Source organism: Pantoea folii (genome assembly GCF_056678875.1).
The window spans coordinates 57,672-173,014 of the sequence record NZ_JBWXON010000006.1 but is presented as its reverse complement, the minus strand read 5'-3'; the positions used below and the strand labels follow the sequence as shown (position 1 = coordinate 173,014).

At 55.4% G+C, this 115,343-nt stretch carries 105 protein-coding genes (2 of these 105 cut by a window edge); 66 read left to right on the top strand and 39 right to left on the bottom strand.

Annotation, left to right across the window (positions count from 1 at the left end):
• Positions 1–559, top strand: the 3' portion of a protein-coding gene (locus AC1MDE_RS09755) for a DUF3772 domain-containing protein (protein ID WP_479414685.1). Its footprint begins 1,886 nt before the window's first position; the window shows 559 of its 2,445 coding nt (coding positions 1,887–2,445); its start codon lies beyond the left edge, outside the window; it ends in the stop codon at positions 557–559.
• A gap of 35 nt (positions 560–594) precedes the next feature.
• Here the strand turns inward: AC1MDE_RS09755 and dld are convergent, their stop codons facing one another.
• Entirely contained in the window at positions 595–2,304 is a 1,710-nt protein-coding gene (gene dld / locus AC1MDE_RS09750; RefSeq protein ID WP_058961591.1) for a D-lactate dehydrogenase, read from the bottom strand.
• A 155-nt stretch (positions 2,305–2,459) separates the two neighbouring features.
• Here dld and bglX point away from each other — a divergent pair, with 155 nt between their 5' ends.
• Together bglX and AC1MDE_RS09740 are read left to right on the top strand one after the other, a co-directional pair.
• Positions 2,460–4,757, top strand: a complete 2,298-nt coding sequence (gene bglX / locus AC1MDE_RS09745) for a beta-glucosidase BglX (protein ID WP_097117354.1) — start codon at positions 2,460–2,462, stop codon at positions 4,755–4,757.
• Positions 4,758–4,879: 122 nt separating this feature from the next.
• A complete protein-coding gene (locus AC1MDE_RS09740; protein WP_211728127.1) occupies positions 4,880–5,743 on the top strand; it encodes an oxygenase MpaB family protein in 864 nt (287 codons plus the stop codon).
• A 2-nt stretch (positions 5,744–5,745) separates the two neighbouring features.
• Here AC1MDE_RS09740 and AC1MDE_RS09735 read toward each other — a convergent pair whose 3' ends face one another.
• Positions 5,746–6,150 carry a hypothetical protein gene (locus AC1MDE_RS09735; RefSeq protein ID WP_249221618.1) on the bottom strand — a complete coding sequence of 135 codons (405 nt, stop codon included), beginning with the start codon at positions 6,148–6,150 and terminating at the stop codon, positions 5,746–5,748.
• A gap of 114 nt (positions 6,151–6,264) precedes the next feature.
• Here AC1MDE_RS09735 and AC1MDE_RS09730 point away from each other — a divergent pair, with 114 nt between their 5' ends.
• Both AC1MDE_RS09730 and AC1MDE_RS09725 read left to right on the top strand, forming a co-directional pair.
• Entirely contained in the window at positions 6,265–7,374 is a 1,110-nt protein-coding gene (locus tag AC1MDE_RS09730) for a suppressor of fused domain protein (RefSeq protein WP_479398141.1), read from the top strand.
• A 175-nt stretch (positions 7,375–7,549) separates the two neighbouring features.
• Positions 7,550–9,445 (top strand): methyl-accepting chemotaxis protein, encoded by a 1,896-nt coding sequence (locus tag AC1MDE_RS09725; protein ID WP_479398142.1) that lies wholly within the window; start codon positions 7,550–7,552, stop codon positions 9,443–9,445.
• Positions 9,446–9,843: 398 nt separating this feature from the next.
• On the opposite strand, the gene AC1MDE_RS09720 is transcribed toward AC1MDE_RS09725, so the two are convergent.
• Positions 9,844–10,911 (bottom strand): LacI family DNA-binding transcriptional regulator, encoded by a 1,068-nt coding sequence (locus tag AC1MDE_RS09720; protein ID WP_479401049.1) that lies wholly within the window; start codon positions 10,909–10,911, stop codon positions 9,844–9,846.
• Positions 10,912–11,107: 196 nt separating this feature from the next.
• Here AC1MDE_RS09720 and AC1MDE_RS09715 point away from each other — a divergent pair, with 196 nt between their 5' ends.
• The 4 genes from AC1MDE_RS09715 (at position 11,108) to idi (ending at position 15,897) form a co-directional block, all read left to right on the top strand.
• The gene (locus AC1MDE_RS09715) at positions 11,108–12,277 is read left to right on the top strand and encodes a Gfo/Idh/MocA family protein (protein ID WP_480344516.1); all 1,170 of its coding nucleotides are present in this window, start codon (positions 11,108–11,110) and stop codon (positions 12,275–12,277) included.
• Positions 12,278–12,287: 10 nt separating this feature from the next.
• On the top strand, positions 12,288–13,352 hold the full coding sequence (locus AC1MDE_RS09710; RefSeq protein ID WP_480344515.1) for a Gfo/Idh/MocA family protein: 1,065 nt from the start codon (positions 12,288–12,290) through the stop codon (positions 13,350–13,352).
• A 104-nt stretch (positions 13,353–13,456) separates the two neighbouring features.
• Positions 13,457–15,019, top strand: coding sequence for an MFS transporter (locus AC1MDE_RS09705; RefSeq protein ID WP_480344514.1), 1,563 nt, complete (start codon positions 13,457–13,459; stop codon positions 15,017–15,019).
• A 344-nt stretch (positions 15,020–15,363) separates the two neighbouring features.
• Positions 15,364–15,897, top strand: a complete 534-nt coding sequence (gene idi, locus AC1MDE_RS09700) for an isopentenyl-diphosphate Delta-isomerase (protein WP_058961584.1) — start codon at positions 15,364–15,366, stop codon at positions 15,895–15,897.
• 29 nt (positions 15,898–15,926) lie between these two features.
• On the opposite strand, the gene AC1MDE_RS09695 is transcribed toward idi, so the two are convergent.
• The gene (locus tag AC1MDE_RS09695) at positions 15,927–17,393 is read right to left on the bottom strand and encodes an MFS transporter (RefSeq protein ID WP_480344513.1); all 1,467 of its coding nucleotides are present in this window, start codon (positions 17,391–17,393) and stop codon (positions 15,927–15,929) included.
• A gap of 218 nt (positions 17,394–17,611) precedes the next feature.
• Between AC1MDE_RS09695 and osmF the strand changes: the two genes are divergently transcribed.
• Genes osmF through AC1MDE_RS09675 form a run of 4 tightly spaced genes read left to right on the top strand, consistent with a single transcriptional unit; the run spans position 17,612 to position 21,349 of the window.
• On the top strand, positions 17,612–18,520 hold the full coding sequence (gene osmF, locus AC1MDE_RS09690) for a glycine betaine ABC transporter substrate-binding protein OsmF (RefSeq protein ID WP_058961582.1): 909 nt from the start codon (positions 17,612–17,614) through the stop codon (positions 18,518–18,520).
• A 3-nt stretch (positions 18,521–18,523) separates the two neighbouring features.
• Positions 18,524–19,690 carry an ABC transporter permease gene (locus AC1MDE_RS09685; protein WP_480344512.1) on the top strand — a complete coding sequence of 389 codons (1,167 nt, stop codon included), beginning with the start codon at positions 18,524–18,526 and terminating at the stop codon, positions 19,688–19,690.
• Complete coding sequence (locus AC1MDE_RS09680) at positions 19,683–20,618, top strand: ABC transporter ATP-binding protein (protein ID WP_058961580.1); 936 nt, start codon at positions 19,683–19,685, stop codon at positions 20,616–20,618. The genes AC1MDE_RS09685 and AC1MDE_RS09680 overlap by 8 nt, the downstream gene beginning before the upstream one ends.
• Positions 20,618–21,349: an ABC transporter permease gene (locus tag AC1MDE_RS09675; protein ID WP_058961579.1), complete on the top strand. Its 732-nt coding sequence runs from the start codon at positions 20,618–20,620 to the stop codon at positions 21,347–21,349. Before AC1MDE_RS09680 ends, AC1MDE_RS09675 begins: the two co-directional genes overlap by 1 nt.
• A gap of 171 nt (positions 21,350–21,520) precedes the next feature.
• Here the strand turns inward: AC1MDE_RS09675 and AC1MDE_RS09670 are convergent, their stop codons facing one another.
• Positions 21,521–22,255: a MerR family transcriptional regulator gene (locus tag AC1MDE_RS09670; RefSeq protein ID WP_058961622.1), complete on the bottom strand. Its 735-nt coding sequence runs from the start codon at positions 22,253–22,255 to the stop codon at positions 21,521–21,523.
• 151 nt (positions 22,256–22,406) lie between these two features.
• On the opposite strand from AC1MDE_RS09670, the gene AC1MDE_RS09665 reads away from it, so the two are divergent.
• Positions 22,407–22,970 (top strand): helix-turn-helix domain-containing protein, encoded by a 564-nt coding sequence (locus AC1MDE_RS09665; RefSeq protein ID WP_058961578.1) that lies wholly within the window; start codon positions 22,407–22,409, stop codon positions 22,968–22,970.
• Positions 22,967–23,485 carry an N-acetyltransferase family protein gene (locus AC1MDE_RS09660; RefSeq protein ID WP_479398147.1) on the top strand — a complete coding sequence of 173 codons (519 nt, stop codon included), beginning with the start codon at positions 22,967–22,969 and terminating at the stop codon, positions 23,483–23,485. The genes AC1MDE_RS09665 and AC1MDE_RS09660 overlap by 4 nt, the downstream gene beginning before the upstream one ends.
• A 10-nt stretch (positions 23,486–23,495) precedes the next feature.
• Here the strand turns inward: AC1MDE_RS09660 and AC1MDE_RS09655 are convergent, their stop codons facing one another.
• The gene (locus tag AC1MDE_RS09655) at positions 23,496–24,467 is read right to left on the bottom strand and encodes a LysR family transcriptional regulator (protein WP_058962194.1); all 972 of its coding nucleotides are present in this window, start codon (positions 24,465–24,467) and stop codon (positions 23,496–23,498) included.
• A gap of 157 nt (positions 24,468–24,624) precedes the next feature.
• On the opposite strand from AC1MDE_RS09655, the gene argH reads away from it, so the two are divergent.
• Genes argH through AC1MDE_RS09620 form a run of 7 tightly spaced genes read left to right on the top strand, consistent with a single transcriptional unit; the run spans position 24,625 to position 31,643 of the window.
• The gene (gene argH / locus AC1MDE_RS09650; protein ID WP_480344511.1) at positions 24,625–26,052 is read left to right on the top strand and encodes an argininosuccinate lyase; all 1,428 of its coding nucleotides are present in this window, start codon (positions 24,625–24,627) and stop codon (positions 26,050–26,052) included.
• 10 nt (positions 26,053–26,062) lie between these two features.
• The gene (locus AC1MDE_RS09645) at positions 26,063–26,941 is read left to right on the top strand and encodes an amino acid ABC transporter permease (RefSeq protein ID WP_058962196.1); all 879 of its coding nucleotides are present in this window, start codon (positions 26,063–26,065) and stop codon (positions 26,939–26,941) included.
• Between the two features lie 13 nt (positions 26,942–26,954).
• Complete coding sequence (locus AC1MDE_RS09640) at positions 26,955–27,719, top strand: amino acid ABC transporter ATP-binding protein (RefSeq protein WP_038648005.1); 765 nt, start codon at positions 26,955–26,957, stop codon at positions 27,717–27,719.
• 19 nt (positions 27,720–27,738) lie between these two features.
• Positions 27,739–28,560, top strand: coding sequence for an ABC transporter substrate-binding protein (locus tag AC1MDE_RS09635; RefSeq protein WP_058962213.1), 822 nt, complete (start codon positions 27,739–27,741; stop codon positions 28,558–28,560).
• A 12-nt stretch (positions 28,561–28,572) separates the two neighbouring features.
• Positions 28,573–29,418 carry a polysaccharide deacetylase family protein gene (locus AC1MDE_RS09630; protein ID WP_034820981.1) on the top strand — a complete coding sequence of 282 codons (846 nt, stop codon included), beginning with the start codon at positions 28,573–28,575 and terminating at the stop codon, positions 29,416–29,418.
• Positions 29,411–30,298, top strand: a complete 888-nt coding sequence (locus AC1MDE_RS09625) for a polysaccharide deacetylase family protein (RefSeq protein WP_058962197.1) — start codon at positions 29,411–29,413, stop codon at positions 30,296–30,298. Before AC1MDE_RS09630 ends, AC1MDE_RS09625 begins: the two co-directional genes overlap by 8 nt.
• A complete protein-coding gene (locus AC1MDE_RS09620) occupies positions 30,282–31,643 on the top strand; it encodes an MmgE/PrpD family protein (protein ID WP_479398149.1) in 1,362 nt (453 codons plus the stop codon). Before AC1MDE_RS09625 ends, AC1MDE_RS09620 begins: the two co-directional genes overlap by 17 nt.
• 947 nt (positions 31,644–32,590) lie before the next feature.
• On the opposite strand, the gene AC1MDE_RS09615 is transcribed toward AC1MDE_RS09620, so the two are convergent.
• Both AC1MDE_RS09615 and speB read right to left on the bottom strand, forming a co-directional pair.
• Positions 32,591–33,676, bottom strand: a complete 1,086-nt coding sequence (locus AC1MDE_RS09615; RefSeq protein WP_058962199.1) for an iron-containing alcohol dehydrogenase family protein — start codon at positions 33,674–33,676, stop codon at positions 32,591–32,593.
• A complete protein-coding gene (gene speB / locus AC1MDE_RS09610) occupies positions 33,673–34,632 on the bottom strand; it encodes an agmatinase (RefSeq protein WP_058962200.1) in 960 nt (319 codons plus the stop codon). The genes AC1MDE_RS09615 and speB overlap by 4 nt, the downstream gene beginning before the upstream one ends.
• Positions 34,633–34,756: 124 nt before the next feature.
• Here speB and AC1MDE_RS09605 point away from each other — a divergent pair, with 124 nt between their 5' ends.
• The 3 genes from AC1MDE_RS09605 to ybiB all read left to right on the top strand — a co-directional run bounded on the left by AC1MDE_RS09605 (position 34,757) and on the right by ybiB (position 38,926).
• Entirely contained in the window at positions 34,757–35,653 is an 897-nt protein-coding gene (locus tag AC1MDE_RS09605) for a LysR family transcriptional regulator (protein ID WP_058962201.1), read from the top strand.
• Positions 35,654–35,707: 54 nt separating this feature from the next.
• Positions 35,708–37,885 carry an ATP-dependent DNA helicase DinG gene (gene dinG / locus AC1MDE_RS09600; protein WP_058962202.1) on the top strand — a complete coding sequence of 726 codons (2,178 nt, stop codon included), beginning with the start codon at positions 35,708–35,710 and terminating at the stop codon, positions 37,883–37,885.
• A gap of 72 nt (positions 37,886–37,957) precedes the next feature.
• The gene (gene ybiB, locus AC1MDE_RS09595; RefSeq protein WP_058962203.1) at positions 37,958–38,926 is read left to right on the top strand and encodes a DNA-binding protein YbiB; all 969 of its coding nucleotides are present in this window, start codon (positions 37,958–37,960) and stop codon (positions 38,924–38,926) included.
• Between the two features lie 297 nt (positions 38,927–39,223).
• Here ybiB and AC1MDE_RS09590 read toward each other — a convergent pair whose 3' ends face one another.
• From AC1MDE_RS09590 to hutH, 3 genes are all read right to left on the bottom strand, one after another.
• Entirely contained in the window at positions 39,224–40,381 is a 1,158-nt protein-coding gene (locus tag AC1MDE_RS09590; protein WP_058962204.1) for a M20 aminoacylase family protein, read from the bottom strand.
• Positions 40,382–40,605: 224 nt separating this feature from the next.
• Positions 40,606–42,291, bottom strand: a complete 1,686-nt coding sequence (gene hutU, locus AC1MDE_RS09585; protein WP_058962205.1) for a urocanate hydratase — start codon at positions 42,289–42,291, stop codon at positions 40,606–40,608.
• Positions 42,292–42,301: 10 nt separating this feature from the next.
• The gene (gene hutH / locus AC1MDE_RS09580) at positions 42,302–43,855 is read right to left on the bottom strand and encodes a histidine ammonia-lyase (protein WP_480344510.1); all 1,554 of its coding nucleotides are present in this window, start codon (positions 43,853–43,855) and stop codon (positions 42,302–42,304) included.
• Positions 43,856–44,174: 319 nt separating this feature from the next.
• Here hutH and hutC point away from each other — a divergent pair, with 319 nt between their 5' ends.
• Positions 44,175–44,930, top strand: a complete 756-nt coding sequence (hutC, locus tag AC1MDE_RS09575; RefSeq protein WP_034820947.1) for a histidine utilization repressor — start codon at positions 44,175–44,177, stop codon at positions 44,928–44,930.
• Here the strand turns inward: hutC and AC1MDE_RS09570 are convergent.
• Complete coding sequence (locus AC1MDE_RS09570) at positions 44,914–45,453, bottom strand: HutD/Ves family protein (protein WP_480344509.1); 540 nt, start codon at positions 45,451–45,453, stop codon at positions 44,914–44,916. The two genes, hutC and AC1MDE_RS09570, sit on opposite strands and share 17 nt — an antisense overlap.
• The gene (locus AC1MDE_RS09565) at positions 45,450–46,805 is read right to left on the bottom strand and encodes a formimidoylglutamate deiminase (RefSeq protein WP_480344508.1); all 1,356 of its coding nucleotides are present in this window, start codon (positions 46,803–46,805) and stop codon (positions 45,450–45,452) included. Before AC1MDE_RS09565 ends, AC1MDE_RS09570 begins: the two co-directional genes overlap by 4 nt.
• 85 nt (positions 46,806–46,890) lie before the next feature.
• Between AC1MDE_RS09565 and hutI the strand changes: the two genes are divergently transcribed.
• The 7 genes from hutI (at position 46,891) to AC1MDE_RS09530 (ending at position 53,934) form a co-directional block, all read left to right on the top strand.
• Entirely contained in the window at positions 46,891–48,108 is a 1,218-nt protein-coding gene (gene hutI / locus AC1MDE_RS09560; RefSeq protein WP_480344507.1) for an imidazolonepropionase, read from the top strand.
• Positions 48,105–48,896: an N-formylglutamate deformylase gene (gene hutG, locus AC1MDE_RS09555; protein WP_479402771.1), complete on the top strand. Its 792-nt coding sequence runs from the start codon at positions 48,105–48,107 to the stop codon at positions 48,894–48,896. Before hutI ends, hutG begins: the two co-directional genes overlap by 4 nt.
• A 431-nt stretch (positions 48,897–49,327) precedes the next feature.
• Complete coding sequence (locus AC1MDE_RS09550) at positions 49,328–50,179, top strand: transporter substrate-binding domain-containing protein (RefSeq protein WP_058962211.1); 852 nt, start codon at positions 49,328–49,330, stop codon at positions 50,177–50,179.
• Positions 50,180–50,191: 12 nt separating this feature from the next.
• Complete coding sequence (locus AC1MDE_RS09545; protein WP_034820926.1) at positions 50,192–50,911, top strand: ABC transporter permease; 720 nt, start codon at positions 50,192–50,194, stop codon at positions 50,909–50,911.
• Between the two features lie 11 nt (positions 50,912–50,922).
• Positions 50,923–51,651, top strand: coding sequence for an ABC transporter permease (locus AC1MDE_RS09540; RefSeq protein ID WP_160834666.1), 729 nt, complete (start codon positions 50,923–50,925; stop codon positions 51,649–51,651).
• Position 51,652: 1 nt separating this feature from the next.
• The gene (locus AC1MDE_RS09535) at positions 51,653–52,453 is read left to right on the top strand and encodes an ABC transporter ATP-binding protein (RefSeq protein ID WP_034820922.1); all 801 of its coding nucleotides are present in this window, start codon (positions 51,653–51,655) and stop codon (positions 52,451–52,453) included.
• Positions 52,450–53,934 carry an HAL/PAL/TAL family ammonia-lyase gene (locus AC1MDE_RS09530; RefSeq protein ID WP_479398156.1) on the top strand — a complete coding sequence of 495 codons (1,485 nt, stop codon included), beginning with the start codon at positions 52,450–52,452 and terminating at the stop codon, positions 53,932–53,934. The genes AC1MDE_RS09535 and AC1MDE_RS09530 overlap by 4 nt, the downstream gene beginning before the upstream one ends.
• Positions 53,935–54,594: 660 nt before the next feature.
• Here the strand turns inward: AC1MDE_RS09530 and AC1MDE_RS09525 are convergent.
• The gene (locus AC1MDE_RS09525; RefSeq protein WP_038647961.1) at positions 54,595–55,224 is read right to left on the bottom strand and encodes a flavin reductase family protein; all 630 of its coding nucleotides are present in this window, start codon (positions 55,222–55,224) and stop codon (positions 54,595–54,597) included.
• A gap of 234 nt (positions 55,225–55,458) precedes the next feature.
• Between AC1MDE_RS09525 and rlmF the strand changes: the two genes are divergently transcribed.
• Entirely contained in the window at positions 55,459–56,385 is a 927-nt protein-coding gene (rlmF, locus tag AC1MDE_RS09520; RefSeq protein ID WP_479398158.1) for a 23S rRNA (adenine(1618)-N(6))-methyltransferase RlmF, read from the top strand.
• A 276-nt stretch (positions 56,386–56,661) separates the two neighbouring features.
• Here rlmF and ybiO read toward each other — a convergent pair whose 3' ends face one another.
• The 6 genes from ybiO to rhtA form a co-directional block, all read right to left on the bottom strand.
• Positions 56,662–58,896 carry a mechanosensitive channel protein gene (gene ybiO / locus AC1MDE_RS09515; RefSeq protein WP_479414938.1) on the bottom strand — a complete coding sequence of 745 codons (2,235 nt, stop codon included), beginning with the start codon at positions 58,894–58,896 and terminating at the stop codon, positions 56,662–56,664.
• A 162-nt stretch (positions 58,897–59,058) separates the two neighbouring features.
• Positions 59,059–59,781, bottom strand: coding sequence for a glutamine ABC transporter ATP-binding protein GlnQ (gene glnQ, locus AC1MDE_RS09510; protein ID WP_480344506.1), 723 nt, complete (start codon positions 59,779–59,781; stop codon positions 59,059–59,061).
• Complete coding sequence (gene glnP, locus AC1MDE_RS09505; RefSeq protein ID WP_038647949.1) at positions 59,778–60,437, bottom strand: glutamine ABC transporter permease GlnP; 660 nt, start codon at positions 60,435–60,437, stop codon at positions 59,778–59,780. The genes glnQ and glnP overlap by 4 nt, the downstream gene beginning before the upstream one ends.
• An 85-nt stretch (positions 60,438–60,522) precedes the next feature.
• Positions 60,523–61,269, bottom strand: coding sequence for a glutamine ABC transporter substrate-binding protein GlnH (glnH, locus tag AC1MDE_RS09500; protein ID WP_058961948.1), 747 nt, complete (start codon positions 61,267–61,269; stop codon positions 60,523–60,525).
• Between the two features lie 320 nt (positions 61,270–61,589).
• Positions 61,590–62,093 carry a DNA starvation/stationary phase protection protein Dps gene (gene dps / locus AC1MDE_RS09495; RefSeq protein ID WP_038647945.1) on the bottom strand — a complete coding sequence of 168 codons (504 nt, stop codon included), beginning with the start codon at positions 62,091–62,093 and terminating at the stop codon, positions 61,590–61,592.
• Between the two features lie 296 nt (positions 62,094–62,389).
• The gene (rhtA, locus tag AC1MDE_RS09490; protein WP_058961949.1) at positions 62,390–63,298 is read right to left on the bottom strand and encodes a threonine/homoserine exporter RhtA; all 909 of its coding nucleotides are present in this window, start codon (positions 63,296–63,298) and stop codon (positions 62,390–62,392) included.
• Positions 63,299–63,677: 379 nt separating this feature from the next.
• On the opposite strand from rhtA, the gene ompX reads away from it, so the two are divergent.
• Positions 63,678–64,190, top strand: coding sequence for an outer membrane protein OmpX (gene ompX, locus AC1MDE_RS09485; protein WP_034820897.1), 513 nt, complete (start codon positions 63,678–63,680; stop codon positions 64,188–64,190).
• Between the two features lie 59 nt (positions 64,191–64,249).
• On the opposite strand, the gene AC1MDE_RS09480 is transcribed toward ompX, so the two are convergent.
• From AC1MDE_RS09480 to AC1MDE_RS09465, 4 genes are all read right to left on the bottom strand, one after another.
• Positions 64,250–65,518: a c-type cytochrome gene (locus AC1MDE_RS09480; protein WP_479401625.1), complete on the bottom strand. Its 1,269-nt coding sequence runs from the start codon at positions 65,516–65,518 to the stop codon at positions 64,250–64,252.
• An 11-nt stretch (positions 65,519–65,529) separates the two neighbouring features.
• Positions 65,530–67,308 carry a GMC family oxidoreductase gene (locus AC1MDE_RS09475; protein WP_480344505.1) on the bottom strand — a complete coding sequence of 593 codons (1,779 nt, stop codon included), beginning with the start codon at positions 67,306–67,308 and terminating at the stop codon, positions 65,530–65,532.
• Positions 67,308–68,036 (bottom strand): gluconate 2-dehydrogenase subunit 3 family protein, encoded by a 729-nt coding sequence (locus tag AC1MDE_RS09470; protein WP_058961952.1) that lies wholly within the window; start codon positions 68,034–68,036, stop codon positions 67,308–67,310. The genes AC1MDE_RS09475 and AC1MDE_RS09470 overlap by 1 nt, the downstream gene beginning before the upstream one ends.
• 305 nt (positions 68,037–68,341) lie before the next feature.
• Positions 68,342–68,536: a hypothetical protein gene (locus tag AC1MDE_RS09465; protein WP_045814029.1), complete on the bottom strand. Its 195-nt coding sequence runs from the start codon at positions 68,534–68,536 to the stop codon at positions 68,342–68,344.
• Positions 68,537–68,801: 265 nt separating this feature from the next.
• Between AC1MDE_RS09465 and mntR the strand changes: the two genes are divergently transcribed.
• The 8 genes from mntR to AC1MDE_RS09425 all read left to right on the top strand — a co-directional run bounded on the left by mntR (position 68,802) and on the right by AC1MDE_RS09425 (position 79,155).
• Positions 68,802–69,260, top strand: coding sequence for a manganese-binding transcriptional regulator MntR (gene mntR, locus AC1MDE_RS09460; protein WP_034820884.1), 459 nt, complete (start codon positions 68,802–68,804; stop codon positions 69,258–69,260).
• 21 nt (positions 69,261–69,281) lie between these two features.
• Complete coding sequence (locus AC1MDE_RS09455) at positions 69,282–70,391, top strand: SLC13 family permease (RefSeq protein WP_479414679.1); 1,110 nt, start codon at positions 69,282–69,284, stop codon at positions 70,389–70,391.
• 187 nt (positions 70,392–70,578) lie between these two features.
• Positions 70,579–71,709 (top strand): HlyD family secretion protein, encoded by a 1,131-nt coding sequence (locus tag AC1MDE_RS09450; protein ID WP_058961954.1) that lies wholly within the window; start codon positions 70,579–70,581, stop codon positions 71,707–71,709.
• Positions 71,706–73,274 (top strand): DHA2 family efflux MFS transporter permease subunit, encoded by a 1,569-nt coding sequence (locus AC1MDE_RS09445; RefSeq protein ID WP_034820876.1) that lies wholly within the window; start codon positions 71,706–71,708, stop codon positions 73,272–73,274. Before AC1MDE_RS09450 ends, AC1MDE_RS09445 begins: the two co-directional genes overlap by 4 nt.
• A 1-nt stretch (position 73,275) precedes the next feature.
• Positions 73,276–74,793 carry an efflux transporter outer membrane subunit gene (locus AC1MDE_RS09440; protein ID WP_058961955.1) on the top strand — a complete coding sequence of 506 codons (1,518 nt, stop codon included), beginning with the start codon at positions 73,276–73,278 and terminating at the stop codon, positions 74,791–74,793.
• Between the two features lie 266 nt (positions 74,794–75,059).
• A complete protein-coding gene (locus AC1MDE_RS09435) occupies positions 75,060–76,541 on the top strand; it encodes a sugar porter family MFS transporter (protein WP_058961956.1) in 1,482 nt (493 codons plus the stop codon).
• A gap of 434 nt (positions 76,542–76,975) precedes the next feature.
• Positions 76,976–77,377 carry an H-NS family histone-like protein gene (locus AC1MDE_RS09430; protein ID WP_034820857.1) on the top strand — a complete coding sequence of 134 codons (402 nt, stop codon included), beginning with the start codon at positions 76,976–76,978 and terminating at the stop codon, positions 77,375–77,377.
• 185 nt (positions 77,378–77,562) lie between these two features.
• Complete coding sequence (locus AC1MDE_RS09425; RefSeq protein ID WP_034820853.1) at positions 77,563–79,155, top strand: ABC-F family ATPase; 1,593 nt, start codon at positions 77,563–77,565, stop codon at positions 79,153–79,155.
• 531 nt (positions 79,156–79,686) lie between these two features.
• On the opposite strand, the gene moeB is transcribed toward AC1MDE_RS09425, so the two are convergent.
• Positions 79,687–80,442 (bottom strand): molybdopterin-synthase adenylyltransferase MoeB, encoded by a 756-nt coding sequence (moeB, locus tag AC1MDE_RS09420; protein ID WP_479398161.1) that lies wholly within the window; start codon positions 80,440–80,442, stop codon positions 79,687–79,689.
• Entirely contained in the window at positions 80,442–81,677 is a 1,236-nt protein-coding gene (gene moeA, locus AC1MDE_RS09415; RefSeq protein WP_479398162.1) for a molybdopterin molybdotransferase MoeA, read from the bottom strand. Before moeA ends, moeB begins: the two co-directional genes overlap by 1 nt.
• 228 nt (positions 81,678–81,905) lie before the next feature.
• Between moeA and AC1MDE_RS09410 the strand changes: the two genes are divergently transcribed.
• The 5 genes from AC1MDE_RS09410 (at position 81,906) to gsiD (ending at position 88,217) form a co-directional block, all read left to right on the top strand.
• Positions 81,906–82,871 (top strand): isoaspartyl peptidase/L-asparaginase family protein, encoded by a 966-nt coding sequence (locus AC1MDE_RS09410; RefSeq protein ID WP_058961959.1) that lies wholly within the window; start codon positions 81,906–81,908, stop codon positions 82,869–82,871.
• Between the two features lie 9 nt (positions 82,872–82,880).
• A complete protein-coding gene (gene gsiA / locus AC1MDE_RS09405) occupies positions 82,881–84,731 on the top strand; it encodes a glutathione ABC transporter ATP-binding protein GsiA (RefSeq protein WP_479398164.1) in 1,851 nt (616 codons plus the stop codon).
• A 64-nt stretch (positions 84,732–84,795) separates the two neighbouring features.
• The gene (gsiB, locus tag AC1MDE_RS09400) at positions 84,796–86,331 is read left to right on the top strand and encodes a glutathione ABC transporter substrate-binding protein GsiB (RefSeq protein WP_479401036.1); all 1,536 of its coding nucleotides are present in this window, start codon (positions 84,796–84,798) and stop codon (positions 86,329–86,331) included.
• Between the two features lie 49 nt (positions 86,332–86,380).
• Positions 86,381–87,301, top strand: coding sequence for a glutathione ABC transporter permease GsiC (gene gsiC, locus AC1MDE_RS09395; protein WP_034820789.1), 921 nt, complete (start codon positions 86,381–86,383; stop codon positions 87,299–87,301).
• A gap of 10 nt (positions 87,302–87,311) precedes the next feature.
• Positions 87,312–88,217 (top strand): glutathione ABC transporter permease GsiD, encoded by a 906-nt coding sequence (gene gsiD, locus AC1MDE_RS09390; RefSeq protein WP_038647910.1) that lies wholly within the window; start codon positions 87,312–87,314, stop codon positions 88,215–88,217.
• Positions 88,218–88,401: 184 nt separating this feature from the next.
• Here gsiD and AC1MDE_RS09385 read toward each other — a convergent pair whose 3' ends face one another.
• Positions 88,402–90,069 (bottom strand): methyl-accepting chemotaxis protein, encoded by a 1,668-nt coding sequence (locus AC1MDE_RS09385; RefSeq protein ID WP_479401035.1) that lies wholly within the window; start codon positions 90,067–90,069, stop codon positions 88,402–88,404.
• A gap of 115 nt (positions 90,070–90,184) precedes the next feature.
• On the opposite strand from AC1MDE_RS09385, the gene AC1MDE_RS09380 reads away from it, so the two are divergent.
• Entirely contained in the window at positions 90,185–90,634 is a 450-nt protein-coding gene (locus tag AC1MDE_RS09380) for a DUF4385 domain-containing protein (protein WP_479401034.1), read from the top strand.
• On the opposite strand, the gene rimO is transcribed toward AC1MDE_RS09380, so the two are convergent.
• Positions 90,631–91,956, bottom strand: a complete 1,326-nt coding sequence (gene rimO / locus AC1MDE_RS09375; RefSeq protein ID WP_479401033.1) for a 30S ribosomal protein S12 methylthiotransferase RimO — start codon at positions 91,954–91,956, stop codon at positions 90,631–90,633. The two genes, AC1MDE_RS09380 and rimO, sit on opposite strands and share 4 nt — an antisense overlap.
• Before the next feature lie 330 nt (positions 91,957–92,286).
• Between rimO and AC1MDE_RS09370 the strand changes: the two genes are divergently transcribed.
• The 3 genes from AC1MDE_RS09370 to AC1MDE_RS09360 all read left to right on the top strand — a co-directional run bounded on the left by AC1MDE_RS09370 (position 92,287) and on the right by AC1MDE_RS09360 (position 94,941).
• A complete protein-coding gene (locus AC1MDE_RS09370) occupies positions 92,287–92,922 on the top strand; it encodes a carbonic anhydrase (protein ID WP_058961964.1) in 636 nt (211 codons plus the stop codon).
• 117 nt (positions 92,923–93,039) lie between these two features.
• On the top strand, positions 93,040–93,696 hold the full coding sequence (locus AC1MDE_RS09365; RefSeq protein ID WP_058961965.1) for a DUF3313 domain-containing protein: 657 nt from the start codon (positions 93,040–93,042) through the stop codon (positions 93,694–93,696).
• Between the two features lie 105 nt (positions 93,697–93,801).
• Positions 93,802–94,941, top strand: a complete 1,140-nt coding sequence (locus tag AC1MDE_RS09360; RefSeq protein WP_479401032.1) for a PQQ-dependent sugar dehydrogenase — start codon at positions 93,802–93,804, stop codon at positions 94,939–94,941.
• Position 94,942: 1 nt separating this feature from the next.
• On the opposite strand, the gene AC1MDE_RS09355 is transcribed toward AC1MDE_RS09360, so the two are convergent.
• Complete coding sequence (locus AC1MDE_RS09355) at positions 94,943–95,599, bottom strand: HAD family hydrolase (protein ID WP_058961967.1); 657 nt, start codon at positions 95,597–95,599, stop codon at positions 94,943–94,945.
• A 276-nt stretch (positions 95,600–95,875) separates the two neighbouring features.
• Here AC1MDE_RS09355 and AC1MDE_RS09350 point away from each other — a divergent pair, with 276 nt between their 5' ends.
• Positions 95,876–97,081 (top strand): serine hydrolase, encoded by a 1,206-nt coding sequence (locus AC1MDE_RS09350; RefSeq protein ID WP_082678150.1) that lies wholly within the window; start codon positions 95,876–95,878, stop codon positions 97,079–97,081.
• Positions 97,082–97,118: 37 nt separating this feature from the next.
• On the opposite strand, the gene ybjG is transcribed toward AC1MDE_RS09350, so the two are convergent.
• From ybjG to AC1MDE_RS09335, 3 genes are all read right to left on the bottom strand, one after another.
• Complete coding sequence (ybjG, locus tag AC1MDE_RS09345; protein WP_160868976.1) at positions 97,119–97,724, bottom strand: undecaprenyl-diphosphate phosphatase; 606 nt, start codon at positions 97,722–97,724, stop codon at positions 97,119–97,121.
• Positions 97,705–98,466: a phosphatase PAP2 family protein gene (locus AC1MDE_RS09340; RefSeq protein ID WP_072016962.1), complete on the bottom strand. Its 762-nt coding sequence runs from the start codon at positions 98,464–98,466 to the stop codon at positions 97,705–97,707. The genes ybjG and AC1MDE_RS09340 overlap by 20 nt, the downstream gene beginning before the upstream one ends.
• Positions 98,467–98,668: 202 nt before the next feature.
• Entirely contained in the window at positions 98,669–100,357 is a 1,689-nt protein-coding gene (locus AC1MDE_RS09335; protein ID WP_097119352.1) for an aspartate:alanine antiporter, read from the bottom strand.
• Between the two features lie 255 nt (positions 100,358–100,612).
• On the opposite strand from AC1MDE_RS09335, the gene ybjM reads away from it, so the two are divergent.
• A complete protein-coding gene (ybjM, locus tag AC1MDE_RS09330) occupies positions 100,613–100,984 on the top strand; it encodes an inner membrane protein YbjM (RefSeq protein ID WP_034820751.1) in 372 nt (123 codons plus the stop codon).
• Between the two features lie 33 nt (positions 100,985–101,017).
• On the opposite strand, the gene AC1MDE_RS09325 is transcribed toward ybjM, so the two are convergent.
• Complete coding sequence (locus AC1MDE_RS09325; RefSeq protein WP_034820748.1) at positions 101,018–101,281, bottom strand: GrxA family glutaredoxin; 264 nt, start codon at positions 101,279–101,281, stop codon at positions 101,018–101,020.
• Between the two features lie 261 nt (positions 101,282–101,542).
• Between AC1MDE_RS09325 and AC1MDE_RS09320 the strand changes: the two genes are divergently transcribed.
• The 10 genes from AC1MDE_RS09320 to rlmC all read left to right on the top strand — a co-directional run bounded on the left by AC1MDE_RS09320 (position 101,543) and on the right by rlmC (position 110,282).
• Positions 101,543–101,794 carry a DUF1418 family protein gene (locus AC1MDE_RS09320; RefSeq protein WP_058961970.1) on the top strand — a complete coding sequence of 84 codons (252 nt, stop codon included), beginning with the start codon at positions 101,543–101,545 and terminating at the stop codon, positions 101,792–101,794.
• 12 nt (positions 101,795–101,806) lie between these two features.
• A complete protein-coding gene (nfsA, locus tag AC1MDE_RS09315) occupies positions 101,807–102,529 on the top strand; it encodes an oxygen-insensitive NADPH nitroreductase (RefSeq protein ID WP_058961971.1) in 723 nt (240 codons plus the stop codon).
• Positions 102,530–102,546: 17 nt separating this feature from the next.
• Positions 102,547–103,449, top strand: coding sequence for a 30S ribosomal protein S6--L-glutamate ligase (gene rimK, locus AC1MDE_RS09310; RefSeq protein WP_479401030.1), 903 nt, complete (start codon positions 102,547–102,549; stop codon positions 103,447–103,449).
• Between the two features lie 86 nt (positions 103,450–103,535).
• Positions 103,536–104,018, top strand: a complete 483-nt coding sequence (locus tag AC1MDE_RS09305; protein WP_034820718.1) for a YbjN domain-containing protein — start codon at positions 103,536–103,538, stop codon at positions 104,016–104,018.
• A gap of 370 nt (positions 104,019–104,388) precedes the next feature.
• Entirely contained in the window at positions 104,389–105,498 is a 1,110-nt protein-coding gene (gene potF / locus AC1MDE_RS09300) for a spermidine/putrescine ABC transporter substrate-binding protein PotF (RefSeq protein WP_058961972.1), read from the top strand.
• A 119-nt stretch (positions 105,499–105,617) separates the two neighbouring features.
• Positions 105,618–106,751: a putrescine ABC transporter ATP-binding subunit PotG gene (potG, locus tag AC1MDE_RS09295; RefSeq protein ID WP_156102820.1), complete on the top strand. Its 1,134-nt coding sequence runs from the start codon at positions 105,618–105,620 to the stop codon at positions 106,749–106,751.
• A 9-nt stretch (positions 106,752–106,760) separates the two neighbouring features.
• Positions 106,761–107,717: a putrescine ABC transporter permease PotH gene (gene potH / locus AC1MDE_RS09290; protein WP_034820712.1), complete on the top strand. Its 957-nt coding sequence runs from the start codon at positions 106,761–106,763 to the stop codon at positions 107,715–107,717.
• Complete coding sequence (potI, locus tag AC1MDE_RS09285; protein ID WP_097119348.1) at positions 107,714–108,559, top strand: putrescine ABC transporter permease PotI; 846 nt, start codon at positions 107,714–107,716, stop codon at positions 108,557–108,559. The genes potH and potI overlap by 4 nt, the downstream gene beginning before the upstream one ends.
• Positions 108,560–108,632: 73 nt before the next feature.
• Positions 108,633–109,097 carry a YbjO family protein gene (locus AC1MDE_RS09280; RefSeq protein WP_479414631.1) on the top strand — a complete coding sequence of 155 codons (465 nt, stop codon included), beginning with the start codon at positions 108,633–108,635 and terminating at the stop codon, positions 109,095–109,097.
• A gap of 48 nt (positions 109,098–109,145) precedes the next feature.
• A complete protein-coding gene (gene rlmC / locus AC1MDE_RS09275; protein WP_480344504.1) occupies positions 109,146–110,282 on the top strand; it encodes a 23S rRNA (uracil(747)-C(5))-methyltransferase RlmC in 1,137 nt (378 codons plus the stop codon).
• A 63-nt stretch (positions 110,283–110,345) separates the two neighbouring features.
• On the opposite strand, the gene artJ (AC1MDE_RS09270) is transcribed toward rlmC, so the two are convergent.
• From artJ (AC1MDE_RS09270) to AC1MDE_RS09245, 6 genes are all read right to left on the bottom strand, one after another.
• Positions 110,346–111,077: an arginine ABC transporter substrate-binding protein gene (gene artJ, locus AC1MDE_RS09270; RefSeq protein WP_058961799.1), complete on the bottom strand. Its 732-nt coding sequence runs from the start codon at positions 111,075–111,077 to the stop codon at positions 110,346–110,348.
• 187 nt (positions 111,078–111,264) lie between these two features.
• A complete protein-coding gene (artM, locus tag AC1MDE_RS09265; protein ID WP_479414629.1) occupies positions 111,265–111,933 on the bottom strand; it encodes an arginine ABC transporter permease ArtM in 669 nt (222 codons plus the stop codon).
• Positions 111,934–111,936: 3 nt separating this feature from the next.
• Positions 111,937–112,650 (bottom strand): arginine ABC transporter permease ArtQ, encoded by a 714-nt coding sequence (gene artQ / locus AC1MDE_RS09260; protein ID WP_479401027.1) that lies wholly within the window; start codon positions 112,648–112,650, stop codon positions 111,937–111,939.
• Positions 112,651–112,656: 6 nt separating this feature from the next.
• Entirely contained in the window at positions 112,657–113,388 is a 732-nt protein-coding gene (artJ, locus tag AC1MDE_RS09255; protein WP_034820697.1) for an arginine ABC transporter substrate-binding protein, read from the bottom strand.
• Between the two features lie 15 nt (positions 113,389–113,403).
• Positions 113,404–114,132 carry an arginine ABC transporter ATP-binding protein ArtP gene (artP, locus tag AC1MDE_RS09250; RefSeq protein WP_058961797.1) on the bottom strand — a complete coding sequence of 243 codons (729 nt, stop codon included), beginning with the start codon at positions 114,130–114,132 and terminating at the stop codon, positions 113,404–113,406.
• A 239-nt stretch (positions 114,133–114,371) separates the two neighbouring features.
• Positions 114,372–114,911 carry a lipoprotein gene (locus tag AC1MDE_RS09245; protein WP_480344503.1) on the bottom strand — a complete coding sequence of 180 codons (540 nt, stop codon included), beginning with the start codon at positions 114,909–114,911 and terminating at the stop codon, positions 114,372–114,374.
• A 97-nt stretch (positions 114,912–115,008) separates the two neighbouring features.
• On the opposite strand from AC1MDE_RS09245, the gene AC1MDE_RS09240 reads away from it, so the two are divergent.
• Together AC1MDE_RS09240 and AC1MDE_RS09235 are read left to right on the top strand one after the other, a co-directional pair.
• The gene (locus AC1MDE_RS09240) at positions 115,009–115,329 is read left to right on the top strand and encodes a heavy metal-binding domain-containing protein (RefSeq protein ID WP_038647859.1); all 321 of its coding nucleotides are present in this window, start codon (positions 115,009–115,011) and stop codon (positions 115,327–115,329) included.
• Positions 115,329–115,343: the 5' end (the start) of an N-acetylmuramoyl-L-alanine amidase gene (locus tag AC1MDE_RS09235; protein ID WP_480344502.1), read on the top strand. 810 nt of this gene lie beyond the right edge of the window; the window shows 15 of its 825 coding nt (coding positions 1–15); its start codon is at positions 115,329–115,331; its stop codon lies beyond the right edge, outside the window. The genes AC1MDE_RS09240 and AC1MDE_RS09235 overlap by 1 nt, the downstream gene beginning before the upstream one ends.

The window sequence follows — 115,343 nt, the reverse complement described above, 5'->3', positions numbered from 1 at the left end:
CTTACAGGAGATCGTGAAGAACTTTATCTCCGGTTTGATTCTGTTAACCGAGCGCCCGGTAAAAGTGGGCGATCTGGTGAGTATCAGCGGCATTGAAGGGGATATTCGCCGTATCAATGTGCGCGCCACCGAGATTCAGCTGAGTGATAAATCCACGGTGATTGTGCCGAACTCACAGTTCATCTCACAGAACGTGCGTAACGCCACCATGGGCAATGCACAGGGTGTTGTGACCATTATGTTGACCTTCCCGCTGGATATTGATCCGGTGCGCGTGCGTGAGATTCTGCTGGAGGTTTACCAGGAGAACGAGCGCATTCTGGACACGCCTGAGCCATCCGTCTCATTCAAGGATTTGACCTCTGCGGGCATCGTGTTGAGCGTCACCGGTAACGTAGCGGGCCAGCGTCAGATCTCCAGCGCTAAGAGTGACCTGCTGTTCGATATTCTGACGCGCCTGCGCAAAGAGGGCATTGTGCTGTCCACACCGCAGACGATGATCATTGAACGTCGAGCCGTGCCAGCGGCCACGCAGGAAGAGGGCGAGCAACTGCCATAATCCATTGGGCGGCTCTCGGGCCGCCCATTAATTTATCAAGCCTTAACCGCCCAACCTTTCTGTTTGCTGGTTTTACCGATCCCCGGATTAAAGGTATTGGTCGGATCGAGCTGACGATAAAACGCCTGCAACTGCGGTTTTGCCTGATACAGATGCCCGACGTTATGCTCAGCCGGATACTCGGCCCCACGTTCGCTGAGGATCGCGAGCATCTTCTCCTTCAACGCATGCGCATCCACGCCTTTCTTCACGATGTAATCCTGGTGGAAGACATGACAGAAGAAGTGGCCGTAATAAAGGCGATGGCTCAGGTCGTTGTCGAACTCGGCGGGTAAGCGCTCAAACCAATCCTGATCGTTACGACGCAGCGCGATATCCAGCGCCAGAATATCTTCCACTTCATCCGCATGCACCGCGTGGTAGCGCACCGCGGCACCGGCAGCGGCGAAGCGATGCAGGAAAGCATGTGCGCCTTCCTTGCCGTCACAGGCAAAGAACTCGCCACCGCCTTCGCGGAAGTATTCGTGCAAATACTCCTGCGCTTCCGCTACGCCTTCACCGGACATTTTCAGCATCAGGTGATGCTCAAACTTATCGCGATACTGCTTCATGCGTTTCGGCAGATGGGCAGGTAGCCAACCGCTGACGCGCTGCAATACGCGATCGGTGAAGTGCGGTTTAACAAAACTCAGCTTACCCAGCCAGGCATCCACCCGACCTTTCATCGTGAAGAACAGTGGCATTTTGTCGGTGCCGAGCTTGTCGATCATCACAAAGGTGTCTTTGCCGTACACTTCGGCGATATCGAAAATGTCGCGGTGCATGTATTCGCCCGCTACCGGTAAGTTTTTAAACTCGGCCAGAATATGGCGGCGCAGATCGCCCAATACCGCCGGATCGTTAGTACCGATATAAAACACCTGCTGCTTCGGTTCGCTGGGGAAGGTATCAAGACGCACGGCGAATACCGCCAGTTTGCCCGCGCAACCCGAAGCCTCGAACAGGCGGCGCTCATCGGCGTTGAAGCGAGCGGGTGTATCCGCATGGATATCACGCACGCGTTCTGCATATTCATGATCTGAAGCATGACGTTCATCCCAGCGCACATCGCTCTGCTGCCAGCGATCGTCATCCAGTCGACCGAGCATCTCTTCCGGCGAGTGGCCGAGATCCATGCCGAGATGATTGACCAGCTTCAGTTTGCCGTCGGCATCAATCTGCGCATAAAGCGCCATTTCGCTGTAGGCCGGGCCGCGTTTGATCAGTGAACCGCCGGAGTTATTACAAATCCCGCCCATGACCGACGCGCCGATACAAGAGGAACCGATCACCGAGTGTGGTTCACGTCCCAGCGGCTTAAGGGCTTTTTCCAGCTGATAAAGGGTGCTGCCAGGGAAGGCCAGAATCTGATTGCCGCCATCAATCAGCTGCAATTTATCGAGGCGCAAAGTACTGATGATCACCACCGGGCGATCGTAATCATTGCCGTTAGGCGTGGAGCCTTCGGTCAGGCCGGTGTTGGCGGCCTGCATCAAAATCACCGCATCGGCCTGCACCAGCGCCTGCAATATCCGCCACAGTTCCAGCAAGGAACCGGGGAACACCACCGCCAGCGCATCGCCTTCACCGGAGCGGAAACCCTTACGATAGCGTGCGGTTTGTTCCGCCTCAGTTAACAGGTGTGAAGGGCCGACGAGGCGGCGCAGTTCAGCCAGCAGTGTAGGGTGTGAGGTGTTGTTATTCATGAACCTGTCCTTGTCGTTAACGTTGCGCATCTACTTTAGCACGCGTCAACGGCATGGTCGCGGTGTGACATCGGTGGCTACCTGCTATCCTGAACTTGTGGCACACTGCCCCGGTTATTTCGATATTGCGCAGTCACTTAAGAGAACCCGACCTGATGAAATGGATTTGCTCTGTTAGCCTCGCTGTTTCCCTTGCCATGCAGCCTGCCTTCGCAGATGACCTGTTTGGCCCCCATCCGATGACTGAACAGGCGCGTGACGCCTTTGTTAACCAGCTGCTCGGCAAAATGACCCTTGATGAAAAAATCGGGCAGATGCGCTTGATCAGCGTGGGGCCAGACACGCCGAAGGAGGCAGTGCGCGACATGATCCAGCACGGTCAGGTTGGCGCAATCTTCAATACCGTCACGCGTCCGGATATTCGCGCGATGCAGGATCAGGTGATGCAACTCAGCCGCCTGAAAATTCCATTGTTCTTCGCTTACGACGTAGTGCACGGTCAGCGTACTATTTTCCCGATACCACTCGGCCTCGCGGCCAGCTGGGATCTGGATGCGATCGGTGAAGTCGGCCGCATCTCCGCTTATGAAGCCGCCGACGATGGTCTCAATATGACCTGGGCGCCGATGGTGGATGTCACGCGCGAACCGCGCTGGGGACGCGTGTCTGAAGGCTTCGGAGAAGACACTTTCCTGTCCTCGCAAATGGGCAGCGCGATGGTGAAATCCATGCAGGGCAAAAGCGCCGCCGACCGTTATTCGATCATGACCAGCGTGAAGCACTTCGCTGCCTATGGCGCAGTGGAGGGCGGACGTGATTACAACACTGTGGATATGAGCCCACAGCGCCTGTTCCAGGATTATCTGCCACCGTACAAAGCTTCGCTGGATGCGGGGAGTGGCGGCGTGATGGTAGCGCTCAACTCCCTCAACGGCACGCCAGCGACGGCGGATGGCTGGTTGCTGAAAGACTTGCTGCGCGGTGAGTGGAAATTCAAAGGCATCACTATCAGCGATCATGGCGCGATCAAAGAGTTGCTGAAGCACGGCGTGGCTAGCGATCCGCAGGATGCGGTGCGTATTGCGCTGAAGTCCGGCATCGATATGAGTATGAGCGATGAGTACTACAGCAAATACTTGCCTGGGTTGGTAAAGAGTGGCGCCGTTACCATGGCTGAGATCGACGATGCCGCGCGTCACGTGCTGAACGTCAAATATGATATGGGCTTGTTTAACGATCCCTACAGCCATTTAGGGCCGAAAGGCAGCGATCCGCAGGACACCAATGCCGAGAGCCGTCTGCATCGTGCCGAAGCGCGTGACGTGGCGCGTAAGAGCATCGTGCTGCTGAAAAACTGGCATGAAACCTTACCGCTGAAAAAAGACGCCACCGTGGCGCTGGTGGGGCCATTGGCCGATAGCCAGCGTGACATTATGGGCAGCTGGTCAGCCGCGGGCGTGGCGAAACAGTCGATTCCGCTGCTGCAGGGTGTACGCAATGCGATGGCGGGCAAAGGCACCGTGCTGTATGCCAAAGGGGCCAACATCACCGATAACAAAGGTATTCAGGACTTTCTCAACCTTTACGAACAGGCGGTTAGCGTGGATAAACGCTCGCCGCAGGAATTGATTGATGAAGCCGTTGCCCAAGCGAAGAAAGCGGATGTCGTGGTCGCCGCTGTGGGTGAAGCGCAGGGGATGGCGCATGAGGCCTCCAGTCGCAGTGACCTGGTGATTCCGCCAAGCCAGCAAAAACTGCTGGCGGCGCTGAAAGCGACCGGTAAGCCGTTGGTGATTGTGTTGATGAACGGTCGTCCGCTGACAGTGGTCAACGAAGATCATATGGCTGATGCGATGCTCGAAACCTGGTTCAGCGGCACCGAAGGGGGGAATGCGATTGCGGACGTGTTGTTTGGCGACTACAACCCATCGGGCAAGCTGCCGATGTCCTTCCCGCGTTCCGTAGGACAGCTTCCGATTTACTACAATCACTTGCCAACCGGGCGTCCGTATAACTTCGCCAAGCCGAACAAGTACACCTCGCACTACTACGATGCGGTGAACGGTCCACTCTATCCGTTTGGTTACGGCCTGAGCTACACCACCTTTACGGTGTCACCAGTGAAGATGTCTGCGAAAACCATGCCGCGCACCGGCACAGTTGACGCGAGCGTTACCGTCACCAACACCGGCAAACGTGATGGTGCCACGGTGGTACAGATGTATCTCAACGATCCGGTGGCCAGCATCAGCCGCCCAGTGCAGGAGCTGCGTGGCTTCAAACGCATCATGCTGAAAGCGGGCGAGTCACAGACCGTAAGCTTTAAGATTGATGTGGATGCACTGAAATTCTGGAATCAAAAAATGCAGCATGTCGCCGAGCCGGGCAAATTCAACGTGATGATTGGCCTCGATTCGGTACGCACCCAAGACGGGCAGTTTGATTATCTGTAAGCGTTAGTTGTCGCCACTTTGTGGAACGGTGCGGTTTGTCGCAGGATGAATCGCACCGTTACCCCTGGCAGTATATGATAGGCCCGAGCTTATTCTGCCAACGGGCATAACCGACAAACGTCATGAACCTCCGCAATCGTATCCAGCAGCAAGTCTTTCGTCTTAACGGCCTCGCACTCAACGAATTCGATATTTCGCAGCCGCTGGGCGATCCGGGTTTGTTTGGTCCTGACCATGTGATCTGGCGCGTGCACGGCGACTTTCCTTCGATGTTATGTGGTGGCATCAGCGCCTTGATGTTGCAAATGCTGCATCCGGCCGCGCTGGCGGGGGTGTGGGATCACTCTAACTTTCGTCAGGACATGCTGGGCCGTCTGCGGCGCACCAGCCAGTTTATCGCCGTCACCACTTTTGGTAACACGGTGGACGCCAATATCCTGATCGAGCGCGTTAAACGCATCCATCTGCGCGTCACCGGTATTGATAACGCCGGGCAACCCTATGCTGCCAGCGATCCGCATCTGCTCACCTGGGTACACGTCGCCGAAACCAGCCGCTTCCTCGCCGCGCATCTGCGCTACAAAAATCCGCAGCTCTCACTGGCCGAGCAGGATCGCTATTACGATGAAGCGGCGCTCATCGCCGAAGCCTTAGGGGCGGAAAAGGTGCCGAAAACGGTGCAGGCGGTGGACGCTTATCTGCAGGCGATGCGCCCGGAACTGATTTGCGATGAACGCACGCTGGAAGTGATGCAGCTATTAATTAATGCACCGGCCCCAAGCTGGCAGGCGAAACCGGCGATGCGGGTGATGCTAAAAGCCGGGATGGGGTTGTTACCGGACTGGGCGCAACAGCAAATTCAGCAGCCGATTAGCCCGCTGACACAGTGGCGCGTGGATAAAGAGATCGCGGTGATTGCCGGTTTGCTGCGCTGGTCGATTCAGCGCGGGGCTTATTCCCGCGCCATGCAACGTATGGGACGCTAACGCTACAAATGCAGCTCGTCCTGCTTTTTGGTGTAGGTGCGCGGTGTGCGGGCTTCACGTTTAAGGGTGAGCTGGCGCTGCTGATAATGATGAAGCAGCATCCCTAATCCCACTCCCAGCAGCGCTAATGGCAGCAAGCTGTAGTAAATGTCGATGGGTAACAACACCAATAGCACCGCACCACCGAGCATAAACGTGAGCGCTGACATCACCCATGTATAGCGAAGAAACAGCCACACTAAAATCGCGAAAATCACGACATCGCGCAGGTTCAAATCGAGGTTTTGCAGCACCATGCTGAGCAGCTCCGCAAGGAGGAATGTGCAGACAATAGCATGCGAGGCGGCAAATGAATCGCGAATTAATTTGAAGTTTGTCAGGGCGTTGTGCTGGCATTCATCAGTCATTCTCACGCTTCCTGACTGCACTTTGAGAGTTTTACCCTTGTGTCACATGGTGCGAGTGCCGATCCTGCTCTATTCTCAGGGAAAATGGATCCCTCAAGGCTTTGTCGAGGCGTTATGACACACCAACCTCTGATTGCTGAGGTGCCAAATCAGCAAAACACACTGACCGCCATCGTCGAACAAGATGCGCGCACGGCCTACTTTTACATCTGGCCCAACGATCTGTTTCGCAGTCAGTATGCGGTGCGCGGCTGCTGGCTGCGCAATCTGTTGCCTGCACCGGCGCGTGAAGATCGTGAAGCGATGGAGCAGGGCATTGCGCCTCTGCTCAGCGCAGAGTATTGCCGCACCTTAGAAGCCGAGCCGATGCTCGACCCTGCCGGTCTACAAATTTTGTGGGAACCGAGTGATGACGGTGCAGCCCTGTGGTATTACGGCCAACTGCTGGCGGTGATCCCCGGCTGGAGTCTGTATCAGGATAAGCAGGTGAGTTTCTCTGCTGGCTGCATCAAAGAGAATCGCCTGACCGCACCGCTCGGATCCGCTTCCACCAATGATTACTATGCACGCGCCGAGCAGCAGCGCCACTTCTGGCGTGACTGGCATGACGGCCATTTATGGGATGTTGTGCAGCATGAGCTGATGCAGTGCTACCAGGCGCAGTTTGGTGAGTCGGTAAAGTATTACGCTATCGATCAAGGGAGCTGGCCGCCAATGGCCATTTCTCAGCACTGGCACAATGGCGTGTGGGTTTTTCTCACGCTGGGTATGGGGATTCGGCCCATGCCGCAGGTGGATTACCTGTTTGATGAGCTGGCCCCGCAGTACCGACGTGTTGAGCTGGCGATGGCAGTAAACGGTGAAGTGATGACCGAAGCCAATGCGGTGCAGATGGCCAGCGCGCTGGCGGAATTCGCGCACTTGCCGTGGGCGCGGCTGACGTGGATTGGCGAAGGGCACACGCTGGCATCGGAAGTGGCGCCGGTGGGCTTCGAGAGTTTCTTGCTGGCCAATGGCTTAGCACCGGAAGTTGCCCAGTTCCGACTGCCCAAGCGCGATGGTGATCGTCCGAATCTGCTGTGGGCGACACCGATCACCGAAGCGGAACGTCAGTTTGCTCAGGCCGATGACCGCGGTGGACAACAGCTGCTGCAGCGCTTGCAGGCGGAAGGCAACGACCATGTATTTCGGCCGCGTCAGGAAGTGGTGGAGCCACCGCAATAGCCCGCTCTGCGGGCGGTTGCCCGCACTCTGATGAGTAAGCGCAACGTTAGTCACCCTCCTAATGATCACCTAAATCAACTATTTGCATTTTTGTGATCTTGCTCACCTCAAGTTCCTCTGTAACACGCCGTTAACCTCGATCAGGCAACTCGCCAACCAGGGTAAGGGCACACTGATGTTAAAAACTACACAATCTCGTTTTACCGCGACGCTGGTCGCATTTTTCGTAGTCCTGATGCTGGTTACCGTGGTGGTGATCAATCAGTTTATCGCTCCGCAGTTGACGCAAAACGAAAGCCGTCTGGTGCGTTATGAAGTGGACGGCCTGGCAGGACGCATCGTTGAACAGATGAACCGCGTGCAGGCGCAGCAGCGTGCCATCACCGAAGCCGCAGGCGTAATGGACAGCGCGGCAATTGATACCTTGCTGCCTGCGCTGGTGAACCAGTATCAGGACAGCAACGTGTTTGGCGGCGGTATCTGGCCACTGCCTAATCGCCGCGATCCGGCGAAGGAAAAAGACAGTTCGTTCTTCGCCCGTAACGCCAGCAACCAGTTACAGGTCAACACTTACTGGAACTCGGATGCGGCCGACAAATACTGGGAGCAGCCGTGGTACAAAGACGGTATGGCCGCGGCCAAAGGGCAATGTGCCTGGGCTAAAGCCTATCAGGATGCGGCCAGCCCGCAGCCGCGTACCAACTGTGCGATGGCGATTTATCGTGATGGCACGGTGTGGGGGGTATCAACCATCGACGTAACGCTCGGTTTCTTCAACCAACTGGCGAAACAGATGGGCGACGCCATTCACGGACGTGTGTTGATCGTTGAAGCGGATGGCAAAGTGGTGGGCAACGCCGCACTGCTGGAAGGTGCACCGAAGCTGGAAAATCTCGCGGATACGCAGCTGCCGATGGCGGGTGCGCTGAAAAGTCTGCTGAGCCAGGCAGGTAATCAGCCTACGCAAACCACCTTTGAAGGCGAAGATGGCGAGCACACGCTGTTCCTGCAGGCGATCGCCGGTAGTCCGTGGTATCTCGCCAGCGATGTGCCGTCCAGTTTGCTGGATGCGCAAACCCACAGCATGCTGACTCGCCTGGGCCTGGTGCAGATCCCGCTGGCGGTGATCCTGCTGCTGGTGCTGCTCGGCTTTGTGCGCGCCATGATGAAACGTCTTAGCCTGCTGAACCGCAATATCGAAGCCCTGTCGACCGGCGGCGCGGATTTAACCCAGCGTCTGCCTGCCAGCAACAGCCCGGAATTTAACGCGGTGGCGCAGAGCTTTAACCAGTTTATTGAGTATCTGCAGGGGCTGATGCGTCAGGTCGGCGACAGCGCACTGGCGATTACCTCTGCCTCGCGTGAAATTGCCAGCGGCAATGCCGATCTGTCTGCGCGTACTGAATCGCAGGCGAGTTCGATTGTCGAAACCGCCGCGTCAATGGAAGAGCTGACCGGCACGGTACGTCAGAACGCCGACAATGCTACCCACGCCAATCAGCTGGCGGACGGTGCCTCGCAGGTGGCGGCGCGCGGAACGGACGTGGTGCGTCAGGTGGTCACCACCATGGGTGCGATTAATCACTCATCCCGTAAAGTGGTGGATATCATCAGCGTGATTGACAGCATCGCCTTCCAGACCAATATCCTCGCACTTAACGCGGCGGTGGAAGCGGCCCGAGCGGGTGAGCAGGGGCGTGGATTTGCCGTGGTGGCGTCAGAAGTGCGAAATCTGGCGCAGCGCTCAGCTAACTCAGCGCGTGAGATCAAGAAGTTGATTGAGGAGTCGGTGGCCAATATCGATACCGGCAGCCAACTGGTGGAACAAGCCGGTCAAACCATGGATGAGCTGATGCAGGGCGTGAGCAGCGTGACTACTTTGATGAGCGAAATCATGTCTGCTAGTCGTGAGCAGAGTATGGGGATTGAGCAGGTTAACCTGGCAATCACGCAGCTGGATGGCAGCACCCAGCAGAATGCCGCGCTGGTTGAGCAGGTGTCGGCTGCCGCGCGCGCCATGGAAGAGCAGAGCGTGCAGCTGGAGCTGGTGGTGCAGAGCTTTAAGTTGTAAGGCTGGCTTAGAGCAGGCCGCTAAACGACAGGTGATAACGCAATCTGGTGCCGCTCAGGGGCCGGCGGTCCTCGCGCCGCTGACGCGGTACCCTCACGTCATTCGTCCGCCTTACGGACCGGCTGGGATGGAACATCCCTGTTCCAGCCCAGCCTTTCGACCGCATCCATGCGGTCTCTCCTGGCAGACTCACTCTGTTCGGCGCTGCGGATTGCCTGCCCCTGAGCGGCACCAGCCTGCTTCTGAGCTTAGGTGTGGTTTGTTAGAAAAGGCTATGTGCTTGAGGCTTGAACGGATCGGTAATTCAAAAGGTTTAGCATCAGCGCTGAGGTTTTGATGTTGGGCTTGGGTGCACAGGCACGATGCGCTGATGACGTGCGTTTCTGCTTTGGGGCATCTCACGGAAACGCGTTGCGGATCTCTTCACGCGCGGCATGGCGAGTGGCATTCGCCACCGTGCCGCGATCCACCAGTTTCCCCTGCAACAACAGATTGTAAATCGACGACTGCGGACGATTGAGGCGATTCTGGATCAGCTGGATTGCCTCATAACCCAGTTCACGGCACGGCACCGCAAAGCCGGTGATGGGCATCTCTGGCGATCCTTCCAGCCGGCTGGCTAGATCCGTGGTCATCAGCGAAATATCTTCGGGAATGCGCAAGCCGCGTGACAGCAGTGCATTCTGCACGCCGGTAATAATGCCTTTGCCGCCGGGCAAAATCACATCAGGCCACTGATCGCGTGGGTGCGTATCCAGCCAGTGATTCAGTGCGATCTCGGTGTCCTGCGAGGAGTAGGCTTCGATGACGATCAAATCCTGCTGGGCATTAAACGGCATATGAAAATGGCGGTAGGCGTCTTTGATCCCTTCCAGACGCAAAAACAGCGTCTCACGTCGCAGGCAGGTCACGGTCAACACCCGGCGGTGGCCTTGCTCAAACAGATGCTGCATAGCGCTGAAACCAATCGCCCGATGATCGGGTGACACCGCATCCAGCCGCATATCTTTATCACGAGAGTTAATCAGCACACAGGGTTTACCGAGTGACGCCGCCAGACTGAAGATCGCTTGATCGTCGGTGCCGATAATGATGATGGCGCTGATGTTTTTTGCTGCGGCTTTTTCCAGAAACAGCTTCACATCGGCGCGCTGTTCCTCCAGTGGGCAATAGCTGATATGCACATCATGCGATGCGCAGGCCTCGGCGATTCCACGCGTCACCTCATGGTAAAAATGATCGCCACGCGGCGTGAAAGTGCGCCCTGGGGCAAACACCACAATCTCATTGATCAGCAGGCGACCACTCACCATTTCCTGCAATACACCTAGCCTGCGCGCGCAGTCGACTATCGCCTCACGCGCTTTTTCGCTGGTGTAGGATTTGCCGCTCAACACGCGTGAAACCGTACTCACCGAGTAGCCGGTGATTGCTGAAATTTCATCCATTCTGAGCTTGCCAGCCATAGTGTGATCCCCATCCCAATCAATTTTTGCAAATTTTTGCAGACGCAGTGGACTGATATTAAGGCGCTTTTACATTTGGTTCACAAACTCATGCCTTGCTCTGCGAGCATTCTCACAAAAACAGATTGTCCGACCCGCAGCACTTTTTTATGTTCCTCGCAGACACCTCAACAGCGGTTATCGGCGGAGAATCTCGATGTTAAAAATTGCGATAGTGGGCATGGGCAATATTGCCAATTCACATATCCAGGCGTTTCTGCAGTTTCCTGAGCGCGGCAGAATTGTCGCGGTAGCGGACGTGTATCCTGAAAAAGCGCGGGAGAAATTGCAGCGCTACGGCCTGCACGATGTGCGGGTTTACCAGGATCACCGCGAGATGCTGGCCGAGGGCGCAGATATCGACGTGGTCGACGTCTGTACGCCGCCTTATGTGCATGCGGAAAACACCATTGCGGCCCTGCAGGCGGGCAAGCATGTGCTGTGCGAAAAGCCTATGGCGGCCTCGCTGGAAGAGTGCGATGCGATGATTGCTGCGCAAAAAGCCAGTGGCAAAATTCTGTCAGTGGTGGCGCAGAACCGCTTCACCGACGCGTTCTGGCAGTTGAAAGCGGCAGTAGATTCGGGCCTGGCGGGCAAAATTTGCCACGCGCAAATCGATTCATTCTGGTGGCGTGGCCATTCGTACTACGACCTGTGGTGGCGCGGCACCTGGGAGAAAGAGGGCGGCGGCTGCACGCTTAACCATGCGGTACACCACATCGATGCGATGCAATGGATGCTCGGTGCGCCCAGTGAAGTGGTGGCGATGATCGGCAACGTGGCGCATGACAATGCCGAAGTGGAAGACCTCAGCGCCGCGATTTTCCGCTACCCCAACGGCACGCTGGCGCAGTTGACCGCTTCCGTTGTGCATCACGGTGAAGATCAGAAAATCGTGCTGCAGGGAGAAAAAGCGCGTCTCTCGGCACCGTGGAAAGCGGTCGCCATGCAGGCGGCAGATAATGGCTTCCCGGAAAAAGAGAACAATCTGGTGCTGGAGCAGGAGCTGGATCGCTTTCATGCCAGCACGGCACCGCTCACCTGGACACTGCACGCCGGACAGGTCGATGACTTCTTCTCGGCGATTGAGAAACAGCGTGTGCCGTTGATTGACGGCGAGCAGGGCAAACGCTCGCTGGAGTTGATTACCGCCATCTACAAATCGGCCATCACCAAAAGCATTGTGTCGTTACCGATCCCCAAAGAGGATGCTTTTTATCGCACTGGCGGGCTGATCGCTCATGCGCCGCACTTCTATGAAAAACAGGCTTCGGTAGACAACTTCGCCGATGTTGATGACATCCCATTGGGTAAAAACTTTGCGTGAGGAAACAACCATGAATAAGCAGGATGGCATGAACTACGCGCCGAAAGGCAAACCACAGCCGGTGGTGCAGCCGGGGGAATTTATCATTGCGGCGGCAGGACTGGATCACGGCCACATTTACGGCATGTGCAATGGCCTGACCGAGGCCGGAGCCACGCTGAAGTGGGTATACGATCCCGATCCCGCCAAAGTCGATAAGTTTGTGCAGCAGTTCCCGCAGGTGCAGATCGCCGATTCGCTGGAGACCATTCTGGCCGATGCGCAGGTACAACTGGTGGCAGGCGCGGCGATTCCCTCGGAACGCTGTGCGCTGGGGCTGAAAGTGATGGCAGCGGGCAAGGATTACTTCACGGATAAAGCCCCGCTCACCAGCCTGGAACAGCTGGAAGACGCCAAAGCGATGTGCGCTAAAACCGGGCGCAAATATGCGGTGTATTACAGCGAACGTCTGCACGTGGAGAGCGCGGTGTTTGCCGGGCAATTGGTGGAAAAAGGGGCTATCGGGCAGGTGGTACAAACCCTTGGCACGGGTCCACATCGTGAAGGCACCGGACGGCCCGACTGGTTCTATCAGCGTCGCTATTTCGGCGGCATCCTGTGTGACATCGGCAGCCATCAAATTGAGCAATTCCTCTACTACACCGGCAACAGCGACGCCACGGTGGTGGCGAGCCAGGTGCGGAATTTCCGCCATCCACAGCACCCGCAATTTGAGGACTTTGGCGATGCGATGCTGGCGGGCGAGAACGGCGCCACTGGCTACTTCCGCTGCGACTGGTTTACGCCGGATGGCTTATCCACCTGGGGGGATGGGCGCATGACGCTGCTCGGTACCGACGGTTATATCGAGATCCGCAAATACACCGATCTCACACGTGGCGAGCAGGATGTGGTGTATCTGGTGAACAAAGAAGGAGAGTTCCGCTATGCCGTTTCCGGCGAAGTCGGCTTCCCGTTCTTTGGACAGCTCATCAATGACTGTCTCCATCGTACAGAGCACGCCATGACGCAAGCCCATGCCTTTAAGGCGGCGGAACTCTGTGTCAAAGCGCAGATGCTAGCCAATGCGGGATAGCATCCCGGCCCTATAAGTTGATTTCCAATTCTGTTGATAACAACGGCGGTAGGGCATAGCACCTTGCCGCTATTACATACCCTACCAGAACAGGAATCGGATCGATGGTTAAACCTACAGAACGTCGCGTCGGTTATGGCGTCGCGATCGGCTACGGCCTGACGGATCTCTTTGGCGGCGGTGCCTTTGCGGTGATTGGCACCTGGTTGCTGTTTTTCTATACCACCTACTGCGGATTATCGGTGTTTGAAGCGGGCTCGATATTTGCCATCGCCCGCGTCATCGATGCGATATTAAGTCCGATCATGGGCTACATTACTGACAACTTCGGCAATACCTGGCTGGGGCGAAAATTTGGCCGCCGCCGTTTCTTCCTGCTGATCTCCTCTCCCTTAATGCTGCTGTATGGCGCGCTGTGGGTGACGGATATGGGCTACTGGTACTATCTCGGCACTTATCTCACCATCGAACTGCTGTCGGCAATGGTGCTGGTGCCGTGGGAAACCTTGTCCTCGGAGATGACCAATCGCTTTAGCGAGCGCACGCGTCTTTCGGGCGTGCGCCTGATGTTCTCAGCGCTTGGCAGTTTCCTTGCCGTCTCAGTGCCGGGCATCATCATGACCTATACCGGCAAAGACAACGCCATTACCTATACGCTGACCGGCGTCATCTTCTCGGTGATTTACTGCGTGGCGGTGTTTATTACCTGGTTGACCACCTGGGAGGCCAAAGATATTCAGCCGGAAGAGGATGTGGCGCAACATTCGGCGCGCCAGGGGAGCCTGAAGGCCCACCTAAAGTATCTGTTTGTCGATTTGGCATCGTCATTCAAAATCAAAGCCTTTCGTCAGCATCTGCTGATTTATATCTGCTCCTTCACCGCGATGGATGCCTTTCTGGCGGTGTTCACCTATTTCGTGATCTACGGCCTGAAGCAGGATGCCTCACTGGCTTCACTGCTGCTAAGTAACATGATGTTTATGTCGATTCCCGGCACTTTCATTTTCATGATGCTGCTTGGCCGCTTTAATATGACGCCCTCCAACGCGCTGCGTATGTCCTACCTGAGTATCGTCGCTATCTTCCTGTTCCTGTTTGCGGTTTATCTGTGGCAATGGCAGGTGCCCACGCTGCTGTTCAGCGCAGTCTTTCTGTTTTTGGGCATCGTGCGCGCCGGGCTGTTTTACATTCCGTGGAACATCTACAGCTTTATTCCCGATATTGATGAGATGGTGACCTGTAAGCGGCGTGAAGGGATATTTGCTGGTGTCATGGTGTTGACGCGTAAAAGTTCGGTGGCCATCGCCATTTTCATGATTGGCATCGTGCTGCAGGAGAGTGGTTTTGTGAAAGGCAACGGTGCGCAACCGGAGAGCGCCATCCATGCGATTGTCGGGTTGATGGTGTTTGTCACCACGGCACTGCTGGCGGCGAGCTTCTGGCTGACCTTTAAATTCAAACTGACGCAGCGTAGCCATAAGTTGCTAATCAAAGAGGTGGCGCGCCGCAAACTGGGTGGCACGGCAAGAAGTTGCGATGCTGAAACGCGTGTGGTGATTAAAGATCTCACTGGCTATGAATATGATGAAGTGTGGGGCGCAAGCCGGCATACAACTGCCCGCGATACGACAATCGAATCCGAGCTAAAACTGAAGGGGCGGCTTTAAGCGCGAATGCCTGTCAGGTAATCACTCAGTCAAATCAGGCTGCCCTTTAAGAGGGGGCCGCCTTATCTGTGCGCATAGGCGGAATTGAGCGGTCAGAGCGTGGCGACGACAGACTCAAGGCGGCCCGGGACTGTGCACGCCTCCGCATACTGGCTGATAACGATGACGACTTTATAGCGCCCATGGTTGGCCGATTTGAATTCTACATCCTGAGTCGTTACCGCTTTGTCTGATGACTGCTAAGCTTAAATTTCTCTACTTAAGCGCACGGAATGTGCGCGATTTCCTCAGTTTCAGTCTTTGAGGTTGTGTACAATAGCTGAGAATTATCTGAAGGAGTTGTCATGCCCGCCATTGAAGTTATTCTCGTCGACCACCTCGATCGTCCCACCGGCAAGATGGAAAAGCTGGAAGTACATGAGAAAGGATTGCTGCATCGTGCGGTGACGGTCTACGTGTTCAATTCGCGCCATGAACTGTTGCTGCAACGTCGTGCTAACGGTAAATATCACTGTGGCGGCTTGTGGAGCAACACCTGCTGCGGCCACCCTTATCCGCAGGAATCGACCCGGGATGCCGCTGAACGTCGCTTGCGTGAAGAGATGGGGATGCAAGTAGCGCTGACGCCAGTGTTCGAACTGAGCTACAACCTGCCATTAAGCAACGGTCTGACCGAGCACGAGTATGGCCATGTGTTCTTCGCCACCAGTGATATTGAACCCAACCTGAATCCGGAAGAAGCGGATGCCTGGTGTTATCGCTCGATTGAGCAGATTCAGCAGGAGATGCAGGATCAGCCCGAACAATTTACGCCCTGGTTCCTGCACACCTTCCCGCGCATTCCCCATACGTTCGGCGATTTCCGCCTGACCGCATAAAAAACGCCCCTTAACGGGGCGTTGTTGTCTTAAGTGAAGTCTTCCGCATCCACATCGTAGCCTGAGGGCTCCCAGCGGATCGCCAGCAGCGCCAGCAAGCCAATCAGCGGGGCGAGGAAAATCACCCAGAATACGCCGGTGCCGAATGCCGCCACCAGTAGTGGGAACAGGAACAGCGACACGGTTGAACTGCCGCGCATCAGCGTCTGGTTAAAACCAACCCCCACGCCGCGCAGTGAAGCAGGGTAGCTCAGCGAGGCAAAGGTCATGGTGTGTGAGCCCGGGCCAAACCCCTGACCAAACAGGAACAGCGCCAGCATCGCAATCGCCAGTGCCGCTTGTTCACCGCCTTCCGGGCGACCAATCAGCGCTAACCCCAGAAGGGCAATGCACTGACAGCTGTAACCCGCCACCGACATCTTCCACGCGCCGAGACGCGGCACCAGACGCACGGCCAGCAAGCCACCCACGAAAGCGAACAGCAGATTCAACGCCAGCGACACCAAAATAGTGGTCAGCATCGATTGCGCAAAGAAGCTGGAGATGATCACCGGCAGGCCAAAGGCCACCGCGTTGTAGGCGAACGAAGAGGCGATGGAGGTGACGGTCGCCAGAATAGTACGACGACGATAAACCCCCTGTAGCAGCGCGCCATAGTTACGCCAGCTGGCTTTGCGCACCGGCTTGGCCTGCGTCAGTTCGGCATCTTCCGCGACATGGGCATTGATGTTGTAGGAGCGCTGCAGGATCTGCGCGGCGCCGTGCAGGTTGCCCTGATTGGCCGCCCACACTGGAGACTCACTCATATAACGGCTGCGAATGGCAATAATCAGCAGCGCAGGTACCGCGCCGAAGCCGAGGATCAGTCGCCACAACCAGTCGGTGTGACTTTCCGGCAGTACCGCATACAGCAGCAGCACCAGCAGATAGGAAATACTGATTGCCGCATACCAGGTGGGACACCACATTGCCACGCTGGCGGCCTTATTCCCTTGCCCGCGCAGTTTAGAAAACTCGGCAAGAAACGCCATGGCGACAGGAAGATCGATGCCCACGCCCAATCCCATCACAAAGCGTGCACCGCCCAACACGTATTCGTTCGGGGCAAAGGCGCAGGCCAGCGCTGCAACCACAAAGAAGAACATATCCGCCATAAACACGCGGTAGCGGCCAATTTTATCGGTGAGATAACCGCCAATCAGCGCACCCACAATCGCGCCGAAGGTAATCGCGGAGGCCACCATCCCGGTGCCGGTCGGCGTCAGGTTAAATTCGCGCGTGACATCTTTGATACCAAAGGCCAGTGCACCGAGGTCATAGGCATCGAGGAACACACCGCCAAGGGCGATGGCCACCACGATGCGCGCATTGCTGCGAGACTCGTTGCTGTTATTCACGAGATTCGATACGTCAGCCGCGCTGCGAATCCATTTGGTTTCGCCAGTCGGCGTATTCCCTTCCAGCGCCACGTGCGCCGGAGAAGCTAAGTCGGACATGATGTTATGTATTTTATTGTAAAGAGTGGGACTATGAGAATAAGCCTGTACTTACGCATTAAAAATTCCATTTGGTTATAAGTCCTGCGAATGGGTTATAAGAAATGCGCATTAAATAGCAGAAAAAGCTCGAACTGAGGCGCTTGACCGCCCCCATCCTGTTTCGCCAGGCTACGCTTGATAGTCACAGACTGAAAACATAAGCAGAGGACAGCGGCATGATTAAGCAGGGTTTATTGGGGATGATCGCATTAGCGATGAGTGTGGGCGCTGCGAATGCGGCCGATCCGGTCAAGGTCGGTTCAAAGATTGATACCGAAGGTTCGCTGCTGGGCAATATCATCCTGCAGGTGCTGGACAAACACGGGGTAAAAACCGTCAACAAAATCCAGCTCGGCACCACCCAGGTGGTACGCGGGGCCATCACTGCGGGCGAGTTGGATATTTATCCGGAATACACCGGTAATGGCGCGTTCTTCTTTAACGATGAGAAAGACACGGCCTGGAAAAATGCGCAGCAGGGCTATGAGAAGGTGAAAAAGCTCGATGCGGATAAAAATCATCTGGTGTGGTTAACCCCTGCGCCCGCCAACAATACCTGGACCATCGCGGTGCGCGGCGATGTGGCACAGAAAAATAACCTTAACTCCCTCGACGATCTCAGCGCCTACCTGAAAAAGGGCGGCACCTTCAAGCTGGCGGCCTCAGCCGAATTTATCGAACGCAGCGATGCGCTACCGGCATTTGAAAAAGCCTACAACTTCAAGCTGGATCAGTCTCAGCTGCTGTCGCTGGCGGGCGGTGATACGGCGGTAACCATCAAGGCGGCGGCGCAGCAAACCTCCGGCGTCAACGCAGCCATGGCCTATGGCACCGATGGCCCGGTGGCCGCGCTCGGTTTGCAAACCCTGACCGATCCCAAAGGCGTCCAGCCAATTTATGCCCCTGCGCCAGTGATTCGGGAAAGCGTGCTGAAACAGTATCCGGAGATCGGCAACTGGTTGCAGCCGGTGTTCAGCAAGCTGGATGAGAAAACCCTGCAACAACTCAATGCGCAGATTGCGGTTGATGGTCAGGATGCCAGCCAGGTGGCGAAACAGTGGCTACAGCAGAATAAGTTGCTGTAAGCGGTGCCGTTACTGTTATCGAGACCGCGCCAGCAGCCGGTGCTGCTGGTGCTAACGCTGCTGATCACTTGCGCGCTATTGGCTTTGCCGTTACTCAGTTTCGCCGCCAATCGCCTGGTGTCCGGACAGCCGCTGATGCTGTGGCAGGTGACGCAGTCCTGGCTGCTGTTGTTGCCGTTACTGTGGCTATGGCAAGGATTGTGGTGGAAGCCCCGGCGTCGCAATCTGGTGATGGCCTTGCTGGATGCCGAGATACTGTTTGCGCTGCTGGTGTTTATTGGCGGGCAGACGGCGGCGCAGCTGGCTAACAGCGGCAGCCCGCTGGCACGCACGGCCTTTGGCAGCGGTTTATGGTGTGCCGCGGCGTTGGCGCTGTTACTGGCAGCCGAGGCCATCCGCCAGCTGACAACCAGCACCCCGTGGCGAATTCTGCTGAATCTGCAAATCTGGATTGTTCCGCTGCTGTTATTGCTCAGCGGTCACCTCGACCACCTCTCCCTGATGAAAGAGTATGCCAACCGCACGGCAGTATTTGATGCCGCCTTCAGCCAGCATCTGCTGTTGCTGGTTGGCACGCTGTTGCCGACGGTATTCATTGGTTTGCCGCTCGGCCTGGTGATTGCCCGACGACCGCGCTGGCAAAGTGCCGCTTTCAGCGTACTCAACCTGATCCAGACTGTGCCTTCCGTGGCGCTGTTTGGTCTGCTGATTGCGCCGCTGGCAGGGCTGGTGGCTCACTTCCCGGTGCTGGCAAGTTGGGGCATCAGCGGTATTGGTCTGGCTCCGGCGCTGATTGCGCTGGTGCTGTATGCGCTGCTGCCGCTGGTGCGCAGCGTGGTGGCGGGGTTGCAGCAGGTGCCGCAGGAGGTACGGGAAACCGCGCGCGGTATGGGCATGAGCGCGATGCAACAGTTCTGGCACGCCGAACTCCCGCTGGCGCTGCCAGTATGGCTCTCGGGCTTGCGTGTGGTGGTGGTGCAAACCATTGGACTGGCGGTGGTCGCGGCGCTGATTGGTGCCGGTGGCTTTGGCGCCATTGTATTTCAGGGATTACTCAGCAGCGCACTGGATTTGGTGTTGCTGGGCGTGATTCCGGTGGTGGCGCTGGCGGTGGTGTTTGATGCCGCATTGCGTTTACTGTCGGCACTACTGGAGAGAACCGATGATTGAGTTTCACCAGGTAAGCAAAATGTTTGCGGGCAAAGCAGCGGTGCGCGATCTCACTTTGCATATTGAGAAGGGCAGTTTCACCGTGCTGATCGGCACCTCCGGCTCGGGCAAATCCACCACGCTGAAAATGATCAACCGGCTGGTGGAGCATGACAGCGGCGAAATCCGCTTTGCCGGTGAACCGATTGAACGCATGGATGCACGTGCGCTGCGGCGGCGTATTGGCTATGCCATCCAGTCGATTGGCCTGTTCCCGCACTGGAACGTGGCAAAGAACATTGCCACGGTACCGTCACTGCTCGGCTGGCCGCAGGCAAAAATTCAACAGCGCGTAGAGGAGCTGCTGGCGCTGCTCAATCTGGATACGCATCTGGCGACGCGTTTTCCCCATCAACTTTCCGGCGGACAACAGCAGCGGGTTGGCGTGGCGCGCGCGCTGGCTGCCGATCCCGAATTGTTGCTGATGGATGAGCCCTTTGGCGCGCTCGATCCGGTGAACCGTCAGGCGCTGCAACAGGAGATGCTGCGTATTCAGAAGCTGTCAGGACGCACGGTGGTGCTGGTGACGCACGACATCGACGAAGCGCTGACGCTGGCGGATCAACTGGTGCTGATGGACGGCGGTGAAATCGTGCAGCAAGGCAAGCCGATTGAGTTGCTGACGCAGCCTGCCACGGATTTCGCCCGCGAATTCTTTGGCCGCAGCGAGCTTGGCGTGCGACTGCTGGCATTGGGACGTGCTGGCAGCGCCGCGCGGCGCGGCGAGTGGCTGGACGGTGAGCCAATAGCCGCGCACCTGACGCTGCGCGAGGCGCTGTCTCAGTTTATCGCTCGGCGCACCGACAAACTGCCGGTGATCGATCAACATCAACAGCCGTTGGGTGTCCTGCACTTTAGCGATCTGCTGCGCCAGCGGGAGGCAATCTGATGCGTGTCTGGCGCGATCCACTGTACTGGCTGCTGGCGGTGTTTCTGCTGCTGCTGTGGGGGTTGCCGCACAGCGGACCGCTGTTTGCCCACTGGTTCCCGCAGCTGGAACGTCCGCTGTATCAGCAAGAGAGCTTCTGGCGGCTGGCCCTCGCACATCTGTCATTGGTGATCAGCGGCAGCGCACTGGCGATTATTTTTGGCGTAGGCAGTGGTGTTTTTGCGACGCGACGCGCCGGGCGGGCGTTCAGGCCGTTACTGGAGACGCTGGCGGCAGCGGGGCAGACCTTCCCACCGGTAGCGGTGCTGGCGATAGCCGTGCCGGTGATGGGCTTTGGCGCGACACCGGCCATCATAGCGCTGTTTCTTTACGGGCTGTTGCCGATTTTGCAGGGAACGCTGGCAGGTTTAGACAGCGTGCCGGACAGCAACCGGGAAATTGCCGTGGGGCTGGGCATGGGGCCATGGCGGCGCTTATGGCAGATTGAGCTGGCGCTGGCCGCACCGGTGATCATGGCAGGGGTGCGTACCTCGGTGATGATCAGCATCGGCACCGCGACCATCGCGTCGACAGTGGGCGCAGAAAGCCTGGGATCGCCGGTGATTATCGGACTGAGCGGCTTTAACACCGCCTATGTGATTCAGGGGGCGCTGCTGGTCGCCCTGTTGGCACTGATTTGCGACCGCGTGTTAGAACGCGTGCAACGTCAACTCAGTGGCTGGGAAGGATAAGACTGTAGCCCACCAGCATCATGCCGCCCATGCCACCAATGGCCATCACGGCAAACAGGGAGCCAATGAGAATTTTATTCCAGTTCATAAGGGAAACCTGAGAAAAGTCATGGAGTGCGGCATGATAACGCGCACACCCGGCAAGGCAAAGGCCGTGTGTGCGATTTTTTGTCAGGCGGGATCATGAATATGGGTGGCAAACCCTTGTGCCTGCCAGTGTTCAAACTGCTCCAGCTGCCGACGCGTCGGTTTTTTACCGGTCCAGATAAACAGATTCTGACCGGGGAACAGCTCAGGACGCGGCATATCCAGCGGCTCGGCTAAGACATCCATACGCCAGCCCTGCTGCGACAAGCGCCAGGCTTCCAGCCACAGGCGAGTGCGATCTTCCACGCCCCAGCCAATCATCAATGCATCTTTGCCGGCTTTTTTACGGCCGCCCGCCAGGCAAAACGCCACGTAATCAATCAGCGCGCCATCCAGCAGGCTGCACATGGTACGGGCGGTATGTTGATCCAGTCCCAGGCGCTGGCGCACCGGGACAAACACGTGATCGATCAGCGCATCCACTGGATGTTCGCGGCCAATGGTGGCAATTTTGGTGCGCAATTTAGCCGGACGAACGTGACGCAGCACGCTCATCAGTTCTTCCTGCAGCGCGGTCCAGCCATCGTGCACATTAACGGTTTGGCCTTCCAGCAGGGCTTTCACCTTGCCAACAGGCACACCGCTTTCTATCCAACGCTTGATCTCCTCAATGCGCTGAACATCTTCATCATCAAACTGGCGATGACCGCCTTCTGTACGCTGGGGTTTTAATAAACCGTAACGGCGCTGCCAGGCGCGTAGTGTTACTGGGTTGATTCCACAGCGTTCGGCAACATCGCCGATACTGTATAAGGCCATGGCGTCCTCGAAAATTCTGACCTGCATTACAACACCTTAACCGCCACGCCTATGTTGTACAACTCTTTTGTTTCTGTACAACTTGACGTTTTGCGCAATATCAGGTGATATCTCACTTGTGAGATTTATTTCCCATAAATGAGAGGTGGACATGTCTGTACCGGATACCGAAGATCGATTGGCCGCGCGTTTAGCCGAATTGCGGGTGCAACGTGGCTGGTCACTGGACGAACTGGCGATGGCTACCGGCATCAGTCGGGCTTCATTGTCGCGCATTGAACGGGCGGAGACCAGCCCCACAGCCGCTTTGCTTAACCGACTGTGTGTCGCCTATGGCTTGACCATGTCGCGCCTGTTGAGTGAAGTGGAAGAGGAAGCCGCGCTGCTGCTGAAAGCGAGCGACCAGAGCGTTTGGCGCGACGATGCCAGCGGTTATTTGCGTCGCAGTGTCTCGCCGCCCGCCAGCCATTTCAAGGCCGAGCTGGTTGAGAGCGTGTTGCAACCCGGCGCGCGCATCGATTATGACGCGCCGCCGGTACAGGGGCTGGAACAGCATATCTGGCTGCAATCCGGCGAGCTGACGTTCACCATGGACGATCAACGCTGGACATTGCAGGCGGGGGATTGCCTGCGTTTTCATCTCACCGGCAAATCATCATTCCAGGCGCATCCTGAAGGCGGCGCACGTTACATTCTGGTGGTGTGCAAACCATGATTGAAATTGAACAGTTAAGTGCCACTCAGGCACAGCCCCTGCTAGCCGCGTTGACCGAGGTGCTGCAGGGTTGCGTGGCTGACGGGGCCAGCGTCGGTTTTATTGATGCCGACGATCGCGCAGCGATGGAACGCTTCTGGCAGGATAAAATCTACAGCCTGGCAAGCGGCGATAATCAGCTGCTGGTGGCGCGGCAGCAGGGTGTGATTGTTGCGACGGTAATGGTCGGGTTTAGCGCCATGCCGAATGGGCGTCATCGCGCGGAGATCAGTAAATTGCTGGTGCATCCCGCTGCTCGTCGCCAGGGAATTGCGCGTCGACTGATGCAGCAGGCTGAGCAACTCGCGTTTGAGCAGGGCAAAACGCTGCTGGTGCTGGATACGCGCAGCGGCGATGTGGCCACGGATCTCTATCTATCGCTGGACTGGCAAATCGCGGGCTCCATTCCGTTGTACGCTGAATCGACGGAAGGGGCGCTAGATGCCACCACGGTGATGTATAAAGTGGTGGGATGATTGCACCAACTCAGTGCGCCTCATCTGCCTCTGTCAGGCCCAGTGATTGCATAAATAGCCGGATAATCGGATTAATTTTCCGGCCTTTTTTCATCATCAGGCAGAACGGATTTTCGCGGCGCACCGATTCATCGCCCAATTCACACAGCTGCCCACGCGCAATAAAGGGCGCGGCATAATGTTCGGGTAAATAACCAATAAAGTGCCCGGTTAAAATCAGCATGGCGACGGATTCAACTTGTACGGCTTGCGCACCGCTGTCCTGTAATGGAATGAGGCGACGGTCATCGCGCGGCGTAACATATAAATGATTAATGATTTTCTGCTCACGTAATATTTCCACCGATATATTCTTATCACAAGATCCAGAATATAAAGGATGTGACATGGAGCAATATAATTTCGAATATTCTTTATAAAGTGGGAAGTAATCAAAATCACTTTTCATTTCATAAACCGGCGCAATACCACAATGAAATCGGCCTTCACTCATCCCGCGTTCAATATCATCTAATTGCGCAGTCTGTAAGCGAATCTGCACCTTTGGTGCTTTCTGGTGCAACTGTTGCACCGCCGCGGTGACCGGGGAGTGCGGATCAGAAATGGTGTTATCCACCACGCAAATCGCGATGTCGCCCAGCAGTTCATTACGGCTGTTGTGCAGACGTTCGCGGAACAGATTCAGCGAAACGAACAGCTCCAGCGTGGCCTGATAGACATTAATGCCGTACTGCGTCAGCTCAAATCCTTCGCGCCCCCGGCTGCATAACGTCATGCCGAGGCGAATCTCCAGATCGGAAACCTGCTTACTGATGGCGGCTAAACCAATATTCAGTTCGTTGCTGGCAGCGGTTAATCCTCCGGCTTCCACTACGCATTTAAATACCCGTAGCAATTTTAAGTCGATATTACTCAGTGCCAGAACCGCATTATCGCCGCGATTATTTGCATTGTTTCCAGACTGGGAAACTTTACTTTCCATCTTTGCTATTCAACTCCGGAATAATTGCGGTGAAAGTACAGTGAACCTGAAACATGACGTATTTACCAGTGCGAGCGTGAAATAAGTTTTTATTATCACCTCTGGTTCATTCATATCTTTTTCATATCGCTGACGAGTATCTGCAAGGGGAAATAGCATGTCTGATAATGCCGAACTGTTATGGGGTGCGCGCTTTAAAGCGGCACCGGCGGCCAGTTTAACCGCGCTGTCGCGCAGCCCGGATTATTACTTTGCCCTGGCACCTTACGATTTAGCGGGATGCCGGGCACATGCCCGTGAGCTGGCTCGCGGCGATCTGCTGAGCAGCGAAGAACTCAATACTATGCTGGCGGCGATTGATGCGCTGGATGCTGATTATCGTGCAGGCAATCTGCACCCGATTGCGGCTGATGAAGATGTCCATACCTTCATTGAACGCGCGCTGACTGAACGCTTAGGGCCACTGGGCGGCAAACTGCGTGCAGGTCGTTCGCGTAACGATCAGACCGTCAACGATTTGCGCCTCTACCTGCGTGATAACGGCCGCAAAGTGGTCAGTGCGTTACTGGCACTGCAGCAATCTTTGGTTGAGCAGGCCGCACAGCACACCGAAAGCGTGGCGCCAGGCTTTACCCATTTACAGCAGGCACAGCCGATTGTGTTTGGTCATCAACTGCTGGCCCATGCGCAATCTTTTGCCCGCGATATCGAGCGCATGCAGGACTGGGATCGCCGCAGTGCCCGCTGCCCGCTTGGTGCGGCAGCGATGGCCGGATCGGCGATTGCGCGCCAGCCGGAAAAAGCGGCTGAAGATCTGGCTTACCTCGCACCCTGCGAAAACTCGATTGATGCGGTGGCCAGCCGCGATTACGCCGCAGAATTCCTGTTCGTCACCAGCATGATAGGTATCAACCTGTCGCGCCTGTGCGAAGAAGTGTGCATGTGGGCTTCGCGCCAGTTCCGCTGGGTGGAGTTGCATGACAGCTATGCTACCGGCAGCTCAATCATGCCGCAGAAGAAAAACCCGGACATCGCCGAACTGACGCGCGGTCGTTCAGGCCGTTTAGTCGGCAACCTGATGGCGTTGCTCACCACCATGAAAGCCATGCCGCTCTCCTACAACCGCGATCTCAGCGATGACAAACGTAACGTGATTGATGCCGTGGACACGCTGCTGCTGGTGCTGCCTGCCATGGCCGGCATGATGTCGACACTGAAATTCAACACCGACGTCATGCGCGAACAGGCACCGGACGGTTTCACTCTGGCCACCGAAGTGGCCGACTGGCTGGCGATGCGCGGCGTGCCGTTCCGTGAAGCCCATGAAATCACCGGTCAGCTGGTGCAACTGTGTGAACGCGAAGAGTGCGGCCTGTCCGACCTGAGCGATGCGCAGTTGCAGGCCGTCGATGCACGTTTAACGCCAGAAGTGCGCAGGGCCCTGACGCTGGAAGCGGCACTGGCGGCACGCAGTGGCTATGGCGGCACCGCCCCGGCACGCGTACGCGAACAGCTCGCGCGCTTGCAAATCCTGATGCAGGACCAGCAGCGCTGGACTGAAGATTACGCTGGCCCGCGCGCCTGAGGAGACGTCTATGTCCCAATCCACCCCGGTTGAACCCAGCTTGAAAAATAGCCGCGAGCAGATGCATTACGATCTGGATCGCTATCAGGTGGTGCCACGCCGCTATTACGGCCGCATCACGGCTTCAGCGGTGATCCTGGTGCTGATGGCATTGCTGGTCAACGCCTTCGCCCACGGCAACATTGAATGGTCGTTTGTCGGCCAGTTCTTTACTGCCCAGGCAATCCTTAATGGCGTGGTGAACACGCTGATTATGTCGGTGCTGGCGATGGGGCTCGGCATCCTGTTCGGTGTGATCACCGCGATTATGTATATGTCGCCCAATCCGGTGCTGCACTACATCGCCGTGGGTTACGCCTGGATCTTCCGTGGCACGCCGCTGATTCTGCAACTGCTGCTGTGGTTTAACCTCGCGCTGGTGTTTCCCACCATCAGTATTCCCGGCGTGTTCAGCGTACAAACCGTCACCATCATGACGCCATTCCTTGCGGCACTGCTGGGTCTGAGCATCAACCAGGGGGCTTATACCTCCGAAGTGGTGCGCGCCGGGTTGTTGTCCGTGGATACCGGACAGTACGAAGCGGCGAAAGCGATTGGTATGCCGCGTCTGCAAGCGCTGCAGCGCATTATTCTGCCGCAGGCGATGCGTGTGATTTTGCCGCCGGTGGGTAACGAATTCATCAGCATGATCAAAACCACCAGTCTGGCCAGCATGATTCAGTACTCCGAACTGCTCTACAACACGCAAACCATTTACTTCGCCAATGCGCGCGTGATGGAACTGCTGTTCGTAGCCGGCATCTGGTACCTGATCATTGTCACCGTGCTGTCGTTTGGTCAGAGTCGCCTTGAGCGCTTCTTCTCACGCGGCCACCGCCAGCGTCAGTAATTGGGAGAGAGAGATGAGAAACATCGTGCGCGCCGTCAAGGTGAACAAATATTTCGACCAGTTCCATGCGCTGAAGGATGTCAGCCTCGAAGTGAATTACGGCGAGGTGATGTGCATCCTCGGGCCATCCGGCTCCGGTAAAAGTACCTTCCTGCGCTGCATCAACCAGCTGGAAAAGGTCGATCAGGGTGGCATTTGGGTCGACAACGAATTAGCGGGCTATCGCATTGCGGGCAACAAACTGCATGCGCTGAGCGATAAGCAAATTGCCCGCCAGCGTCTGCAAACTGGCATGGTGTTCCAGCGCTTTAACCTGTTTCCGCACAAAACCGCGCTGGAGAACATTATCGAAGGGCCGTGCCGCGTGTTGCTGCGTCCGAAGCGTGAAGCGGCGGAAGAGGCGATGGCGCTATTGGATCGCGTCGGCCTGGCACATAAAGCGCACGACTATCCGCAGTCACTGTCCGGCGGGCAGCAGCAGCGTGTGGCGATTGCCCGTGCGCTGGCGATGAAACCGAAACTGATGCTGTTTGACGAACCCACTTCGGCACTGGATCCGGAGATGGTCGGCGAAGTGTTGGCGGTGATGCGCCAGTTAGCAAAAGAGGGCACCACCATGCTGGTGGTCACTCACGAGATGGGCTTTGCCCGTGAGGTGGCGAACCAGGTGGTGTTTATGGACGAGGGACGCATCATCGAGCAGGGCGCACCAGAAGACATTCTGTTGAACCCGCAAAACCCACGGATGAAAAACTTTATTAACGCGATTCTTCTTTAACGTGACCGGGGTGAAAAACATGAAAAAACTGTTATTGAGTGCCATCAGTGCCGCGCTGTTACTGCAATCTACTGCCTGGGCGGATATCGCCGTACCAGCGGCTATTAAAGAAAAAGGCCTGACCGTGGCAATCATGCCGAACTATCCGCCAATGGATTTCAAAGATCCGGCCACCAGCCAGCTTACCGGTGTGGATTACGATCTCGGTCAGGCGATTGCGGCCAAGCTGGGCGTGAAGATCAACTGGCAGGAGATCGCCTTTGAGCAGATGGTGAACGCGGTGGTGACCAAGCGTGTTGATTTGGTGATGTCCGGTATGACCGACACCAAAGAGCGCCAGAAAGTGGTGAACTTTATCGACTACTTCAAAACCGGCCCACAGTTCTACACCCAGGCCGCTCGCAGCGACATCAACAGCGCCATGGATCTGTGTGGTAAGAAGGTTGGCACCAGCCGTCGTACTACCTTCCCGGTAGAGATTGCCAACTGGTCTAAAGCGCACTGCGAAGCCGCTGGTAAGCCAGCCATCATCGTCGTTGGCGCCGAAGGGACGGCGGATGCACGTACCCAGCTGCGTCAGAACCGTCTGGATGGCGTAGTGCAGGGGAGTGAAACGCTGCCATACATCATGGATCTTGAGAAAGGTAAATATAAGCCGCTCGATAAAGCCTTCTCCTTCCAGTACACCGGCATGGCAATTGGTAAAGATGCAGGCGAATTGACCACAGCTATTCAGGCAGCGATTGACGCGATGATTGCCGATGGCAGCTACCAGAAGATCCTCGCGAAATGGGGTCTGGCTGACAATGGCGTGACTCAGGCGACCGTGAACCAGGGCTAAAGGAGCGTAGCGATGCAACAACCGGGCGCAGTGCGCTGGCCGCAGGGGAAACGCGGCTGTATGGCGCTGGCGTTTGACCTTGATGGTCCCACCGGCGATGCCATGTTGAATGGCAGCCTGTGGTCAACGCCAGAATATTTCACCTTTGGTGCGTATGGGCCGTACCGTGCGCTCGGGCGATTGCTCGACCTGCTGCGTGCTTTCCAGATTCCCGCCACGTTTTTTGTACCAGCGTGGGTGGTGGAACAGTGGCCGCAGCAGTGTCAGGCGATTATCGAACAAGGCCACGAAGTGGCCTATCACGGCTATCGTCACGAATCTTTCTGGGCGATTTCGCCGGATGAACAGCGTGCCGTGATGGCGAAATCCGCTGAAATCTTTAAACAGCATTTGGGCATCACCGCCTGCGGTTTCCGCACGCCGTCAGGTGACTGGCATGCCGAAACGCCACAAATTCTGCGTGATGCTGGGGTGATTTACTCCAGCAGCATGCGCGGGGACGATCGTCCTTACAGCATCCCGGTGGCGGGTCACACGCCGCTGGTCGAGATCCCCGGTAAGTGGGAGATGGATGATTACGCCTCGCTGGCCTATACGCGCCAGCCTGACTTCCCGAAAGGCGGCGATCGTATTGCCAGCTATGCGCATACACGTGATAACTGGCAGCGCGAATTCGACGGCGCAATGGATGAAGGCCTGTGCCTGACCACCTTGTTCCACCCGAAAATTTCCGGCCAGCCGGGACGTATCCTGCTGCTGGAGCAGTTGTTTGAACATATGACGGCGCGTGACGATGTGTGGTTTGCGCGCTGTGATGCGGTGGCGCAGTGGTATCTGCAGGAGCAACAGCATGACTGAATCTTCCCGCTGGCCGCTGGGCTTCCAGTCCGCCGCCATCCTGACCATCGATTTCAATGATATCCACGGTATTTTGACCCAGGCACCTGCCGTCGTCGGACGCGATAAAACCCTGTCGGTATGGCGTTATGGCACCCTACGCGGTGTGGATCGCTTGCTGGCGTTACTGGCAGAAAAACAGCTGCAAGCCAGCTGGTGCTTACCGGCAATTGTGGCGACAGAGCAGCCTGAACTGATTAAACGCATCGTGGCCAATGGCCATGAAATTGCCTGCAGCGGCGAGCGCCATGAAGACTTCTCGGCGTTGTCGCTGGAGCAGCAGCTCGCCAGCGTGACGCGCGGCTGTGACCAGCTGGCACAGCTTACTGGCAAACCGATTCAGGGTTTCCGCACACCAGCAGGACAGTGGAAACCGGGTCTGGCGGAGGCGCTGATGGATCAGGGGATTCGCTGGTCATCAAGCTGGCGCGGCGACGATCTGCCGTACTTCCATCCCGGCACGCGGCTGGTGGAATTGCCAATGCACTACACGCTGGAAGATGAACCCTATTTTGCCTTTAACCTGAGCCCGGCCATCCCGCCGGGGCAGTCGCGGATTGCACCTTATGCCGAAACGCTGGCGAACATGACACAAGACTTCCAGGGCTTCCACCGATTTGGCCTGTGTTATCTGCTGCGCCTGCATCCGGAAATTATCGGCACTGCCGGGCGCATCGGCTTGCTACGTGAACTGATCGAGACGCTGCAACAGCACAATGTGTGGATCGCCACAGCGGAGCAGGTGGCGGCGCATTGGCAAACGCAGCCGGACAATGATTTTTCCCATCCGGCAGAAGTGTTTACCCGCATCACGGGAGGTGCGCATGGCCTCGACGCTTGAACAACTGGCGGCATTTATCGCCGACACCCGTTTTGAACAGCTGCCTGACGCGCTGGTCGAACAGGCGAAGCGCCATCTGCTGGATACGCTCGGGGCGTCACTGGCGGGCAGCGACAGTCCTATCTGGCGCGAGTGTTTGTCATTGGCGCTCGCAGAAGGTGGGCATCAGCAGGCACAAGTGTGGGGAAGTGCAAAGCAGGTGAGTCCACGCCAGGCGGCATGGCTCAACGGCGTGGCCGCACATATGTATGAGTTGGATGATACCGGCGGCTGCGATCACTCTGGCGCGGTGGTTATTCCCGCCATTCTGGCGGCACTGCCTTTGGCGACGCAGCCGGTTGACGGCCAGGCGCTGCTGGTGGCAATGGTGATCGGTTATGACGTCGGACGCCGGGTGCTGGAAGCTTGCGGCGGCTACTCTGCGCATAACGGCGCAGGCTGGCACTCCACCGCCAGCTGTGGCGTGTTTGGTGCCGCAGCGGCGGTGTGTTCACTGCTGCTGCTGGATCGCGAGCAGTGCGCGTCGGCCATGGGCATTGCCGCCAGCTTTAGCGGTGGGCTGTGGGGCTTTATTCACGACGGCTCGCACACCAAAAAGCTGCATGCCGCACGTGCAGCTGAAGGTGGCGTGCAGGCGGCCTTGTTGGCGCAGCGCGGTATCAACGGACCCTCGGCGGTATTTGAAGCGAAGTGGGGCGGATTCCTGCAAACCCTGGCATCTGAAACACAGCAACCCGCTGCATTAACCGCCGACCTTGGCGTGGTGTGGAAGCTGGCGCGCTGCTCGATCAAGCCGTATGCCGCTTGTCGCGGGACGCATTCGGCGATTGATGCACTGGGGTTACTGCTGAAAGAACACCCGGTGCGTGTCGAGCAGATTGAACGTATCGTGGTAGGGCTGAATCCGTTCCTGCTGGAGATGTGCGGCGGACGTGAGCTGCAGAGCCTGGCGAGTGCACAGATGAGCCTGCCGTATGCACTGGCGGCGCGTGCGCTGTACGGCTCCGCTGAATTGTCCAGTTACGATGATGCCAAACGCCTGCATCCTCAGGTTGAAGCCTTTATGGCGCGGATTGAGCTGGTGATTGATGAGCAGCAGGGCCGCGACGACGAGCCGTGGGTGCGGATTGAAACGCAACAGGGCGAGCAGTGGCAGCAGCATGTGCCGGTGCCATCGGGTGCGCCCGCGAATCCGCTGAGCCTTGAAGCGCTGCTGGCTAAATACCGCAGCTTAGCGGGGCGCGTGTTGCCGGTTGAGCAGGTTGAACAGCTGGAAGCGATTTGCATGGAGTTGGATGACGTCGCAGATGTGCAGGAAGTGGTGACGCTGCTGGCTCGTGCATAGGGTGTAGGTGTAAAAATTTGCACCTAAACCTGTCGCAGTGCCTTGGGGATGCAGGTTAATTTTTATCTCCGCAATTTTATTTTCAGGCGCTGCTGTTACTAATAGGCGGTGACGCAGGCCGGGGGCGCTTTGGCGCTGGCGTCCTCGCGCCGCTGACGCGGTACCCTCACTTCGTTCGTCTGCCTGACGGAACGGCGGGGGATGGCACATCCCTGTGCCGCCCCGCCTTTCGCCCGCGTCCTGCGGGCTATCCTGGCAGACTCACTCAGTTCGGCGCTGCGGATTGTCTAGGCCAAATCGCCCCCAGCCTGCTCATTAACCATCGTGCTTGCTGTTAAATGCAGCCTGGTTTTAGTCCATAGCGGGCATGTTGATCCAGATCTTCCAGACTGCTGCTGAAGTGCGTGCTGGTGAAAAGGGCAGACTGTTTTCGATAATAGCGTCTGAGGTGATCCAGATATCCCAGCCAGCTGATTAGCTGAAGTGCTTGCTGTTGAAAAGGGCACATTGCGTAAGGCCGCAGCACCGCTGATGCTGCAAGGGCTATCCGCAGCGCTAAGGCTTCTACGTTGGGATGAGAGATCCACACAGGGATGACCCCAATTTTACGGTCTGCTGATCAACTGAAGTGAATGCTGTTGGAAGGGGCACAATATTTGAGGCCGTAGCACCTCTGATGCTGCAAGGGCTATCCGCAGCGCTGAGGCTTTTACGTTGGGCCAGGAGATCCACGCAGGGATGCGTGGATCAGTTCGGGGCCGACCAGGGATGGTCGATCCCCGAACGGTCCCTAGGCACGACGTGGAAGCCGAGGGCACCGCGTCAGCGGCGCGAGGACTGCCCGGCAGCAGCAGAGGTGCTACGGCCCGCACTCAGCACAGGACTCCCCCCGAACTAAACACCCCTGCACTATACGTTCTCACTCCGTACTAGTATTCGGCCCAGAATTAAACCCGCTCAGCCAACCCTTCAATCCGCTGCATTGCCTCCAGCAGACGGGCTTCAGTCACGGTGACTGACATATTCTCCATATCCGGCGCATGCACAGATTCACGCACAATCAGCGCCAGCTCGGCATCATCCAACTCGGCAATCTCACGCAGCGTCAATGGCACACCGCAGTCACGCGCCAGACGCATCTCATCCAGCACCTCTTCATCGCTGCGATCTTCCAGCGCCAGCAGGCACAAGTTGCCAAAGCCAACCAGCAGGCCATGACCAAACTCACGTGTCTTATCGCAGAAGGTAAAACCTTCATAAATCGCATGTGAAGCCGCTGCGTGGGCGCCGTTGCTCATCAGCGAGGTCAATCCGGCCCAGGTAAAGATCGCATCCAGCACCTGGTCCAATGAGGCGCTGCTTTCGCCGCGCAACACCGCCGCATAGGCCGCCGGGCCGTGTTCCGCGATCACGTCATAGCAAATCTGGCTATGTGCCAGCGATGACAATGCATTGCCTTCGCGCGCCGGATGGCGGACGCTAACCGCGCGGAACTCATACCATTTTGCCAGGGTGTCGCCCAGACCAGCAGCCAGCCAGCGAGCAGGGGCTTTGGCCAGCAACTCACTGTCGATGATTACTGCCGCAGGGGCCTGTGGCAGCGGGAAAATATCGAAGAAATTGCCGTTATCGTCGTAGCGAATGGTCAACGGCGTCACTGCTGAGCAGGTGGCGGCAATGGTCGGGATGGTGATAAACGGCAGCCCCAACTGCGCACCCACGGCTTTCACCGTATCCAGCGACTTACCACCGCCGACGCCAATGATCACCTCTGCCTGCAACTCGGTGGCGATGGCGGCCAGACGGTTAATCTGGTTAATCGAGGTCTCACCACCAAACCACTCCTGCGCCAGCAGCGTCACGTTGGCTGACAGCAGTTGAGCGCGCACCTGCGCTTCCACCGATTGTAATGCCTGATGGCCGCCGATCAGCAGGGCGCGTTTGCCCAGCCCCGCGCAAATCTCGCCCAGTTGATTGATCACACCCGCGCCGCGCAACACGCGCGCCGGAAACACCAAATTCTGTTGTGTCATGCTTTCTTCTCTGTGTAACGGACGCCGGGCAATACGCACAGCATCTCATAAAGGATATTGGCCGCCAGCTGGGAGGTCATGCCGCTGATATCGTACGGCGGTGACACCTCGACCAGATCGCCACCGACCAGATTGAGTCCGCGACAGCCGCGCACAATCTCCAGCCCCTGCATCGAGGTCAGGCCGCCCACTTCCGGTGTACCGGTGCCGGGCGCCCATGCAGGATCGAAACTGTCGATGTCATAGCTGAGATACACCGGACCGTCGCCGATGCGCGCTCGCACTTCAGCCATCAGCGGCGCCATGGAGCGATACCAGCATTGTTCGGCAGGCACCAGATGGAAGCCCTGATCGATACCCCACTGAAAATCATCGGCAGCGTAGCCTTGAGCGCGCTGACCAATTTGCACCACGCGCTGGCAGTCAAGCAGGCCTTCTTCCACCGCGCGGCGGAATGTGGTGCCGTGGGCGATCTTCTCGCCAAACATCTCATCGTTAGTATCGGTATGGGCGTCAATATGGATCAGGCCCATCGGCCCGTGCTTCTTTGCCAGCGCGCGCAAAATCGGCAGCGTCAGCGTGTGATCGCCACCGAGCGTTAACGGGATAATCGGCCAATTGTTCAGCTCGGTATAATAGTTTTCGATGATATCGACCGACTTCAGCAGGCTGTAAGTATTGATGGGCACATCGCCGAGATCGCCGACGCGCAACGATTCAAAAGGGGCTGCGCCGGTTGCCATGTTATACGGGCGAATCATCACTGAATCGGCGCGAATGGCGCGCGGCCCATAGCGCGTACCGCTGCGTTGCGATGTTCCGATATCCAGCGGAATGCCTACAAACGCCACATCAAGATCGGCAGGGGATTCGGCAGCGGGCAAACGCATCATGGTGCCACGGCCAGCGAAACGGGGCATCTCGTTGCCACCCTGCGGCTGAGGAAAATCGGTCATCACGAACTCCTTCGGCTAAGTGAGTCTTATCATGGCCTGAGGGAGGCGCGGGAAAAATCCTTGACAGTAAATAATCACTTCATAGATTGGTTAACTTTAGTCAGTAATCACTGAAGGAAATGCGGTGCAAACATTACCTAATCTCAAACTGCTGCAGGTGTTTGCCAGCGTGGTGGAAAATCAGGGCTACTCGCGTGCACAGCAGGCGCTGAATATGACCACCCCCGCCATCAGCGCTTACATGAGTGAGCTGGAAACGCAGCTGGGGTTTATTCTGTGCCAGCGCGGACGTGGCGGCTTTACCCTCACTACCAAAGGCGAGCAGTTTCATCGCTACAGCCAGGAAATGCTGGCCACGCTGGCGGGTTGGCAGGAGCAGGTCGAGACGCTGAAAAGCGCGCAAGGTGGCACCTTTTCACTGGGCGTAGTGGATGCGACAGTGACTGACAGTACGCTGGACCTGCCGGCAGCAATTGCGCGCTTTAATCAGCGTTTTCCGGCGGTATTTTTTAATCTCAGCGTGCGCGATCCCAATGAACTGCAGCAGCAGTTACTGGAAGACCGCCTTGATCTGGCAATCGGACACTTTCCACTGCGTGCCAGCAATCTGGTCACCATTCCGCTTTATGAGGAACAACACTGGTTGTATTGCAGTCCTCACCATCCACTGGCGCAGGGCGATCCGGATATGCGCACCGTGCAGCAAACCGGCATGGTGACGCGGCGTTACTGGAATCAGCAGGAGTTAAACAAGCGCGGCTTCCGCCAGACTAACGCCTCAGTGGAGAGTATAGAGGCGCAGTTGACGCTGATCCTCTCCGGGAGATATATCGGCTATTTGCCGGAACACTACGCGCAAAGCGGAGAACAGCAGGGCACGCTATGCCGCTTGTTACCTCAGCATTTTCACTTCCGCGCACCGTTTTCGTTTGCCTTCCGCCGTGGACGCGCGCGCGAAACGCTGATCCGCGCGATGCGTGAAATTCTGAATCCAGCGCGAAAAAATAGCAGTGAAAGCTGACGCTGCGCCGATACTGTGTAAAAATACAGGCCAATTCAGCAAACAGTAATCAACATGGCCCTGACAGCAGCGATAAAAAGCCAGATTGCGCAATGGTATAAGGCGCTGCAGCAGCAGGTTCCTGACTTTATCCCCCGTGCGCCACAGCGTCAGATGATCGCTGAAGTGGCGAAAAGCCTGGCCGGTGATGAAGGCCGCCATCTGGCGATTGAGGCCCCCACCGGCGTGGGCAAAACCTTGTCTTATTTGATCCCCGGCATCGCGGTAAGCCGCGCCGAGGAGAAACGGTTAGTGATCAGCACCGCCAACGTCGCGCTGCAGGATCAAATCTTCAGCAAAGACCTGCCGCTGCTGAAAAAAATCATCCCCGATCTCACCTTCACTGCCGCATTCGGCCGTGGCCGCTATGTCTGTCCGCGCAATCTCGCGGCGCTGGCTGCGACGGAAGATCAGCAAGGCGATTTGCTGCTGTATCTCGATGAAGAAGCGGTAACCGGGTCGAAAGAAGAGCAGAAGTTCTGTGCCAAACTGGAAAAGCAACTCAGCAGCTACAAATGGGACGGCCTGCGCGATCACTCCGATGTCTCAATTGATGACAGCCTGTGGCAGCGCCTTTCCACCGATAAAGCCAACTGCCTGGGGCATCACTGTCGCTGGTATCGTGAATGCCCGTTCTTTGTTGCACGTCGTGAAATAGAACAGGCGGATGTGGTGGTGGCGAACCATGCGCTGGTGATGGCGGCGATGGAGAATGAATCCGTCTTACCGCCTGCCAAACACCTGATGCTGGTGCTGGACGAGGGCCATCATCTGCCGGAAGTGGCGCGTGACGCGCTGGAGATGAGTGCGGAAATCACTCCCGGCTGGAGCAGTTTGCAGCTCGATCTGTTTGTGCGGTTGGTGGAAACCATCATGGCACAGTTCCGCCCGAAATCGCCGCCACCGCTGACCAACCCTGAGCGGTTAAAAGGCCATTGCGATGAGATGCGTGAACTGCTGCAAATCCTGTGCGACGCGCTCAATCCGCTGTTACCCGCGCACAATCAGCCGGGTGAGTTTCGTTTTGTGCTGGGTGAGTTGCCGGAAGAACTGATGACGATGTGCGCACGGCTTTTCAAACTGAGCGATGCACTGCGCGGTTTGAGCGAAGGGTTACTCAATGAGCTGGGTGAGCAAACCGGCAAAGCCGACATCATGCGTCTGCATCGGGCGATTATTCAGCTTAACCGCCAGTTCGGCTGGTTCGAATCAATCAGTAAACTATGGCGGCTGGCGGCGATGGAGAAAGCTTCCAACGCGCCGGTATCGAAATGGATTACCCGTGAAATTCGGGACGGCCAGGCGCATCTGCTATTCCACTGCGCCGGGATTCGTGTCAGCGATCAGCTGGAGAAACTGCTGTGGCGCAAGATTCCGCATGTGGTGGTGACCTCGGCGACCTTGCGTTCACTGAACAGCTTCAATCGGCTGCAAGAGATGTCAGGGCTAAACGAGAAAGCGGGCGATCGCTTTGTGGCGCTGGATTCGCCATTTAATCATGTCGATCAGGGCAAGCTGGTGATCCCGCAAATGCGCTATGAACCGCTGATGGCTAATGAAGCGGAGCACATTGCCGAGATGGCAGGCTTTTTCCTGCAACAAATGGCAGAAGAGAAGCACAAAGGCGTGCTGGTGCTGTTTGCCAGCGGGCGCGCGATGCAGCAGTTTGTCAGCCATGTCAGCGCATTACGCTTATCGATGTTGGTGCAGGGCGATCAACCTCGTTCGCGCTTAGTGGAGCTGCATCGCCAGCGAGTCGAAGCGGGGCAAACCAGTATTCTTGTTGGACTGCAGTCTTTTGCTGAAGGCCTGGATTTAAAGGGCGATCTGCTGACGCAGGTGCACATCCATAAAATCGCTTTTCCCCCGGTAGACAGTCCGGTAATTTTGACCGAAGGGGAGTGGTTGAAGAGCCTGAAACGCTACCCGTTCGAAGTGCAGAGTCTACCGAGCGCTTCGTTTACGTTGATTCAGCAGGTCGGCCGTCTGATTCGTAGCCATCACTGCTTTGGGGAGATCGTGATATACGATCGGCGACTGCTTAATAAAGCTTATGGCAGTCGGCTGCTGGCCGCCTTACCGGTGTTTCCGATTGAGCAACCTATGGTGCCCGAAGCCAGCATCAAACCAGCGGTCAAAGCAGTGGTTAAAGCCCCGGTAAAATCAGCGAAGCGTAAAAGTAAGAAATCTTAGGTGTGCCCAGACGCACATCAATGACCTTTTGGCAGCCGGTTATCGGCGCGCCCTGGAAGCGGGAATGCCCTGATGGAACTGAATAAAATTATCAAAGAGATTGGGCGCGGTAAGAACCACGCGCGCGATATCGATTTCGACACCGCCGTTGCACTTTACAGCGCGATGCTGGCGGATCAAGTACCCGAACTGGAACTTGGTGGTGTGCTGATCGCCCTGCGTATCAAGGGCGAAGGCGAAGAGGAGATGCGCGGTTTTTACCACGCCATGCAGCAGCAAATGATGCAGTTGCAGCCGCCCGCCAATCGCCCGATGCCAATTGTGATCCCCAGCTACAACGGCGCACGTCGTCAGGGCAATCTCACGCCGCTGTTAGCTTTACTATTAAGCAAACTCGGGTTTCCGGTGTTGCTGCACGGTGTGAGTGACGATCCAACCCGCATCACCACCGAAGCTGTACTGGCAGCGCTGGATATTGCGCCGGCCACCACTGCGCAGCAGGCACAAGCGAAACTGGAGAGCGGTGAGCTGGCGTTTATCACCATCGATCACCTGTGTGCACCGATGGCAAAACAGCTGTCGCTGCGCTGGCGTATGGGCGTGCGTAACAGCGCACATACGCTGGCGAAGCTGGCGACGCCGTTTACCGAACGTGCCGCGTTGCGTCTGGCGAGTGTTTCCCATCCGGAATATGTGCCGCGCGTCGGCAAGTTCTTCCAGGATATTGATGCACCCGCCATCCTGCTGAATGGCACCGAAGGTGAAGTGTATGCCAACCCACAACGCTGTCCGGCGATTAACTACATTGGCGGTGCGGGCGCAGAGGCGGAAGTGTGGGTAGAGCGCCAGCCAGAAATCAGCGTGGAACTGCCAGAAAGTAAAAATGCGCAAGACACTGCAGACTGGATCAAACAGGTGCTGGCCGGCGAACGTGCCGTGCCGCAGGCGCTGCGTTTACAGCTGGCGTGCTGCTTAGTGGCCACCGGGGAGTCAGCGACGCTGGATGAGGCGGAAACGCGATTGCAGCAAGCTGGGATCTGACGGGTAAATCAATACCCGCAGCCTTGGGTTGCGGGTCAAACGCACAGTCGAGAGAGGATATAAAATCAATCGTGCAATCGTGCAATCGCGCAATCGTGCAATCGTGCATCGAGGGGTTTTGCGGGGTGGGTGCATAGCGGGCACGTAACCGATTCCCTTCAGCTTGAGTCGCGCCGTCGAATCTATTGCTGCCTGATACAATGCCGATTGAGATTGCTGGTTTTAGAAATCCGCCAGTCAGGCTTTAACCAACATGCCACCTCGATTGATATTCCTGGGTTACGCGAATCCTGCCAGTCAGGCTTTGACCAGCACGCTCTCCACCAGTTGCTGCCAGAAGCGGATACCAATCGGTATCAGATCATCATTGAAATCATAATGCGCGTTGTGCAATGGGGCGGAGGGGGATGCGCCATCGGCACCGAGCCAGAAGTAAGCACCCGGGCAGGATTCCAGCATACAGGCGAAATCTTCCGAGGCCATGGAGGGATTCACCTGCCAGTGCATCTGCGATTCACCTAACACGCGCTGGGCAACCTCGCGCACCTGTTCCGCTGGACCGGCATGGTTGGCGGTGACGGGATAACCCGAATACCAGTGAATCTCGCCGCTGACGCCAAACGGGCGCGGCAGGGTAGTGACAAAATCTTCAATCAGACTGCGCACGCGGTCACGTACGTCAGTCTGCAAACATCGCACCGTACCACGCAGCACAATCTGCTCGGGAATCACATTGATCGCCTCACCGCCGTGGATCTGCGTCACGCTTACCACCGCTGACGCCAGCGGTGACAAACGGCGTGACGGAATGGTTTGCAGCGCCATGATCAGCTCTGCTGCCACCACCATCGGGTCGGCACCGCTCTCCGGCATCGCCGCATGACAGCTTTTGCCGTTCAGGGTGATTTCAAAGGAATCGAGCGAGGCCATCATCGCACCTGGATTCACCGCCAGCGAGCCCACCGGCAAACCTGGCCAGTTGTGCATGGCGTACACCGCATCCATTGGGAAACGGGTAAACAAACCTTCTTCCACCATTTTCCGCGCACCGCCAAGATTCTCTTCCGCGGGCTGAAAGAGGAAGTGCACCGTGCCTTTGAAGTTGCGCGTCGCGGCCAGTTGGCAGGCCGCCGCGAGCAGAATGGCCGTGTGTCCGTCGTGACCGCAGGCGTGCATCACGCCGGGACGGGCAGATTTCCACTCCGGCGCGCCTTTTTCGGTAATCGGCAACGCGTCCATATCAGCGCGTAAACCAATCACCGGGCCTGGGCCGTTTTCCAGTGTGCCAATCACGCCAGTGCCTGCCAGGCCACGGAACACCTGTAACCCTGCTTCAGCGAGCACGTTCGCAACCAGTTCACTGGTTTGTTGCTCCTGATAACCGAGTTCAGGATGTTGGTGTAACTGACGACGCCAGTTCAGGGCGTTTTCCAGCAGGACGGCAGGCAGGCTCATAAAGTAAGGCTCTCCATCAGCAGCAATGGCTGCGATTTCTCTGACACGTAACGTGATGTCTCCACTGTAGTGGTAAGCGCAGGGCGGCGTCTATCGTGGAAAGGAATAATTTGGCTATAGGGTATAGCGGAATGGAATATAGCAGCGGGGGCGCTCGGTCGGCATACCTGCATGCCGACCTTACACATGTGGAGAAAGGTGCGCAGTCATGCGCACCGGGAAATTTACTTCTGCATCGGCAGGTTCAAGCCATGTTCTTTCGCGCAGCTCTGCGCCAGTTCATAGCCTGCATCCGCGTGACGCATCACGCCGGTTGCCGGGTCATTCCACAGCACACGGCCAAGGCGCGCGTCGGCTTCGGCAGTGCCGTCGCAGACAATCACCACGCCGGAATGCTGCGAGAAGCCCATGCCGACGCCGCCGCCGTGATGCAGGCTAACCCAGGTCGCGCCGCCTGCGGTGTTTAGCAGGGCATTCAGCAGCGGCCAGTCGGAGACAGCATCCGAACCGTCTTTCATCGCTTCAGTTTCACGGTTTGGTGAGGCGACGGAACCACAGTCCAGGTGGTCACGGCCGATGACGATAGGCGCTTTCAGTTCACCGTTGCGCACCATTTCGTTGAATGCCAGTGCGGCTTTATGGCGCTCGCCCAGTCCCAGCCAGCAGATGCGCGCTGGCAGTCCCTGGAAGGCAATACGTTCCTGCGCCATGTCGAGCCAGCGGTGCAGGTTCTTGTGCTCCGGGAACAGCTCCTTCAGCTTGGCATCGGTTTTGTAGATATCCTCTGGATCGCCTGACAGCGCCACCCAGCGGAACGGACCTTTTCCTTCGCAGAACAGCGGGCGAATATAGGCGGGTACGAAGCCCGGGAAATCAAAGGCGTTTTTCACCCCTTCATCCAACGCTACCTGACGGATGTTGTTACCGTAATCCACGGTCGGCACGCCCATATGATGGAAGTCGAGCATGGCCTGCACATGCACCGCCATTGACGCGCGAGCGGCTTTTTCGACCGCTTTAGGATTGCTGACGCGCTCGGCCTGCCAGCGATCCAGATCCCAACCCACTGGCAGATAGCCATTGATTGGATCGTGTGCAGAAGTCTGATCGGTGACGATATCCGGCTTCATGCCACCCGCTTCGGCGCGCTTCACCAGCTCCGGCACGATTTCCGCAGCGTTGCCCAGCAGGCCAACGGAAATTGCCTGCTTCGCTTTGGTGGCTTTCTCAATCAGATCCAGCGCTTCGTCTAAGGTATAAGCTTTATGGTCAACGTAACGGGTGCGCAGACGGAAATCGATGCGGGATTCCTGGCATTCAATCGCCAGCACGCTGGCACCGGCCAGTACGCCCGCCAGCGGTTGTGCGCCGCCCATGCCGCCCAGGCCTGCTGTCAGGATCCAGCGACCGCTCAGATCGCTGTCATAATGCTGGCGACCGGCTTCGGCGAAGGTCTCAAAGGTGCCCTGCACAATGCCCTGTGCACCGATGTAGATCCAGGAACCGGCGGTCATCTGGCCGTACATCATCAGGCCGGCTTTATCCAGCTCGTGGAAATGATCCCAGTTAGCCCAGTGTGGCACCAGGTTAGAGTTAGCCAGCAGCACGCGAGGTGCATCGGCATGAGTACGGAACACGCCCACTGGTTTACCCGACTGGATCAGCAGGGTTTCTTCAGGCTGCAACGCACGCAGTGAACGCAGAATCTGCTCAAAGCACTCCCAGTTACGCGCGGCTTTACCGATACCGCCGTATACCACCAGATCTTCCGGGCGCTCGGCCACATCAGGATCGAGGTTGTTCTGGATCATGCGGTAAGCCGCTTCAATCAACCAGTTCGCACAATGCAGTTCGTTACCGCGCGGCGCACGGATTTCACGGGCAACAGCCTGAGATAAAGTTTCGCTCATCATCAATTCCTTAAAGGGAAGGTGAACGCTGGCTTGGCAGCAGCGCAGTCAAAGATTCAGGCCAGGCGTGACTGCTGGCCCACAGACGCATGGATTCGATATCCGGCGCCATTAAACGGTCTTGATCAAGGAAGGCAACGCTCTCGCGGATGCGACTCATCTCTTGTTCCAGCGCAGTCGAGCTTTGCAGTGGACGATGGAAGTCGATGCCTTGCGCCGCAGCCATGGCTTCAATGCCGACCACGGCAGCGGTGTTAAAGCACATATCACCGAGGCGACGCGCGGCGTAGGTGGCCATCGACACGTGATCTTCCTGGTTCGCAGAGGTCGGCAGGCTATCCACGCTACCCGGATGCGCCAGCGATTTGTTTTCAGAAGCCAGTGCGGCAGCGGTGACCTGGGCAATCATAAAGCCAGAGTTGACTCCGCCATCGCGCACCAGGAATGGCGGCAAGCCAGAGAGACCAGTATCCAGCAGCAGCGCCATACGGCGCTCGGAAATGGCGCCGATTTCGGCAATCGCCAATGCGATGATATCGGCGGCAAATGCCACAGGTTCGGCGTGGAAGTTACCGCCCGAAATCACATCACCGCTTTCACTGAACACCAGCGGGTTATCAGAGGCCGCGTTGGCTTCGATTTGCAATACACGCGCCGCATGGCTGAGGTTGTCTAAACACGCGCCCATCACCTGCGGAACGCAGCGAATCGAGTAGGGATCCTGCACGCGACCACAATTGGTATGTGAGCTGAGGATTTCACTGCCTTCCAGTAAGGAAGAAACGGCAGCGGCCACCGCGATTTGCCCGTGCTGACCGCGCGCCTGATGAATACGTGCATCGAAAGGTTTTACCGAGCCTTTGATCGCTTCCAGTGACAGCGCGCCGGCCATCAGACCTGCGGCGAACAGGTTCTCAGCTTCAAACAGGCCACGCAGTGCCAGGGCGTTGGAAACCTGGGTGCCATTCAGCAGTGCCAGACCCTCCTTCGGTCCCAGCACAATCGGCTGCAGGCCGACGCGTGCCAGCCCTTCGGTGGCAGGAATCAGTCCTCCGTCAACGCTTACCTGGCCCTCGCCCAGCAACATCAGTGACAGATGGGCCAGCGGTGCTAAATCGCCGGATGCGCCAACCGAACCTTTTTCCGGGATACACGGCATCACACCGGCATTAAACAGCGCCAGCAGGGCTTCGATTAACTGGATACGTACGCCGGAGTGACCGCGTGCCAGGCTGATGATTTTGGTGGCGACCACTAAGCGCGTGACGTTATCGGGCAGTAAGTTGCCCAAACCCACGCTGTGCGACAGCACCAGATTGCGCTGCAACTCTGCCAGACGCTCAGCAGGAATCTGTGTCTGAGCCAGTTTGCCGAAGCCGGTATTGATGCCGTACACCACTTTGCCTGATGCCACGATGGCATCGACGGTTTCATTCGCGCGATCGATGGCCGCACGAGCGTCATCCGCTAACGTGAGCGTCACCTTGCTTTGATAAATCGCCCGCAAGGTCGCGAGGTCCACTTCACCGGGAACGAGGCGAATTTCCTGAACCGAACCTGACATAGTCTACTCCTGTCTATACAAGTGATCGGGTACTACCTGCAAGCCCTGAGTTTGCGATGTGGCATGGGGTAGCACCATTGAATGAGCTGAGTGAAGCATAAGTGTCTAATCTTGTCTATACAAGTAGCAAGGGCTGTGCCAGATTGATTGGATTCTGTGAAATGCGCCGCAATGCGGGATGTGTCATCCAGCCGCAGCCGCATTGCACCGAAACAGGGAGAACGCTGCACTGTTAACGGGCTGTCTGCACAATTGGATGTATATACATTTACGTGCTGAGACAGTAAACTTTGGGCATTATTCGGAAAAGGAACAGGATATGGCGGAGCAAACGGCAATAGCGCAGCTGGCCGCAGCGATGGGCGATGAGCCAGCACCGATTTATCAGCGCGTGAAACAGGCGATCGTCAGCCAGATCCGTGAAGGTCACTGGAAAGCGAATCAGCGCGTACCGTCCGAAAGTGAGCTGGTTAACGAGCTGGGCGTGAGCCGCATGACCATTAACCGCGCACTGCGTGAACTCACCAGTGAAGGGTTCCTGGTGCGTATGCAGGGTGTGGGCACCTTTGTCGCGGAGATGAAGGGTTACACCGCGATGCTGGAAGTGCATAACATCGCCGATGAAATTGCCCAGCGTGGTCATCGCCATAGCTGCAAAATTTTGTCGATTGGGCAGATGAAGGCCGATCCGGAGCAGGCCGCTGTGTTGGGCTTATCCACCGGGCAGACGCTGTATCATTCGTTGATTGTGCACTACGAAAACGATATGCCGGTGCAACTGGAAGATCGTCTGGTCAACCCGCTGGTGGCGCCGGATTACCTCAGTCAGGATTATCATCAACTGACGCCCTACACCTATTTGATGCGTGTGGCGCCGTTGACCGCCGGTGAGCATATTGTGGAAGCGGTCCTGCCCGATTTGCGCCAGCGTAAACATCTGGCGCTGGATGAGCACGAACCCTGCTTGTTGATTCGTCGTCAGACCTGGAGCGACAACAAGATTGTGACTTACGCGCGCCTGCTCTATCCAGGCTCGCGCTATAAGTTACTGGGGCGTTTCAGAGGACACGGCTAAGCACCACAAACAGCAGGCTGGCATCCGAGGTTCGCGGTGCCAGCTGCGTCTCTTCATCCAGCCACCACATTCCCTGATTACCCGTGATGCGTTTGCCGTCCGTACTCTGCCATTCGCCGGATAATACCCACGCGACACCGTGTTGGCTGGTAGCGGCGTGTTGCACAACCTCCACCTGCGCCTGCCAGCTGTCGCGGCGCGTCATGATATTGAAATCCTGACAGCTGCCGCTGATCTGTGCCTCAATCGACCATTCCCCGGGAAATGCCCACGGCTGACGCGGCAACAACGCGTGTTCGACGTTCTCGCTGCGCAGCACCACGCTATCGCCATTCAGCAGCGTGATCACACGATCGATACCGGGGAACGGCGAGAAAGGTCCGTCAGCATCGATGGTGGCAATACTGGCGCGCCAGCCAAACTCTGCCTCACCTGGCGGAAAGCTGACGATTTCACGCGTTTCGCCGCCGCCGTTGCGCCAGCGGCTCACGGGCAGCTGGCTGTAGTCGAAATACGTTCTCATTGCAGTGCACTCATGGCCTGGGCGAAGCGCGCGGCTGCGGCTTCTTCAGCGGGATGATGGCCCTCGCTGATCACCTGATTACCGGCAACAAACACATCGCGGATCTGGCTCTGGCTACCGCCAAACAGCCAGCGGTTAAGAAGTGATGCTGAACTCACGCTGCCCAGGAAGGCATCGTTTTCCAGCACCAGCCAGTCGGCGCGTTTGCCCACCGCCAGTTCACCGGTGTTGATGGCGCACGCCTGCGCACCGCCTTGTGCCGCCTGCTGCCACAGCAGATCGCCCACAGAAGGCTGATGGGGCAGGGTGATTCGGTTGCGACGACGATCGCGCAGGCGCTGACCGTACTCCAGCCAGCGCAGCTCTTCCTGCGCGCTGAGCGATACATGGCTGTCCGAGCCAATGCCCCAGCGTCCACCCTGGGCAATGTATTCCACCGCCGGGAAGATGCCGTCGCCAAGATTGGCTTCGGTGGTCGGACAGAGTCCGGCAATCGCACCGCTGGCCGCCATGCGTTGGATTTCGCTGTCGTCCAGATGGGTGGCATGAATCAGGCACCAGCGCTGATCTACCTCGAAGCGATTGTAGAGCCAGTCCACCGGACGTTCACCGCTCCACGCCAGACTGTCATTCACCTCTTTTTCCTGCTCCGCCACATGAATATGCACCGGCACATCAGCAGCGCTGGCGGCCAGCACTTCACGCATCTGGGTTTCATTCACCGCGCGCAGCGAGTGGAAACAGATGCCATGATTAAGCAGCGGTTTATTGGCGCTCCATTGCGCTGCGCGTTGCTGTTGTTGCAGATAAGCATCGGTCTGCTGGATGAAACGGCGCTGGCCATCGCTGGCGGGTTGCGATCCAAATCCGCTGAAGCTGTAAAGCACCGGCAGCAACGTCTGACCGATCCCGGCCGTCTCGGCGGCGGCAATCAGGTTGAGCAGCATCGCGTCATCGGCATAGGGTTTGCCCTGCGCATCGTGATGCAAGTAGTGGAATTCCGCCACCTGGCTATAGCCGCCTTTCAGCATATCGATGTAGAGATGGGTGGCGATATCGCCGACCTGCTCAGGCGACAGGCGCTGCACCATGCGGTACATCAGATCGCGCCAGGTCCAGAAGCTGTCCTGCGGATCGCCCGCCACTTCAGCCAGCCCGGCCATGGCGCGCTGGAAGGCGTGCGAATGCAGGTTAGCGATAGCAGGGAGCACCGTGCCAGCAAGGCGAGTGGCGCTGCCTGGCGTGCTGTCAGGGGTAAGTTCAGCAATCTGTCCGGATGCGTCAGTGGTAATCAATACGTCTTCATGCCAGCCGTCGGCCAGCAGCGCGCGTGGGGCAAAAAAAACGGCCATGGTTGATCCTTTAGGGCGGAAAGTTGTATATACATATACATACTTTAAGACGCACTGTAAATCGTCAGACGTGAAGGGGAGTGGGATGGCAGAAGCGAAGCAGATCGACAGCCTGTGGCTGGGGGCCGATATCGTCACCATGCGAGACGGGCACTATAACCTGATTGCCGACGGTGCGCTGGCGGTGGATAACGGCGAGCTGATTTGGGTAGGACCGCGCAATGAACTGCCGGATTTTGCCCCGCGTACGCAGCAGCAATTTGACGGTGGCATCATCACGCCGGGTCTGGTCGATTGCCATACGCATCTGGTGTTTGGCGGCGATCGCAGCCAGGAGTTCGAACAGCGTCTGAACGGCGTCAGCTATGCCGAGATCGCAGCGCAGGGCGGCGGTATTCTCTCCACGGTGCGTGCTACCCGCGCGGCATCACAGCAGGAGTTGGTGGCAAGCGCGCGCTGGCGTCTGGATCGATTGCTGGCAGAAGGCGTCACTACAGTGGAGATTAAATCGGGTTATGGCCTCGATGAAACCAGCGAGCTGACCATGCTGCGCGCCATCCGCGAATTGGCGGAAACGGTGCCCGCCGATGTGCTCTCCACCTGCCTTGCCGCGCACGGCTTCCCGCCCGAGTTTAAAGAAAACCCACAAGGCTGGATCGATATCATCTGCAATCGCCTGTTACCGCAGGTGAAAGCGGAAGGGCTGGCGGATGCCGTCGATGCCTTCTGCGAACATCTCGCCTTTTCCCCTGAGCAGGTTAGCGCGGTGTTTGATCAAGCCAAAGCGCTGGGGATGCCGGTTAAACTGCACGCTGAGCAGTTGTCCGCGCTCGGCGGCGCCACGCTGGCGGCTGAATACGGCGCCTTGTCAGCCGATCATCTTGAATACGCCACCGAAGCCGATGCGCAAGCGATGGCGCAACACGGCACCGTTGCGGTGTTGCTGCCGGGCGCGTTCTATCTACTGCGCGAGACCCAACGCCCACCAGTGGATCTGTTCCGCAAACACGGCGTGCCAATGGCGCTGGCCAGCGATGCCAATCCCGGTACTTCTCCGGCGCTGTCGCTGCGTCTGATGCTCAATATGGGCTGCACGCTATTTGGCATGACCCCGGAAGAAGCGCTGGCGGGTGTGACCCTGTGGGGGGCGAAAGCGCTGGGATTACAGCATTCGCACGGTTCGCTTGAGGCCGGCAAGGTGGCAAACTTTGTGCACTGGCCGCTGGCGCGTCCGGCAGAACTGGTTTACTGGTTGGGCGGCGAATTGCCGTGCCAGGTTATCTATCGTGGAGAAGCGCAATGACACCTTTTCATTTCACCGCCGGTAAGCTGCCGCTGCTGGTCAGCATCCCGCATGCGGGCACCCAGTTAACGCCTGAAGTGGATGCCGGATTAAGCGACGCGGCACGCGGTTTGCCAGATACCGACTGGCACATTCCGCTGCTTTACGATTTTGTGCGTGATTTAGGGGCCAGCGTGCTGGTTGGCCACTACTCACGTTTTGTCATCGACCTGAATCGTCCGCCGGATAACCAGCCGCTGTACACCACCGCCACCACCGGCCTCTATCCTGAGACGCTGTTTGACGGCACGCCGACCTTCGCCGAGGGGAAAACCCCCAGCGCCGCCGCGCGTCAGGGTTATCTCGATAATATCTGGCAGCCGTATCACCAGCAGATCCAGCAAGAGCTGGCGCGAATGAAAGCTGAACACGGTTATGCACTGCTGTTTGACGCCCACTCTATTGCTTCGGTGATTCCGCGCTTGTTTGATGGTCAGTTGCCGGATATCAACATTGGCACTAACAGTGGTGAGAGTTGCTCGACAGCGGTGATCGAAGCGATTAAAGAGGTTTGTGTCGCGCAAAGCGATTACAGCTGGGTGGTTAATGGTCGTTTCAAAGGCGGCTATATTACGCGTGCCTACGGTCAGCCGCAGCAGGGCGTACAGGCCGTACAGCTCGAACTGGCGCAGCTGAATTATATGGATGAAACCCCGCCGTTTGCCTGGCAGCAGGATCGCGCCGCGCAGCTGCAGAAAGTGTTGAAACCGATGATGCAGGCATTTTTACAGGCCGGAAAGCCGCGTTAATTGCCTGAGTCGTATGGGAAGACGTCGTGCTTGCCAGGGCTGATTTGCATCAGACTGCCACCTTCAAAAGTGGCAGTTTTTTATGGGTGTTGAAGTGCAAACTCATGCCACGCGCCATCCCCATCTCGCTTCCATCTTAAACCCTGACATCCCTATAACAGTGCAATTGCGCCCCAAAAATGTGCATCCATACGTCCGTGCCGTGACCATTCCCTGATTCCGCCGCCTCTGCCGATCTGGCACACCGCTTGCTAGGTTGTATGTACAAGTAAAGACCACGTGGTAATTATCACTTTTTATTCTGGCTGGCTCACAAAAAGCTTATGCCGACAATGATCTGCCGCAAGCTAACTTGTATATACATGAAATGTCATCTGCGCTGTATCAGCCAACAGAGACAGCCAATTCGATTAATGACCAGGAGAAGCCGCATGACGCACCGTGCCCCGATTCGCCGTTTTTGCCTCACGACCCTGTTTGCCAGCCTGATGATTAGCGGTGTTGCTGTTCAGGCCAAAGAGTGGAAATCGATCACCATCGCTACCGAAGGCAGCTATGAACCCTGGAACCTGACGCTGCCGGGCGGCAAGTTAGGCGGCTTTGAACCTGAACTGATGGAAGACTTGTGTAAGCGCATGGGCATCCAGTGCAAGCTGGTGGTGCAAAACTGGGACGGCATGATCGCCGGACTGAATGCTGGCAAATATGACGTGATCATGGATGCGATCGTCATCACGCCGGACCGCAAAAAAGTGGTCAATTTCACCGTGCCTTACGCGTCGACTCCCGCCACCTTTATCACCACCAAAGACAGCCCGCTGATGCCGGCCGATCACAACATCATCAAGCTGCATGACGATGAGAAAGAGATCAACACCGCGATTGCACCACTGAAAGCGGCGTTAAAAGGCAAAACCATTGGTATCGCGTCCGGCACGGTTTACACGCCCTTTATTGATAAGTACTTCAAAGATGTCGCCGACGTGCGCGAATACACTTCCTCAGCAGATGCGATTCTCGATCTTCAGGCGGGGCGTATTGATGCGGTATTCGACGATGTGACCTTTGCGCAATCGATGCTGGCGCGCAAAGAGAACAGCAACCTGACCTTCAGTGGCCCGCAGTTGGGTGGCCCGATTTGGGGTGAGGGCGAGGCGATGGGCGTGCGCATGGCTGACAACGATCTGAAAGCCAAACTCGACGAGGCCATTAAAGGCGCACTGGCCGATGGCACCGTGAAAAAGCTGAGTGAGAAGTGGTTTAAAACTGACGTAACCCCGTAAGTGAGGTGAAAGATGATGAGCCTGCTGAGTTTTGGTGCTGATGGCTGGGGCCGCCTGATTTTGGGGGCTGCCTTCACCACGCTGCTGCTGTCGCTGGCGGCGTTGATGATTGGCGCGGTGGTCGGTTCCGGCGTGGCGGCAGCGAAACTGTCGCCGCAGCGCTGGGTTCGCTGGTTGGGTGAAGCCTATTCCACGGTGTTTCGCGGCATCCCGGAACTGCTGGTGATCTACCTGTTCTATTTTGGCGGATCGGGCCTGATTACCCTGGTGGGACAGATGTTTGGCGCGGATGGTTTTATCGAAGCGCCGCCGTTCCTGATTGGTGCACTGGCAATCGGGCTCATCTCTGGATCCTATCAAGGTGAGGTGTATCGTGCGGCGCGTCTGGCGCTGGCCAAAGGTGAAGTGGAAGCGGCAGTCGCGATCGGCATGCCGCGCTGGCGTATTGCCCAGCGCATTTTGCTGCCGCAGATTGTGCGCTATGCGCTGCCAGGCATGTCAAATGTCTGGCAGATGAGCCTGAAAGATTCGGCGCTGGTGTCGGTGACCGGCATCGTCGAGCTGATGCGTGCCAGCCAGGTGGCGGCGGGATCCACGCGCGATTACTTCACTTTCTATCTGATTGGCGGTGGCTGCTATCTGGTGCTGACGCTGCTGTCTAATCATGCGTTCCGCCGGGCAGAGTCTCGCCTTGGACGCGCGTGGCAAAGTCGCACTGCGGCACAGCATTAAGGAGCAGCAGTATGATTGACTTCGCCTTTCTGACCGATACCTTTCTCAAGCTGAGCGCCGCGCTGCCGGTGACGCTCGGCCTGTTTATCAGTGCCTTTCTCTGCGGTGGCATTTTCGCTATCGGCATTCTGTCACTGCGCATGAGCCGCTGGCGGGTGCTGAGCGGCTTTGCGCGCGGCTACATTCTGGTGTTTCGCGGCTCACCGCTGCTGATCCAGCTGTTCCTGATCTATTACGGATTGGGGCAGTTTGGCGTGATCCGCCATAGTTTTGTCTGGCCGTTCCTGCGCGAGCCCTTTACCTGCGCGGTATTGGCATTGTCGCTGTGCACCGCGGCTTATACCGCTGAAATCCTGCGTGGTGCCTTACTGGCGGTGCCACCCGGACAGGTCGAAGCCGGGTTGGCCTGCGGCATGTCGCGCTGGCTGCTGCTGCGTCGCATCATCGCGCCCATCATGCTGCGTTATGCATTGCCCGCGTATTCCACCGAAGCGATCCTGCTGGTGAAGTCCACGGCGCTGGCCAGTCTGGTTACTGTGTGGGATGTCACTGGTGTGGCGCAGCAGATCATTCAGCGTACCTATCGCACCATGGAAGTGTTTATCTGCGCCGCCGCCATTTATCTGATCCTCAACTTTATTATCGTCCAGCTTTACGCGTTGTTAGAACGCCGTTTAACCCCGGTGCATCGCGTTGAAAAAAAGCCGTTACCCGCCGTTAAACCGCTTGCCGGAGAGTGATATGCAATCCACATCCCCCGTAACCTTAAGCGCCACCGATATCCATAAATCCTTTGGCGCAATGGAAGTACTGAAAGGCATTTCGCTGCAGGCGCATCAAGGCGATGTTATCTCAATTCTCGGCGCCAGCGGCTCGGGTAAAAGTACCTTATTGCGCTGTATCAACCTGCTGGAAACGCCAGATGCTGGCGTGGTGAGCGTCGGTGGTGAAACCATTGAGATGAAGCGCCATGCGCGTGGTCATCAGCTGGCGGCCAATCCCAAACAGATTGAGCGCCTGCGTTCGCGTCTGGGCATGGTGTTCCAGAGTTTTAACCTGTGGTCGCATATGACGGTGCTGCAAAACGTGATTGAAGGGCCGCACTATGTTCTGAAGCGCGATAAGAAAAGCTGCATTGCCCAGGCGGAGCAGTTGCTGGATCGCGTTGGCCTGTTGAATCGCAAAGATTTTTATCCGGCACAGCTTTCCGGCGGCCAGCAGCAGCGTGTGGCGATTGCCCGCGCGCTGGCGATGGACCCGGAAGTGATGCTGTTTGATGAGCCAACCTCAGCACTTGATCCCGAGCTGGTGGGCGAAGTATTGAAAGTAATGCGCAGCCTGGCGGAAGAGGGGCGCACCATGTTGGTGGTGACGCACGAAATGGGCTTTGCGCGTAACGTTTCCAACCGGGTGGTGTTTATGCATCAGGGGACCATTGATTGTCAGGGGACGCCGGAAGAGATGTTTGGCGCACAAGGCTCGCAGCGCTTTAAGCAGTTTATCTCCAGCCATCAGAGCCATCACACGGAGCAACCAGCATGACATTAGTGTGGGGCGATGAAACGCTTTCCTGGCAGGATGTGGTGCAGGTGGCACGGCACAATGCCGAACTGACGTTAAGCGCCAGCGCCTGGCAGCGTATTGCTCAGGGGCGTGAGATCGTCGAGCAGATTGTGGCCAGCGGGCATATCGCTTATGGCATCAATACCGGGCTGGGGGCGCTGTGCAATATCACTTTGCCGGAAGTGCAGCTGAGCCAGTTGTCACGTAATACGCTATTGAGTCACGCTTGTGGCGTGGGCCCATTACTGGCGCGTGAACAGGTGCGTGCCATTCTGTGTGCGGCGATTGCGAACTATAGCCATGGCAAATCGGGCGTCTCCGTGGCACTGGTGCAGCATTTGCTGGCGCTGCTGAATCATCAGATTACGCCGCAGGTGCCGTCGCAAGGTTCAGTGGGCTATCTCAGCCATATGGCGCATATCGGACTCGCGCTAATTGGCGTGGGCGATGTTGAGTATCAGCAACAGATCGTGTCTGCAGAGCAAGCGCTGGCGCAGGCTGGATTAACGCCTTATCGACCTGGCGCGAAAGAGGGCTTGAGCCTGGTGAACGGCACGCCGTGTATGACCGGGTTGTCTTGTCTGGCGCTGGATGATGCGATGCGCTTGCTGGATTGGGCCGACGTGACCGGCGCAATGAGCTTTGAGGCGCTGCGCGGGCAGTTAGTGGCGTTTGATGCCGAAGTGATTGCGCTGAAAGCCAGTCCTGGCATGCAAGTGAGTGGCCTGCGTTTGCGTCAGTTGCTGAGCGACAGCCCACTGCTGGCAAAAAGCGTAGGTGTGCGCACCCAGGATGCACTGAGTTTGCGTTCGATGCCACAGGTACACGGTGCCAGCCGCGATCAGTTTGATCACGCCGCGCGACAGGTGAATACCGAGTTGAATGCCTGTACCGATAATCCGTTGGTACTCGGCACCGTGGATAACTGGCGTGTGGTGTCGCAGGCCAATCCGCACGGTGAATCGGTGGCGATGGCGGCCGATTTACTGGCCATTGCCATGGCGGAGGTTGGCAGCATTGCGGAGCGACGTCTGGATCGTTTAGTGAATCCACTGGTCAGCGGTTTACCGGCGTTCCTGGTGGCGCAGCCGGGCGTGAATTCCGGCATGATGATTGCGCAGTACGTGGCGGCGTCGTTGTGTGCGGAGAACCGTCAGTTGGCACAACCGGCGGTGCTGGATAATTACGTGACCTCGGGTTTGCAGGAGGATCATCTTAGCTTGGGTACTGGGGCTGCGTTGAAACTGCTGAAGCTGGTGGGGAATGTGTGGCAGATTCTGGCGATTGAATATCTGCTGGCGGCGCAGGCGCTGGATTTCCATGGCGAGGCGGAGTTGGCGGAAGGGACGAAACAGGCGTTGCGCCGTTTGCGGGCAGAGGTGGCGAACTGGCAGGAAGATCGCTGGCTGGCACCGGAAATTGCCCGGGCAGTTGAGGTGATGAAGAACGGTGTTTGCTGAGTGCTCTTAAGCGATGCTGAACTGCTGAACTGCTGAACTGCTGAACTGCTTAACTGCTTAACTGCTGAATGCGTGTGGGTGCGGGCCGTAGCACCTCTGCTGCTGCCGGGCAGTCCTCGCGCCGCTGGCGCGGTGCCCTCGGCTTCCACGTCGTGCCGACGGAACGTTCGGGGATCGACCATCCCTGGTCGGCCCCGAACTGATCCACGCATCCCTGCGTGGATCTCCTGGCCCAACGTAAAAGCCTCAGCGCTGCGGATAGCCCTTGCAGCATCAGAGGTGCTACGGCCACTAACACTTGTGCTGTTTTTGATAACATGCACGAAAGTTTATGAGCAGGCTGGGGGCGCAGGGGGGCGGGCAATCCGCAGCGCCGAGCAGAGTGAGTCTGCCAGGATAGCCCGCAGGACGCGGGCGGAAGGCGGGGCGGCACAGGGATGTGCCATCCCCGCCGTTCCGTGAGGCAGACGAACGAAGTGAGGGAACCGCGTCAGCGGCGCGAGGACGCCAGCCCCCCTGCGCCCCCAGCCAGCGTTAACTCGGTTTTAAGCCAACCCGTATTTCAGTCAGCAATCCAAACTCGTGTTTCAAACTGCATTCAAACTGCATTCAAACTGCATTCAAACCCGCAGTCCAACCGCAACCGCCAACCCACACAATTTAACCGCGGCGCGCATCCGGGCGCACCAAATCAAACCGCAAATCCTCACTGATGCCGTAATACGCCGATGGGCCGCCGGCTCGCAGAATAGGTTGTGCCTTAGCGGTCTGGTAAATGCCATCTTCCAGCAGCGTCTCATCAATATGAATTGCCACCACTTCACCCAACACCAGCCAACTCTCCAGTTCAGTGCCTTGCACATCCTGCAGGCGAATCAGCTGCGTCAGACGGCACTCAAAGTTCACCGGGCTCTCTGCCACCATACTGACGTTCACGTGCGAGGCGGCAATCGGCGTCAATCCCGCCAGCGCGAACTCATCTTGTTCAGGCGGTACTGACGCAGAGCTTTCATTCATCGCTTCGGCAAGCGGGCGCGTGGCCAGATTCCAGACGAATTCTTTGCTTTCACTGATATTGCGCACACTGTCTTTCCAGCCGCTACTGGCAAAACCAATGATCGGCGGATGATAGTTAAAGCAGTTAAAGAAACTGTACGGGGCCAGGTTGCGCTGGCCACTGGCGCTCAGCGAACTCACCCAGCCAATCGGGCGAGGACCAACAATGGCGTTCAGCGGATCGTGTGGCAAACCATGCCCGCTCCTTGGCTGATAAGTATAACGTTGTCGCATTAGCGCTCCTGGCTCGTCTGTTAAACTTCGCACCGCAACGCTGTTATGGCATTCCTGTCGCTATCATCAGGAAATGCTAGCGGATGACCATAACGGCAGCTTGCTGCAGCACGAATTATTTTGGACTCAATTTTGGGATATCAGGTTTAAATGCAATACAGATAATCGTGTAAGCGGATTGTGCGATGCCGCCATCCAGCGTATCTTACGCCCGCGCTATTATCCGGAGAATCTATGAACAAGCCAACCGCCACCTCGCCATTCCATCCCCGTAATCGCCATCAGGGCCGTTATGATTTTGCTGCTCTGACCGCGGCTCATCCGCCGCTGGCGGTGAAAGTCCGTCCAAATGGCTACGGCGAGTTGTCGGTGGATTTTGCCGATCCTGAAGCGGTAATGCTGCTCAATCAGGCGCTGATTAAGCTGTTTTATAACCTGAACTGGCAGCTACCGGAAGGCTACCTGACGCCACCCGTACCGGGCCGTGCTGACTATGTGCATGCGCTGGCTGATTTGCTGGCCAGTGACAACGGCGGCAAAGTGCCACGCGATGTCGATGTGATGGATATCGGTTGCGGGGCCAACCTCATTTATCCATTGATCGGGCATGCGGAGTACGGCTGGCGCTTTACCGGCACCGATATTACGGCGGAAGCCATCACGGCGGCAAACCAGATTGTCGCGAGCAATCCCGGCTTGCAGCGCGGCGTGCGTCTGCGTCGTCAGAAAGACGAGTCCGCCATTTTCGCCGGTGTGGTGCACAAAAATGAACGCTATCATGCCGTGCTCTGCAATCCGCCATTCCATGGTTCGGCGCAGGAAGCAGCGATGGTCGGTCAGCGTAAAACACGCAATCTGGGCTTAGGTAGAAATGCACCGCTCAACTTTGGCGGTCAACACAAGGAACTGTGGTGCGAGGGCGGCGAGCGTCAGTTCGTGGGTAAGATGATCGATGAAAGCGTGGCCTATGCCGATCGTATTGTCTGGTTTACCTCACTGGTTTCGCGCAAGGAGAACCTGCCTGCGTTGCGCGATCAGTTGCGCGATCTCGAGGTTGAGGAAGTGCGCATCATCGAGATGGCACAGGGGCAGAAACAGAGCCGCTTTATCGGCTGGACATTCCTGCCGCCAGCCGCGCGCACTAAACGCTTCGCGCGCTGAACCAGCGAATCCTGAGGCCACATTCCACATTGTGTCGTTAGTGGGTGCGAACTCGGGATCGCTCATTTAAATATTTGTGCTGAATCGTACGGACTCAAGACCGTAGTCCACATCGGTTGAACATTGAGGCGAGCACTGGAAATATCCCACTTGAGTTCTTGCGTTGAGACTGACGGTTAAAGGTTGCAGCCTGCATGTGTTCGGATGCAGGGGCGAGTCTTAGCCCGCGAATGTAAGCGTTTAATCCGGTGTCCTAAGGTTTCAACCAACGAGTTTTTATGATGGATTGGGCGGCAGCAGCGCTGCCAGCGTGGCCGCGGACCCCACATCGTTGCCTGTCTGCATCACTTCCACCGTCTGATGCGGCGCTTTAATCCCTGCGGCATCAAAATGCTTCTTCACCTTGTCATCCAGCGCAAAGCGCACTGTCCACTGCTTCAGCGGTTGGGTGGTAAACGACACGCGCACGGTAAAGGACTGGTTGGTCAGGCCCACCAGTCCGGAAAAACTCGGTTCGCCAATCACCATGCCGCGAATATCCGGATTCTCCAGCAACTCCTTCACCGCTGCCTGCAAGGTCGCATTCACACGCTCGGTGTCTTCACTGCGGTCTACATCATAGTTGGCGACAAACGAGCCAATACCGCGCACAAAGTTGGCGAAAGTGGTAATCGAAGACCACGGAATGATGTGATATGCGCCGGTATCCTGACGCACGCCGACGGAGCGAATTGACATGCGCTCCACCGTGCCGGTGATCGGGCCAATTGTCACCAGATCGCCGGTATTCATACCGTTCTCAAACTGAATAAAGATACCGGTAATAATATCCTTCACCAGCGTTTGCGAACCGAACGACACCGCCAGACCCAGCGCCCCGGCACCCGCCAACAGCGGCGCGATGTTAACACCCACTTCTGACAGCAGAATCATAATGGTGATGGTGCTGATCACCACCGCCAGCGCATTACGGAATAGCGTCAGTAAGGTGCGCGTACGTGCGCTGGGCATCGGCCTTCCGTGTGAATCCGAAGCCAGACGGCTTTCGATCAGGCTGGCCAGCAGCGTCCAGCCGATGGCGGAGAGCAGCAAAATCATCACGATACGAATCAGCACATCCACCATTTTCTGCCCGGCTCCCAGCGTGAGCCAGTGCCAGAGATCAAACAGATTCCAGGCATTGAGCAGCAGCAATAGCGTGGCGAACACGGTGATCACACGCGCCAGTTTTAGCAGTGCTTTCACCCAGTCATTGACGCGTTTTTGCAGTTCCGGATAGTTACGACGCAGATCCGGCGACAGCGTCAGCGTTTTGCCAATCCAGCGCGTTAGCATGCCGGAAATCAGCGCGGCGATAACAATAATCGCCATGCTGCGCACCGTGGCCGACATCATAAACTTCAGACTGTCACCCGGATTGAAGATCGAGAACAGGAACAGCGCAATAAAGTAGGCACTCGCCAGCCAATGCCACACCATACCGAAGGCGCGGATAAACAAGGCAAAGAAGCTCATACTGCGATCGGCCAAACGCGATAACTCGTCGTGGATATTGCGTCGGTTGCGGAAAATCAGCCACAGCGCCCAGCCAGTCATGATGCACATGATCAACACATTCACCAACGCAGCGATTTGCATATTCACCTGATTGCCGACAATCGGCACCACCACGAGCAAACCATAACCGATGATGCCGCTGAGCCAGCTAAGACGTGTGTTCCAGTAAGCGGCACGCACATCGGAAAGATGAAAGAAGCGCAGGGTGGGGAAGCGTGGGCAGAATATCAATCGCAACACCGCTTTGAAAAACTCAATCAACGCGAAGGCATTGAGGAATAGCCCCTGCTGATAGGCAATGGTGCGATTGTTGTTGTGGTAGTTGTCACTGATGATCTGACCAACAAACAGCGTCAGCGCCAGAAGCACTAAGTCGAGAAGAAAGGCGACGATAATGGTGGCAGGCAGATGCAGCCACTTGGTGCGATCCAGATTATGATTGCGCCCCCAGCGGCCCATGCGCTGCCACACGGGATACATCATCAGCCGCGTGAACCAGTAGAAAGCAAAAACGGTAGCGGCGAGCCCGGCGAAATACTTCAGTGCATTGAAGAAGGTTTGCTGATTAAAGGATTTGTGCGGTGCGTTAACGATGTTGTCGTGCAAACGGACAAACTGCGAGGCAACGGCGCCTCCATATTCGCGTGTAACGTTGGTGACGCTCTCCAGTACCGTGGGATCTTCCTGATCGGCCTGCGGTGGAGCCAATACCGGCTGTTCATTACTGGCTTTGCTGGTGGCGGCCTGACGCAACTGATCGATCAGTTCCTGACGCGAGTCGTTATTTTCCAGAATATTGGCCAGCGCGGCATAAGCGGCTTTTTTATCTTCCAGCGTCGGCTCACCTGCAGCGGTAGTGCTGGCAGCGGGCGTTGACGTTTGCTGAGCGGCGACGGCGGCCTGCGGTAGATTGACCGCGTTTGCGGTGGGAACGAGGAACAGACAGATCAGCATCCATATGGTAGGGCACCATGATGGGCGGGCAAACGACATGACCTTCTCCTTGAGCAACGCACAACGGCACAAGAAAAAAAGTATAGTCAGTGATGGAAGGTGAAGATTCTGAAAGGAAATTTCTTTACGGAAGAAGAGGCGGCTTTACAGCCGCCTCGTCATTTATGACACGTGCTGCAGGAACTCGCGCAGACGATCGCTCGGTGGGTTGGTGATCAACTCATCCGGGTTGCCATCTTCCGCGATGGTGCCTTTATCAATGAAGATCAGGCGCGAAGCCACTTTCTGAGCAAAGCCCACTTCGTGCGTTACGATGACCATCGTCATGCCTTCTTCGGCCAGATCCTGCATCACCTTGAGCACTTCATGGCGCAGTTCTGGATCGAGTGCAGAGGTTGGCTCATCAAACAGCATCATCTTCGGTTTCACCGCCAGCGCACGAGCAATGGCAACACGCTGCTGCTGACCACCGGACAGTTCGGCAGGGAAGTGGTGCGCACGCTCGGCGAGGCCGACTTTACCCAACAGTTCATGTGCCAGTTTCTGTGCGTCGTCCTTCTTCGCACCGCGCACGCAAATCGGGCCGAAAGCCACGTTATCCAGCGCACTCATCTGCGGGAACAGATGGAACTGCTGGAATACCATGCCCGCTTCCTGACGAATCAGACGCTCATCGACTTTAGGATCGTTAACTTTCATGCCATCAACGATCAGGTCACCGGTAGTGATCTCTTCCAGCTTGTTGATGCAGCGCAGCAGGGTCGATTTACCTGAGCCAGATGGCCCGATAATCACCACCACTTCGCCCTGATTGATCTTCAGGTTGATGTCATGCAGGACTTTGGTCTGGCCGAAGTTTTTAGAGACGTTTTTAAATTCAATCACAGGATTTTCACCTTCTTCTCAATACGGCGCAGTACAAAGCTCAACACCAACGTAATAACCAAATAGATAATCGCAACGGCACTCCAGATCTCCAGCGCGCGGAAGTTTCCGGCGATAATTTCCTGGCCCTGACGGGTCAGTTCCGCCACGCCGATCACGATAAACAGCGAGGTATCTTTGATACTCACGATCCACTGGTTACCGAGCGGCGGCAGCATACGACGCAGTGCCAACGGCATGATGACGTAACGTAAGGTTTCACGGCGGGAAAGACCCAGCGCCAGGCCTGCTTCACGGAAGCCTTTGTTGATCGACAGCACGGCACCACGCGTGATTTCCGCGATATAGGCACCGGAGTTAATCATGATGGTGACCACGGCGGCGGTAAACGGATCGATACGCAGGTCCGGGAAGGCCATCGGTAAGGCGAAGTAAATAAACATCACCTGCACCACGATTGGTGTACCGCGGATCAGCTCGATAAACACCAGCGCGATATTATTGGCGATCCATCCGCCGTACGCGCGCGCGAAACCGGCGACTAAACCAATGATTAACCCGCCAATTAAGCCGAGTACGGAAATTATCAGGGTCATTTTGGCGCCTTCGATCAAAATCGGCAGGGCTGGCCAAATGACGCTCCAGTCAAACTCCATGGTGTAACTCCAAAATCTGTTGCAATGGAAATGTAAAAAGCAGGGAGACTAAGCTCCCTGCTGGAAAAATCGGCTTAGGCCGGAATTATTTTGGCTCGCTGCCGAACCATTTTTTATAAATTGTGTTGTACGTGCCGTTGTCGCGCAGGGTTTTCAGCGCGCCATTAATCTGGTTACGCAGGTCATCGCTGCCTTTTGGCAGAGCGATACCATACTGCTGAGCTTCGATAGACTCGCCAACCGCTTTGAAGCGACCTTTACCGGCGGTGTGGATGAAGTACAGGATGTTTGGCGTGTCGTGCAGCACGGCGTCAGCACGGTTGGTGCCCAACTCCATGTAGGCGTTGTCAATGTTCGGGAACTGACGCAGATCTTTAGACTTGATGTGCGCTTTTGCGTAATCAACAGAACCGGTACCGCTCTTCACCGCAACCACTTTGCCGTTCAGATCGTCGATGCCTTTGATGTTGTTTTCGTTCTCACGCACCATCACTAACAGACCACTTTTGTAGTAGCCGTCAGAGAAGTCGATGGCTTTTTTGCGCTCGTCGGTAATGGTGATGCCGGCCAGAGCCACGTCAACGTTTTTGGTTTGCAGTGCTGGGATGATGCCGCTGAAATCCATTGGCTTCAGAGTGTAATCCAGCTTCAGTTCTTTGGCGATAGCGGCCCACAGGTCGATATCGAAACCAACGTAATCGTTGCCCTGTTTGAATTCAAAAGGAACGAATGCGGTGTCGGTCGCAACGACCAGTTTCTTATCTGCTGCAGTGGAAGAAAGCGAGAAGGCCAGCGCCAGGGCTGCCACGGAGACTTTAATCAAAGACTTCATCATTATTTTCCTTATTACCCTTCAGACCTGATGGCCTGATGTACGGCTATTCATATGAAAAAATTATGCCAACTTTTCATTTTGGTCGAAATCAGCAGGATGCAGGGCCTGGCTGAAGCGATTTTGCTGTAGTCGAAAAGTCTGCACTAATATGGGTCACCAAAATAGTGCATCGTACTGTGGTGGTGCAGGCACAGTGTGCACCAAGGGCTGTGCAAGGGAAAGGCAGGATTAAGATTTTGTTAACAACGTCAAAAAAAGCACCAAAATGTTACAGATATAAAAAAAGGCGGGATATCCCGCCTTCGCTGTAACTGACATTATTCGATGTTGGATTCGATGAACCACAGGAATTTATCCAAATCACGCGATGCTGCCGTGAAAATGTCGGCAGTGTCTTCATCGCTTACTTCACTGATGGCCTTACGCGTATCGTTCGCGACAATCGCGTAACGATCGGCAAGGGCTTTCAGGTGATCCTGAACGGTATGGATGTTGAGCGGATAGCTTTTTAATGGCGTCTTGTCGTTGACGATCTGAGTGGTACCCAGCGCCACGCCGCCGAGCTGTACAACACGCTCTGCAATGGTGTCCTGATGATCGGTGATGGCAGTACGGAAGCCATCCAGCATTTCATGCACACCGATAAAGTTGGCGCCGCGCATATTCCAATGCGCCTGCTTAGTGATCAGTGACAGATCAATAAACTCCACTACCAGACGGTTGAGCACCTCGATGGTCGCTTTCTTATCGCTATCAGCAACATCATTACGGGTGTAAATGAGATCAGACGATTTAGTTTTAACCAGTTTTGCGGTACTCATCATTAATATCCTCTAATTGATGGTTGTCCTAATCAAGCACGGGAATAAGTATAGCAGCAGTTTTTTGGCTATGCCGGATTGTTTAAACCGATGACAGGAATAGATAAACCTTAATGTTGCGCGGGAATTGAGCGTTTAATTTATTTGTCTTATATAACAGGTGATTATGGTCCGTGTTAATTGTTTATCAATGATGTTGCAAAATAATAACAAAGAGGGAACTTGCGATGAAAAAAATGGGAATGAGAATGCTTATATATTCAGCCTGCAGCTTAACAGGCTGAATTTGGCATTATTTATTGCGGGTTATTAATATCCACTTCGCTTATTTTGGCACTCTTCTGTTTCATGGTGAGTGTCGAACCCGCCGAAGCGGCAATAATGGCCAGCAGCGCGATCCACTGCTTCAGCGTCAGTAATTCCCCGAGGAACAACATCCCGGAAAGCGCTGCCATCGCGGGTTCCAGGCTCATCAGCGTGCCAAAAATGCGAGCGGGCAGACGGGTCAGGGCCATCATCTCCAGTGAATAAGGAATGGCACTGGAGAGCAGGGCGATAATCAGCGCCAGGGGCAGAATTTCCCAGTGCCAGATGCCGGGTGCCGCAAAGGTTAATCCAAGAGGAACAAAGATCACCGAGGCAATTAACGATCCCATGGCAACGGTTGCTGGGCCATGCTCCGCACCGGCGCGTTGCCCCGCCAGGATATAGACCGCCCAACAGGCACCGGCTCCCACGGCTAACAGCGCACCCAGCGGATCGATATGGCTGATGCCATCACCAATCGGCAGCAGAAACCACAAACCGGTGACCGCCAGAAGCACCCAAAGGAAATCGAGCGGACGTCGCGCACCGGCCAATGCCAGGGTTAAAGGGCCCAGAAACTCCAGGCCAACGGCAACGCCCAGCGGCACGGTGCGAATGGATAAATAGAAGAGATAGTTCATACAACCCAGCGCCAGACCGTACATCAAGAGCGGTTTGCGCTGTGCAGAGGTAAATCGTAAACGCCACGGCTTAAAGATGACACACAAAATCAGGGTGCCCAATCCGAGGCGCAGTGCGGTGATGCCCGGCGCCCCCACGCTGGGGAACAGCGATTTTGCCAGTGAAGCACCGCCCTGGAGCGAGAGCATAGCAATCAGTAGCACGGCAATCGGGAACAAAACCGGGACCATTTTGGTGTTCGTCAGAGGCGTAGACATCCTGTAATTCAATCCTGTAGTGATTAACAACACAGCAACAAAACGTCAGTGTAAAGGAATCTTCAGGAAATAAGGAGGCGTGTAAGAGGGAAAATAAATGCGGTGACAGCCTGGAAAATAACCGTTTTTCGGGCCATTTAAGTAAAGAAATGTCAGGTTAGTTTAGGAATATCCTTAAACGCATTATTTGTTGTCCGAAATATTGTTGCAGAAAGATGATGCTTTTTATAAGTAAAATGAATGACATAGGAAACTTCATTAACTTTCTGTTACACCAAACAATCTCTTAGACAACAAATAGCGGGCAGAGTTTCTTGCTAATTTTTGTTATATTTTCAGCGTTGTCAGGAGAGAAGTATATTCACATTTGAGGTGGTTTATGAAAAAAATTGCATGTCTTTCAGCACTGGCTTGTGTACTGGCAGTTTCAGCAGGTTCAGCCATGGCGCAGAGCACCGTTTCTGCTGGTTACGCGCAGAGCGATTATCAGGGCGTTGCTAACAAAGCAAACGGCTTCAACCTGAAATACCGTTACGAAGATGGTACTAACCCACTGGGTTGGATCGGTTCTTTCACCTACACCGAGAAAGACCGCACTGACGCTGGCGTTTACAACAAAGGCCAGTACTACGGCATCACCGGTGGTCCTGCTTACCGTCTGAACGACTGGGCAAGCATCTACGGCGTGGTCGGTATCGGTTACGGTAAATACCAGGCGAATGACGCTGCTGCACAGTCTAAATCTGACACCAGCGATTACGGTTTCTCCTACGGCGCAGGCATGCAGTTCAACCCAATCCAGAACGTTGCTGTTGACGTGGGTTACGAGCAGAGCCGTATCCGTAGCGTAGACGTAGGCACCTGGATTGCTGGCGTAGGCTACAGCTTCTAAGTTTTTGCTTAGACCAGAGTTCCACAAGAAACGGCCCTTTACGGGCCGTTTTTTTATGCTTACTTTTGCGGGGCGGGAGGAAGCGTGGCGCGGATCTTCTTCACCTGATCGGCCGTTACCGGTGCCGCTTTGTTACCCCATCCATTGCGAATAAAGTTAGCGACATCAGCGACCTGCTGATCATCCAGGCGCCAGGCGAAATCTGGCATGGTGAAACCGGTCGGCGTCTGTTGCGTAATCGCACGCTGGCCGCCTTTCAGAATCACACTGATTACTGATGACGGGTCTTCACTCAACAAGGCCGGATTGTGTGCCAGCGCCGGGAAGGTACTGGCATAGCCTTTACCGTCCGTACGATGGCAGGCAGCGCAGTTATCCACGTACACCTGCGCGCCTGGCTGGCTGACATCCCCTTTGAACAGCGATTGCGACGTCGCATCGCTGGCCTGTGGTGCAGCGGTGTTATCCGCAGCCGGTAAAGACTTCAGATAAACGGCAATCGCATTCAGATCTTCATCACTGAGATATTGGGTACTGTGCGCGATCACATCCGTCATCGAACCAAAGGCAGCGCCTTGCTTATTCGCGCCGGTTTTCAGGAAGGTGGCGATATCTTGCTCAGACCAACTGCCCAAACCCGCTGCCGGGCTGGCGGTCAGATCTGGCGCATGCCAGCCTTCCAGTGTGCCGCCGGTCAGATAGCCTTTGCTGTTCTGATCCATGGCTTTCTCCTGGAAGCCGATGCCACGAGGCGTATGGCATGAGCCACAGTGACCAAGCCCCTGCACCAGATAAGCACCGCGCTGCCACTGTGCCGATTGGCCGGCTACAGGAGCGTAAGTGCTGTCATCGGCAAAGGTCCAGCGCCAAAACGCCAGCGGCCAACGCATGCTGAGCGGCCAGGGGATATCACTTTTGCGATTCTCCTGACTTACCGGTTTCACACCCTGCATAAAGTAGTCATACAACGCGTGCATATCGCTGTCGCTGATTTTGGCATACGACGGGAACGGCATGGCGGGGTAGAGCGAGCTGCCATCTTTCGCTACACCGCCACGTACCGCTTTGACGAAGTCGTCGTAGCTGTAGTCGCCAATGCCGTGCGTTTTATCTGGCGTGATGTTGGTGGAGTATATGGCACCAATCGGCGTGCTCATTTTGAGCCCACCGGCGAAAGGTTGCCCGCCTGCTGCGGTATGGCATGCGGCACAATCGCCCGCTTTGGCCAGATACTCGCCTTGCTTAACCGAGGCATTGGTCGCGGCCGATGCGGCGTGGCTGATCAGTGCGCCGCCGAGAGCGAAAAAGAGTGCGGAAAATTTCACTATAACGCTCCTTATCAGGCCTGAACCAGCGGACCAGGCTTAGCCAGATAGCGGTTGCGAATCGCATCCGCCGCGAATAATGCGGTGGCACAGACAATCCCGGTTGGGTTGTATGCCAGGTTTTGCGGGAAGCAGCATGCGCCCGTAACGAATACGTTCGGTACATCCCAGCTTTGCAGGAACTTATTCACCACGCTGGTACGCGGATCGTCGCCCATCACTGCACCACCGGTGGTGTGCGTTGATTGGTAAGGGCGGACATCGTAATGGCTGTTGAGCGTTTTGAAGCCCACTTCATAGTGCTTAGGATTCATCACCTTGACGATCTCCTCGGCCTTATCTTTGATGAAGTTGGTCATCTTCAGTTCATTCTGCTGCCAGTCAAAGGTCATACGCAGCAACGGTTGGCCGTAGATATCACGGTACGTAGGATCAAGGTCGAGGTAGCACTGCTTGTATGGCATCACCGAACCCGACGAGCCGACGTTCATGTTGTGCAGATAATTATCTTTGATGGCCTGTTTCCAGCCGGAACCCCAACGCGGCGCATCTTTAGGGATGCCCATCTGCTGGATGGGACGTCCACCGGAGAAGGCCGCAGAAATGGTGGCACCGCCAACAAAGCCGACTTTGCTGTGATCGAAGTTTTCCGCATTGAAATCATCGATAACGGTGGAGGTGGCACCCGTGGCGGCAAATGGATTGAACCAATTGTCGTTGTCATAGAACAGCTTGATACCGCCGGTCATCTGATAGGCATAGTTTCTGCCCACCACGCCGTCACCGGTTTGTGGATCGTATGGCTTACCGATTTTTGACAACAGCAGTAAGCGCACATTGTGCAACTGGAAGGCACTGAGGATCACCAGGTCAGCCGGTTGCTCGACTTCATTACCTTGCGCATCGATATAGGTGACGCCAGTGGCTTTTTTACCGCTGCTGTCGGTATTGACACGAATCACGTGCGCCTGAGTGCGCAACTCAAAGTTACTAAACGGCTTCAGAGCAGGGATAACACAGCTCTGCGGTGAGCCTTTGGAGTAGTTGAAACAGCCGAAGCGTTCGCAATAACCGCAGTAGTTACACACGCCAAGTTGCATGTTGTAAGGGTTGGTCCAGGGTTCGGTGGTGTTGGCTGCAGGGCACTCAAAGGGGTGATAGCCCAGTTGCTTTGCGGCTTTAGAGAATAATTCGCCGGCATACAGCGTTTTTAACGGTTTGGTGGGATAGCCATTTTTACGCGGAGATTCGAACGGGTTACCGCCTTCGACGGTTTCACCGTTGAGGTTACCGACCTGACCGGCCGCGCCGCAAATTTTCTCAAACTTATCGAAATAGGGCTCCATCTCGGCATAAGAGAAGGGGTAATCCTGCACCGTCATGTCTTTAGGAATGAAGTCAGCACCGTATTTTTCGATGACTGTGCTGCGCATTTTTAAATCAGCTTCCAGCGGACGCCACAGCTGACCGTTCCAGTGGGTACCGGCACCGCCCACACCATCACCGGGCAGGAAGGAACCGAAGCGACGATATGGCAGCGCGGTTTCCTGCGTAGTGTGACGAACCGTCACGGTCTCTTTCGAGGCGTTTTGGAACAGTTTTAAACGAATGCCATAAGTCAGTTCATCGGCAATACGCGGATAGGAGAAGTCGGGGTAGGTATCGCGATTTTCGCCGCGCTCCAGTGCCACAATATTCAAACCAGAACTGGCCAGTTCCATCGCCATGAGCGAACCGGTCCAGCCGAACCCGACGATGACCACATCGACGGGCGCTTTTTTTACTGCCGCCATTACACGCTCCTTTTACTGGAAATGCTGACTGGGCCAAGAGGGTAGGGTTTATTAGGCTGCTGTACGGTATCGACGAAATCCGCACGTGCACCGGGGAAACCGATCATTTTCCACGAGGCCAGCGTTTGGTTGCCGCCGTGAATCGGATCGGCGAGATAACCCTCTTTGGTGTTCTCCAGCAGTTGCTCGAAAAACAGCTTGCCGTGAATGGCATCGTTATGCAGTTTGTCGGCTTCCAGCGCACGCAAAACCTCTTCCTGTTGCGCCGTTTCCAGTTGATAAAAATCTTTTTGGTACTGCTGCTGACAGTGCTGGTCAGCTAAGGCGATGCCTAACCGATAGGTATCGCGTGGCACCAGATGGGATTGGTAACCCATTTCCGGAATCGAATCGGCGAACGGGCCTTGCATGTACCACAAGCGACCATAGCCGTAGGGCAATTCCATCTGCTTATCGATAAACACCTGTACACCTTCACTGACGGCGCCAGGACCGTTGGCATCGGCAGGGATCAGGCGATCCAGCGCGGCGAGCAGAAATTTCCACTCTTTATCGTTGAAGTAAGCGGGAACATAGTCGGATAACACGCCTTGCGGCTTGTCGGCAGCGGGGGAGGAGAGTGACACCACACCGGAACTGGCTGCGGCGGCGAGGGGAATGAGCGAGAGCGATTTTTGTAAAAATCGTCTCCTGCCCGATGGTTGCTCTTCAGGCTTTTTAAGTGACATTGCTAATCTTCCTTACGAAAAACCCACCCTGGGTTGATTTTGTTATAAGTATGTAATTTTTTGTTATGAGGAGATTAATCAGACGTCACAACAGGTTGCAAGCTAAAAGTTAGCAGCCTAATCGTTTAAGCGTTATTGAAGGTAAAGTTATGTCAGTGCCTGAAGCGATTCAGCCACAGTGAGCGCAGGGATCGGAAATTCGTTCAATAACAATAGAAAGAGTAGGACTAAAAAGGTAACAAAATGTGAGATCGTGCAAAGGATCCGTTGAGGAAACGGATCCTGAGAAGAAATTTATGGATGAATCAGCCGCGCCAGATGAGATTGGGGCAAGGGCGCTCGGTCAGCTGTTTGCCGGTCAGCTTTTCAATCAGCATCAGACGCAGGGCAAAAGGCGAGCGTTTAAACAGGCACAGCAGCGATTTCAGCTCAAAAGCCGGTTTGCTTTGCTCAACCTGGAAGCATTTGCCACAGTCGAGGCAGTTTTTCATGGTGGTCATGTTCACCTCCCGAATGAATAACGACGTAACAGTAAGCACAAACCTGCGATAAACAGCAGGAAAAGGAGTAGCAGCAAATAGGGTGCGTTCATCGTTGCCTCCTAAATAAGCTATTCGCTTACATTACGAACAAAGATAGCACTGGCTATACTCTTTAGCCAACACTATTTAGGAAAAATTTGTGCTTATTTGTGCCTGGTTTACAATGAGCGCAGCCAGGCCCGCACCGCAGGTAAAGTGCGGCAGATAATAAAGAGGAAGCTGAATGAGTCGTCGTGCAAAGAGCGCCACCAATACGCCCCAGGGGCCGCTTAAAGATATAGAGGAGCATGTCGAAGGATTTCGCCAGGTGCGCGAAGCGCATCGACGTGAACTTATTGATGACTACGTAGAGTTAATCTCTGATTTGATTCGTGAATTTGGTGAAGCCCGCCAGGTCGATATGGCCGCGCGCCTCGGCGTTTCACAGCCCACCGTGGCAAAAATGTTGAAGCGTTTAGGCACCACCGGTCTGGTGGAACAGGTTCCTTATCGCGGTGTGTTTCTGACGCCTGAAGGTGAAAAGCTGGCTGAAGCGAGCCGCGTACGTCACCATATTGTTGAAACTTTCCTGCTGGCGTTAGGTGTCAGCCCGGAAACTGCCCGCCGGGATTCTGAAGGCCTGGAACATCACGTCAGTGATGAAACCCTCGCCGTCTTCCAGAAGTTTTACGAGAGCCGCTAACTTACAAGGTCTTCCGCCATCATGCCCATCGTGCTGCGTTCCTTAATGCGTGATCGTATTTTGCATTTGCTGTTGCTGTTGGGTGTGATTTTATTGCCGCTGGCAGAGTATCGTTGGTCGCAATTGCCTGCCGCCGTTGACTGGCACACTATCATGACGCTCACCGGGCTATTGATGCTGACCAAAGGGTTGGAAAACAGCGGTTATTTTGATGTGCTCGGCGCGCGTCTGGTGCAGCGCTTTCAACATGAGCGTACACTGGCGCTGTTTATGGTCTGTGCCGCTGCGCTGCTTTCCACCTTTCTCACCAACGATGTGGCGCTGTTTATTCTGGTGCCGCTGACCCTGACGCTACGCAAATTCTCGCGTCTGCCGATTTCTCGTCTGATTATTTTTGAAGCGCTGGCGGTAAATGCCGGATCGCTGCTGACGCCGGTGGGTAATCCGCAAAACATTCTGTTATGGAGCCACGGCACGCTCAGCGTGCCGGGCTTTATCTTGCAAATGGCACCGTTAGTTGCCGTGTTGATGATCAGCCTGATGGCGCTCACCTGGTGGAGTTTTCCTAAACAAACCATCCAAAAGCACGCGCAAAGCGAAGCGCATCAATGGGAAAAACCATTATTTATCATCAGTGTGCTGCTGTATCTGATGTTTATTGTGGCTTTAGAGCTGAAAATGACCGGATGGGCGCTGTTGTTGGTGGCAGGCTGCTTCCTGATTATGGCGCGCAGCGTATTGATCAGTATTGACTGGAGCTTGTTGCTGGTATTTGTCGCGATGTTCATCGATGTGTTTTTACTGATGCATCTTCCCCTGCTACAACCGCATTTCGCCGCGATAAGCCTGTTGAGTGAAGGCGGTTTATACTTGCTGGCGATAGGTCTTTCACAGGTGATCAGTAATGTGCCAGCCACCATCCTGTTGCTGCAAAAAGTGCCGCCTTCAGAGGTGCTCGCCTGGGCCGTCAACATTGGTGGATTTGGCTTGCTGCCGGGTTCATTGGCTAACCTGATTGCGCTGCGTATGGCGCAAGACAGCAAAGTCTGGTGGCGCTTTCACCTGTTTTCTTTACCCATGCTGGCGTGGTCGATGCTGTGTGGCTGGTTCCTGTTGCGCTGGCTACACTAAGCCTGCCATTTTGTTCTGCCCGATGAGCTGACGCGCTGATTATTCAGCGCGTTATCGCACTTAGTGGCAGAAAATGCGTTGATTGTTGGCTTGTGTAAAGTTGTACTGGCATTTGTCAATTTTCGATCTAAGGTTAAGTTGACCGTTTTTGCCCGTGGATCGGGATCACAGCCAGCGATGATAACCTATGAGTGATAACCACAATCAGCCGCCCGCACGCGAGCAGCAGGATGCGCAGCACGCTTCAGACTCCAGTCAAGACAACAACGAACCACAACGTAAACGCCCCGGCAAAAAGCCACTGGTCATTCTCGCCATCGTGGTGGTGATCATGCTGTTGGTGGGCCTGTGGTTCTGGTTTACCACGCGCAACATTGAATCCACGGATGATGCCTTTACCGAAGGTGATGCCGTGACCATCGCACCGAAAGCGGCCGGTTATGTGGTGAAACTGCTGGTGAAAGATAACCAGCGGGTGAAGCAGGGCGATTTGCTGGTGGAGATCGACCCACGCGATACCAGTGCCCAACGCGATCAGGCTAAAGCCCAGCTTGGCCTGGCTCAGGCGCAACTGCATCAGGCGCAGGCACAGTTAGCGCTGTCACGCGTGCAGTATCCTGCGCAGCGCGATCAGGCGTTAGCCGATCAAGCCAAAGCGCAGGCCAATCTTTTAAATGCGCAGGCGGACTATCGTCGTCAGCGCGGCGTGGATCCGCGCGCGACGTCACAACGCAACATCGATACCGCAGCCGCGCAGCTGCGATCCGCTGAAGCACAACTGCAAAGCGCCAAAGCGCAGGTCGAAGTGGCTTCACAGGTGCAATTGCAGATTCGTCAGCAGGAAACCAACGTAGAAGCGCGTCAGCAGCAGGTTGAGCAGGCGCAGGCTCAGCTCAATACCGCCGAACTGAATCTCTCTTATACCCAAGTGCGCGCCCCCTACGATGGCTTTGTCACCAAGCGCAACGTGCAGGTCGGCACGCTGGTACAGGCTGGCACGGCACTGTTTTCACTGGTGTCGCCTGATATCTGGATCAATGCCAACTTCAAAGAGTCCCAACTGGCGCGGATGAATCCCGGCGACAAAGTAGATATCAGTATCGACGCCTGGCCAGATATGAAGCTGGAAGGGCACGTTGATAGCGTGCAGATGGGGTCCGGCTCGCGTTTCTCCACCTTCCCGGCTGAAAACGCCACCGGTAACTACGTGAAAATTGTGCAGCGCGTGCCGGTGAAAATCGTCATCGATAAAGGATTGGATCCGAATCATCCGTTGCCACTGGGCCTGTCGGTTGAGCCGAAGGTCACCGTCGAATGAGTGCGAGCGAAAGCTGGCGTCCGGCCAGCAATCCCTGGCTGGTCGCCATCACGGTGACGCTGGCGGTGTTTATGGAGATCCTCGACACCACCATCGTTAACGTGGCGCTACCGCACATTGCCGGCTCACTCTCTTCCAGTTACGACGAATCCACCTGGGTGCTGACTTCCTATCTGGTGGCTAACGGCATTGTGTTGCCCATTTCCGCCTTCTTTAGCCGCTTGTTTGGGCGTAAACAGTTCTTCCTGATCTGTATTGTCATGTTCACCATCTGCTCGTTCCTGTGCGGTATCGCCACTGAGCTATGGCAAATCATTCTGTTCCGCGTGTTGCAGGGTTTTTTCGGCGGCGGTTTGCAGCCGGTGCAGCAATCGGTGCTCCTCGATTACTTTAAAGCGGAAGATCGTGGCAAAGCTTTTGGCCTCTCCTCGATTGCGATTATCGTTGCGCCAGTGATCGGCCCAACACTCGGCGGCTGGATCACGGATAACTACAGCTGGCGCTGGGTGTTCTTCATTAACATCCCGGTCGGAATTTTAACGGTGCTGGCGATCTATCAACTGCTGGAAGATCCACCTTGGGAGCGTAAATGGGCGAAGGGCAAGCTGAAAATCGATTACATCGGTATCAGCTTGATCACCCTTGGACTCGGCTGTTTGCAGGTGTTCCTTGACCGTGGTGAAGATGAAGACTGGTTCGCCTCGCACTTTATTCGCCTGTTTTGCATGCTGGCGGTGATCGGCATTGTCGGCGCCGTCTACTGGCTGCTGTATGCGCGTAAACCCGTGGTAGATATCACGGTCATGAAAGATCGTAACTTCTGGGTGGCCGGTTTGCTGATGGCAGGCATGGCGATGATTCTGTACGGCAGTTCGGTGGTACTTCCACAACTGGCGCAGCAGGATCTGGGCTATACCGCGACCTGGTCGGGGCTGGTGCTCTCGCCCGGTGCGATATTGATCGTCCTGACCATTCCGCTGGTGCTGAAGCTGATGCCGATTGTGCAAACACGCTACATCATTGCTTTCGGTTTTACCTGCCTCGCCAGCGCCTTCTTCTATTCCACGACCTTGACGCCGAATGTTGATTTTACCACCCTGGTATTAATGCGCAGTGCGCAATCGATAGGGCTGGGTTTCCTGTTTGTGCCGCTGACGACCATTGCTTTTATTACGGTGCCGCAACGGCTCAATGCGGATGCATCGGCATTGTTTACCATGTTCCGTAATGTGGCGGGATCGATCGGTATTTCACTGGCAACGGCGGGGATCACTGAGCGTATGCAGGCGCGGTCGGCGAGTATGGTGCATAACATGACGCCGCTCAACGAGCCGTTCAATCTTACTTTGCAGCATTGGGCGCAGTCGATTCGCGACTTTACGTCTGCGGTGGGCGATCCCCTGACGCTGGCGACGGGTCAGCTGTACAAAGAGATGATTGCACAGGCGCGAATCCTGGCGTACATCGACGTATTTATGGGCCTGAGTATTGTGGCCTTGCTGTTGATTCCATTTTGTTGGTTGCTTTCGCCGATCAAGAGCGAAGGCAGTGCAGGAGCACACTAAGATGATCACCTCTCCGCGCTTGAGTTTGCTGGCGCTGTCTCTGCTTCTGGCGGGTTGCGCTGTGGGCCCTGATTATCAGCCACCCCATGCGCAGACGCCAGGCAGCTATCGCGATTTGCCGTCGCAGGAAGCCTCAAAACCGCAATCGGCGGCCACCAACCCACTGTGGTGGAAAAGCTTTAATGATCCACAACTGGATAGCCTGATTGAACGCGCCATTGCCGGTAACTTATCCCTGCAGCAGTCGGTGTTGCGCATTGCTGGCGCGCGTGAGCAACTGGCGCAGGCGCGCGGCGGGCTTTTTCCGTCACTCAATGGCTCGGCTAAAGTCACACGTCAGCAGTTGGGCCTAAAAGGCATACTGAAATCCAACGGGGTTTACGATCAGGTGGACAGTGACGTCGCCAATCAACTGAACGGCCTCGATCATTCTGTCACCCTTTATCAGGGCAGCTTTGACGCCAGCTGGGAGCTGGATCTGTGGGGCAAAGTGCGCCGTCAGATGGAAGCCGCAGATGCGCAGCAGCAGGCTGCCATCGAACAACGCAATGATGCGCTGGTGTCACTCGAAGCAGAAGTGGCACGTGCCTATCTGCAATTGCGCGGCGCGCAAGCGGTACTCAATACGCTGCAGCAGCAAATCGATGTGGCGCAGCAAACCTGGGAACTGACGCAAAGCCAGCAGCGTAACGGCATGGCGCCGCTCACCGATGTGGAAAATGCGCGCGCACAACTTGCCTCGCTGAACGCGCAATTGCCGGGCTATCAGTCGCAGGAACGTCAGGCCATGAATGGTTTAGCGGTATTGCTGGGCAAAACGCCGGGCGCACTGGATAACGAGCTGATGAGCAGTAAAGCGTTACCGGCGTTGCCGAAAATGGTGGCGGTGGGGATTCCATCCACGCTGGCGCGACGACGTCCGGATATTCGCCAGGCGGAAGCCAATCTGCATGCGCAGACTGCCAACATTGGCGTGTCGGTGGCGGATCTGTTCCCCAGCCTGTCACTGACGGGTCAACTCGGGGTTCGCAACACCGATGCCAGCTATCTGGATGACTGGAGCAGCCATTTCTACAGTATCGGGCCCTCGCTCTCCATTCCGATTTTTCAGGGCGGGCGTTTGGTCTCCAGCGTGAAACTGGCACGCGCGCAGCAGGCCAATGCAGCGCTGGAATATCGCCAGACGGTGCTGACTGCGTTGCAGGATGTCGAGAATGCCCTGGTCAGTTATCGCGCCGATCAGCAGCAGGTGACAGCTCTGGATGAAACCACTGGCGCATTGCAGAGAGCATTTGATCTCGCCAGTGATAGCTACAAGCAGGGGATTTCCAGCTTCCTGGATGTGTTGGACGCACAGCGTCAGTTAGCGCAGGCAGAAGCACAATCGACACAGGCACGAATGCAGAGTGCACTGGATTTAGTCGCGTTGTACAAAGCGCTGGGCGGCGGCTGGGAACCTTATCAAAACGTTAATCTGCCGGAATATTCTGTGTTTGGCCCTGCCACTACGGTGCCTTAGTCGTAAAAGGGGCAGTCTGCGGGTTGCCCCAGCATCAGGCATCACAATTCGCCCATTTTGAAACGAAAGTTTTCATTTTTGACTAAATGCAAATTCCCCTCTGATCACTCTTCACCGATTTACACGCAGTAAAGCCCCTTTTTGTGATCTGCTCCGCATGTAAATGCGGGGTTTATGATCTGTAGCGCAAAATTTAAATTTCATAATTATTCCTGTTGGTTGAAATAAACTATTTTTAAATCTTCTCTTACTGTTAGGAGTGGATTATGCCGCGGGAAAACTACCTTACCCCCAACAAAGCATCAGGGCCGAACAGCAGCACGCGCACTGAACCCTTTGTGAAGGTGATAGCAATGATTGCCACCTTAGGGGGGTTGCTGTTCGGCTATGACACCGGTGTGATTTCTGGCGCACTGTTATTTATGGGCAACGATCTCCATCTGACACCCTTTACCACGGGGTTGGTCACCAGCAGCCTGCTGTTTGGCGCGGCTTTTGGTGCCCTGGCATCAGGCCACTTTGCCGCCGCGGCCGGGCGGAGAAAAATCATTCTGGTGCTGGCGGTGATTTTCGCTATTGGCGCAATCGGCACCGCGTTAGCACCTGACGTTGAATGGATGATTTTCTTCCGCCTGGTATTGGGTGTGGCGGTGGGGGGCGCGTCAGCGACAGTCCCGGTGTACATCGCGGAGATGGCGCCCGCCAACAAACGTGGCCAGTTAGTGACCATGCAAGAACTGATGATCGTCTCCGGGCAGATGTTGGCTTACATCTCCAACGCCGGTTTTAACGCGGTATGGGGCGGTGATACCACCTGGCGTTGGATGCTGGCGGTAGCGACGGTGCCTGCCGTGCTGCTGTGGTTCGGCATGCTGTTTATGCCCGACTCACCGCGTTGGTATGCGATGAAAGGGCGGTTAGCAGAAGCGCGTCAGGTGCTGGAACGCACGCGAGCTAAACAAGATGTTGAGTGGGAACTCACGGAAATAGAAGAAACCTTAGCTGAAGAACAACATGAAACGCGCCCACGCCTGCGTGAACTTCGTCAACCCTGGCTGTTTAAATTATTTTTGATTGGCGTGGGTATTGCGGTCATACAGCAGTTAACCGGGGTGAATACCATCATGTATTACGCTCCGACCATGTTAAAAGCCGTGGGCATGAGCGATAACGCAGCATTAATTGCCACCATCGCCAATGGTGTTATTTCAGTATTAATGACTTTCGTCGGTATCTGGCTGCTGGGGCGCATTGGGCGCCGTACCATGACGATGTTAGGACAGTTTGGCTGTACCGCCTGTCTGGTATTTATTGGTGCCGTCAGTTATTTCATGCCGGAGACGGTAAATGGTCAACCTGATGTTCTGCGCAGTTATATGGTGTTGCTGGGAATGCTGATGTTTTTGAGCTTCCAGCAAGGTGCACTCTCACCCGTGACCTGGTTGCTATTGTCTGAAATTTTCCCTACACGTCTGCGTGGGATATTTATGGGCGGCGCCGTGTTTGCAATGTGGATCGCTAATTTCCTTATCTCGCTGATGTTCCCGATCCTGTTGGCATCGGTGGGTTTATCGGGAGCGTTCTTTATTTTTGCGCTAATCGGAATAGGGGGAGCCATTTTTGTGGTTCGCTTTGTACCGGAAACACGAAATCGTTCACTGGAACAGATCGAGCATTATTTGCACGACTGGCTGTCAAATGAAGAACCGCAACCGCAGTTGACGCACGCTGTGAAGAAAAGCTTGTAACCTGAGGTGACGTTTTTATGAGGGTAAAAGCCGGTGCATGCACTGGCTTTTTATCGATAAGGGGGGATAAAAATGCGATTGTGGTCTCAACTGTCAAAATAGAATAATCACCTGTGAAAATAGATTTTCGGCCATAACATTAATCTTCATTAATCTGCTAACACACATCAGCTAGGCAAGGCATTAACCGCTAAATGCTTGTTTATCAGCCGGGAATAACCTCTGAAATCGGTACCAGTTCCAGTCGGTGGTACTAAAGTGCTGTTGTTAATTCACCGTTAATTAAAGCTTCTCGCTGGGGATATCGCTCAAATTGTGAATACGTTAATCAGTTAGGAATTATCCGTCCGCATAAATTAATTTATTTTTTTATTTGAATTGGGTAATCTTGCCACTACAGTTTATTTAAACCCCCCTTAAGCAAGGACCTTGTGATGAGTGACGCATTTAAAGTTCTGAACAACATTCGCACATTACGTGCGCAGGCTCGTGAACTGCCATTGACCGATCTGGAAGAGATTCTGGAGAAATTAACCGTGGTGGTGACTGAGCGCCGCGACGAAGTTCATGCAGAAGAAGCGCAGAATCGCGAGAAAGAAGAAAAGCTGTCTAAATACCGCGAAATGCTGCTGGCTGACGGTATTGACCCGAACGAATTGCTGGGTGCGTTGGAAACCGGTAAAAAACGCGCGAAGCGTGCACCGCGTCCGGCTAAATATTCTTACACCGATGAGAACGGTGAAGAGAAATCATGGACCGGCCAGGGCCGTACCCCAGCAGCGATTAAGAAAGCGCTGGACTCCGGTAAAAGCCTGGACAGCTTCCTGATCAAATAATCGACACAATCCTTGTAAGCGGGAGCCGGAGACGACATCGTCTTCGGCTTTTTTATTTCTCTTTTTGCAACAACGCGTTCAGCATTTCATCTTCACGCTAACAGGCGCAGAGGTGGCGTCCTGATGCCCGTTTCTGGCATAATGCCCGCTGTTTTTTCCTCCATCGCGTAACAAAGGTCAATGCCGTGTTAGTTTCCAGCAATATCACTATGCAGTTCGGCAGTAAGCCGCTGTTTGAGAATATCTCCGTTAAGTTTGGCGGCGGTAATCGTTACGGTTTAATCGGTGCGAACGGCAGCGGTAAATCGACCTTCATGAAAATACTGGGCGGCGACCTGGTACCGACCAACGGTAATGTTTCACTCGACCCTAACGAGCGTATCGGTAAGTTACGTCAGGACCAGTTTGCCTTTGAGCAATTCAGCGTGCTGGATACGGTGATTATGGGTCACGCCGAATTATGGGCGGTGAAGGAAGAGCGCGACCGTATTTATGCTTTGCCAGAAATGAGCGAAGAGGAAGGCTATAAAGTGGCCGACCTGGAAGTCGAATACGGCGAAATGGATGGTTACAGCGCGGAATCGCGTGCCGGTGAATTATTGCTGGGCGTGGGCATTCCGGTGGAACAGCATTACGGTCCGATGAGCGAAATCGCACCAGGTTGGAAATTGCGTGTGCTTTTGGCGCAGGCATTATTCTCAAACCCGGATATTTTGCTGCTCGATGAACCGACGAACAACCTGGATATTGATACCATTCGTTGGCTGGAGCAGGTGCTTAACGAACGTAACAGTACCATGATTATCATTTCGCATGACCGTCACTTCCTGAATATGGTGTGCACACACATGGCGGATCTGGATTACGGTGAACTGCGCGTGTATCCAGGTAATTATGACGAATATATGACCGCGGCGACGCAAGCGCGTGAACGTTTAATTTCTGATAACGCGAAGAAGAAAGCGCAAATTGCAGACCTGCAATCATTCGTTAGCCGTTTTAGTGCCAACGCCTCTAAATCGCGTCAGGCGACTTCGCGTGCCAAGCAGATCGATAAAATTAAGCTGGATGAAGTGAAAGCCTCCAGTCGTCAGAACCCTTATATCCGTTTTGATCAGGATAAGAAGCTGTTCCGTAATGCGCTGGAAGTTGAGGCACTGACGAAAGGTTTCGATAACGGCCCACTGTTTAATAAGCTCAATCTGATGGTTGAAGTCGGTGAGAAAGTGGCCATTCTCGGTGCCAACGGTATCGGTAAAACCACTTTGCTGAAAACATTGGTCGGCGAATTAACGCCTGACAGCGGCACTGTGAAATGGTCCGAGAATGCGCTGATTGGTTATTACGCGCAGGATCACGCAGAAGATTTCGCCGATGACTTGAGCGTTTTCGACTGGATGAGTCAGTGGAAGCAGGAAGGTGATGACGAGCAAGCGGTGCGCAGTATTCTGGGCCGTCTGTTGTTTGGTCATGATGAAATTAAGAAGCCTGCTAAAGTGCTCTCTGGTGGTGAGAAAGGCCGCATGCTGTTTGGCAAGCTGATGATGCAGAAGCCGAACATTTTGATCATGGATGAACCCACTAACCACCTCGATATGGAATCGATTGAGTCGCTTAACCTGGCACTCGAAGGTTACGAAGGCACACTGATTTTCGTTTCGCATGACCGTGAGTTTGTCAGTTCATTGGCGACCCGCGTGATGGAGATGAAGGGCGATCGCATTATCGACTTCACCGGCAACTACGAAGATTATCTGCGCAGTCAGGGTATTGTTTAAATCGTTACATACTCATAGCTTCGTCCGCCGCATTCCTGCGGTGGGCGCTTTACTTTGGTTCGCCAGTTCGCCAGTTCGCCAGTTCGCTGGGAAGTCATGCACCTTCAGGCATAAATGGTGGGCCGCTCCGTAAAGACGGCGTGAATACATCCCTGTAGCCTCGGTCGCCGCATCCCTGCGGCGAACGCTTTACTCCGGACCCACCATTCCTGCCTTTATCAATATTCGTGCTCTCTGTTGGTTAATTTAGCCTGCGCGAACAACGATTGGATTTAAATAGCCACACCAAAGTTTAAAGGGAAGATAAGGTTCGCCCGAAGAGCAAAGCGTCTGGGCCACGGATGGCCCAGCCGATCGGCATGGATGCCGGTTTCCTTTGCGATCGGGCGGACCTTATCTGACCCTGCACCTAACCTTCAGCGAAAACAACCAAACCCACCATCATCCATTCAGACGCGGCCGCTGAATTTTTAGTGACTTTGCGATAGGTCGAACCTTATCTGAGCCGACTCCTGGCCTTCAGCACCTTACTTATTTCTCGCCGCACACCTCGCAATGCCTATCCTGCATCACTTTCATGTTGCGGAATTCTGCACTCATCGCATCGTAGATCAACAAGCGTGCACGGGCAGGTTGCCCCAACGCGGTCAGCACTTTTATGGCCTCTAAAGCTTGCATCGCGCCAATCACGCCCACTAATGGCGCCAGCACGCCAGCTTCCACGCAACTTAATGTCTGATCGCCAAACAAGCGGCTAATGCAGCGATAACAGGGTTCGCCCGGCTGCCAGGTAAATACGCTGAGCTGACCTTCCATACGAATGGCCGCGCCGGAAATCAGCGGCACCTTGTGCTGGTAACACAAACGATTGATCTGCTCACGCGCACCAACGTTATCCGTGCAATCGAGCACCGCATCATGGCGCGCGATTAGAGCACTGAGTTGGGCATCATCCAGCTGTGCATCAATCGCTTCGAGCTGGCAATGCGGGTTAATTGCCGCGAGCTGCCGACGCGCAGATTCCACTTTGGGCTGGCCAAGTGTGGCATCGCTGTGCAGAATCTGGCGCTGCAGATTGCTTAAGCTGACGGTGTCGAAATCCAGCAAGGTAAGATGGCCCACGCCGGCCGAAGCCAGATAGGGTGCGGCGGCACAGCCAAGCCCGCCGAGACCGACGATCAACACCCGCGAGGCTTTGAGCTTCTCCTGACCGTCAAAATCAAAATCCCGCAGCACGATCTGACGGTTGTAACGCAGCATCTCTTCATGGCTCAGTTCGACGCTCATTAGCCCTCCAGCAGGCTATTGAAAACTTCAACCTCAACCCATTCGCCAGCTTCCACATCAGCACGGTCGCGATCCAGCACGATAAAGCAGTCGGCCAGGGCGAAAGAGCTAAACACGTGCGAACCCTGGGCGCCGGTGCTGCGCACTTCCAGCACGCCGTCTTCACCACGACTGAGAATGCCGCGCTGGAAGTCGAGGCGTCCAGGCGATTTCTTCAAACGCTGAGTCGCACGAGCGCGTTGGCGCAGCGGCATAATGCGCGTGGTCTGCCCGGTGAGGGTGGCCAGTAACGGCTGCACCAGCTGATAGAAGGTCACGGCGGCAGACACCGGATTGCCGGGCAGCCCGCAGAACCAGCTGTTGGCTAAGCGGCCAAAGGCAAACGGTTTGCCCGGCTTCATCGCCAGCTTCCAGAAGGTAATCACGCCTAACTCTTCCAGCATCGCTTTAGTGAAATCCGCTTCGCCGACGGAGACGCCGCCGGTGCTGATCACGACATCCGCCTGACGATCGGCTTCGCTGAACGCCTTGCGCAGCGCCTCGGGATCGTCCGCAATCACGCCCAAATCGATCACTTCGCAGCCCAGTTTGTTGAGCATCAGCGATACGGTGAAACGGTTCGTGTCGTAGATTTGCCCGTCAGCCAAGGGCTGGCCCACCGCCTGCAATTCATCGCCGGTGGAGAAAATCGCCACGCGCAGTTTGCGCAGCACGCTGACTTCGGCAATCCCCAGTGAAGCCAGCAGCGGCAACTCGGCGGCACCGAGACGCACACCGGCATCCAGAACCTGCTTGCCCGCCTGAATATCTTCGCCGATGCGACGAATGTTTTGGCCGTCGCGCACTTCAGCGGTGATGACGATACCGCCCTCACGCTGCTCGGTTTGCTCCTGCATCACCACGGCATCGCAGCCTGCCGGAATCGGCGCACCGGTCATAATACGAATCACGCTGCCAGCGGGCCAATCGCCGTTGAATGGCGCGCCGGCAAAAGCTTTGCCGGCGACCGGGAATTCGCGGTCCGGCACGATATCGCTGAGACGTACGGCATAACCATCCATCGCGGAGTTATCAAACGGCGGTACATCCAGTGGAGACGTAACCGGTTTGGCGGTGATGCGACCTGCAGCCTCATACAGCGAGACGCTGAGGCAATCGCTAATGGGCGTGAGCTGTTGCAGCATTTTTTGCTGCGCGTCTTCGAGGGAGATTAATCCTGCGGTGAAAGGTTCCATGTCAGTCTCTGCGTGATGAATTTCAGTTGCTGCCTATTATGGTGACATTTGTCTGCCGAGTCACATGTGACTAAAAAAGCATAATCCACAATAAAAGGTTATGACCGGAGATACACTTTCTGCTTTACAAGCCGGGAGTGCCTTTCTATAGTCGAAAATTGCCTAAAAAAGATGAAAACCATTCTAAATCAGTGTTTTTGGTTCTGATTTGCTGACAGGTTACCGGTTATGGCTAAAGCAGTTATCGCAATTCACGGCGGTGCGGGCGCAATCACGCGTGCCGCTATGAGCGCCGAAAAAGAGCAGCACTATCGTCAGCAATTGCACGCAATCGTTACCGCAGGGCAGCAGATTCTGGCCACGGGCGGCAGCGCGCTGGATGCGGTGACCGAGGCGGTGCGGCTGCTGGAAGAGTGCCCACTGTTTAACGCAGGCAAAGGCGCGGTGTTTACCCATCAGGGCACTCACGAACTGGATGCCAGCATTATGGATGGCCGCACCCTGGATGTCGGCGCGGTTGCGGGCGTGAATCACATTCGTAACCCGATCCTGGCGGCGCGTAAGGTGATGGAAAATAGCCCTCACGTGCTGTTTATCGGTGCGGGTGCAGAAGCCTTTGCCGCTGAACAGGGGCTGGAACAGGTTGCACCGGATTTCTTCTCCACGCCTGAACGCTGGGAACAGCTACAGCGTGCGCTGAGCAGCCAGCAGATGGTGCTCGATCATGACGGCGCTGCGCAAAGCCACAGCGACGATCCGCTCGATCCCGATCGCAAATTCGGCACCGTGGGTGCGGTGGCGCTCGATCTTCAGGGTAATCTGGCGGCCGCCACTTCAACCGGCGGTATGACTAACAAGCAGGTCGGGCGCGTTGGCGATTCGCCGCTCGTCGGCGCGGGCTGCTACGCTAATAATGAGACCGTGGCGGTTTCCTGCACCGGCACCGGTGAAGTGTTTATTCGTACTCTGGCAGCGTATGACGTTTCTGCACAGATGGAGTACGGCGGCCGTAGCCTGCAGCAAGCCACTGCCAACGTGATTCATGACAAAGTCCAGGAGCTGGAAGGCAGCGGTGGGCTGATTGCCGTCGACAGGCACGGCAATGTGGTGCTGCCCTTTAACAGTGAAGGGATGTATCGGGGATTCGCCTATGTGGGTGGCGAAGTCGAGGTAGCGATTTACCGCGATAGCTAAGGAGCAGGCATGACGCAGCAGCAGTTTGCACCCGAGCAGGTTTTGGCGGTGCGTGACCTCAACGTACGGTTTGAGCATGAAGGGCGAATCACCGAAGCGGTGCGTAACCTTTCACTGGATTTGCATCGTGGGGAAACGCTGGCACTGGTGGGGGAATCCGGTTCGGGCAAATCGGTCACCTCGCTGGCGCTGATGCGCTTGATTCAGCAGGCGGGCGGCGATGTCAGTGGCGAGATCCAACTGCGTCGACGTAACGGCGAGGTGCTGGATGTGATGCGCGCCACCACCAGCCAGATGCGCAAAGTGCGCGGTGCCGATATGGCGATGATTTTCCAGGAGCCGATGACCTCGCTTAACCCGGTGTTTACCGTGGGCGAGCAGATCGCCGAATCCATCCGTTTACATCAGGGCAAAAGCCACCAACAAGCGCAGACCGAAGCACGGCGCATGCTGGATCTGGTGCGCATACCTGAAGCCCACAATGTGTTATCGCGTTTTCCGCATCAACTCTCCGGCGGCATGCGTCAACGCGTGATGATTGCCATGGCGCTGTCATGCAAACCGGCTTTGCTGATTGCCGATGAGCCTACTACCGCGCTGGACGTCACCATTCAGGCGCAAATTCTGCAGCTGATCCGCGTGCTGCAAAAAGAGATGCAGATGGGGGTGATTTTTATCACTCACGACATGGGTGTGGTGGCGGAGATGGCCGATCGCGTGCAGGTGATGTATCGTGGAGATGTGGTTGAGCGTGCGCCGGTGCAGCAGCTGTTTGATGCGCCGCAACAGCCTTACACCCGCGCCTTGCTGGCGGCAGTACCGAGGTTGGGAGCGATGAGCGGCCAGCCGCTGCCCGCTAAATTCCCCTTACTGCACACCAATGGCCGAGAAGAGATCGCCACACCGCAGGATACGGTGCGCAGCGATGAGCCGCCGATCTTGCAGGTACGCGATCTGGTGACGCGCTTTGATATTCGTGGTGGGTTATTGAATCGCGTGAAGCGCCGTGTGCATGCGGTGGAGAAGGTCAGCTTTGATCTGCACGCTGGCGAGACGCTGGCGCTTGTCGGCGAATCCGGCTGCGGAAAATCCACCACCGGTCGATCGCTGCTGCGCCTGGTTGCCAGCCAGGGCGGCACCATTACTTTTAATGGTCAGCGTATTGATGCGTTGCAGGGCAACGCGCTGGCTTCGCTGCGGCGCGACATTCAGTTCATTTTTCAGGACCCTTACGCCTCCCTCGATCCGCGTCTGACGGTGGGTTTCTCGATTATGGAACCGCTGCTGGTGCACAAAACCATGGATCGGCGCCAGGCGGAGAAGCGTGTAGCCTGGCTGCTGGAGCGCGTCGGTTTGCTGCCGGAGCATGCGCAACGCTATCCACACGAGTTCTCAGGCGGCCAGCGCCAGCGCATCTGCATCGCTCGCGCATTGGCGCTGAACCCTAAAGTGGTGATTGCCGATGAGTCAGTCTCGGCGCTGGATGTCTCGATTCAAGCGCAAATTATCAATCTGATGCTCGACTTGCAGCGCGAGTTTGGTATCGCCTTCTTATTTATTTCTCACGATATGGCGGTGGTAGAACGCATCAGCCATCGCGTGGCCGTGATGTATCTCGGACAGATTGTGGAAATGGGGCCGCGCCAGGCGGTGTTTGAGCAGCCGCGCCATCCTTACACGAAAAAACTGATGGCCGCGGTGCCGGTCGCCGATCCGGCGCACCGTCATCGCGAGCGGGCGTTAATGGTGGATGAGATCCCCAGCCCGATCCGCCCCTTGGGTGATGAGCCAGAAGTGGCACCGTTACTGGAAGTGGCACCGGGGCATTTTGTTGCCCGCCACGCCATTAGCGGTGCCTGAGCAGCAAGCAACCGCGTCATCCACGGATGTCGCGCATGACAGGGATTACAGGAGAACGATAACAATGCACCATATTATGCGAAAAGGGGTTATCACTGCCGGGTTGTTGAGTTCAGCGTTGGCAATGCCAGCGTGGGCAGCGAAGGACGCGGTGATTGCTGTGGCGTCAACCTTTACCACTATGGATCCGTACGACGCCAATGACACATTGTCGCAGTCGGTGGCCAAGGCGTTCTATCAGGGACTGTTCGGCTTTGATAAGGACATGAAGCTGCAAAACGTGCTGGCGGAAAGCTATCAGGCGAGCAGCGACGGCTTAACTTACACTATCAAACTGCACTCGGGCGTGAAGTTCCAGGATGGCACCGATTTCAACGCGGAAGCGGTCAAGGCCAACATCGACCGTGCCAGCAACCCGGATAATCATCTCAAGCGTTACAACCTGTTCAAGTATGTCGCCAGCACCGAAGCGGTGGATCCGACCACGGTGAAGATTACGCTGAAGCAGCCGTTCTCGGCCTTCATCAACAATCTGGCGCACCCGGCGGCAGTGATGATTTCGCCCACCGCGCTGAAGAAATACGGTAAGGACATTGGCTTCCATCCGGTGGGTACCGGTCCGTATGAGTTCGTTACCTGGAATCAGACCGACTTCGTCAAAGTGAAGAAGTGGGATGGCTACTGGAAGAAAGGCTATCCGAAGCTGGACAGCATCACTTTCCGCCCGGTAGTAGACAATAACACCCGTGCGGCGATGTTGCAGACCGGCGAAGCGACTTTTGCTTTCCCGGTGCCGTTTGAGCAGGCCAAACTACTGCAGGGCAACAGCAAGCTCGATGTGGTCACCACGCCATCGATTATGCAGCGCTATATCAGCCTCAACGTGACGCAGAAGCCGTTTGATAATCCAAAAGTGCGTGAAGCACTGGAATACGCCATCAATCGTGAGGCGTTAGTCAAAGTGGCGTTTGCCGGTTATGCCACGCCAGCCACCGGTATCGTGCCACCGGCGATTGATTTCGCGCAGAAATACCCGGCGATCAAATATGACCCGGCCAAAGCACGTGAGCTGTTGAAAGAAGCCGGCTTCCCGAACGGTTTCGAAACCACCTTGTGGTCATCTCACAACCACAGCACCGCGCAGAAAGTGCTGCAGTTCACTCAGCAGCAGCTGGCGCAGGTCGGCGTGAAGGTGAAAGTCACGGCGATGGATGCGGGTCAGCGTGCCGCAGAAGTCGAGAGTAAAGGGCAGAAAGAGAGCGGTGTGCGCATGTTCTACACTGGCTGGTCAGCTTCGACCGGTGAAGCAGATTGGGCACTGACGCCGCTGTTTGCTACCACCTCCTGGCCGCCAGCCATCTTTAACACGGCGTTCTACAGCAATCCGCAAGTGGATAAAGATCTGAGCGATGCACTGAAAACCACCGACCGTGAGCAGAAAGCCAAACTGTACAAAGACGCTCAGGATCGTATCTGGAACGACCATCCGTGGATTCCGCTGGTGGTTGAGCAGTTGCTCTCCGCGAACAATAAAAACCTCACCGGTTTTTATGTCATGCCCGACACCTCATTCAATTTTGATGAGGCGGATCTGAAGTAACAGGCGCGGCCAGCCTTGCGAGGCTGGCCGCTGCTGCGCAGGATTTTGCATGCTCAACTATTTTCTCAAACGACTACTGGGGTTGATCCCCACGCTGCTGATTGTCGCGGTGCTGGTGTTCTTGTTTGTCCACCTGCTGCCGGGCGATCCGGCGCGCCTGATTGCGGGGCCGGAAGCGGATGCCTCGGTGGTGGCGCTGGTGCGTCAGGAACTCGGTCTCGATCAGCCGCTGATCCAGCAGTTCTGGCACTTTATTCTCAATGCGTTGCAGGGGGATTTTGGCCAGTCGATGGTGTCGAAACGTCCGGTCTCGGAAGAGATAGCCGCGCGCTTCTTCCCGACGCTATGGCTGACGCTCACCAGCATGGTGTGGGCGGTGATTTTCGGTATGACCATCGGTATTACATCGGCCGTCTGGCGCAACCGCTGGCCCGATCGCATCGGCATGACGCTGGCGGTGTCTGGCATCTCTTTTCCCGCTTTCGCCTTAGGCATGCTGCTGATGCAGGTGTTCTCTGTTGAGCTGGGTTGGCTGCCAACTGTCGGTGCCGATAGCTGGAAACACTATATTCTGCCGTCCATCACCCTGGGTGCGGCGGTCGCGGCGGTAATGGCACGCTTTACCCGCGCTTCGTTTGTCGAAGTCATGCAGGAAGATTATATGCGCACCGCGCGCGCCAAAGGGGTTCGTGAGTCGCTGGTGGTGGTGAAACACGGTCTGCGCAATGCGATGATCCCGGTGGTGACCATGATGGGCCTGCAGTTTGGTTTCCTGCTGGGCGGCTCGATTGTGGTGGAAGTGGTGTTCAACTGGCCCGGTTTAGGACGCTTGTTGGTGGATTCTGTTGAAATGCGCGATTATCCGGTGATTCAGGCCGAGGTGCTGCTGTTCTCGCTGGAGTTTATTTTGATCAATTTGATTGTCGATATGTTGTATGCGGCGATCAACCCGGCCATCCGTTACAGGTAAGGAGTCGCACTTGAAAAACTGGCGACGCGCAGCGGCATTGAAAACCATGCCGATGATGACGGAAACCCGGGTACGTACGCCGTGGCGTGAATTCTGGCGCCGCTTTCGCCATCAACATGTGGCGATGGTGGCGGGCTTATTTGTGCTGCTGTTGATTGTGGTGGCGTTCATCGCCCCGTTTATCGCTCCGTTTGATGCTGAAAACTATTTTGATTACGACCGGCTGAATGACGGACCGTCAATGATGCACTGGTTTGGCGTGGATTCGCTGGGGCGTGACATTTTTAGTCGCGTGCTGGTCGGCACACGCATCTCACTGATTGCGGGTTTCTTCTCGGTGGCGATCGGTGCGCTGATTGGTACGCTGCTGGGGTTGCTGGCCGGTTATTACGAAGGCTGGTGGGATCGCATTACCATGCGTATCTGTGATGTGCTGTTTGCTTTCCCCGGCATTCTGCTGGCGATTGCGGTGGTGGCGATCATGGGCAGCGGTATGAGCAACGTGATTGTGGCGGTGGCGATTTTCAGTATCCCAGCATTTGCTCGCCTGGTACGTGGCAACACGCTGGTGCTGAAACACCAAACCTTTATTGAATCAGCCCGCAGCATCGGCGCGTCCGACTGGACGATTATTATGCGTCACATTCTGCCCGGTACGGTGTCGTCGATTGTGGTCTATTTCACCATGCGCATCGGGACGTCGATCATCACGGCAGCGAGTTTGTCTTTCCTGGGTTTGGGCGCTCAGCCACCCACGCCGGAATGGGGCGCGATGCTCAATGAAGCGCGTGCCGATATGGTGATTGCGCCGCATGTGGCAATTTTCCCGAGTCTGGCGATTTTCCTGACGGTGCTGGCGTTCAATCTGCTGGGGGATGGGCTGCGGGATGCGTTGGATCCGAAGTTAAAAACCTGAAATGTTAAAGAGGTGCGCATAAATGCGCACCCTGTGAAATTCCACTTCGTACATTGGTTCACCATAAATCTGCACCCTACGGAATCCCACTTTCGCACATTGGATCGCCATTAATGCGCACCCTACAAACCTGCACTTGTTCCTGTAGGGTCGCCATTGATGGCGACCTGGTTTTTCCGTTAACTCAGAAAGTTTCCCAATTATCGTTGCTCTGCACACCAGCAGCCGGAAGGGCACGCGGTGAAGCTGTGACAGGGGCTTTCACCGTGTTTGCCACTGGTGCCATCATTGCACGCGTCCCGGTTTTAAAGCGCGCCACCGCCGAAGACAGGCTGCTGGCCTGCTGCTCCAGCGAAGCCGAGGCGTTAGCGGATTCCTGCACCAGTGTGGCGTTCTGCTGCGTTACGCGATCCATCTCGTTCACTGCCACACCAATCTGATCGATGCCGCGACTCTGCTCGTCAGAGGCCGACGCAATTTCGCCCATGATATCGGTCACGCGCGTTACCGCGCTGACGATCTCCTGCATGGTATCGCCGGCGCTGCTCACCTGTTGTGAACCTAAATTAACGCGCTGCACGGAGCCCTCAATCAGTAGCTTAATCTCTTTCGCTGCCTGTGCACTGCGCTGCGCCAGGCTACGGACTTCACCCGCGACCACCGCAAAGCCACGACCTTGTTCACCGGCGCGAGCGGCCTCAACGGCCGCATTCAGCGCCAGAATATTGGTCTGGAAAGCAATGCCATCGATTACGCTAGTGATGTCGGCGATTTTCTTCGAACTGTCGGCGATGTCGCGCATGGTTTTTACGACGCCATCCACCACGTTGCCGCCTCGGTCAGCCGTTTCCGATGCGTTTTTCGCCAACTGGGTCGCCTGACGTGCGTTATCGGCATTCTGTTTAACGGTGGCGGTCAGCTCCTCCATGCTGGCGGCGGTCTCTTCCAGCGAGGCGGCCTGTTGTTCCGTGCGGGAGGAGAGATCGTTGTTACCGTTGGCGATCGCGCTGGCACTGCCGAAAATGGCATCGGCACTGTCGCGCACATTGTTAATAGTGCCCAACAGTGCTTGCTGCATATGGTTGAGGCTCGCGGCAATGGCGGCCATTTCACTGTGTCCTTCAATCTTCAAACTGGCGGAGAGGTCGCCTTCGGCGAAGCGCTCCATCTGCTGCTGCACTTGCTTCATCGGCGCTAACAGGATGCGGCGAACCAGCAGCCAAACCACCAGCAACAACAGCACCACAATCAGTGCCATCACAGCGACCATCACCAGCATATGCTGATAAGTGCTATCGTTATCTGCAGCGCGTGTATTGATTAACTGAACGTTGTCACCGCGCCACTGCTTGTAGGCCGCTTCCAAATCATCCTGCGCTTGCTGTGCATCCAGCTCGCCATAAGCGGCGTAGTTGTTGGCTTTCAGAAAGGTCGCGGATTGATTCAGCAGTTCGTAATAGTTCGCGAATTTGCTTTCGATAAGCTCGGCGGCTGCCGCACTTTGCCCCGCAATCCGTGGGACACTTTTGTAGCGGTCAAAGTGCTGTTTCGCTTCATCAAGCGAGGCGCCCGCGGAAACCAGCAGCTTGTTGATGGCAGCGCGTGAAGCATCATCGGTCTGATTCTTCAGGATGCGAATCGCCACGCGGTTGATGATAACGCGCGTTTTCACCAGCGTTTGCCAGCTATCGGAGAACTCACGTTGTTGATGCGACAGCTGGTTACTGGCGGTGAAATTATGCTGGCCAGCGATCAGGGAAGATAAAAACAGTGAGCCGGAGATGGCCTGCATAGCGGTGAATACCAACAGCATCAATATGATGGCAGTCACAATTTTCATTTTCGTTAACATGATTTTCCCTGAGCAAAGTAGGCTAGTAGAGAAGTTATCGGTGTAAAAGCACATTGCTTAAGAGCCGCAATAAAAATAATTGCAGTAAGTGATAATGTCGTGCAGGAGAAATGCAGTGAAACCCTTTGATTACGAACAAGACTTTAAGAATATCGATTTCCGACAGCGGCCAGACCTTTATCAGGTTGGGCGCGGTGAGCAGGGGGTGTTAATGGTGGAGCCTTACAAGAGCGAAATTCTGCCATTCTGGCGCTTCCGAACCGTGGAACTGGCTCAGGAATCTTCCGTTCAGATCATGCAGTTGTTTGAGGAGTATCGTGCACAGGACGACTTTGTCGGCATGGATATGGCGCGAAAATTTATTCAGATGGGATATACCCGCGCACGTCGCTATAGCAATCACAAAGGCGGACGCAAATATGATGCAGACGGTAACGAGCTACCTCGTACCACAGAAAAAGAAAAGGCCGCTGCGGCGGCCATCTTCAAATCATGCTGGGATCGGCTGAGATCGGACACCGATTATCTGGCGCGCAAACGTGCGCACCAGCAGCAGCACGGTTAAACGCGCGTACCCCATAAATCGTACTCATCGGCGTGTTCAACTTTAACACGCACCACATCACCGACTTTCACCTGACGATCGCCATTCAGATACACCGCACCGTCGATCTCAGGTGCATCGGCCATGCTGCGACCCACCGCGCCTTCTTCATCCACTTCATCGATGATCACCAACACTTTACGGCCGATTTTCTCCTGCAAACGTTCGCTGGAGATTTTCTGCTGCAATTGCATGAAGCGATCGAAACGCTCCTGCTTCACCTCTTCCGGCACCTGGTCCGGCAGTTGGTTGGCCGTCGCGCCTTCAACCGGGCTGTACTGGAAGCAGCCAACGCGATCCAGACGCGCTTCTTTCAGGAAGTCGAGCAGCATCTGGAAATCTTCTTCGGTTTCGCCGGGGAAGCCGACGATAAAGGTCGAACGCAGCGTCAGTTCCGGGCAAATTTCACGCCAGCGTTTGATGCGCTCCAGCGTACGTTCAACCGCACCAGGACGCTTCATCAGCTTCAGGATGCGCGGGCTGGCGTGCTGTAATGGGATGTCGAGGTACGGCAGGATTTTGCCTTCGGCCATCAGCGGAATCACGTCATCCACATGCGGATACGGGTAGACATAGTGCAGACGCACCCACACGCCGAGTTTCGCCAGCTGTTCGCACAGGCTGATCATGCTGGTTTTCACCGGGGATCCGTTCCAGAAACCGGTGCGGTGCTTCACATCCACGCCGTAAGCCGAGGTATCCTGTGAGATCACCAGCAGCTCTTTGACGCCAGCTTCCACCAGACGTTTGGCTTCGTCGAGCACCGAACCAATCGGGCGGCTGTCGAGATCGCCACGCATAGAAGGGATGATGCAGAAGGTGCAACGGTGGTTACAGCCTTCGGAAATTTTCAGGTAAGCGTAGTGGCGCGGCGTCAGCTTCACGCCTTGCTCTGGCACCAGGCTCAGGAACGGGTTGTGTTCCGGCTTTGGCACATAGGTGTGAACGTGCGACAGCACTTGCTCGTAGCTGTGCGGGCCGGTGATTTCCAGTACCTTAGGATGTACTTCGCGGATCTGATCCACTTTGGCACCCAGGCAACCGGTGACGATCACTTTGCCATTCTCGTTCAGCGCTTCACCGATCGCTTCCAGTGATTCCTGTACGGCGCTATCAATAAATCCACAGGTGTTAACGATGACGATCTCCGCATCATCGTAGCGTGGCACCACATCGTAGCCTTCAGTACGCAGTTCCGTCAGGATGCGTTCTGAGTCGACGAGGTTTTTTGGGCAGCCGAGTGAGACGAAGCCTACGCGCGGCGGATTTTTGACATGGCTCATAAGGATAATAATTCATCATAATTAGTGTGGATAGGCGGGGGATTGTACAGAGGTTGCGAGGGAAAATGTATAGGTGATGTAAGAATCTCCTTAACCGCGTAATGGGCGTTTCCCGCTATGCTTAATGGAGCCGTTATCCGTTCAAATCGTCGCCGATAAGGCTGACGACTGCGAACCGTTAACGGTGATCCGAGTTGTGTAATCCAGCCTGTTTTGCTTAAATGTTCGGTTGGTGATTGTAAGTTATTCACCGCACTGAAGAATTTGAACGCGTGTTGACGGTGCAGATCGTACCGCCAGCGCAGATGCGGATAAAGTGAGAGCAGACAAATGCAAGAGATCGTTAAAGGTTTTCTGAATTTCCAACAGAATGTGTTCCCTGAAAGGAAGGATCTTTTCAAAAGTCTGGCGTCAAACCAGAATCCCAAAGCCCTGTTTATCTCCTGCTCAGACAGCCGTCTGGTGCCTGAACTGGTCACCCAATCCGAGCCAGGCCAGCTGTTCGTGATCCGAAACGCCGGTAATATTGTGCCGCCGTTTGGTCCCGAACCGGGTGGTGTGTCCGCCACGATTGAGTACGCGGTCGTTGCGCTGGGTGTGACTGAGATCATCATTTGCGGTCACTCCAACTGTGGTGCCATGAACGCCATCGCGTCTAATGCGGATTTAGAAAGCATGCCCGCGGTCGATCACTGGTTGCACTACGCCAATGCGGCGAAAGCCGTGGTGGAAGAGCGTAACTATGAAGCAGTTGAAACCCGTCTCAATGAAATGGTCAAAGAGAACGTGATTGCTCAGCTGAACAATATCAAAACACACCCTTCGGTAGCGGTGGCGCTGCGTAAAGGCAAAGTGCGTCTGCATGGGTGGGTTTATGATATTGAGAGCGGCGGCATTATTGCCCTGACCAAAGGCGGCGAAAGGTTCATTTCGTTGTCTGAGAATCCTGAGACCTGCTTCGAGTGATTCCCTAACCACCTGCAATGCAGGTGGTTTCTTCTCCCATTCTGTGAAAATTTCCCGCCAAAGCGCAGCGTGCGCTCTACACTTGAGAAGCGATTTACCTCTTATAAGGGCCTTCTCATGCGATTTCGTCTTTATATCCCCGCGTTAACGCTAGCCATGCTGGCGGTGGGTTGTACCTCTCATGTTGCGAATAAACAGCAGTTTTCCGGCTTTCTCGGCGATTACAGCCAGTTAAAATCTGAACAGTCACCCAGCAGTAAACCGACATTGCGATGGATCTCGCCGGATTATCACAGCGCGGATTACACCAATGTTGTGTTCGAACCCGTGGTTTACTATCCCGCCGCGCGACCGACTGAACGCATCAGCCAGCAAACATTGGATCAAATCCGTCAGTACACCGATAGTCAGTTAAAACGCGCGGTCGCAGAACGTAAACCGGTGGTGGGCAAGCCTGGTGCACATACGCTCAGGGTGAAAAGCGCCATCACCGCCGTGACGGCAGAAAACGAAGGGATGCAGTTCTACGAAGTGGTGCCGATTGCGGCAGTTGTAGCGAGCACCATGGCGGCCACTGGCCACCGTACGCAAAACAGTGCGCTGTTCCTCGAGGTGGAAGCGGTCGATGCGCAGACCGGTAAGCCAATGATCAAAGTTGTGCGCAAAGCCTTTGGTAAATCCCTGCCGAACAACAGTACGCCAATTACGCTCAACGATCTTCGTCCGGGCATCGACGAAATGATTCGTGATGTCGTAGCCTTCTCCGCGCCTTAATCCCGTCGCCCGGCGCTATGTCGGGCTTAATGTTTTGTAAATCCTGCACATCCTTTCTTACGGGCTGACTACCCTTAACGGCAGACCGTGATAAAGGAGAATCCCATGCGTTTACTGCCTGTCGCGCTGTTGCTTGGCGCATTGAGTTATGCCCATTCGACTCTGGCTGCTGATGTTCAGGTTCAGGTTCAGGTACTACAGGACAAACTTGATCATCCGTGGTCAGTGGCTTTTCTGCCTGACAATCAAACGTTGTTAATAACCGAACGCTCCGGGCAACTCCGCAGTTGGCAGCCGGGAAAAGGCTTGTCGCAACCCATTAGCGGTGTACCCAAAGTGTGGGCAAATCGTCAGGGCGGCTTGCTGGATGTGGTGCTGGCACCGGATTTCGGCCAAAGCCGCCGCGTGTGGCTCAGTTACACCACGGCAGATGACGAGGGGCGAGCGGGCGGTGTGGTCGGCTATGGTCGGCTCAGCGACGATAACCGTCAATTGAGCGACTTCAAGGTGGTGCTGGAGCAGACACCCAAACTCTCCAGCGGCGCCAACATGGGAACCCGGCTGGCATTTGATGGTCAGGGCTATCTCTACATTGCCTTTGGCGACAACTTTTCCAGCCTCAGCGCCCAACAGCTCGACAAGCTTTCAGGAAAAATCGTGCGCCTGACCCAGAACGGTGAAATCCCGGCAGACAATCCTTTTGTCCAGCGCAAAGACGCGCGGGCAGAAATCTGGTCTTACGGCATGCGCAATCCACAGGGATTAGCTTTCAATCCGTGGACACAGCAAATGTGGGAGAGTGAACACGGCCCGCGCGGCGGTGATGAAGTGAATATCCCGCAGAAAGGCAAAAACTACGGCTGGCCATTGGCCACCTACGGCATTGATTACAGCGGACAGAAAGTGCCGGAAGCGCAGGGCACGCACGTGGCGGGCACGGAACAACCGCAGTTCTGGTGGAAAGTGTCACCAGCCATCAGCGGGATGGCGTTTTACAACAGTGCACGTTTCCCGCAGTGGAAAAACTCGCTGTTTATCGGCGCATTAAAGGAAAAAAGCCTGATTCGCCTGCGGGTGAACGGTGAGAAAGTGGTCGAAGAGCAGCGACTGCTGGAGGATCGCGGTGAACGTATTCGCGATGTGCGTCAGGGGCCGGATGGTTATCTGTATGTGCTCACCGATGAAGCCAACGGTAAGCTGCTAAAAGTCGGGCTGGCGGAACCCGCCAGCGCCTCGCGTGGTTAACTTAACGCACCCAGCTGCATACTTCCCATCCCCGCTGCTGCGCTTCCTGCTGCAGCAGCGCATCCGGGTTAATGACCCAGGCGTGATCAGCGTGGTTGAGCAAGGGTAAATCGTTCATGGAGTCGCTGTAAGCCCAGGTTTTTTCAAAGCGCTTATCCTGTTGCAAAGCCTTCCAGTCACTCAGACGGGTGACTTTCCCTTCACGATAGGTGGCGGTGCCATAAATCTGGCCGCTGTAACGCTCGTCAACCACTTCTACGCCAATCGCCAACGCGCCGTGTACACCCAGACGTTGCGCAATCGGCACCGCCAGATGATCGCCACTGGCGGTAATGATCATCACGGTGTCGCCGCGTTGCTGATGCCAGTTTATGCGTTCCCGCGCGGCGGGGAAGACGCGTGGCAGAATATCGCGATGGATGAAACGCCGTACCCAACCCTCAACCGTCAGGGTCGCCATACCGGCGAGCGGGGAAAGCGTGGTGCTCATATACTCTTCAATCGACAGGGTGCCGGCATGGTATTTCTCCATTAAGGCTTGTTCCTGAGAGATGAGTGCTTCGGGGGCAAATCCCTGTGAGACCAGCCAGCGCAGCCACAGGCTGGTACTGTCTTCACAAATCAGGGTTTCGTCCAGATCGAAAACGGCTAAGTCCATCGTGGTTCTCCTCGGGCTGATTGGCATCAGGTTAGCGGAATTTTGTGACTGGCTTAACCGTTCTGCGAAAAATCGGAATTTCTCTCACTTTTTCCACTACGGCGTAACAGTAAAAGTGGCAGCGCGTCGGGGTTGATGCCAGGGTTACTCTAATAAACTCTATAAAACTTTACGGTTGGACGGTTTTGTTCGCAGGTGGTAAGCGTGTAGCTTTTATTAAGACATGTCTTACCTGCTAGAAAACCATGATTTAACAAGGACAATCTGGTCACGCTCATGAGAAAAAACTCCGTCATTTCTGCCTTGCGGCCGCTGGCTGCCACTTCATTATTTGTGCTGTTCCTTCCCGTCACCACTCAGGCTGAACAGGCGCCTGCTGCACCGCAAATTGAGGCCAAAGCCTGGATTTTGATGGACTACAACAGCGGCAAGGTATTGGCTGAGTCCAATGCCGACCAGCGGTTGGACCCCGCCAGCCTGACCAAAATGATGACCAGCTACGTGGTCGGCCAGGCGCTAAAAGCCGGCAAGATCCACAACGATGACCTGGTCACTATCGGCCAGGATGCATGGGCAACCGGCAACCCGAAGCTGCGCGGTTCTTCACTGATGTTCCTGAAACCGGGTGACCGTATTCCGGTCTCTGAACTCAACAAGGGCGTGGTGATTCAGTCAGGCAATGATGCCTGTATCGCGCTGGCCGATTATGTCGCCGGTAGCCAGGACTCGTTTATCGGTCTGATGAACAACTACGTTAAGGCGTTTGGATTACAGAATACCCACTTTATGACCGTGCACGGGCTGGATGCCGATGGGCAATACAGTACCGCGCGCGATATGGCGATTATCGGCCAGCGTTTGATCAGCGATGTACCTGAAGAGTATGCGTTAAACAGTGAGAAAGAGTTCACCTTTAATCACATCAAGCAGATGAATCGTAACCGCCTGTTGTGGAGCAGTAACCTGAAGGTGGATGGGATTAAAACCGGACACACTTCGGGCGCGGGTAATAACCTGGTCGCGTCCGCCGTGGACGGAGACATGCGTTTGATCTCGGTGGTACTGGGCACGCAAACCGATGCGATTCGCTTCCGTGAAAGTGAGAAGCTCCTCACGTGGGGTTTCCGTTTCTACGAAACCGTGACACCGATTAAAAGCGATAAGCCTTTTGCCCAGCAGCGCGTGTGGTTTGGTGAGCAGAGTCAGGTCAATCTCGGTGTCGCGAAAGACGCAGCGATCACCGTGCCGAAAGGGCAGATGAAAAACCTCAAGGCGAGTTTCACCCTGAATTCACCGCAGCTGGAAGCGCCACTGGAGAAGAATCAGGTGGTGGGGACTATTGATTTCCAGCTGGATGGCAAAACCGTGGATCAGCGCCCGCTGGTGGTGATGGAAGCGGTGCCGGAGGGCGGATTTATTGGCCGTATCTGGGACTTCATTATGATGAAATTCAACGGCTGGTTTGGGAAGTGGTTTAGCTAGTCCCCTATCGGGCGGCCCGAGTGAGCCGCCCTTTACCTTATCCGCGTACCCACCCTTTTTTGATCGGCATAGCGAACAGGGCGCGATACAGTTGGTGGGTGAAGGCCAGCATGCGTTCGCCATACAACTGCCACGCCATATGCGAAGCCAGACACGCCAGCAAGCCCACCAAAAATCCGCCCAGCATATCCATCGGCCAATGCACGCCAAGATAGACGCGTGACCAGGCGATCGCACTGCCAACGGCCAGCAGAATGACGCCAGACCATAGGCGATGCCAGAAGATGAACGCCAGTGCAAAAGTAAAGATGGTGGTGCCATGATCGCTGGGATAAGAGTCATCGGCGGCGTGTGCGAGGAATTGGTGCCCTAAGCCAATGGCAAACGGGCGCGGATGCGGCAACAGTTGGCCCACGCACCATGAAATGCTTAATGCATAAATCAGCGCCATGCCGGTTTTCAGTACCAGCGCGCGTTGAGATTGCACCTGATCGCGCGGTCCCCAAAACCATAAGGCCACAATCAGCAGCGGGACAATGGCAATCACATCTTTGGCGATAAAGGTCGCCAGATTAATCAACCATGGCGGTGAATCCGTCGTGGCGTTGATCCATAGAAACAGGCTATGGTTGAGCGCTTCCATCACGTTTGCTTTTCCTCATCTTGTCTACCCAAAAAGAAACACCAGCAAAAATCAGCACCTGGCTCAGCCACACCCACCAGCCAGCCCACAAGTTGTGAGAGAAAAAGTGGGCACCGCGCATCACCTGTCCGTATCCCATCAGTAAGCCCACCGCGATACCGAACAACAGCGCCAGTACGGCGCGGCGCGGACGCTCGGGCCACCACAGGAAGAACAGCGCCATCAGGGCAAAGCCGCTGGAAGCGTGACCGCCGGGGAAGCATTGCCCGGGACCGCTGTTAGCCGGAGTCGGGTCCAGCAGTACAAAACTGGCTGCCTTACCGCCAAACATCGCCAAATCCCATGGACAGGAGTGCGCGCTGTGCGCCTTCAGGATGCCCACCACTAATGGCCCCATACCAAACAGCAGGGCCACCAACACGCGGCGGCCATCACGCTTCTGCACACCTCGTAACAACATCAATACCGCTCCAGCGATGATCACATCCTTGAACAAGCGATGATTGATCAGATCCAGCCAGCGGTTGTGTTGCCATGGAAACGTCTGCGTCTGTGGGTCAAACCACTGCTGGCTGATCGCGATATCCAGGCTTTCGTGGCGCGACCACCACATAAACACCAGTGCTGAAATTGCCAGTAAAATAAAGTTGATAGCGTAAAAGCGACCAGACAAACAATAAATAGTCGGGCTCTTAATCTTATCGTGGGTTGTTGGAGTGTTTAACTTTGATGAAAGTTGCATGAATATGGGAAAATAGCGAAACCAGAGTGGCAGGGTCGCAATTTACGCTTAGGAGAACCTTAAGCAGCAGGAATTGCAGGCATAAAAAAACCCGCAAGTCAGTGACCGGCGGGCTCCACAATTTGGGGATTTCAAAGAAAAGCAGTGGCACTTATTCAGACTGCGCCCCAAATAGAAAGTTCTGAACGCAGTAAAAATATTTTTAAAAAGGCAAAAGCGGCCAAATTATCACAATAAGCGTGCCGGCGAGCGTCAGCAAAACGTTAGCAATCGCATAAGTTCCTGCATAGCCGAGTGCCGGAATGCTACTGCGTGCGGTATCGCTGATAATCTCCATGGCCGGGGCACAGGTGCGAGCGCCCATGATGGCACCAAACAGCAGCGCGCGGTTCATACGCAGCACGTAGGCACCAAACAGATAGCAAATCACCACCGGGATCAGACTCACCAGCAGACCGCTGAGCAACATCAAGGCGCCCGCGCTGCCAAGGCCATGTTGCAGGCCACTACCGGCGCTCAGGCCGACACCTGCCATAAACACCATCAGACCGAACTCTTTCACCATGGTCAGCGCCCCTTGCGGAATGTAGCCAAAGGTCGGATGGTTGGCGCGCAGGAAGCCGAGCATGATACCCGCGAACAGCAAACCGGCGGCGTTACCGATGCCAAAGCTGAAGTTGCTGAACTGGAAGGTGATCATGCCGATCATCAACCCGATGATAAAGAAGGCGCAGAAGGCCAGCAGATCGGTCATCTGACTGTGAATCGCAATAAAGCCGATGCGATCCGCCAGGCTTTTCACACGGCGCGCTTCACCGCTCACCTGCAATACATCGCCTTTGTTCAGCATGATGCTGTCATCAATCGGCATCTCAATCTGACTACGAATCACCCGGTTAAGGAAACAACCATGATCGGTGAGTTTCAGATGGCTCAGGCGTTTATTCACCGCATTGTGGTTCTTCACTACAATCTCTTCGGTGACGATGCGCATGTCGAGCAAATCGCGGTCGAACACCTCTTTGCCGTTACGGAAGCTGGCATCGAGGCGTGCATGCGCGTCGGGATAGCCCACCAGCGAGATCTCATCGCCGAGTTGCAGCATCGCATCCCCATCCGGGCTGGCGAGAATACCGTTACGGCGCAGGCGTTCAATGTAGCAGCCGGTCTGGCGATGAATGCCCAGCTCGCGCAGATTTTTACCGCCGCTCCATTCCACCAGTTCCGGGCCAACGCGATAGGCGCGGATCACAGGCAGGAATACTTTGCGCTGGCTGTCAGCATCCAGACCACGTTCCCGTGCAATCTGCTGCGCGCAGGTGGGTAAGTCCTGATGTTGCAGACGAGGCAGATAGCGAGCGCCAAAGATCAGGCTGACCAGACCAATCAAATAGGTGAGGGCGTAACCGAGGCTGAGGTTATCCTGCATCATGCTGAGCTGATGGTTGTCACTGATGCTTTGTCGCAGCGTGTCACCCGCGCCAACCAGTACCGGCGTGGAGGTCATGGAACCGGCCAGCATGCCTGCCGTGAGACCAATATCCCAGCCGAACACTTTGCCGAGTCCCAACGCAACGAGCAGGGCGCTGACCACCATAACAATGGCAAGAAGGAAGTAGTTTTTACCGTCGCGGAAAAAGATCGAGAAAAAGTTAGGTCCGGCTTCAACACCGACACAAAAAATAAACAACATAAAGCCGAGACTGAGTGCATCGGTATTTATCGCAAAGTGCTGCTGACCTAAAATCAATGAAACAACGAGGACACCAATGGAATTTCCTAGCTGTACCGAGCCGAGACGTAATTTGCCTAAGCACAGCCCCAGGGCTAAGACGACAAATAATAACAGAACGTCATTTCCGCTTAACAATTCTGCGACGTTAATGTTCACGGTTTAACTTCTTCTTTACCTGTAACAAGTTGATGAAAGGGCCTTTTTTCGCTATCTTGTGGCAGCTGTGAATGTCCTTGCCGCCAGGAAGGTGCAGACCATTATTTAAAACGGCGTCATTCTAATCATAAATAACTTCCTCAGCTATCAGCAGTTTTTAATCCTTCTGCCAGCGGCTGTTTCTTTTTATTTCCACTTGTGCGCATCAGGGCAGTAAACGTTTCAATATTGTTAACAACAAAGTTGAGGATGGTTATGTTGCAGCGCAATAATCGCTGGCCAGCATCGGTTCTGGGTATGATGCTTTATACGCTGGTGTTTATTTTTGCACACCATTTTTGGGCCGTTGCCGCGGAACAAGCGATGCGCGGACAGCCTGAATTATTGCTGTTTTTATTGCCGGGCATGTTAATGGCGCTGTTGCAGCCAGATAGTCCCCTGGTCAGTACATTGTGGGTCGCCGTGGTGGGCACGCTTTTGGGTATGGCCTGGATGTGGCTCACCGTCACGCAGATGCACAGTTGGCTGCTGATTGTTGCATGGAGTTTAAGTGCGCTGTTTTGGGCTGGATGCGGGGCGTTACTGATCCGCCTGATGAGGATTATGCTGGCGATGCGTGCCGAATAGCACGATCAAAAACGGGCCCACAGGCCCGTTTGCTTAGGCTTCAACACCCAGATTTTCTTTGGTCCATGCCGCAAATTCGGTATAACCACCGATGTGCTGGTCATCAAGGAAAATCTGCGGCACGGTGGTCACCGGTTTGCCGGCACGTGCTTCCAGGTCGGCCTTGGTGATGCCGGTCGCCTGAATATCGACGTACTGATAGTTGAAATCATCGCGCTCGCTGGTCAGCTTGGTGGCTAACTCTTTCGCACGTACGCAGTATGGGCAGCTTGAACGGCCAAAAATCACTGCAATCATTGCTTCTCTCCTTCCGCTGCTGTTTTGTGACCAGTTTCACAGAACAGCGTGAATAATGGCTAACATCATGCCCGCCCATCCTGCTTAAGCAAAGAAGAAAATGCCTGTTACTCTAATGGCCGCAATCTATGCCCATCATACTTCACTGCGCAGACACGTTTTACTCCAGCTAAGTCGCTGGGAAGAGCTGTGCCTTGCTGCAGAGCGAAATATTCGGGTCTAAAATGCGACTAACAAATTGAGCAACTGAGGAAATCGCCCATGCGTAATCTGGCCACGTTGCCGAAACCGGTTCTGCTGTTGGAAGTCCTTGGCGTGCTCGCAGTGATTGGCGCGCTATTACTGGTTAATGGCTGGATCGCGGCACCCGATTTTATGGCGCAGAAGTCACTGGCGACGCTGCTGTTTTTCCTTGGCATTGCGCTGATGCTGCCTGCCGCCTGGCTGATGATGTGGCGCACGGCGCGGGCGATGGCGCCGCAGTTGTTCAATCACAACCACAAAAAGAAGTAACCGGAGAGGATTATGACGCCGACCATCGATTTACTGTGCAGCCACCGTTCCATTCGCGCCTTTACCGAGCAGGGCATTGATGATGCTCAGCGCAGCGCGATCATCGCTGCAGCACAAGCGGCCTCGACCTCCAGTTTTTTACAATGCTCCTCGATTATTCGCATTACCGACCACGAAAAGCGTGAACAGCTGGTGCAACTTACCGGCGGGCAGCCATGGGTGAGCGCCGCCGCTGAGTTTTGGGTGTTTTGTGCCGACTTTAATCGTCATCAGCAGATTTGCCCGGATGCGCATCTAGGACGCGCCGAACAGCTGTTGTTGGGCTGTGTGGATACCGCATTGATGGCACAAAACGCGATGGTCGCGGCGGAGTCGTTGGGGCTGGGTGGTGTGTTTATTGGTGGCATCCGTAATAGCATTGCGCAAGTCACCGATTTGCTGGAACTGCCGAAATTTGTGCTGCCACTGTTTGGCTTCTGCATCGGCCATCCAGCCTCTGCACCCGATGTGAAACCGCGTATGCCAGCGGCAATGTTGGTGCATGAAAATCGTTATCAGCCTGTCGATAAAAGTGTGCTGGCCCAGTACGATAACCAAATCACCGCTTATTATCAGCAGCGCGACAGTAACCAGCGCTCTGAAACCTGGAGCGAACTGATTCAACGCCTGATCATCAAAGAAACGCGTCCGTTTATGCTGGATTATCTGCATCAACAGGGCTGGGCAACGCGCTAAGCACAAGGAATTCTGCAATGAAGATGGCCATTCTCACGCGTGATGGAACGCTGTACTCGTGTAAACGCCTGCGCGACGCCGCGGAAGAGCGTGGCCATCAGGTGCAGATGATCGATCCGCTCTCCTGCTACATGAACATCAACTCCGATTCGCCCGCGGTGCATTATCGTGGCGAACCGCTGGGCCACTTTGATGTCGTTATCCCGCGTATTGGCACGGCGACCACCTTTTACGGCACGGCGGTGCTGCGCCAGTTCGAGATGTTGGGCAGCTATCCGCTGAATGAATCGGTGGCCATCACCCGGGCGCGTGACAAACTGCGATCGCTGCAGCTGCTGGCGCGCGAAGGCATTGATATGCCAATCACCGGGTTCGCCTCTTCGCCTGATGATACCCAGGATGTGATCGCCATGGTCGGTGGTGCGCCGCTGGTGGTGAAACTGGTAGAGGGCACGCAGGGGATTGGCGTGGTGCTGGCGGAAACGCGCCAGGCGGCTGAGAGCGTGATTGATGCCTTTCGTGGCCTTAACGCCCACATTCTGGTGCAAGAGTTTATCAAAGAGGCACAGGGGCGAGATATTCGCTGCCTGGTGATCGGCAATGAAGTGGTGGCGTCGATTGAGCGTGAAGCGAAAGAGGGGGATTTCCGCTCAAATCTTCATCGTGGCGGTAAAGCGCACGCGGTGACCATCACCGAAAAAGAGCGGGAAATCGCCGTGAAAGCCGCATCCACGCTCGGGCTGGAAATCGCAGGTGTGGATATTTTACGCGCCAATCGCGGCCCACTGGTGATGGAGGTCAATGCCTCGCCAGGGCTTGAGGGCATCGAAGGCACCACCGGCCTCGACATCGCTTCCATGATGATTCATTGGGTAGAAGCGCATGCTTGCCCCGGCTATCGTCTTAAAACCGGGGGCTAGGCGCGCTTTTACGTGGTTTTCGTGGCATCAGATAGACTTTTTCCGTAAGCTAAGGCGCTTATTTCTTCACCCCACAGGACATAACGATGGATTCACTGGTCGTTCCTGACATCGACATCCTGCGTCGCTGGCTGGATCAACAAAATATCACCTGGTTCGAATGCGATGCCTGTCAGGCACTGCACCTGCCGCACATGCAGAATTTTGACGGGGTGTTTGATGCAAAAATCGACCTGGTGGACAACGTCATCCTCTTCTCGGCTCTCGCGGAAGTGAAACCCACAGCGCTGATTCCTTTGGTCGGCGATTTATCGCAGATCAATGCCAGTTCGCTTACGGTGAAAGCCTTTATCGATATTCAGGATGACAATCTGCCCAAGCTGATTGTCTGCCAGTCGATCAGTACCACTGCCGGCTTAACCTTCGGCCAATTCTCGCACTTTATGAAGCAAAGTGAAGAGGGCGTTTCCATGGTGATCATGGAAGCTTTTGCCAACAATCTTTTGATGGTGGGCGAAGAAGAAGAGGAACGACAGCCCAGTTCCAGCAGTCACGCCATGCTGCACTAACTTCCCGCCTCGCTAACTGCCGCTTTTTGCGGCAGTTTTCATTTTAGCTGCACCACTTTTTATTCTGCATTTTGCCCTTTATTGCCAGATATTAGTCGTGCTTTATGCCACTAGTGCCAAAGCCCATAGCAGAAACATGCATCACTTATCGCAAAAAGGCGTTTTTTACGCTGGGATCTGGCACGCCTGAATCAGGGGGGCTATTCTTGCGGGGCTGCTTGAGACATGCAACCTCAGCACAGGTATAGGTTTTTGCTATTAAACTCCCGCTGAATATTGATTCATTGTGTGTCTGTGATTAAACAGAAAACGCAACGTCCGGATCGCGTGTATGCAGCGTTGTGATGACCCCCTCAGGAGGAAGTAAAACATGATCAACCAACGTAAAAAATGGTTGCCAGGTGTGGTTGCAGGTGTACTGATGGCGACGGCCGTTAGTGCTCAGGCAGAGGATAAAACGCTGCACGTCTATAACTGGTCCGATTATATTTCGGCCGACACCGTGCCGAATTTTGAAAAGCAGACCGGTATCAAAGTGGTCTACGACGTATTCGATTCCAACGAAGTGTTGGAAGGTAAGCTGATGGCGGGTTCTACCGGCTACGACGTTGTGGTGCCATCTTCCAGCTTCCTTGCTCGCCAGTTACAGTCCGGCGTTTTCCAGGAGCTGGATAAGAGCAAACTGCCAAACTATAAAAACCTCGATCCTGATTTGATGGCGAAAGTCGCGCAGCACGATCCGGGTAACAAATATGCGATTCCGTATCTGTGGGGTACCACCGGTATCGGCTATAACATCGATAAGGTAAAAGCCGCGCTGGGTACTGATGCGCCAGTCAACAGCTGGGATCTGGTGCTGAAACCAGAAAACCTGGAAAAACTGAAAAGCTGTGGTGTTTCCTTCCTTGATGCACCAGAAGAGATTTTCGCCACCGTGCTGAACTACCTCGGCAAAGATCCGAACAGTTCAGACGCCAAAGATTACACCGGCGCCGCGACCGATCTGCTGCTGAAGCTGCGTCCTAATATCCGCTACTTCCACTCGTCTCAGTACATTAACGACCTGGCGAATGGCAACATCTGTGTGGCGATCGGTTGGTCTGGCGATATCCTGCAGGCGAAAGATCGTGCAGCCAAAGCCAACAACGGCGTGCACCTGGGTTACAGCGTGCCGAAAGAGGGCGCTCTGGCCTTCTTCGACATGATGGCGATTCCGAAAGACGCGAAAAACCTCGACGCAGCCTATCAGTGGCTGAACTACATCATGGATCCAAAAGTGATCGCGGATGTCTCTAACAAGATGAACTACGCCAACGGCAACAAGGCGTCACTGCCATTGATTAATGCGGATGTGCGCAACAATCCGGGCATCTTCCCAACGCCGGATGCGATGGCCAAGCTGTTTGTGCTCAAAGTCCAGGATCCGAAACTGGATCGTGCGCGCACCCGTGCATGGACTAAAGTAAAAAGTGGTAAGTAGTTCGTTCTAAACGGATTCGTTACCTGAAGACGACAACAGAGGTGCGGTGATGGCCTCTGTTGTGCCATTTTAGCGGCTGGCTGTGCCGCGCTACACCGCTTAGCGCCGGAGAAATGTTAGTGAACGACGCGATTCCCCGCCCCCCAAATAAAACGGCTAAGGCGTTAACGCCGCTGCTGGAAATTCGCAACCTGACCAAATCTTTTGACGGCCAGCACGCCGTAGATGATGTCAGCCTGACCATTTATAAAGGCGAGATTTTTGCCCTGCTGGGTGCTTCCGGCTGTGGTAAATCGACCTTGCTGCGCATGCTGGCGGGCTTTGAGCCACCGACCAGCGGGCAGATTGTGCTGGATGGGCAAGACCTGTCGCACGTTCCGCCTTATCAGCGCCCGATCAATATGATGTTCCAGTCCTACGCGCTGTTCCCGCACATGACGGTGGAACAGAACATCGCCTTTGGACTGAAGCAGGATAAATTGCCGAAAGGCGAAATCAGCAGCCGCGTGGCCGAAATGCTGACGCTGGTGCATATGCAGGAATTTGCTAAGCGTAAACCGCATCAGCTTTCCGGCGGTCAGCGTCAGCGCGTGGCGCTGGCGCGTAGCCTGGCGAAACGCCCCAAACTGCTGCTGCTGGATGAGCCGATGGGCGCGCTGGATAAGAAACTGCGCGACCGCATGCAGCATGAAGTAGTGGATATTCTGGAGCGCGTCGGCGCGACCTGCGTGATGGTGACGCACGACCAGGAAGAAGCCATGACTATGGCAGGTCGTATCGCGATCATGAACCGTGGCAAATTTGTGCAGATTGGTGAGCCGGAGGAGATCTACGAGCATCCTACCAGCCGCTATAGCGCCGAGTTTATTGGATCGGTCAACGTGTTTGACGGCCTGCTGCGTGAGCGCACGGAAGAGGGCGTGGTCATTGATGCGCCGGGCCTGGTACATCCGCTTAAAGTGCAGACCGATGTCTCTATCATCGATAACGTGCCGGTGCATGTCGCTTTACGTCCGGAAAAAGTGATGCTGTGCGAAGAGGTGCCGGCGGATGGCTGCAACTTTGCCGTCGGCGAAGTGGTGCATATTGCCTATCTCGGTGACCTGTCGATTTATCACGTTCGCCTGCGCAGCGGTCAGATGATCAGCGCGCAGCTGCAGAATGCACATCGCTACCGCAAAGGTGCGCCAACATGGGGTGATGAAGTTCGCCTGTGCTGGGACGCCGACAGCTGTGTGGTTCTGACGGTTTAAGGAGGCGTAATGAGCCAGATTTCTCAACGCAGCGAGCCGGAAGTGGTGGGTACACCGCTGCAGCGCTGGGGCACGCGTATTAAAATGCTGCATGGTCGCAAGCTGGTGATCGCCTTGCCTTATCTTTGGCTAATCCTGCTGTTTCTGCTGCCATTCCTGATCGTGCTGAAGATAAGTTTCGCCGATATTGCGCGTGCCATTCCGCCTTACACCGATCTGGTGACCTGGGCCGATGACCAGCTCAATCTGGTGCTGAATCTCGGTAACTACATCACGTTGACGGATGATCCGCTGTATGCCGAAGCCTATCTGACTTCACTCAAGGTGGCGGCAATTTCTACCGTGATCTGTCTGCTGATCGGATATCCACTGGCGTGGGCGGTGGCGCACAGCAAACCTTCAATGCGCACCATCCTGCTGTTGCTGGTGATCTTGCCCTCCTGGACCTCGTTCCTGGTGCGCGTGTACGCGTGGATGGGCTTGCTGAACAACAACGGCATTCTTAACCGCTTCCTGATGTGGCTGGGGGTTATCGATCACCCGCTGGTGATTCTTTACACCAATACCGCGGTGTATATCGGTATCGTTTACTGCTATCTGCCGTTTATGGTGTTGCCCATCTATACCGCGCTAACCCGTATCGACTACTCGCTGGTCGAGGCCTCACTGGATCTGGGCGCGCGTCCGCTTAAAACCTTCTTTAGCGTGATTGTGCCGCTGACCAAAGGCGGGATTATCGCCGGTTCGATGCTGGTGTTTATCCCGGCGGTAGGGGAGTACGTGATCCCAGAACTGCTGGGAGGGCCGGACAGCATCATGATTGGCCGTATCCTGTGGCAGGAGTTCTTTAACAACCGCGACTGGCCGGTGGCTTCGGCGCTGGCGGTGATCATTCTGTTGATTTTGATTCTGCCGATCATCTGGTTCCACAAGCATCAAAATCGTGAGTTAGGAGAGAAGGAATGAATCAGTTACCGACCATTCGCTCTCCATGGCGTACGGCGATTTTGGCCGCATGCTTCCTGTTCCTGTACGCGCCGATGCTGCTGCTGGTGGTTTACTCCTTCAACAGCTCGCAGTTGGTCACCGTATGGGAGAGCTTCTCATTCCACTGGTACAAAGTGCTGTTCCAGGACGATGCGATGCTGGATGCCGTTGGCCTCAGCCTGACCATTGCGGCGCTCTCCGCCACCATGGCGGTGGTGTTGGGCACTATGGCGGCGGTGATCATCGTGCGTTTCGGCCGTTTCCGTGGGCATAGCGGTTTTGCGTTTATGCTCACCGCACCGCTGGTGATGCCGGATGTGATCACCGGGTTGTCACTGCTGTTGCTGTTTGTGGCGATGGGCAACACCTTTGGCTGGCCGAGCGATCGTGGCATGCTCACCATCTGGCTGGCGCACGTCACTTTCTGTACTGCTTACGTGGCGGTGGTGATCAACTCCCGTCTGCGCGAGCTGGATCGTTCCATCGAAGAAGCGGCAATGGATCTCGGGGCGACGCCGCTGAAAGTGTTCTTCGTGATAACCGTCCCCATGATTGCTCCGGCAATTGTCACCGGTTGGCTGCTGGCCTTTACGCTGTCACTGGATGATCTGGTGATTGCCAGCTTCGTCACCGGGCCAGGCGCTACCACGTTGCCAATGGCGATCTTTGCTACCGTGCGACGCGGCGTCAATCCAGAGATCAATGCGTTAGCCTCGTTGATTTTGTTTGTCGTCGGCCTGGTCGGTTTCATCGCCTGGCGCTTTATGGCGCACGAAGAAAAGCAACGTTTACGCGATATTCAGAAAGCTAAACGTGGCTGAAAGCCGTAACATTTGCCAATATAATAACGGGCCGATTTAATGGCCCGTTTTTTTATGGTTACGGAGTCAAACCATGTCGGAAACCCTCAAAAATGCGATGGCAAATTCTACGCCTGCACCGGTGATGGTGGCGGGGATCGCCATTATTGCCACGCGCTGTCTCAGCGTGCTGATGCTGGTCAATGAACTGGGTTACGACGAAATGGCTAACTTTGTCCACCGCAGTGCACAGGCATGGGATTCCACGCTGATTTTTATCGCCAGTCAGCTAATCTTTCTGTTTGAACTACGCTGTGCCTTTACCCTGTTGCGCGGTAGCAATCGCGGACGATGGGGTTATGTGATGGCGCAAATTATCGTGCTCGGTTATATGCTGATGGCGTCCGTTGGATGGATCTACCCGGAAATTTTTAGTATTCCCGGTGAAACTAATGCACAGATCATCCATCACACGCTGATGCAGAAAGTACCGGATGCGCTGGTGTTACTGCTGTTGTTTGTGCCGGCCAGCAGTCGCGCATTTTTCCGCGCCCGGTGATACAATCTGCCCCCGATTTTTCTCCCGATTCTGAATACAGGCCTTTCCATGCATTGCGCGCTTTATGATGCCGGTCGCTGTCGTTCGTGCCAGTGGCTGGAGAAACCCTATCCACAGCAGCTCAGCGAGAAGCAGTCTCTGCTCGAGCAGTTACTGTCGCAGACCGCGGTAGCCGAATATTTACCGCCGGTAACCTCCGCGCTGCAGGGTTTTCGTAATAAAGCCAAAATGGTGGTGAGCGGCAGCGTCGAACGGCCAATTTTTGGCATGGTGGCGCGTGATGGCGAACCGGTTGATCTGTGCGATTGCCCGCTCTATCCCGCCCGCTTTGCGCCGGTATTCGATGTGCTGAAACCCTTTATTGCCCGCGCCGGATTAACGCCCTACAACGTGGCACGCAAACGCGGTGAACTGAAATTCCTGCTGCTGACCGAGAGTTCGCAAGGTGGCATGATGCTGCGGTTTGTGCTGCGTTCCACCCGCAAGCTGGAGCAGTTGCGTGCGGCCTTGCCCTGGCTGCAGCAGCAATTGCCGCAACTGAAAGTGATCTCCGCCAACATCCAGCCGGTGCATATGGCGATTCTGGAAGGGGATGAAGAGATTGCTTTAACGCCGGACCAGGCGCTGGCAGAGCGTTTCAATCAGGTGCCGCTGTATATTCGCCCGCAGAGTTTCTTTCAGACCAACCCACAGGTCGCCGCTGATTTGTATGCCACGGCGCGTGATTGGGTAGCAGAGCTGCCGGTGACCAGTATGTGGGATCTGTTCTGCGGCGTGGGCGGTTTCGGTCTGCACTGTGCCACGCCCGAGATGCAGCTGACCGGCATTGAGATCAGTGCGGAAGCTATTGCCTGTGCGCAGCAGTCGGCTGAACAGTTAGGACTCGATAAGGTGAGTTTCGCCGCGCTGGATTCCACCCGGTTCGCGACATCGCATGAACAGGTGCCACAGCTGGTGCTGGTTAATCCGCCGCGTCGCGGTATTGGGGCTGAACTGTGTACTTATCTCAGTGAAATGGCGCCAGACTACATTCTTTATTCAAGCTGCAATCCCAGTACGATGGCGCAGGACATTGCGCGTCTGGCGGATTATGCGGTGAGCCGCGTCCAGCTGTTTGATATGTTTCCACACACGGCACACTTTGAAGTGCTAACGCTGCTGATTAAGAAGGGTGGAGCCGCGTAGCCACCGCCTGAACGGAGGACGTGCAGAACCTGTCAGGTGGCACGCCGCGCGGCTCCATAATGCTTATTCCGGGAACCACTTCTGGTTGATTTGCTGCCAGGTGCCATCGGCTTTCAGCGCCACCAGCGCGTCGTTCATCTCTTTCAACAGCGTTGCATTGCCTTTACGCACCGCAATGCCTAAGCCAGTGCCAAAGTATTCGGTATCAGTGATATGTTCACCCACCGCACTGAGATCGTCGTTGGCCTTCAGCCACTGATTCACCACTGCGCTATCGCCAAATACGCCGTTCAGGCGACCATTTTTCAGATCGAGAATCGCGTTCTGATAACTGTCGTAAGACACGGCGATCACTTCTGGATGTTTCTCCAGCAGGTATTTCTGGTGCGTGGTGCCGTTTTCTACCCCTACACGCTTACCTTTCAACTGACTAAAGTCGGTGAACTGTCCCTTTTGGGCAATCACAATCGCGGAGTTGGCGTAGTAAGGCTGAGTGAAATCGACCTGTTTGCTGCGCTCTGCCGTGATGTCCATGCCTGAGATGACCGCATCATAACGACGGAATTTCAGCGAAGGGATCAAACTGTCAAACGCGTTATTGGTAAAGGTGCATTCCGCTTTCATTTGCTGACATAAGGCTTTTGCCAGATCGATATCGAAGCCGACAATTTGGTTGTCGTGATCGAGAGATTCGAACGGGGGATAGGTCGCAGAAGAAGCGAAACGAATTTTTTCCGCCGCATAAGCATTCATTGCCAGTGTTGCCAGCGCCGCAGCAACAATCCATTTTTTCATTATGTGACTCCCGTAAACCATGCCAGAGATAGAACGGGTTACACGATGCCAGTAAATGAATTTATATGCAAATAATATGATTAAAAAATTACATGTGTTGTTGGGGGGGTAGAAGCGCGAGATATGACGCGTTTGTCCGCAACACCTTCATCTCAGACAAACGCGATAAATCGCGCCACGACAGCAATCAATTGCGGTGTTCGAATGCCAGTGCGCGCTTTTCGATTAAACGCATCATCAGCGTGAGTAAACCGTTGACCACCAGATAGATCAGTCCGGCAGCGGCATACACCGTGATGTCATAAGTACGGCCATACAGCAATTGCCCATGCCCCATCACCTCCATCAGCGTAATGGTGTACGCCAGTGAAGTGCTCTTAAACACTAAAACGACTTCGTTAGAGTAAGAGGAGAGGGCGCGTTTAAACGCATACGGCAGCAGGATACGCAGCGTGTCTTTACGGTTCATCCCCAGCGCAGCGCAGGATTGCCATTGACCCGAAGGGATGGCGCGTACTGCACCGTAGAACAGTTGAGTGGTATAGGCCGCACTGTTGAGCGACAGCGCAATCAGTGCGCACAGCCAGGGCTGTGATAGCAAATGCCATAACCACGGCACGTTCTGAATGCTGGGAAACTGGCCGGGACCGTAATAAATCAGGAAGATTTGCACCAGCAGTGGCGTGCCAGTGAACACCGTGATGTAGCCTTTCACCAGCCAATTCAGCACCGGGACTTTCAGTGAGAGCACGATGGTACACAGCAGCGACAGCACCAGCGCGGCAATCAGTGATGCCACCGTCAGGGTCAGACTGGTATGCAACCCTTTCAGGAGCTCGGGTAAGTAATCCAGCATGCGTCAGGCTCCCCGTTCAAAACGCGTGGTGCGCGATTCAATACGGCGCAGTATCGCCTGACTGAACAGCGTAATAATCAGGTAGACGGCCGCAGCCACCAGATACCAGGTAAAGGGTTCTTGTGTGCGCGTGGCAATACTTTTGGTTTGCAGCATGATGTCATTCACGCTAATTAGCGACACCAACGCAGTATCTTTCAGTAATACCAACCACTGATTGCCGAGACCCGGCAGCGCATGACGCCACATTTGTGGCATGATCAGACGGAAAAAAATCGCCGATTTCTTCATACCCAACGCCTGGCCAGATTCCCATTGGCCGACAGGCACGGCTTTCAGCGCGCCACGCAGCGTTTGGGAGGCGTAGGCCGAGTAAAGCATTGCCAGGGCAATGACGCCGCATAGGAAAGGGCTGACGTCGAAGTTTTCAATCTGTACCTGCACGGGAATGCTGAACAAGCCCAGATTGATATGGAAGCCATCGGATAAGGTCAGTAGCAGCTGTGAGGCACCAAAGTAGACAAACAGCACCACCAGAATTTCCGGCAGGCCACGGATCAGCGTCACCAGCGCGGTACCGATCCACGCCAGCGGTTTCCAGCGGACGGTTTCCCAGCCAGCAAAAATCATCGCCAGCACAAGGCCGGCGATCAGTGCACAAAAAGCAAGGCCGACAGTCATGCCGGCGGCGCTTGCGAGTGGAATCATTTCATTCATCAGGAATTACTGCTGGAACCATTTGTTGTAGATGGTTTTGTAGGTGCCGTCAGCTTTGATCTTTTCCAGGGCGGTGTTGAATTTGCCCTGCAACTCGGTGTTGCCCTGACGGACGGCGATACCCAGACCGGTACCGAAGTAATCTTTATCGGTCACTTTCTCACCCAGTGGTGCGAGGTTAGCATTTTGTTTCAGCCATTCGTTCACCACGGCGGTGTCACCAAATACCGCATCAATACGACCATTTTTCAGGTCCAGAACCGCGTTCTGATAGCTATCGTAAGGCACAACGGTGATGTCGTTGTGTTTATCAGACAGATATTTCTGGTGCGTGGTGCCGTTCTGAACGCCAACGCGTTTACCTTTCAGCGCATCAACGTTCGCCAGCTTGCCTTTCTGGGCAATAAAGATCGCGGAATTATCGTAGTAAGGCTTGGAGAACAGCACCTGCTTTTCACGCTCTGGGGTGATATCCATACCCGCCATCACGGCGTCAAAACGACGGAACTTCAGGCTGGGGATCAGGCTGTCAAATGCCTGGTTGGTGAAGGTACAGGTCGCATCAATCTCTTTACACAGCGCATTGGCCAGATCGACATCGAAGCCCTGAATTTTGTTGTCAGAATCCACAAATTCAAATGGAGGATATGAAGCTTCGGTGGCAAAACGCAGGGTTTGCGCAGCAGAAGCGCTCAGGCTCAGACCGGCAAGCAGTGCAGCAAGTACGACTTTTTTCATTAGATGCATCCTGACTTAGTGCGAAAGATAATGTGCAAACGCTTCGGTTTGCGGCTGTGTAAAGTGGCTGGCATCGCCTTGCTCAACGATATGGCCGTTCTCCATGTACACCACGCGGCTGGCGGTTTTGCGCGCCACCTCGACTTCGTGGGTCACAATCACCTGAGTGATCTGCGTTTGCGCCAGCTCACGAATGATGCTGACGATCTGCGCGGTGATTTCAGGGTCGAGGGCGGCGGTGGGTTCGTCGAACAACAGCACCTGCGGCTCCATCATCAACGCTCGGGCAATCGCCACACGTTGTTGCTGGCCACCGGAAAGATGCAGTGGAAAACGGTCGGCAAAGGGGGTCAGACGCAGACGCTCCAGCAGTTTGTCAGCGCGCGCACGCGCGGCGTCTTTGCTGAGACCGAGCACGCGGCACGGCGCTTCAATCAGATTCTGCACCACGCTGAGGTGTGGCCACAGATTGTATTGCTGGAACACCATGCCCACGTTTTGGCGCAGTTCACGGATCGCGCTGTCTGACGGCGCTTTGCTGAAGTCGAAGTGATTCCCGGCAATCTGCAGGCTGCCGGAACGCGGCTGCTCCAGCAGATTGAGGACGCGCAGGAGCGAACTTTTACCCGCGCCACTCGGCCCGAGCAACACCAGCGTCTCTCCCTGCGGACAAGCCAGGTTGATATCGAACAGTGCCTGATGGGCACCGTAAAAACAGTTTATGGCGTTTAGTTGAATACTCATGCGCAAAAAATGAATAGTAATTAGTGCCGCGAATCTTAACGTCACCAGAATAGTTATGCAATTGTGGTGGGTTAAAATTTATTAAACAGCAGTGAAGTCCCAAAAGCGTAGCACAATATCGCGCAGGTCAACGCCGGGAAGGGCTCGCTGGCTGCAATTTATTGATGAAAAATTAACAAAAAACGCCGCAAAGATGCGGCGCGCTTATGTTTAGAACTGAGTGCTGTAAAATTGAACAGCTATTTCTTCTCTTCCAGCAGCTGGCTGAGCGATCCGCCGCCTGCGTGCGGCCAGTCACCGACGTAACGAATATCATCCACCGCCCAGCAGGTTCCTTCGTGAATCATCAATACCTCGTCGTGCCAGCTTTTGCCATCACGGCTCAAATCGACGCGCAGTGGGATGTTTCGTGCATCGCGATTAGGAATGGTTGAGGCGCTGGCAACATCGGCGGACGTGGGACCCTGTGCGAGGCTGGAGAACAGATCGCCCTGGCTCCAGGAGGCAGGTTTATTGCTCTGCGTGATGGCGTTCAGCAGTTTTTGATACAGACGATCGCTCAGGTAAGGGCGATATTTTGCCAGCGTGGTGCTATCGGGCAGACCCTGACCGGGCTGGCTGATGCGCAAATCGTAAAACTGCTGCGCGACGCTATCTGGGCCACCGTCGGCACAGCTGGCAGTGCGCGGTCCGTTATCCTTGATCACCGGTTCAACGGTGGTACAGGCACTGAGCAGTAACGCAGCGGGAACAAGCAGCGCAAAGGCATTGTTTCTCATCTCGATTTCCTTATTGTTCACTGGCAAAGCGTCATTTTTAGCATAGAGTATAGTCTTGCTTTTACGCCGTACGAGCTGTTCACCTCAGGAGAGAAAAATGAAATTTTCCACCACGCCCACCTTAGAAGGGCACAGCATCAGTGAATATTGCGGTGTGGTTACCGGTGAAGCGATTCTCGGGGCCAACATTTTCCGTGACTTCTTTGCCGGGATTCGCGATATCGTCGGTGGTCGTTCCGGTGCTTATGAAAAAGAGCTGCGTAAAGCGCGACAGATCGCGTTTGAAGAGCTGGAAGAGCAGGCAAAGGCGCTGGGTGCGAATGCGGTCGTGGGCATTGATATCGATTATGAAACCGTGGGCAAAGACAGCAGCATGCTGATGGTCAGTGTGACCGGTACTGCAGTGATTATTCGCTGATGCGTTTTGCTGTT

Excerpts from the sequence above, each read along its gene's own strand:
- dld (WP_058961591.1), bottom strand. The coding sequence starts at position 2,304 with ATGAATAACAACACCTCACACCCTACACTGCTGGCTGAACTGCGCCGC.
- bglX (WP_097117354.1), top strand. The coding sequence starts at position 2,460 with ATGAAATGGATTTGCTCTGTTAGCCTCGCTGTTTCCCTTGCCATGCAG.
- AC1MDE_RS09740 (WP_211728127.1), top strand. The coding sequence starts at position 4,880 with ATGAACCTCCGCAATCGTATCCAGCAGCAAGTCTTTCGTCTTAACGGC.
- AC1MDE_RS09735 (WP_249221618.1), bottom strand. The coding sequence starts at position 6,150 with ATGACTGATGAATGCCAGCACAACGCCCTGACAAACTTCAAATTAATT.
- AC1MDE_RS09730 (WP_479398141.1), top strand. The coding sequence starts at position 6,265 with ATGACACACCAACCTCTGATTGCTGAGGTGCCAAATCAGCAAAACACA.
- AC1MDE_RS09725 (WP_479398142.1), top strand. The coding sequence starts at position 7,550 with ATGTTAAAAACTACACAATCTCGTTTTACCGCGACGCTGGTCGCATTT.
- AC1MDE_RS09720 (WP_479401049.1), bottom strand. The coding sequence starts at position 10,911 with ATGGCTGGCAAGCTCAGAATGGATGAAATTTCAGCAATCACCGGCTAC.
- AC1MDE_RS09715 (WP_480344516.1), top strand. The coding sequence starts at position 11,108 with ATGTTAAAAATTGCGATAGTGGGCATGGGCAATATTGCCAATTCACAT.
- AC1MDE_RS09710 (WP_480344515.1), top strand. The coding sequence starts at position 12,288 with ATGAATAAGCAGGATGGCATGAACTACGCGCCGAAAGGCAAACCACAG.
- AC1MDE_RS09705 (WP_480344514.1), top strand. The coding sequence starts at position 13,457 with ATGGTTAAACCTACAGAACGTCGCGTCGGTTATGGCGTCGCGATCGGC.
- idi (WP_058961584.1), top strand. The coding sequence starts at position 15,364 with ATGCCCGCCATTGAAGTTATTCTCGTCGACCACCTCGATCGTCCCACC.
- AC1MDE_RS09695 (WP_480344513.1), bottom strand. The coding sequence starts at position 17,393 with ATGTCCGACTTAGCTTCTCCGGCGCACGTGGCGCTGGAAGGGAATACG.
- osmF (WP_058961582.1), top strand. The coding sequence starts at position 17,612 with ATGATTAAGCAGGGTTTATTGGGGATGATCGCATTAGCGATGAGTGTG.
- AC1MDE_RS09680 (WP_058961580.1), top strand. The coding sequence starts at position 19,683 with ATGATTGAGTTTCACCAGGTAAGCAAAATGTTTGCGGGCAAAGCAGCG.
- AC1MDE_RS09675 (WP_058961579.1), top strand. The coding sequence starts at position 20,618 with ATGCGTGTCTGGCGCGATCCACTGTACTGGCTGCTGGCGGTGTTTCTG.
- AC1MDE_RS09670 (WP_058961622.1), bottom strand. The coding sequence starts at position 22,255 with ATGGCCTTATACAGTATCGGCGATGTTGCCGAACGCTGTGGAATCAAC.
- AC1MDE_RS09665 (WP_058961578.1), top strand. The coding sequence starts at position 22,407 with ATGTCTGTACCGGATACCGAAGATCGATTGGCCGCGCGTTTAGCCGAA.
- AC1MDE_RS09660 (WP_479398147.1), top strand. The coding sequence starts at position 22,967 with ATGATTGAAATTGAACAGTTAAGTGCCACTCAGGCACAGCCCCTGCTA.
- AC1MDE_RS09655 (WP_058962194.1), bottom strand. The coding sequence starts at position 24,467 with ATGGAAAGTAAAGTTTCCCAGTCTGGAAACAATGCAAATAATCGCGGC.
- argH (WP_480344511.1), top strand. The coding sequence starts at position 24,625 with ATGTCTGATAATGCCGAACTGTTATGGGGTGCGCGCTTTAAAGCGGCA.
- AC1MDE_RS09645 (WP_058962196.1), top strand. The coding sequence starts at position 26,063 with ATGTCCCAATCCACCCCGGTTGAACCCAGCTTGAAAAATAGCCGCGAG.
- AC1MDE_RS09640 (WP_038648005.1), top strand. The coding sequence starts at position 26,955 with ATGAGAAACATCGTGCGCGCCGTCAAGGTGAACAAATATTTCGACCAG.
- AC1MDE_RS09635 (WP_058962213.1), top strand. The coding sequence starts at position 27,739 with ATGAAAAAACTGTTATTGAGTGCCATCAGTGCCGCGCTGTTACTGCAA.
- AC1MDE_RS09630 (WP_034820981.1), top strand. The coding sequence starts at position 28,573 with ATGCAACAACCGGGCGCAGTGCGCTGGCCGCAGGGGAAACGCGGCTGT.
- AC1MDE_RS09625 (WP_058962197.1), top strand. The coding sequence starts at position 29,411 with ATGACTGAATCTTCCCGCTGGCCGCTGGGCTTCCAGTCCGCCGCCATC.
- AC1MDE_RS09620 (WP_479398149.1), top strand. The coding sequence starts at position 30,282 with ATGGCCTCGACGCTTGAACAACTGGCGGCATTTATCGCCGACACCCGT.
- AC1MDE_RS09615 (WP_058962199.1), bottom strand. The coding sequence starts at position 33,676 with ATGACACAACAGAATTTGGTGTTTCCGGCGCGCGTGTTGCGCGGCGCG.
- speB (WP_058962200.1), bottom strand. The coding sequence starts at position 34,632 with ATGACCGATTTTCCTCAGCCGCAGGGTGGCAACGAGATGCCCCGTTTC.
- dinG (WP_058962202.1), top strand. The coding sequence starts at position 35,708 with ATGGCCCTGACAGCAGCGATAAAAAGCCAGATTGCGCAATGGTATAAG.
- ybiB (WP_058962203.1), top strand. The coding sequence starts at position 37,958 with ATGGAACTGAATAAAATTATCAAAGAGATTGGGCGCGGTAAGAACCAC.
- AC1MDE_RS09590 (WP_058962204.1), bottom strand. The coding sequence starts at position 40,381 with ATGAGCCTGCCTGCCGTCCTGCTGGAAAACGCCCTGAACTGGCGTCGT.
- hutU (WP_058962205.1), bottom strand. The coding sequence starts at position 42,291 with ATGAGCGAAACTTTATCTCAGGCTGTTGCCCGTGAAATCCGTGCGCCG.
- hutH (WP_480344510.1), bottom strand. The coding sequence starts at position 43,855 with ATGTCAGGTTCGGTTCAGGAAATTCGCCTCGTTCCCGGTGAAGTGGAC.
- hutC (WP_034820947.1), top strand. The coding sequence starts at position 44,175 with ATGGCGGAGCAAACGGCAATAGCGCAGCTGGCCGCAGCGATGGGCGAT.
- AC1MDE_RS09570 (WP_480344509.1), bottom strand. The coding sequence starts at position 45,453 with ATGAGAACGTATTTCGACTACAGCCAGCTGCCCGTGAGCCGCTGGCGC.
- AC1MDE_RS09565 (WP_480344508.1), bottom strand. The coding sequence starts at position 46,805 with ATGGCCGTTTTTTTTGCCCCACGCGCGCTGCTGGCCGACGGCTGGCAT.
- hutI (WP_480344507.1), top strand. The coding sequence starts at position 46,891 with ATGGCAGAAGCGAAGCAGATCGACAGCCTGTGGCTGGGGGCCGATATC.
- hutG (WP_479402771.1), top strand. The coding sequence starts at position 48,105 with ATGACACCTTTTCATTTCACCGCCGGTAAGCTGCCGCTGCTGGTCAGC.
- AC1MDE_RS09550 (WP_058962211.1), top strand. The coding sequence starts at position 49,328 with ATGACGCACCGTGCCCCGATTCGCCGTTTTTGCCTCACGACCCTGTTT.
- AC1MDE_RS09545 (WP_034820926.1), top strand. The coding sequence starts at position 50,192 with ATGATGAGCCTGCTGAGTTTTGGTGCTGATGGCTGGGGCCGCCTGATT.
- AC1MDE_RS09540 (WP_160834666.1), top strand. The coding sequence starts at position 50,923 with ATGATTGACTTCGCCTTTCTGACCGATACCTTTCTCAAGCTGAGCGCC.
- AC1MDE_RS09535 (WP_034820922.1), top strand. The coding sequence starts at position 51,653 with ATGCAATCCACATCCCCCGTAACCTTAAGCGCCACCGATATCCATAAA.
- AC1MDE_RS09530 (WP_479398156.1), top strand. The coding sequence starts at position 52,450 with ATGACATTAGTGTGGGGCGATGAAACGCTTTCCTGGCAGGATGTGGTG.
- AC1MDE_RS09525 (WP_038647961.1), bottom strand. The coding sequence starts at position 55,224 with ATGCGACAACGTTATACTTATCAGCCAAGGAGCGGGCATGGTTTGCCA.
- rlmF (WP_479398158.1), top strand. The coding sequence starts at position 55,459 with ATGAACAAGCCAACCGCCACCTCGCCATTCCATCCCCGTAATCGCCAT.
- ybiO (WP_479414938.1), bottom strand. The coding sequence starts at position 58,896 with ATGCTGATCTGTCTGTTCCTCGTTCCCACCGCAAACGCGGTCAATCTA.
- glnP (WP_038647949.1), bottom strand. The coding sequence starts at position 60,437 with ATGGAGTTTGACTGGAGCGTCATTTGGCCAGCCCTGCCGATTTTGATC.
- glnH (WP_058961948.1), bottom strand. The coding sequence starts at position 61,269 with ATGAAGTCTTTGATTAAAGTCTCCGTGGCAGCCCTGGCGCTGGCCTTC.
- dps (WP_038647945.1), bottom strand. The coding sequence starts at position 62,093 with ATGAGTACCGCAAAACTGGTTAAAACTAAATCGTCTGATCTCATTTAC.
- rhtA (WP_058961949.1), bottom strand. The coding sequence starts at position 63,298 with ATGTCTACGCCTCTGACGAACACCAAAATGGTCCCGGTTTTGTTCCCG.
- ompX (WP_034820897.1), top strand. The coding sequence starts at position 63,678 with ATGAAAAAAATTGCATGTCTTTCAGCACTGGCTTGTGTACTGGCAGTT.
- AC1MDE_RS09475 (WP_480344505.1), bottom strand. The coding sequence starts at position 67,308 with ATGGCGGCAGTAAAAAAAGCGCCCGTCGATGTGGTCATCGTCGGGTTC.
- AC1MDE_RS09470 (WP_058961952.1), bottom strand. The coding sequence starts at position 68,036 with ATGTCACTTAAAAAGCCTGAAGAGCAACCATCGGGCAGGAGACGATTT.
- AC1MDE_RS09465 (WP_045814029.1), bottom strand. The coding sequence starts at position 68,536 with ATGACCACCATGAAAAACTGCCTCGACTGTGGCAAATGCTTCCAGGTT.
- mntR (WP_034820884.1), top strand. The coding sequence starts at position 68,802 with ATGAGTCGTCGTGCAAAGAGCGCCACCAATACGCCCCAGGGGCCGCTT.
- AC1MDE_RS09455 (WP_479414679.1), top strand. The coding sequence starts at position 69,282 with ATGCCCATCGTGCTGCGTTCCTTAATGCGTGATCGTATTTTGCATTTG.
- AC1MDE_RS09450 (WP_058961954.1), top strand. The coding sequence starts at position 70,579 with ATGAGTGATAACCACAATCAGCCGCCCGCACGCGAGCAGCAGGATGCG.
- AC1MDE_RS09445 (WP_034820876.1), top strand. The coding sequence starts at position 71,706 with ATGAGTGCGAGCGAAAGCTGGCGTCCGGCCAGCAATCCCTGGCTGGTC.
- AC1MDE_RS09440 (WP_058961955.1), top strand. The coding sequence starts at position 73,276 with ATGATCACCTCTCCGCGCTTGAGTTTGCTGGCGCTGTCTCTGCTTCTG.
- AC1MDE_RS09435 (WP_058961956.1), top strand. The coding sequence starts at position 75,060 with ATGCCGCGGGAAAACTACCTTACCCCCAACAAAGCATCAGGGCCGAAC.
- AC1MDE_RS09430 (WP_034820857.1), top strand. The coding sequence starts at position 76,976 with ATGAGTGACGCATTTAAAGTTCTGAACAACATTCGCACATTACGTGCG.
- moeB (WP_479398161.1), bottom strand. The coding sequence starts at position 80,442 with ATGAGCGTCGAACTGAGCCATGAAGAGATGCTGCGTTACAACCGTCAG.
- moeA (WP_479398162.1), bottom strand. The coding sequence starts at position 81,677 with ATGGAACCTTTCACCGCAGGATTAATCTCCCTCGAAGACGCGCAGCAA.
- AC1MDE_RS09410 (WP_058961959.1), top strand. The coding sequence starts at position 81,906 with ATGGCTAAAGCAGTTATCGCAATTCACGGCGGTGCGGGCGCAATCACG.
- gsiA (WP_479398164.1), top strand. The coding sequence starts at position 82,881 with ATGACGCAGCAGCAGTTTGCACCCGAGCAGGTTTTGGCGGTGCGTGAC.
- gsiB (WP_479401036.1), top strand. The coding sequence starts at position 84,796 with ATGCACCATATTATGCGAAAAGGGGTTATCACTGCCGGGTTGTTGAGT.
- gsiC (WP_034820789.1), top strand. The coding sequence starts at position 86,381 with ATGCTCAACTATTTTCTCAAACGACTACTGGGGTTGATCCCCACGCTG.
- AC1MDE_RS09385 (WP_479401035.1), bottom strand. The coding sequence starts at position 90,069 with ATGTTAACGAAAATGAAAATTGTGACTGCCATCATATTGATGCTGTTG.
- rimO (WP_479401033.1), bottom strand. The coding sequence starts at position 91,956 with ATGAGCCATGTCAAAAATCCGCCGCGCGTAGGCTTCGTCTCACTCGGC.
- AC1MDE_RS09370 (WP_058961964.1), top strand. The coding sequence starts at position 92,287 with ATGCAAGAGATCGTTAAAGGTTTTCTGAATTTCCAACAGAATGTGTTC.
- AC1MDE_RS09365 (WP_058961965.1), top strand. The coding sequence starts at position 93,040 with ATGCGATTTCGTCTTTATATCCCCGCGTTAACGCTAGCCATGCTGGCG.
- AC1MDE_RS09360 (WP_479401032.1), top strand. The coding sequence starts at position 93,802 with ATGCGTTTACTGCCTGTCGCGCTGTTGCTTGGCGCATTGAGTTATGCC.
- AC1MDE_RS09355 (WP_058961967.1), bottom strand. The coding sequence starts at position 95,599 with ATGGACTTAGCCGTTTTCGATCTGGACGAAACCCTGATTTGTGAAGAC.
- AC1MDE_RS09350 (WP_082678150.1), top strand. The coding sequence starts at position 95,876 with ATGAGAAAAAACTCCGTCATTTCTGCCTTGCGGCCGCTGGCTGCCACT.
- ybjG (WP_160868976.1), bottom strand. The coding sequence starts at position 97,724 with ATGGAAGCGCTCAACCATAGCCTGTTTCTATGGATCAACGCCACGACG.
- AC1MDE_RS09340 (WP_072016962.1), bottom strand. The coding sequence starts at position 98,466 with ATGCAACTTTCATCAAAGTTAAACACTCCAACAACCCACGATAAGATT.
- ybjM (WP_034820751.1), top strand. The coding sequence starts at position 100,613 with ATGTTGCAGCGCAATAATCGCTGGCCAGCATCGGTTCTGGGTATGATG.
- AC1MDE_RS09325 (WP_034820748.1), bottom strand. The coding sequence starts at position 101,281 with ATGATTGCAGTGATTTTTGGCCGTTCAAGCTGCCCATACTGCGTACGT.
- AC1MDE_RS09320 (WP_058961970.1), top strand. The coding sequence starts at position 101,543 with ATGCGTAATCTGGCCACGTTGCCGAAACCGGTTCTGCTGTTGGAAGTC.
- nfsA (WP_058961971.1), top strand. The coding sequence starts at position 101,807 with ATGACGCCGACCATCGATTTACTGTGCAGCCACCGTTCCATTCGCGCC.
- rimK (WP_479401030.1), top strand. The coding sequence starts at position 102,547 with ATGAAGATGGCCATTCTCACGCGTGATGGAACGCTGTACTCGTGTAAA.
- AC1MDE_RS09305 (WP_034820718.1), top strand. The coding sequence starts at position 103,536 with ATGGATTCACTGGTCGTTCCTGACATCGACATCCTGCGTCGCTGGCTG.
- potF (WP_058961972.1), top strand. The coding sequence starts at position 104,389 with ATGATCAACCAACGTAAAAAATGGTTGCCAGGTGTGGTTGCAGGTGTA.
- potH (WP_034820712.1), top strand. The coding sequence starts at position 106,761 with ATGAGCCAGATTTCTCAACGCAGCGAGCCGGAAGTGGTGGGTACACCG.
- potI (WP_097119348.1), top strand. The coding sequence starts at position 107,714 with ATGAATCAGTTACCGACCATTCGCTCTCCATGGCGTACGGCGATTTTG.
- AC1MDE_RS09280 (WP_479414631.1), top strand. The coding sequence starts at position 108,633 with ATGTCGGAAACCCTCAAAAATGCGATGGCAAATTCTACGCCTGCACCG.
- rlmC (WP_480344504.1), top strand. The coding sequence starts at position 109,146 with ATGCATTGCGCGCTTTATGATGCCGGTCGCTGTCGTTCGTGCCAGTGG.
- artJ (WP_058961799.1), bottom strand. The coding sequence starts at position 111,077 with ATGAAAAAATGGATTGTTGCTGCGGCGCTGGCAACACTGGCAATGAAT.
- artM (WP_479414629.1), bottom strand. The coding sequence starts at position 111,933 with ATGCTGGATTACTTACCCGAGCTCCTGAAAGGGTTGCATACCAGTCTG.
- artQ (WP_479401027.1), bottom strand. The coding sequence starts at position 112,650 with ATGAATGAAATGATTCCACTCGCAAGCGCCGCCGGCATGACTGTCGGC.
- artJ (WP_034820697.1), bottom strand. The coding sequence starts at position 113,388 with ATGAAAAAAGTCGTACTTGCTGCACTGCTTGCCGGTCTGAGCCTGAGC.
- artP (WP_058961797.1), bottom strand. The coding sequence starts at position 114,132 with ATGAGTATTCAACTAAACGCCATAAACTGTTTTTACGGTGCCCATCAG.
- AC1MDE_RS09245 (WP_480344503.1), bottom strand. The coding sequence starts at position 114,911 with ATGAGAAACAATGCCTTTGCGCTGCTTGTTCCCGCTGCGTTACTGCTC.
- AC1MDE_RS09240 (WP_038647859.1), top strand. The coding sequence starts at position 115,009 with ATGAAATTTTCCACCACGCCCACCTTAGAAGGGCACAGCATCAGTGAA.